General features: G+C 43.2%; 98 protein-coding genes, 2 pseudogenes and 1 riboswitch (2 of these 101 only partly in view). Of the genes and pseudogenes, 76 read left to right on the top strand and 24 right to left on the bottom strand.

Translation table 11 applies throughout. The features are described 5' to 3' along the window. From nusA to MAMP_RS09195, 14 genes are all read left to right on the top strand, one after another. Positions 1–1,416: the 3' portion of a transcription termination factor NusA gene (gene nusA / locus MAMP_RS09260; protein ID WP_007145770.1), read on the top strand. Its footprint begins 93 nt before the window's first position; the window shows 1,416 of its 1,509 coding nt (coding positions 94–1,509); its start codon lies beyond the left edge, outside the window; it ends in the stop codon at positions 1,414–1,416. Positions 1,417–1,419: 3 nt separating this feature from the next. Then, positions 1,420–4,227 (top strand): translation initiation factor IF-2, encoded by a 2,808-nt coding sequence (infB, locus tag MAMP_RS09255; RefSeq protein ID WP_007145769.1) that lies wholly within the window; start codon positions 1,420–1,422, stop codon positions 4,225–4,227. Beyond that, entirely contained in the window at positions 4,227–4,607 is a 381-nt protein-coding gene (gene rbfA / locus MAMP_RS09250) for a 30S ribosome-binding factor RbfA (protein ID WP_007145768.1), read from the top strand. Before infB ends, rbfA begins: the two co-directional genes overlap by 1 nt. Positions 4,608–4,618: 11 nt before the next feature. Beyond that, positions 4,619–5,545, top strand: a complete 927-nt coding sequence (gene truB, locus MAMP_RS09245) for a tRNA pseudouridine(55) synthase TruB (RefSeq protein WP_007145767.1) — start codon at positions 4,619–4,621, stop codon at positions 5,543–5,545. 133 nt (positions 5,546–5,678) lie between these two features. Then, positions 5,679–5,948: a 30S ribosomal protein S15 gene (gene rpsO / locus MAMP_RS09240; RefSeq protein ID WP_007145766.1), complete on the top strand. Its 270-nt coding sequence runs from the start codon at positions 5,679–5,681 to the stop codon at positions 5,946–5,948. Between the two features lie 188 nt (positions 5,949–6,136). Next, positions 6,137–8,236: a polyribonucleotide nucleotidyltransferase gene (gene pnp / locus MAMP_RS09235; protein ID WP_007145765.1), complete on the top strand. Its 2,100-nt coding sequence runs from the start codon at positions 6,137–6,139 to the stop codon at positions 8,234–8,236. A gap of 185 nt (positions 8,237–8,421) precedes the next feature. Continuing rightward, positions 8,422–9,258 (top strand): MotA/TolQ/ExbB proton channel family protein, encoded by an 837-nt coding sequence (locus tag MAMP_RS09230; RefSeq protein WP_007145764.1) that lies wholly within the window; start codon positions 8,422–8,424, stop codon positions 9,256–9,258. Further along, positions 9,248–9,640: an ExbD/TolR family protein gene (locus MAMP_RS09225; protein WP_007145763.1), complete on the top strand. Its 393-nt coding sequence runs from the start codon at positions 9,248–9,250 to the stop codon at positions 9,638–9,640. The genes MAMP_RS09230 and MAMP_RS09225 overlap by 11 nt, the downstream gene beginning before the upstream one ends. Positions 9,641–9,719: 79 nt before the next feature. Next, positions 9,720–10,067: an ExbD/TolR family protein gene (locus MAMP_RS09220; protein WP_007145762.1), complete on the top strand. Its 348-nt coding sequence runs from the start codon at positions 9,720–9,722 to the stop codon at positions 10,065–10,067. After that, positions 10,064–10,876, top strand: coding sequence for an energy transducer TonB (locus tag MAMP_RS09215; protein ID WP_007145761.1), 813 nt, complete (start codon positions 10,064–10,066; stop codon positions 10,874–10,876). Before MAMP_RS09220 ends, MAMP_RS09215 begins: the two co-directional genes overlap by 4 nt. Before the next feature lie 37 nt (positions 10,877–10,913). Continuing rightward, positions 10,914–12,137: a PepSY-associated TM helix domain-containing protein gene (locus MAMP_RS09210; RefSeq protein ID WP_007145760.1), complete on the top strand. Its 1,224-nt coding sequence runs from the start codon at positions 10,914–10,916 to the stop codon at positions 12,135–12,137. Positions 12,138–12,185: 48 nt separating this feature from the next. Further along, positions 12,186–12,956 carry an ATP-binding protein gene (locus MAMP_RS09205; RefSeq protein ID WP_007145759.1) on the top strand — a complete coding sequence of 257 codons (771 nt, stop codon included), beginning with the start codon at positions 12,186–12,188 and terminating at the stop codon, positions 12,954–12,956. A 149-nt stretch (positions 12,957–13,105) separates the two neighbouring features. Beyond that, complete coding sequence (locus MAMP_RS09200; protein ID WP_007145758.1) at positions 13,106–15,319, top strand: GGDEF/EAL domain-containing response regulator; 2,214 nt, start codon at positions 13,106–13,108, stop codon at positions 15,317–15,319. Further along, positions 15,298–17,220 (top strand): sensor histidine kinase, encoded by a 1,923-nt coding sequence (locus MAMP_RS09195; protein ID WP_007145757.1) that lies wholly within the window; start codon positions 15,298–15,300, stop codon positions 17,218–17,220. Before MAMP_RS09200 ends, MAMP_RS09195 begins: the two co-directional genes overlap by 22 nt. Here MAMP_RS09195 and MAMP_RS09190 read toward each other — a convergent pair. From MAMP_RS09190 to MAMP_RS09160, 7 genes are all read right to left on the bottom strand, one after another. After that, complete coding sequence (locus MAMP_RS09190; RefSeq protein WP_040576264.1) at positions 17,189–18,490, bottom strand: sensor histidine kinase; 1,302 nt, start codon at positions 18,488–18,490, stop codon at positions 17,189–17,191. The genes MAMP_RS09195 and MAMP_RS09190 overlap by 32 nt on opposite strands. Continuing rightward, positions 18,480–19,151: a response regulator transcription factor gene (locus MAMP_RS09185; protein ID WP_007145755.1), complete on the bottom strand. Its 672-nt coding sequence runs from the start codon at positions 19,149–19,151 to the stop codon at positions 18,480–18,482. Before MAMP_RS09185 ends, MAMP_RS09190 begins: the two co-directional genes overlap by 11 nt. A 2-nt stretch (positions 19,152–19,153) precedes the next feature. Next, entirely contained in the window at positions 19,154–22,282 is a 3,129-nt protein-coding gene (locus MAMP_RS09180) for an efflux RND transporter permease subunit (RefSeq protein WP_007145754.1), read from the bottom strand. Beyond that, entirely contained in the window at positions 22,282–23,448 is a 1,167-nt protein-coding gene (locus MAMP_RS09175) for an efflux RND transporter periplasmic adaptor subunit (RefSeq protein ID WP_007145753.1), read from the bottom strand. Before MAMP_RS09175 ends, MAMP_RS09180 begins: the two co-directional genes overlap by 1 nt. After that, positions 23,445–24,812 carry a TolC family protein gene (locus MAMP_RS09170; RefSeq protein ID WP_050797528.1) on the bottom strand — a complete coding sequence of 456 codons (1,368 nt, stop codon included), beginning with the start codon at positions 24,810–24,812 and terminating at the stop codon, positions 23,445–23,447. Before MAMP_RS09170 ends, MAMP_RS09175 begins: the two co-directional genes overlap by 4 nt. A 64-nt stretch (positions 24,813–24,876) precedes the next feature. Then, entirely contained in the window at positions 24,877–26,076 is a 1,200-nt protein-coding gene (locus tag MAMP_RS09165) for a multidrug effflux MFS transporter (RefSeq protein WP_007145750.1), read from the bottom strand. Then, the gene (locus MAMP_RS09160) at positions 26,073–26,588 is read right to left on the bottom strand and encodes a MarR family winged helix-turn-helix transcriptional regulator (protein ID WP_007145749.1); all 516 of its coding nucleotides are present in this window, start codon (positions 26,586–26,588) and stop codon (positions 26,073–26,075) included. The genes MAMP_RS09165 and MAMP_RS09160 overlap by 4 nt, the downstream gene beginning before the upstream one ends. A gap of 367 nt (positions 26,589–26,955) precedes the next feature. On the opposite strand from MAMP_RS09160, the gene MAMP_RS09155 reads away from it, so the two are divergent. Then, the gene (locus MAMP_RS09155; protein ID WP_007145747.1) at positions 26,956–29,277 is read left to right on the top strand and encodes an FdhF/YdeP family oxidoreductase; all 2,322 of its coding nucleotides are present in this window, start codon (positions 26,956–26,958) and stop codon (positions 29,275–29,277) included. Between the two features lie 77 nt (positions 29,278–29,354). On the opposite strand, the gene fabG is transcribed toward MAMP_RS09155, so the two are convergent. Continuing rightward, positions 29,355–30,134 (bottom strand): 3-oxoacyl-ACP reductase FabG, encoded by a 780-nt coding sequence (gene fabG, locus MAMP_RS09150; protein WP_007145746.1) that lies wholly within the window; start codon positions 30,132–30,134, stop codon positions 29,355–29,357. Between the two features lie 144 nt (positions 30,135–30,278). Here fabG and MAMP_RS15910 point away from each other — a divergent pair, with 144 nt between their 5' ends. Next, positions 30,279–32,597, top strand: a complete 2,319-nt coding sequence (locus MAMP_RS15910; RefSeq protein ID WP_007145745.1) for an aminotransferase class III-fold pyridoxal phosphate-dependent enzyme — start codon at positions 30,279–30,281, stop codon at positions 32,595–32,597. A gap of 23 nt (positions 32,598–32,620) precedes the next feature. Here the strand turns inward: MAMP_RS15910 and MAMP_RS09140 are convergent, their stop codons facing one another. After that, positions 32,621–33,388 carry a DeoR/GlpR family DNA-binding transcription regulator gene (locus MAMP_RS09140; RefSeq protein WP_007145744.1) on the bottom strand — a complete coding sequence of 256 codons (768 nt, stop codon included), beginning with the start codon at positions 33,386–33,388 and terminating at the stop codon, positions 32,621–32,623. 176 nt (positions 33,389–33,564) lie between these two features. Here MAMP_RS09140 and MAMP_RS09135 point away from each other — a divergent pair, with 176 nt between their 5' ends. From MAMP_RS09135 to MAMP_RS09115, 5 genes are all read left to right on the top strand, one after another. After that, positions 33,565–35,145, top strand: coding sequence for a peptide chain release factor 3 (locus tag MAMP_RS09135; RefSeq protein ID WP_007145743.1), 1,581 nt, complete (start codon positions 33,565–33,567; stop codon positions 35,143–35,145). Positions 35,146–35,224: 79 nt separating this feature from the next. Then, positions 35,225–35,737: a sigma-70 family RNA polymerase sigma factor gene (locus tag MAMP_RS09130; RefSeq protein WP_007145742.1), complete on the top strand. Its 513-nt coding sequence runs from the start codon at positions 35,225–35,227 to the stop codon at positions 35,735–35,737. 3 nt (positions 35,738–35,740) lie between these two features. Then, positions 35,741–36,709 (top strand): FecR domain-containing protein, encoded by a 969-nt coding sequence (locus tag MAMP_RS09125; RefSeq protein ID WP_007145741.1) that lies wholly within the window; start codon positions 35,741–35,743, stop codon positions 36,707–36,709. 104 nt (positions 36,710–36,813) lie between these two features. After that, positions 36,814–39,249 carry a TonB-dependent siderophore receptor gene (locus MAMP_RS09120; protein ID WP_158005165.1) on the top strand — a complete coding sequence of 812 codons (2,436 nt, stop codon included), beginning with the start codon at positions 36,814–36,816 and terminating at the stop codon, positions 39,247–39,249. A gap of 112 nt (positions 39,250–39,361) precedes the next feature. Next, entirely contained in the window at positions 39,362–39,814 is a 453-nt protein-coding gene (locus tag MAMP_RS09115) for a CBS domain-containing protein (protein ID WP_007145739.1), read from the top strand. Here MAMP_RS09115 and MAMP_RS09110 read toward each other — a convergent pair. Then, on the bottom strand, positions 39,811–40,104 hold the full coding sequence (locus MAMP_RS09110) for a DUF3579 domain-containing protein (protein ID WP_007145738.1): 294 nt from the start codon (positions 40,102–40,104) through the stop codon (positions 39,811–39,813). The two genes, MAMP_RS09115 and MAMP_RS09110, sit on opposite strands and share 4 nt — an antisense overlap. A gap of 162 nt (positions 40,105–40,266) precedes the next feature. On the opposite strand from MAMP_RS09110, the gene ileS reads away from it, so the two are divergent. The 18 genes from ileS (at position 40,267) to MAMP_RS09020 (ending at position 62,085) form a co-directional block, all read left to right on the top strand. After that, on the top strand, positions 40,267–43,071 hold the full coding sequence (gene ileS, locus MAMP_RS09105) for an isoleucine--tRNA ligase (protein WP_007145737.1): 2,805 nt from the start codon (positions 40,267–40,269) through the stop codon (positions 43,069–43,071). Positions 43,072–43,080: 9 nt separating this feature from the next. Continuing rightward, on the top strand, positions 43,081–43,548 hold the full coding sequence (gene lspA / locus MAMP_RS09100; RefSeq protein ID WP_007145736.1) for a signal peptidase II: 468 nt from the start codon (positions 43,081–43,083) through the stop codon (positions 43,546–43,548). Continuing rightward, entirely contained in the window at positions 43,545–44,639 is a 1,095-nt protein-coding gene (gene hisC, locus MAMP_RS09095) for a histidinol-phosphate transaminase (RefSeq protein ID WP_007145735.1), read from the top strand. The genes lspA and hisC overlap by 4 nt, the downstream gene beginning before the upstream one ends. Continuing rightward, on the top strand, positions 44,639–45,526 hold the full coding sequence (locus tag MAMP_RS09090) for a prephenate dehydrogenase (protein WP_007145734.1): 888 nt from the start codon (positions 44,639–44,641) through the stop codon (positions 45,524–45,526). Before hisC ends, MAMP_RS09090 begins: the two co-directional genes overlap by 1 nt. Positions 45,527–45,543: 17 nt before the next feature. Beyond that, positions 45,544–46,863, top strand: a complete 1,320-nt coding sequence (gene aroA, locus MAMP_RS09085) for a 3-phosphoshikimate 1-carboxyvinyltransferase (protein WP_007145733.1) — start codon at positions 45,544–45,546, stop codon at positions 46,861–46,863. Next, complete coding sequence (gene cmk / locus MAMP_RS09080; protein ID WP_007145732.1) at positions 46,856–47,521, top strand: (d)CMP kinase; 666 nt, start codon at positions 46,856–46,858, stop codon at positions 47,519–47,521. The genes aroA and cmk overlap by 8 nt, the downstream gene beginning before the upstream one ends. 110 nt (positions 47,522–47,631) lie before the next feature. Then, positions 47,632–49,305, top strand: coding sequence for a 30S ribosomal protein S1 (gene rpsA / locus MAMP_RS09075; RefSeq protein WP_007145731.1), 1,674 nt, complete (start codon positions 47,632–47,634; stop codon positions 49,303–49,305). A gap of 122 nt (positions 49,306–49,427) precedes the next feature. After that, entirely contained in the window at positions 49,428–49,724 is a 297-nt protein-coding gene (locus tag MAMP_RS09070; protein WP_007145730.1) for an integration host factor subunit beta, read from the top strand. 5 nt (positions 49,725–49,729) lie between these two features. After that, positions 49,730–50,116, top strand: coding sequence for an MTH938/NDUFAF3 family protein (locus MAMP_RS09065; protein WP_007145729.1), 387 nt, complete (start codon positions 49,730–49,732; stop codon positions 50,114–50,116). Positions 50,117–50,506: 390 nt separating this feature from the next. Further along, positions 50,507–51,928: a cytochrome-c oxidase, cbb3-type subunit I gene (gene ccoN, locus MAMP_RS09060; RefSeq protein WP_007145728.1), complete on the top strand. Its 1,422-nt coding sequence runs from the start codon at positions 50,507–50,509 to the stop codon at positions 51,926–51,928. Positions 51,929–51,938: 10 nt separating this feature from the next. Beyond that, complete coding sequence (gene ccoO, locus MAMP_RS09055) at positions 51,939–52,619, top strand: cytochrome-c oxidase, cbb3-type subunit II (protein ID WP_007145727.1); 681 nt, start codon at positions 51,939–51,941, stop codon at positions 52,617–52,619. 34 nt (positions 52,620–52,653) lie between these two features. Beyond that, complete coding sequence (locus MAMP_RS09050; protein ID WP_007145726.1) at positions 52,654–52,812, top strand: cbb3-type cytochrome c oxidase subunit 3; 159 nt, start codon at positions 52,654–52,656, stop codon at positions 52,810–52,812. A gap of 2 nt (positions 52,813–52,814) precedes the next feature. After that, positions 52,815–53,741 carry a cytochrome-c oxidase, cbb3-type subunit III gene (gene ccoP / locus MAMP_RS09045; protein WP_040576495.1) on the top strand — a complete coding sequence of 309 codons (927 nt, stop codon included), beginning with the start codon at positions 52,815–52,817 and terminating at the stop codon, positions 53,739–53,741. Positions 53,742–54,072: 331 nt separating this feature from the next. Continuing rightward, positions 54,073–55,497, top strand: coding sequence for a cytochrome c oxidase accessory protein CcoG (gene ccoG / locus MAMP_RS09040; RefSeq protein WP_007145724.1), 1,425 nt, complete (start codon positions 54,073–54,075; stop codon positions 55,495–55,497). Between the two features lie 15 nt (positions 55,498–55,512). After that, the gene (locus MAMP_RS09035; RefSeq protein WP_007145723.1) at positions 55,513–56,016 is read left to right on the top strand and encodes a FixH family protein; all 504 of its coding nucleotides are present in this window, start codon (positions 55,513–55,515) and stop codon (positions 56,014–56,016) included. Between the two features lie 37 nt (positions 56,017–56,053). Beyond that, a complete protein-coding gene (locus MAMP_RS09030; RefSeq protein WP_007145722.1) occupies positions 56,054–58,492 on the top strand; it encodes a heavy metal translocating P-type ATPase in 2,439 nt (812 codons plus the stop codon). Between the two features lie 80 nt (positions 58,493–58,572). Next, entirely contained in the window at positions 58,573–58,782 is a 210-nt protein-coding gene (ccoS, locus tag MAMP_RS09025) for a cbb3-type cytochrome oxidase assembly protein CcoS (RefSeq protein WP_007145721.1), read from the top strand. A 45-nt stretch (positions 58,783–58,827) separates the two neighbouring features. Further along, on the top strand, positions 58,828–62,085 hold the full coding sequence (locus MAMP_RS09020; RefSeq protein WP_007145720.1) for an EAL domain-containing protein: 3,258 nt from the start codon (positions 58,828–58,830) through the stop codon (positions 62,083–62,085). On the opposite strand, the gene MAMP_RS09015 is transcribed toward MAMP_RS09020, so the two are convergent. The 3 genes from MAMP_RS09015 to pip are packed head-to-tail and all read right to left on the bottom strand — an operon-like array spanning position 62,078 to position 64,129. Beyond that, entirely contained in the window at positions 62,078–62,707 is a 630-nt protein-coding gene (locus MAMP_RS09015; protein ID WP_007145719.1) for a hypothetical protein, read from the bottom strand. The genes MAMP_RS09020 and MAMP_RS09015 overlap by 8 nt on opposite strands. A gap of 22 nt (positions 62,708–62,729) precedes the next feature. Further along, complete coding sequence (dtd, locus tag MAMP_RS09010) at positions 62,730–63,167, bottom strand: D-aminoacyl-tRNA deacylase (protein WP_007145718.1); 438 nt, start codon at positions 63,165–63,167, stop codon at positions 62,730–62,732. Next, positions 63,164–64,129 (bottom strand): prolyl aminopeptidase, encoded by a 966-nt coding sequence (gene pip, locus MAMP_RS09005; RefSeq protein WP_007145717.1) that lies wholly within the window; start codon positions 64,127–64,129, stop codon positions 63,164–63,166. The genes dtd and pip overlap by 4 nt, the downstream gene beginning before the upstream one ends. A 185-nt stretch (positions 64,130–64,314) precedes the next feature. On the opposite strand from pip, the pseudogene sucC reads away from it, so the two are divergent. From sucC to MAMP_RS08985, 4 genes and pseudogenes are all read left to right on the top strand, one after another. Next, a pseudogene (gene sucC / locus MAMP_RS09000) lies at positions 64,315–65,493 on the top strand (ADP-forming succinate--CoA ligase subunit beta); the annotation flags it as partial. Then, positions 65,490–66,365 carry a succinate--CoA ligase subunit alpha gene (sucD, locus tag MAMP_RS08995; protein ID WP_007145715.1) on the top strand — a complete coding sequence of 292 codons (876 nt, stop codon included), beginning with the start codon at positions 65,490–65,492 and terminating at the stop codon, positions 66,363–66,365. The pseudogene sucC and the gene sucD, both read left to right, overlap by 4 nt. Then, positions 66,366–68,006 (top strand): NAD+ synthase, encoded by a 1,641-nt coding sequence (locus MAMP_RS08990; RefSeq protein ID WP_007145714.1) that lies wholly within the window; start codon positions 66,366–66,368, stop codon positions 68,004–68,006. Between the two features lie 9 nt (positions 68,007–68,015). Then, positions 68,016–68,354: a P-II family nitrogen regulator gene (locus MAMP_RS08985; protein WP_007145713.1), complete on the top strand. Its 339-nt coding sequence runs from the start codon at positions 68,016–68,018 to the stop codon at positions 68,352–68,354. Positions 68,355–68,418: 64 nt separating this feature from the next. Here MAMP_RS08985 and MAMP_RS08980 read toward each other — a convergent pair whose 3' ends face one another. Then, the gene (locus MAMP_RS08980; protein ID WP_007145712.1) at positions 68,419–69,204 is read right to left on the bottom strand and encodes an outer membrane protein assembly factor BamD; all 786 of its coding nucleotides are present in this window, start codon (positions 69,202–69,204) and stop codon (positions 68,419–68,421) included. Positions 69,205–69,349: 145 nt separating this feature from the next. On the opposite strand from MAMP_RS08980, the gene MAMP_RS08975 reads away from it, so the two are divergent. Continuing rightward, positions 69,350–70,513, top strand: coding sequence for a L,D-transpeptidase family protein (locus MAMP_RS08975; RefSeq protein WP_007145711.1), 1,164 nt, complete (start codon positions 69,350–69,352; stop codon positions 70,511–70,513). A gap of 74 nt (positions 70,514–70,587) precedes the next feature. On the opposite strand, the gene MAMP_RS08970 is transcribed toward MAMP_RS08975, so the two are convergent. After that, the gene (locus MAMP_RS08970; protein WP_007145710.1) at positions 70,588–70,887 is read right to left on the bottom strand and encodes an Lpp/OprI family alanine-zipper lipoprotein; all 300 of its coding nucleotides are present in this window, start codon (positions 70,885–70,887) and stop codon (positions 70,588–70,590) included. Between the two features lie 232 nt (positions 70,888–71,119). Between MAMP_RS08970 and suhB the strand changes: the two genes are divergently transcribed. The 5 genes from suhB to MAMP_RS08945 all read left to right on the top strand — a co-directional run bounded on the left by suhB (position 71,120) and on the right by MAMP_RS08945 (position 77,030). After that, positions 71,120–71,920: an inositol-1-monophosphatase gene (gene suhB / locus MAMP_RS08965; RefSeq protein WP_007145709.1), complete on the top strand. Its 801-nt coding sequence runs from the start codon at positions 71,120–71,122 to the stop codon at positions 71,918–71,920. A 48-nt stretch (positions 71,921–71,968) separates the two neighbouring features. After that, positions 71,969–73,798: a translational GTPase TypA gene (typA, locus tag MAMP_RS08960; protein ID WP_007145708.1), complete on the top strand. Its 1,830-nt coding sequence runs from the start codon at positions 71,969–71,971 to the stop codon at positions 73,796–73,798. 63 nt (positions 73,799–73,861) lie between these two features. Then, entirely contained in the window at positions 73,862–74,080 is a 219-nt protein-coding gene (locus MAMP_RS08955; RefSeq protein ID WP_007145707.1) for a PP0621 family protein, read from the top strand. Continuing rightward, positions 74,077–75,681 (top strand): sensor histidine kinase, encoded by a 1,605-nt coding sequence (locus MAMP_RS08950; RefSeq protein ID WP_007145706.1) that lies wholly within the window; start codon positions 74,077–74,079, stop codon positions 75,679–75,681. Before MAMP_RS08955 ends, MAMP_RS08950 begins: the two co-directional genes overlap by 4 nt. Beyond that, positions 75,678–77,030, top strand: a complete 1,353-nt coding sequence (locus MAMP_RS08945; RefSeq protein ID WP_007145705.1) for a sigma-54-dependent transcriptional regulator — start codon at positions 75,678–75,680, stop codon at positions 77,028–77,030. The genes MAMP_RS08950 and MAMP_RS08945 overlap by 4 nt, the downstream gene beginning before the upstream one ends. Before the next feature lie 2 nt (positions 77,031–77,032). Here the strand turns inward: MAMP_RS08945 and ygfZ are convergent, their stop codons facing one another. Then, positions 77,033–77,974: a CAF17-like 4Fe-4S cluster assembly/insertion protein YgfZ gene (gene ygfZ, locus MAMP_RS08940; RefSeq protein WP_007145704.1), complete on the bottom strand. Its 942-nt coding sequence runs from the start codon at positions 77,972–77,974 to the stop codon at positions 77,033–77,035. Between the two features lie 87 nt (positions 77,975–78,061). Here ygfZ and MAMP_RS16145 point away from each other — a divergent pair, with 87 nt between their 5' ends. Continuing rightward, positions 78,062–78,490 (top strand): protein YgfX, encoded by a 429-nt coding sequence (locus MAMP_RS16145; protein ID WP_007145703.1) that lies wholly within the window; start codon positions 78,062–78,064, stop codon positions 78,488–78,490. Here MAMP_RS16145 and nadB read toward each other — a convergent pair. Beyond that, the gene (gene nadB / locus MAMP_RS08935) at positions 78,450–80,069 is read right to left on the bottom strand and encodes an L-aspartate oxidase (RefSeq protein ID WP_007145702.1); all 1,620 of its coding nucleotides are present in this window, start codon (positions 80,067–80,069) and stop codon (positions 78,450–78,452) included. The genes MAMP_RS16145 and nadB overlap by 41 nt on opposite strands. A 127-nt stretch (positions 80,070–80,196) precedes the next feature. Between nadB and rpoE the strand changes: the two genes are divergently transcribed. The 9 genes from rpoE (at position 80,197) to MAMP_RS08895 (ending at position 88,435) form a co-directional block, all read left to right on the top strand. Continuing rightward, positions 80,197–80,775: an RNA polymerase sigma factor RpoE gene (rpoE, locus tag MAMP_RS08930; RefSeq protein ID WP_007145701.1), complete on the top strand. Its 579-nt coding sequence runs from the start codon at positions 80,197–80,199 to the stop codon at positions 80,773–80,775. Beyond that, positions 80,772–80,915 (top strand): sigma-E factor negative regulatory protein, encoded by a 144-nt coding sequence (locus MAMP_RS16425; protein ID WP_007145700.1) that lies wholly within the window; start codon positions 80,772–80,774, stop codon positions 80,913–80,915. Before rpoE ends, MAMP_RS16425 begins: the two co-directional genes overlap by 4 nt. After that, complete coding sequence (locus MAMP_RS08925) at positions 80,912–81,355, top strand: hypothetical protein (protein WP_007145699.1); 444 nt, start codon at positions 80,912–80,914, stop codon at positions 81,353–81,355. Before MAMP_RS16425 ends, MAMP_RS08925 begins: the two co-directional genes overlap by 4 nt. A 6-nt stretch (positions 81,356–81,361) precedes the next feature. Further along, positions 81,362–82,348, top strand: coding sequence for a MucB/RseB C-terminal domain-containing protein (locus MAMP_RS08920; RefSeq protein WP_007145698.1), 987 nt, complete (start codon positions 81,362–81,364; stop codon positions 82,346–82,348). Further along, the gene (locus MAMP_RS08915; protein WP_007145697.1) at positions 82,345–82,770 is read left to right on the top strand and encodes a SoxR reducing system RseC family protein; all 426 of its coding nucleotides are present in this window, start codon (positions 82,345–82,347) and stop codon (positions 82,768–82,770) included. Before MAMP_RS08920 ends, MAMP_RS08915 begins: the two co-directional genes overlap by 4 nt. Then, on the top strand, positions 82,767–84,185 hold the full coding sequence (locus MAMP_RS08910) for a DegQ family serine endoprotease (RefSeq protein ID WP_007145696.1): 1,419 nt from the start codon (positions 82,767–82,769) through the stop codon (positions 84,183–84,185). The genes MAMP_RS08915 and MAMP_RS08910 overlap by 4 nt, the downstream gene beginning before the upstream one ends. 154 nt (positions 84,186–84,339) lie before the next feature. Further along, complete coding sequence (locus MAMP_RS08905; protein WP_040576262.1) at positions 84,340–85,026, top strand: response regulator transcription factor; 687 nt, start codon at positions 84,340–84,342, stop codon at positions 85,024–85,026. After that, positions 85,023–86,363 (top strand): HAMP domain-containing sensor histidine kinase, encoded by a 1,341-nt coding sequence (locus MAMP_RS08900; RefSeq protein WP_007145694.1) that lies wholly within the window; start codon positions 85,023–85,025, stop codon positions 86,361–86,363. The genes MAMP_RS08905 and MAMP_RS08900 overlap by 4 nt, the downstream gene beginning before the upstream one ends. Positions 86,364–86,428: 65 nt before the next feature. Continuing rightward, positions 86,429–88,435, top strand: a complete 2,007-nt coding sequence (locus tag MAMP_RS08895) for a TonB-dependent receptor domain-containing protein (protein WP_007145693.1) — start codon at positions 86,429–86,431, stop codon at positions 88,433–88,435. A gap of 288 nt (positions 88,436–88,723) precedes the next feature. Here MAMP_RS08895 and MAMP_RS08890 read toward each other — a convergent pair whose 3' ends face one another. Continuing rightward, complete coding sequence (locus MAMP_RS08890; protein WP_007145691.1) at positions 88,724–90,052, bottom strand: MATE family efflux transporter; 1,329 nt, start codon at positions 90,050–90,052, stop codon at positions 88,724–88,726. Positions 90,053–90,344: 292 nt separating this feature from the next. On the opposite strand from MAMP_RS08890, the gene lepA reads away from it, so the two are divergent. The 14 genes and pseudogenes from lepA to MAMP_RS08820 all read left to right on the top strand — a co-directional run bounded on the left by lepA (position 90,345) and on the right by MAMP_RS08820 (position 103,837). Continuing rightward, complete coding sequence (gene lepA / locus MAMP_RS08885) at positions 90,345–92,141, top strand: translation elongation factor 4 (RefSeq protein ID WP_007145690.1); 1,797 nt, start codon at positions 90,345–90,347, stop codon at positions 92,139–92,141. Between the two features lie 20 nt (positions 92,142–92,161). Then, entirely contained in the window at positions 92,162–92,938 is a 777-nt protein-coding gene (lepB, locus tag MAMP_RS08880; protein ID WP_007145689.1) for a signal peptidase I, read from the top strand. Positions 92,939–92,948: 10 nt separating this feature from the next. Then, positions 92,949–93,326: a DUF4845 domain-containing protein gene (locus MAMP_RS08875; protein ID WP_007145688.1), complete on the top strand. Its 378-nt coding sequence runs from the start codon at positions 92,949–92,951 to the stop codon at positions 93,324–93,326. Beyond that, the gene (rnc, locus tag MAMP_RS08870; RefSeq protein WP_007145687.1) at positions 93,326–94,009 is read left to right on the top strand and encodes a ribonuclease III; all 684 of its coding nucleotides are present in this window, start codon (positions 93,326–93,328) and stop codon (positions 94,007–94,009) included. Before MAMP_RS08875 ends, rnc begins: the two co-directional genes overlap by 1 nt. Beyond that, positions 94,006–94,911 (top strand): GTPase Era, encoded by a 906-nt coding sequence (gene era / locus MAMP_RS08865; protein ID WP_007145686.1) that lies wholly within the window; start codon positions 94,006–94,008, stop codon positions 94,909–94,911. The genes rnc and era overlap by 4 nt, the downstream gene beginning before the upstream one ends. Positions 94,912–94,920: 9 nt before the next feature. Further along, positions 94,921–95,634, top strand: coding sequence for a DNA repair protein RecO (gene recO, locus MAMP_RS08860; RefSeq protein WP_007145685.1), 714 nt, complete (start codon positions 94,921–94,923; stop codon positions 95,632–95,634). 12 nt (positions 95,635–95,646) lie between these two features. Further along, positions 95,647–96,378: a pyridoxine 5'-phosphate synthase gene (gene pdxJ, locus MAMP_RS08855; RefSeq protein WP_007145684.1), complete on the top strand. Its 732-nt coding sequence runs from the start codon at positions 95,647–95,649 to the stop codon at positions 96,376–96,378. Next, on the top strand, positions 96,375–96,758 hold the full coding sequence (gene acpS, locus MAMP_RS08850; RefSeq protein WP_007145683.1) for a holo-ACP synthase: 384 nt from the start codon (positions 96,375–96,377) through the stop codon (positions 96,756–96,758). The genes pdxJ and acpS overlap by 4 nt, the downstream gene beginning before the upstream one ends. Then, on the top strand, positions 96,758–97,642 hold the full coding sequence (cysM, locus tag MAMP_RS08845) for a cysteine synthase CysM (RefSeq protein ID WP_007145682.1): 885 nt from the start codon (positions 96,758–96,760) through the stop codon (positions 97,640–97,642). The genes acpS and cysM overlap by 1 nt, the downstream gene beginning before the upstream one ends. A gap of 2 nt (positions 97,643–97,644) precedes the next feature. Then, positions 97,645–99,711 (top strand): translocation/assembly module TamB domain-containing protein, encoded by a 2,067-nt coding sequence (locus MAMP_RS15700; protein WP_050797527.1) that lies wholly within the window; start codon positions 97,645–97,647, stop codon positions 99,709–99,711. Between the two features lie 10 nt (positions 99,712–99,721). Beyond that, positions 99,722–100,330 (top strand): YdbL family probable chaperone protein, encoded by a 609-nt coding sequence (locus tag MAMP_RS08835; protein ID WP_007145679.1) that lies wholly within the window; start codon positions 99,722–99,724, stop codon positions 100,328–100,330. Between the two features lie 85 nt (positions 100,331–100,415). Further along, positions 100,416–101,750: pseudogene (gene rlmD / locus MAMP_RS08830) on the top strand (23S rRNA (uracil(1939)-C(5))-methyltransferase RlmD). Positions 101,751–101,973: 223 nt separating this feature from the next. Continuing rightward, a riboswitch (cyclic di-GMP riboswitch) is annotated at positions 101,974–102,051 on the top strand. 17 nt (positions 102,052–102,068) lie between these two features. Continuing rightward, positions 102,069–102,674, top strand: coding sequence for a VPLPA-CTERM sorting domain-containing protein (locus MAMP_RS16420; protein WP_007145676.1), 606 nt, complete (start codon positions 102,069–102,071; stop codon positions 102,672–102,674). Positions 102,675–102,727: 53 nt separating this feature from the next. Beyond that, complete coding sequence (locus tag MAMP_RS08820; protein WP_007145675.1) at positions 102,728–103,837, top strand: hypothetical protein; 1,110 nt, start codon at positions 102,728–102,730, stop codon at positions 103,835–103,837. A 474-nt stretch (positions 103,838–104,311) separates the two neighbouring features. On the opposite strand, the gene MAMP_RS08815 is transcribed toward MAMP_RS08820, so the two are convergent. Further along, positions 104,312–105,844: a SulP family inorganic anion transporter gene (locus MAMP_RS08815; RefSeq protein WP_007145673.1), complete on the bottom strand. Its 1,533-nt coding sequence runs from the start codon at positions 105,842–105,844 to the stop codon at positions 104,312–104,314. A gap of 307 nt (positions 105,845–106,151) precedes the next feature. Here MAMP_RS08815 and lexA point away from each other — a divergent pair, with 307 nt between their 5' ends. Together lexA and MAMP_RS08805 are read left to right on the top strand one after the other, a co-directional pair. Then, positions 106,152–106,760, top strand: a complete 609-nt coding sequence (gene lexA / locus MAMP_RS08810) for a transcriptional repressor LexA (RefSeq protein WP_007145672.1) — start codon at positions 106,152–106,154, stop codon at positions 106,758–106,760. 3 nt (positions 106,761–106,763) lie between these two features. Then, a complete protein-coding gene (locus MAMP_RS08805) occupies positions 106,764–107,996 on the top strand; it encodes a DNA polymerase Y family protein (RefSeq protein ID WP_007145671.1) in 1,233 nt (410 codons plus the stop codon). A gap of 48 nt (positions 107,997–108,044) precedes the next feature. On the opposite strand, the gene galU is transcribed toward MAMP_RS08805, so the two are convergent. The 5 genes from galU to dmeF all read right to left on the bottom strand — a co-directional run bounded on the left by galU (position 108,045) and on the right by dmeF (position 114,771). Then, on the bottom strand, positions 108,045–108,899 hold the full coding sequence (gene galU / locus MAMP_RS08800) for a UTP--glucose-1-phosphate uridylyltransferase GalU (RefSeq protein WP_007145670.1): 855 nt from the start codon (positions 108,897–108,899) through the stop codon (positions 108,045–108,047). Between the two features lie 62 nt (positions 108,900–108,961). Then, positions 108,962–110,716: a sugar phosphorylase gene (locus tag MAMP_RS08795; RefSeq protein WP_007145669.1), complete on the bottom strand. Its 1,755-nt coding sequence runs from the start codon at positions 110,714–110,716 to the stop codon at positions 108,962–108,964. Positions 110,717–110,728: 12 nt separating this feature from the next. Then, entirely contained in the window at positions 110,729–111,952 is a 1,224-nt protein-coding gene (locus tag MAMP_RS08790) for a glycosyltransferase family protein (RefSeq protein WP_007145668.1), read from the bottom strand. After that, positions 111,945–113,717 carry an HAD-IIB family hydrolase gene (locus tag MAMP_RS16415; RefSeq protein WP_237701201.1) on the bottom strand — a complete coding sequence of 591 codons (1,773 nt, stop codon included), beginning with the start codon at positions 113,715–113,717 and terminating at the stop codon, positions 111,945–111,947. The genes MAMP_RS08790 and MAMP_RS16415 overlap by 8 nt, the downstream gene beginning before the upstream one ends. 121 nt (positions 113,718–113,838) lie before the next feature. After that, on the bottom strand, positions 113,839–114,771 hold the full coding sequence (dmeF, locus tag MAMP_RS08780) for a CDF family Co(II)/Ni(II) efflux transporter DmeF (protein ID WP_007145666.1): 933 nt from the start codon (positions 114,769–114,771) through the stop codon (positions 113,839–113,841). Between the two features lie 496 nt (positions 114,772–115,267). On the opposite strand from dmeF, the gene MAMP_RS08775 reads away from it, so the two are divergent. Beyond that, positions 115,268–115,343: the 5' end (the start) of a formate dehydrogenase subunit gamma gene (locus tag MAMP_RS08775; protein ID WP_007145665.1), read on the top strand. It continues 416 nt past the right edge of the window; only the first 76 of its 492 coding nucleotides appear in the window; the start codon lies at positions 115,268–115,270; the stop codon falls past the right edge of the window.

Genomic DNA, 115,343 nt, shown 5'->3' with positions numbered 1-115,343 from the left:
TTAGCAATGGCTACGCGTAAACGCTATGACATGGCATTGGATGCACATGTGCAAATTGATCGTGTCACAGGTAATTACGAAACTTTCCGTCAATGGCTGATTGTAGAAGATGAAGACTACCAATCACCAGAAACAGAAATTACCATAGAAGATGCTCAAGAGAAAAAAGCAGATGCAGTTGTTGGCGATTACATTCGTGAGCCGATGGAGTCTGTAGAGTTTGGTCGTATTGCGGCGCAAACTGCAAAACAAGTTATTGTTCAAAAAGTACGTGAAGCTGAGCGTGCACAAGTGGTCGATCAGTATCGTGAAAAAGTCGGTCAGATGATCCACGGTACAGTTAAGCGTGTAGAACGCGGTAATGTCACCTTGGATCTAGGTGGCAATGCTGAAGCATTCTTACCTCGTGAAGAAATGATTCCACGTGAAAGTTTCCGGACCGGTGATCGCATTCGTGGTTATTTAAAAGAAATCAGACCAGAAGGTCGTGGCCCTCAACTTATTGTAAGTCGTGTTGCACCTGAGTTGTTAATCGAACTTTTCCGTTTGGAAGTCCCTGAAATCAGCGATGGCATGATTGAAATCAAAGGTGCTGCTCGTGATGCCGGTTTGAGAGCTAAAATAGCTGTATTAGCGAAAGAGTCTCGCATTGACCCGGTTGGTGCCTGTGTTGGTATGCGTGGCTCACGTGTACAGGCTGTGACCAATGAGTTGGCTGGGGAACGTGTTGATATTATTCTCTGGGACCAAGATGTTGCTCGTTTTGCGATTAATGCAATGGCTCCTGCAGAAGTGTTATCTATCGTTGTAGATGAAGATGCACATAGCATGGATATTGCAGTTGAAGATGCACAATTATCACAAGCAATTGGCCGTGGTGGTCAAAATGTACGTTTAGCTAGTCAGTTAACAGGCTGGGAACTCAATGTGATGTCAGCATCTGATGCTGATAAAAAAGCAGAATCAGAAATCGGTGCTCTGATCAAAACATTTATGGCGGATTTGGATGTCGATGAAGATGTCGCGTTAATCCTGGCTCAGGAAGGTTTCTCTTCGCTTGAAGAAGTGGCTTATGTGCCTGAACATGAAATGCTAGATATTGAAGAGTTTGATGCAGATATCGTCGCTGAACTGCGTTCAAGAGCTAGAGATGTTCTATTAACTCGAGCGATTGCTAGTGAAGAACAACTTGAATCGGCCGAACCCACACAAGAGTTGATTGATATGGAAGGTATGACACGAGATCTCGCGTTAACCTTAGGAAGTAAAGGTATCACTGATCTTGATGATTTAGCTGAGCTTGCTGTTGATGAGCTAGTTGAAATAGGTGATATGGATGAAAAGCAAGCTGCTGCACTTATCATGAAAGCCAGAGAATCGTGGTTTGCTGACGAACAAACAGATGCAGGGGAGTAACCAATGAGTGACATGAGGGTTAAGGACCTAGCTGGCACAGTCGGAATTACAGCTGAACGCTTGGTCGAACAGCTGAACGAAGCAGGGATTAACGTCTCAAAGCCTGATGATTTCATCACCGAAGATCAAAAACAGACGTTATTACAATTCTTGCAACAGCGTCATGGTAAATCTGGCGATGGTGAAACTACCACACCGAAGAAAATTACACTGAAGCGTAAGTCTGTCAGTGAAATTAAATTAGGTGGTGCTGCTCGTGGCGGTAAAAGTGTCAGTGTAGAAGTTCGCAAAAAGCGAACCTACGTAAAACGTGATGAAGTTGAAGATACAACTAATAACGCTGAACAAACACCTCAATTGAGTGTGGCTGAACAACAAGCTGCAGAGGTAGCGAGGCTTGAGGCTCTTCGCTTAGAAGAAGCTAAGCGTCGTCAACAAGAAGACGAAGCGCGACGTTTACGAGAGTCAGAGGAAGAAGCCGCTGCAGTGGCTGCTGCTATTGAAGCAGAAAATAAAGCTTCAGAAGAAGCTAAACTAGCAGCAGAAGAAGAGAGAAAAGCCCTGGAAGAAGAAGCTAAATCTAAGAAAGCTGAAAAAGCAATTGAAGAAAAAGTGAATCCTAAACCAAAGCAAACAACAGAAAAAACGTTATCCGCCTCACAGCTTGCTCATAAAAAGCTTGAAGAAGCCGATGCGAAACGCCGTGCTGCTAACCTAGCTCGAATAGAAGCTGAAAAGGCACTTGAAGCCAAGAAAAAAGCGCGCGAAGAAGAAGAGGCTTTAGAAAAAGAAAAAGAAAAAGCTCGAGCCGCAGCCGCTGAAGCTCAAGCCAAAGAGCAGAAAGCCGGTGTGCGTAAAACTAAAGATGCCGAAGCGAAACATAATCGTGATAAGTCTGGCCGTAAAGGTGGTCGTAACGATGATGATTTCGAGCGTAAAGAGCTCCATGTGACCGAAGGTAAAGGTGGTCGTCGTAAGAAGAAAAAAGGCGGCGGTGCATCTAAAGTTTCTGTAAGTAAAGATCAGGAACATGGTTTTTCTAAACCAACGGCGCCTGTTGTTCGTGAAGTGAATGTACCTGAAACGATTAGTGTTTCTGACTTGGCTCTACGAATGTCAGTTAAAGCCGCTGAAGTGATTAAAACCCTTATGGGGCTTGGTACGATGGCGACGATTAATCAGGTCCTGGATCAGGATACGGCGATTATCGTTGTTGAAGAAATGGGCCATATTGCGAAACCGATTCTGGAAAATGAAGTTGAACAAGCGCTTCAAGTTTCCGATGAGAATCAGGGCGAAGCTGTTCCAAGAGCACCGGTTGTTACCGTTATGGGTCATGTTGACCATGGTAAAACATCATTGCTGGACTATATTCGTCGCACTAAAGTAACTTCTGGCGAAGCCGGTGGTATTACACAACATATCGGTGCTTATAAAGTCGAAACCAGCCGTGGACAAATTGCTTTCCTTGACACGCCTGGCCATGCTGCTTTCACTGAAATGCGTTCTCGCGGTGCTAAAGTGACGGATATCGTTATCTTGGTTGTTGCCGCTGATGATGGTGTTATGCCGCAAACAATTGAAGCTATTCAGCATGCGAAAGCGGCTGAATCAATGATCATTGTTGCTGTGAATAAGATCGATAAGCAAGACGCTAATCCAGAACGTGTTAAACAGGAGCTGGCTAATCATGAAGTCATTCCTGAAGACTGGGGTGGTGATGTGCAATTTATTCCTGTCTCTGCATTGACAGGCCAGGGAATTGAAGACCTACTGGAAGCAATTTCTATTCAGGCTGAAGTAATGGAACTGAAAGCACCTGAAGAAGGTCCTGCACACGGTACGGTTATTGAGGCTCGTCTGGATAAAGGTCGTGGTACGGTCGTAACTGTTCTGGTACAGCAAGGTACGCTAAATAAAGGCGATATCGTTGTCGTAGGTCAGGAGTATGGTCGTGTCCGGGCTATGTTTAATGAAACAGGTGAACAGCTGAATCATGCTGGTCCATCAACACCAGTAGAGTTACTTGGTTTATCCGGTACTCCAGCAGCAGGTGATGAGCTTCAGGCTGCACCAGATGATCGTACCGCACGCGAAATTGCTAACTTCCGTCAAACCAAAGCCAGAGAGCAAAAAATGGCTCAACAGCAAGCGGCTAAATTGGACGAAATGTTCAATAAAATGGAAGAAGGTGACGTTAAAACACTTAATGTGGTTATTAAAGGCGACGTTCACGGTTCTGTTGAAGCGGTTAGTCAGGGACTACAAAAACTGTCTACAGATATGGTTAAAGTCAGAGTGGTTGGCTCAGGTGTTGGTGGTATTAATGAAACCGATGCTCAACTTGCGGCCGCATCTGATGCGATTCTGATTGGCTTTAACGTTCGTGCCGATAATGCAGCGCGAAAAGTGATTGCTGAAAAAGGTCTGGACGTTCAGTACTTCAGCATTATTTACGACTTGCTTGATGTCGTGACTAAAGCAATGACAGGTATGCTTGAACCTGTATATAGAGATGAGATAATTGGTCTGGCTCGAGTTGATGATGTATTCAGATCGCCTAAGTTTGGTGACATTGCCGGTTGTTTGGTTGTTGAAGGTACGGTTAAACGTAATAACCCAATTCGTGTACTACGTGACAATGTCGTTGTTTACGAAGGTGAACTCGAATCATTACGTCGTTTCAAGGATGATGTTAACGAAGTGAATGCGGGTACCGAATGTGGTATTGGTGTGAAAAACTACAAAGACGTTAAACCTGGCGACCAGATTGAAGTCTATGAACGTGTATTGATGAAACCGACCCTGTAATGGCAAGAGAATTTAGTCGTACAAATCGCTTTAGCGAAGTCATAATGAGAGAACTCGCGTTGATGCTTCAACGCGAGATTTCTGATCCACGTGTGGGTATGGTCACCGTCTCACATGTCGATGTCACTTCAGATCTGAAATATGCCAAAGTCTATGTAACGCGTTTTAATGGTTTCGAAGACGAGCAAGATATTAAAGAATGTCTGGCCGGATTAAATAGTGCCTCTGGTTATCTGCGCAGAGGTCTGGCGGGTCGCGTTAAACTCAGGAATATGCCTGAACTCCAGTTCTTCTATGATAAAACCTTAGAACATGGTTTTCATATGGATGATCTCATTGCCAAAGCGAATGCTGATATTCGTCGGGATGACGAAGACTAATTTATTCAGCAATGGCAAGACGACATAAAAAAGGCCGGGATATCACCGGTATTGTGATCATTGATAAACCTACTGGTCACAGTTCAAATCATATTCTTCAACGCGTTAAACGACTGTTTGATGCAAAAAAAGCAGGTCATACAGGGAGTCTTGATCCGCTAGCAACAGGTGTTTTGCCGGTCTGCCTGGGCGATGCTACCAAATTATCCAGTTATTTATTGGATGCTGATAAACAGTATCTGGTGACTTGCCAATTAGGCATTGTCACTGACAGTGGTGATTCGGATGGCAATGTCATCAATGAAATGCCTGTGCCAGAATTTAACGAAGACACATTAAGCCAGGTCACCCAGCAATTTCTAGGCGAAATCGAACAGGTTCCGCCCATGTTTTCTGCTCTAAAACATCAGGGCCAGCCGTTATACAAGTTGGCAAGACAAGGTATTGATGTTGAGCGAAAAGCGCGCCGCATTTTTATCTATGCTATCGATATAATCGATTGCCAGTCTGATCGCTTCACCTTATCCGTACGCTGTAGCAAAGGTACTTATATTCGTACCTTAGTTGAAGATATTAGCCATGCTTTAGGAACCGGTGGGCATGTCATCATGTTAAGAAGAACAGCGGTAGCAGGCTATGATTTATCAGAAGCGATAACCGTTGAAACCTTGCAGGAAATGGCCGACAAAGATGGTTTTGTAACATTAGATGCCAGCTTGCAGCAGGCTGAAGATGCTTTACCTGACTGGCCTGCAATTGTGCTTGATGAAGAGGGCACAAAAAGTATCGGTTTTGGGCAATCGGTCACTGTGCAAACACCCTTTAAAAGCGCAAATGTCAGATTATTTAATATGAATAATCAATTTCTTGGCCTAGGTGAGATGTCAGCAGAGGGAGTAGTAGCACCGAAGCGATTATTCGCGAATGCGGTGTCTTAACTTACGCCTTGTTTCGTATTAAGAAAGTCGGTAGAATTCCTACCTTCAAAAAGGTTGGCTGTTCTGGTGTGAAGTAGCTGGGGCAGTTCAGAATTTAACTAGTAGCGAAAGCTATATAAAGTTGGAGTATTTAATGTCTATTTCTGCACAACAAAAGAAAGAACTTATCACTAAATTTGCTCGTTCAGAAGGTGATACTGGTTCTGCTGAAGTACAAGTTGCTTTATTAACAGCACGTATTACAAACTTGTCAGAACATTTTAAAACAAACATTCACGATCATCATTCACGTCAAGGTCTGTTAAAAATGGTTAGCAGCCGTCGTAAAATGTTGGACTATCTGAAAAAGACAGATATCGAACGTTACCGTGCACTGATTGCTGAATTAGGTTTACGTCGCTAAGTTGATTTTGGTGACTCAGAATATGCAGCCAATGTGGCCGGTCAATTCGGCGACCTCAAGGCAGGATATATAAAATATGCCCCTGAAGCTATAACGGTTTCAGGGGCATATTCATTTTTAGATTTATGAATTCATATCAGTTGTGGAACGGGTCCATAACTGACAACAGAGAAGAGAAGGAAAAAAGAGTGAACTCAGTAAAAAAGACAGTTCAATACGGCCAGCACACATTAAGTTTAGAAACGGGGAAAATTGCACGCCAAGCGGGTGGTGCAGTTATCGCAAGTCTTGGTGAAACAGCAGTTTTAGTCACCGTTGTCGGTAAAAAAGAGGTTAAACCAGGCCAGGACTTTTTTCCATTAACAGTTAATTATCAAGAACGTGCTTATTCAGCTGGTAAAATCCCTGGTGGCTTTTTCAAACGTGAAGGACGTCCAACAGAAAAAGAAACACTGACTTCACGTCTGATTGACCGTCCTCTTCGCCCATTATTCCCAAATGGCTTTATCAATGAAGTTCAGGTTGTAGCCACAGTGATTGGTCTGGATCCAGAAATTGATCCTGATATTCCTGCAATGATTGGTGCATCTGCTGCCTTAGCTATTTCTGGTATCCCATTTAACGGTCCATTAGGTGCTGCGCGCGTAGGTTATATTGATGGCGCTTATGTTTTAAATCCAAATAAATCACAACTTGATAACAGCGCGTTGGATTTGGTTGTTGCGGGTACTGAGTCAGCCGTATTAATGGTTGAATCTGAAGCCTCTGAACTGCCTGAAGAAGTGATGCTGGGTTCAGTTATGTTCGGTCATCAGCAAATGCAAACAGCGATGGACTTGATTAAAGCATTGCAAGCTGAAGCGGGCAAACCTGCATGGGACTGGACGGCACCAGAGAAAGACGAAACCTTGTACAACATGGTTAAAGAACAAGCCTATGCTGGTATTCAAGCGGCATACGCGATTAGCGACAAACTGGCTCGTCTGGATGAACTGAGCAAAGTTAGAAACGCGGCTGTTGAAGCACTGGTCTCTGATGAGTCTGAATATGATGAAGAAGAGGTGAAAGGTGTTTTCTCCAAGCTTGAAAAAGAATTAGTTCGCGGCAGAATTATTGCTGGTGAACCACGTATTGATGGCCGTGATACTGCCAGCGTTCGTCCTATCTTTGTCGAAACAGGCCTGGTTCCACGTGTTCATGGTTCTGCATTATTCACTCGTGGTGAAACGCAGGCTATTGTCATCGCGACATTAGGTGCAGAGCGTGATGCTCAAACGATTGATGCGGTTGAAGGTGAATACCGTGATCGCTTTATGTTGCATTACAACTTTCCTCCTTACTGTGTAGGTGAAACCGGTATGGTGGGTTCGCCAAAACGTCGTGAAATTGGTCACGGTAAATTGGCGAAACGTGGCGTGCAAGCGGTTATGCCAACTGCAGCTGAGTTCCCCTATGTGGTTCGTGTGGTCTCTGAAATCACTGAATCAAACGGTTCAAGCTCAATGGCCTCTGTTTGTGGTACTAGCTTGGCATTGATGGATGCTGGTGTACCTATCAAAGCGCCTGTTGCTGGTATCGCGATGGGGTTAATCAAAGAAGAAAATGGTTATGCTGTTCTGACAGATATCTTGGGTGATGAAGATCACTTGGGCGATATGGACTTTAAAGTGGCTGGTACTGAAAAAGGTGTTACAGCGCTGCAAATGGATATCAAGATCGAAGGTATCAATGAAGAAATCATGCGCACTGCATTAGCACAGGCACGTGATGGTCGTATGCATATCCTGACAAAAATGAATGCGGTCATTTCTTCACATCGTACTGAAATGTCTGAGTTTGCACCTCGCATCATCACCATTAAAATCAATGCAGATAAAATTCGCGATGTTATTGGTAAAGGTGGTGCTACTATCCGTGCAATTACCGAAGAAACAGGCGCTACAATCGATATCCAGGACGACGGTACCGTGATGATCTTCTCTTCTGATTACAATGCCGGACAACAGGCATTACGCCGAGTAGAAGATATTACCGCTGAAGTTGAAGTTGGCAAGATCTATGAAGGTCGCGTCGCTAAATTAATGGACTTTGGTGCGTTTGTCACCATTCTGCCTGGTAAAGATGGTCTGGTACACATTTCTCAAATTTCTGAAGAACGAGTTGAAAATGTGTCGGATAAACTCTCTGAAGGGGATTTAATCCAGGTGAAAGTTCTGGAAGTTGATCGCCAAGGCCGTATTCGTTTAAGTATGAAAGCGGTTAATGAAGAAACAAAAGAAGAAGAATAAATTTTTCTTTAATGTGTTCTGAAAAAGCCCCGCAATGCGGGGCTTTTTTTTATCAAAATAAATATAAATTTTTATCACCATTCAGACAATCACAGACCTGAGCAGACCTTATATAAATAGGAAAGAGTTCCTCTTGATAAGCTAAATGATAACGATTATCATTGATAAATTGAAAAGGGGGATTTATGGCTCAAGAAAATGACGCAGTAAGTGCAGCAGAGAATATTGGCAATAGTGCAGACACAGCAACGAATGTAGATTCTGCTGCCAATGCTGATCCAAGTGCAGTTACTACAGGGATAACTGATGCATTGAATGGTACGGATGTCAGTACCTTAACTCAGCAGCAACCTGATGCGCTTATGTCTCAATTTGCTGAATTCATGCATGTTGGCGGTCCGGTTGTCTGGATTCTAACGGGATTTTCGGTTATCGCTTTAGCGATTGTGTTAATCAAACTTTGGCAGTTTATGTCTACGCGTCCAGAGTCTGCAAAACACCTCAAGTCTGTGATTCGTGACTGGCAAAAAGGTGATGCGGCTGAAGCCATGGTGAGACTCAATCCAAAACGTCCGGTAGATGAGTTAGTCTTAATCTCTATTCGTGGTTTAACACAACATAAAATGGATTTGGCCACGTTAAAAGAAGAGCTGGATCGTGTTGCAACGCTTCGTCTCAATCAATTACGTGCGTATTTACGACCATTGGAAGTGATTGCCACATTAAGTCCATTATTAGGTTTGTTAGGTACTGTACTAGGAATGATCGTAGCTTTTCAGCAAATGGAAGCAGCGGGAAATCAGGTTGATCCTTCTGTGTTATCAGGTGGTATCTGGCAGGCATTGTTGACCACTGCTGTCGGTCTTGCTGTCGCTATTCCTGTGGTGACTGTACATAACTGGATGGAACGTAAGGTTGAACGTGTCGCTGCATTAATGAACGACACCGTCACACAAATCTTTACTGTTGAACGTGCTCAGCCTGTTTCTGCAGATAATAAAACCATGCGCCATGCTGCTTAATACTGAACAGCCAAGACATAAAAGGGCGATTAGTCTGACACCACTGATTGATGTTGTGTTCATTCTGCTATTATTTTTTATGCTCTCGTCCACCTTTATTCAGTGGCGCCAAATTGACGTATCGGCCCCGAGTGAATCACAGTCTGAATCACGTGATCAGCGTGTGGTAACGCTGATATCTAACGACGGCAAATATAAAATCGGCAATATGACCTTATCTCTTAAAGATATGGATTCTGTTATGACAGTCGTTAAACAGGATCCTGAAGCCGTGTATGTCATTGATGTGAAATCAGGTATTGAAACGCAAACAATGATTGATTTACTGGATGCATTTAAACAAGCTGGTGCCAAATCAGTCAGTCTGGCTGGAGTGAACTGATGAAAGTCGCGCAAACAATTCAACATAAAAAACCAGATCAGGATGATAGTCTGGTACCACTGATAAATATTGTTTTTTAATGCTTATCTTTTTTATGGTAGCAGGCCATATCAGTCAATCCGATCCAATTAAAGTCCAACCGCCTTTATCGTCTAGTGAGACAAAACAGATAGAGCAGCCTCTGGTTATTGTGGTATCTGACAATGGTCAAGTAGCGATTGAGCAGGACATTGTGGACGATAATGCATTATTACCCGTTATTAACAAGCAATTTGAGGCTGCAGCAGATAAAGACAAGTTTCGTATTTTAGTCAAAGTGGATGGCAGTTTGCCTGTCGAACGCTTACAGTACGTATTATCGATTATCAAACAGTCAGGTATTAAACGTGTTTCACTAGCCACACAAAAACAAGCGGAAGTGTCATGACAAAACATCGTTATTGGATATTTGCGCTGTTTATAGCGGTTGCTATTCACGCCGCAGGCTTTGCTTTCTTTACTTATCATGCTGAAGACGATGATGGAGCTGAACTTGAGGGATTGCAGGGAGTAGAAATTGATCTCGGTATGCTGGGTGATCTTGGTGAAGTAGAGAAAACGGAAGAACAATCGACTGAAACCGAACCAGAGCCGGAGCCACAGAAAGAGCCAGAACCTGAACCTCAGCCCGTAGTGGAACCTGAACCTGTTGTTGAGCCTGAGCCGGTGATTGAGCCGAAAAAAGTGGAAGCAAAACAAAAAACAGAAACAAAAGTAAAAGCACAACCGAAGCCTAAACCACAAAAAGTGGTTGAAGAGGTAATTGAGAAAGAAGTAGAGCCGGTTAAGCCAGTTAAACAGCACACTGTAGCCAGTAGCACAACAAGCACAAGTGATAATAAACAAACATCACAGAAAAAGACTACCGGCCAAGCTAGTACTCAATTGAGTGGTGGTCAAATTGCTGCACAGAAATCGTATTACAGTGAACTCGCTGCTACGCTTGCTAAGCATAAGCGCTACCCTATGGCATCCAGGCGTCGTGGTGAAGAAGGGATTGTTAAACTCTTTTTTATTGTCGATCGTACCGGCAAGGTGCTGGAGTTTCGTATTACAAAAAGTTCAGGTTCAGCACGTTTGGATGAAGCTGTAATTAGCATGTTAAAAAAAGCACAGCCACTGCCATCGTTTCCTGATGATATGACGCAGTCTCAGCTCGAAGTTAATGTGCCTATTGCTTTCCAGTTAAATTCATAAGCTGATATTGATTTGATAATTGCTAATGGTGGTTAATATGCGTTCAATCTGGGTCGTCGCTCACCGCTGGTTTGGTCTGGCTACGGCAGTTTTTCTGTTTATTGCTGGACTGACCGGGGCGATCATTTCATGGGATCATGAGGTCGATGAGTGGTTAAACCCTCAGCTTTATAAAGCAAAAACACAAAGCCTAGATAACGATTTGGTGAGTCCGTTAACACTTGCAAACAAATTCGAAGCGGAAAACCCACAGTTAATGGTCAGCTTTATGCCACTCAATATTGAAGCTGATCATAGTTTATTGATGACAGTGATGCCGAGACCTTTACCTGAAACAGGTAAGGCAGCACCTGTTGATTTCAATCAAGTTGCGATTGATCCTGCGACGTCAGAAGTCCAGGCAAACAGAATGTGGGGCCAGATATCACTGAGTCGAGAGAATATTCTTCCTTTTTTATACAAGCTACATTACAGCATGCATATTCCAGATGGTTTTGGTATAGAGCTAGGTATTCTCTTTATGGGAATTATTGCTATTGTCTGGACGATAGATAGCTTTATTGCATTATGGATTAGCTTCCCAAAAGCCAAAAGTTGGAAAAAGTCATTCCGGTTTCGCTGGAAAAAAGGCGGTTACAAATTAAACTTTGATTTGCACCGTTCTGGAGGCGTTTGGCTCTGGGGATTTGTAGTGATATTGGCTGTTACATCGATTTCGATGAATCTGAATAACGAAGTGATGCGACCAGTGATATCTGTTTTTTCTGAACTGACACCAACACCATTTGATCAGCGTACGCCCACAGCATTGGATGAGCCGGTGAATGCTGAACTGACACGCGAACAAATTTTACCCCTTGCGCGTGAGCAGGCCGATAAAATGGGGATTACAGATCCAGCCGGCGGTATTTTTTATGCATCTCACTACGATGTTTACGGGGTTGGTTTTTATAGACCAGAGAATGATCATGGTGATGGTGGTTTAGGTAATCCATGGCTGTATTTTGATGGTAAAAGTGGTGAATACCTTGGTGGTAAATTGCCGGGACAAGGAACTGCCGGAGATATTTTTATTCAAGCCCAATTCCCATTACACTCTGGCCGCATCATAGGTCTACCAGGGAGAGTGATGGTTTCTATCATGGGACTGATGATAGCGATTTTCAGCGTCACCGGTATTATTATCTGGGCAAAAAAACGCCGTGCCAGAGTCTCTACCCGAATCAATCAAGCGCTGAGTATGTCTTCTTCTCTCCACTAACATAGATAATGCTATGCTAGCTTCATTTGAATAAATGAAGGAGATATTATGCGTATTGATTGGCATCAGGTTTATGCCGCCATTTGGCGAAGCCGGAGTCAAAAGTTAAAGCCGGTGGTTCGCCTTGACGCTGTTCGAATGGATGAACTGCAGGGAATCGATAGACAAAAACAAGCTATTATTGAAAACACACAGCATTTTCTGGAAGGCAAAACCAGCAATCATGCCTTGTTATGGGGAGCGAGAGGTACAGGTAAATCTTCTCTGATTAAGGCGCTCCTGAATGAAATGGCACCTCAAGGCTTACGTATCATTCAAATTGATAAAGATGATCTGAGTTTTCTGCCTGAAATCCTTGATGAGTTGGAAGAAGAAAGTGAGCAATTTCGCTTTATCATTTTTTGTGATGATCTATCGTTTGAAGCCGGTGAATCCAGTTATAAACCATTAAAAACCTTACTGGAAGGTGGATTGGAACTGCCCCCTGAACATGTCAGACTTTATGCTACATCAAACCGACGTCATCTATTGCCAGAAAAGCAGTCTGAAAATCAGCTAAGTGGATTAGTCGATGGTGAAGTGCATTATGCTGATAGCCTGGAAGACAAATTAGCCCTATCGGATAGGTTCGGACTGACCTTATCTTTCTACCCAGCTAACTGGGAAAATTATTTTGCTATAGTTGAAAAATTATTTGCCGATATCAGTACTGATAAGAGTCAATTACATGAGGCTGCCCGCCTTTACGCGATGGGAAGGGGGAGCCACAGTGGTAGAACGGCAAAACAGTTTTATCAATATTATCGTGCTCAGTTTTAGCTATAACCACACGAATGCTTGGTTGATTATTGATCATCTGTTTGGCTAAATGAAATTAAACAATGAATGATGATGTCTAGCATCTAAATACTTACTTTTATTCATTGATATAGAGTAGCGTGGCTGTAATTTCATAAAGGATTATCGAAATGAATCGAGACAATTCTTTTTTCGAGTTTGACGCCGAGAATACTATTTCCTCAACGTCGAAAAAGCCGCGTTGGTTAGTCCTCAGTGTAGAGGATAATGACACTTTTCAACAATCATTAGTCAATGCCTTATCAAGAATGATTGTACAAGGGCATACCATGGAAGTGCTCACAGCCTCTTCAGCAAAAGAGGCTCGACTTATCCTGGAAAAGCGTCCAGATATTAATTTGATACTCCTCGATGTTGTTATGGAATCGGATGATGCTGGCTTACGCTTAGTTGATTACATCCGCAGTACGCTCAATAATCCTATTATTCGAATTATTTTACTAACCGGGCAGCCCGGAGTCGCCCCCAATCGTGATGTGATGGAGCAGTATGATATTGACGATTACTGGTCTAAAACCGACTTGGGTGAAGAGCACTTATTCAATGTGATGAATGGTAATCTGAAAACCTGGCGTCGCATGAACGAGTTAAAAAGTGCCCGTCAGGGATTAGAAAGAGTCGTCACTGCTTCACAAGCCATTTCAAGACAGAACGACTTACCCCATTTTTCGCAAACTGTGCTTGAAGAAATCGACCGGATTATCGGGATCACCGACGGCGGTATTATGAGTTTGAAAATGACGGAGTCGCTTGATTTAGAAAAAGGCTCCGCCGTTTTAGCGGCAACAGGCCAATATCAACCTTATGTAGGTCAATCAATTACTATTCTGGAAAATGAAATCCTGTTAAAAAGAATAAAAAAAACGATACAGCAAAAACAGCACATGTTTGTAGGACGCTATTCGTTATTGTATTTTTCATTTAAACAGCCTAATCCGGTTTATTATCTAATTGTCGTCAAGTCCGCCACAGCATTAACTGAGTCAGATATTCACTTACTAAAGGTCTTTGGCGAGAATATCTACAATGGTTTTGCCAATATTGCACTCACAGAATATTTAAACGAACTGGCATTCAAACATTGGCAAACCGGGATATATAATCGGAACTGGTTTTGTCAACAACTGGTTGCTGATGAGTATTGGGTTGAGCAGGCACAAATTGTTTTAATTTCGATTGATAGATTCAGTGATATTACGGTGACTTTTGGTGAGAAGTTTGCCATTCAATTATTAAAGACAGTGCACGACGAGTTATCACAAGTTGAAGGAATACAAGCGATAGCCATCATCAGTCGGGACGCATTTGCAATTTTATTGGATAAGTCACATGTACTATCTGCTTCAAGATTTGATGAGATATTAGGTAAGAAAAACCAGATCCAGCGTCGTGAGCATAAGATTATTGCGAAAGCAGTTTCAGCTCAGTTAGATCCATCATTGAACCGAAGTCCCGAGCGTCTACTTGGACAAATGGAGAGTCACCTATATCGTCTCAGAGCCGTCAGTAGCAGCCATTTTCACCACGTTTCGTTAGACAACGAAGCCATGTTTTCTAAGCATTTGGAAATGTTGAATGATTTCAATATTGGTCTGACAAAAAATGAAATACACGCCTACCTTCAACCCAAAGTCGATATGGTGAGCAGGAGATTGATTGGTTTTGAGGCACTGGCACGCTGGTTTAAATCAGATGGTGAAATGGTACCGCCAGATATTTTTATCCCTATTGCTGAAGCATCAGGCTTAGTGGAGCAGTTAGATAAAGCCATATTATTGCAATGCTGTGCGGCCATCAAACAATTACAGGCTGCTGGGATAAGTGTACCTATTTCTTTTAATGTCTCCTGCCATGAATTATTACTCAGTGATTTTTCCTCTACTATTCTGTCATTACTTGAGGCAGAAGCTATTTCGCCGCATCAGGTCGATATGGAAATAACTGAAACCTTAGCCATGATTGATTATGAGCAGGTATCAGCAACATTGAGAAAGCTCATTGCTCTTGGAATGGATGTGAGTATTGATAACTTTGGTACTGGTTTCTCTTCTTTATCACATGTGACAGAACTGGCTGCAACTACCTTAAAAATTGATAAATCGTTCGTGCAGTATCTTGGTGAAAGAGAATCGTCTGAACATGTGGTAGATATGATCATACGGGTAGCGACACGGTTCGGACTCAAAGTGATTGCTGAAGGTGTCGAAACCACACTGCAAAGGGATAAGTTGATTGAACTTGGATGTACTTTAGGGCAGGGCTATTTTTATGCCAGACCAATGCCTATTGATGAGGCGGTTGTGTGGGCACTAAAACACCAGTAACAGCCTATGAAACCAAGGGATTTGATCTGCCATTAATATTCAGAAATGTATGGCAAAGCCTGGTTATTCTCTATCTGCCCATTTTCTTTGTTATCAGCTTTCTCAGTTATCACATTTATCTTCAAATACTTGAATCAAATTATCAGCCGTATTTTGAAGCACAGCAAAATCGGCTCGATAATGCTATGAATACTTTTTCAAGAGAACTGGGACATATCCAACAGTTAATTCGTCTGCTTCGTTACAATCAACAGTTTGAACAATCATTGCCGTTTGGCCAGCCGCCGGATTTTTCTTCAATAGAAAAGGTGTTTACTGATTTCTCAAACGTTTCATCTTATATCAGTCAGGTGAGGTGGCTGGATAAGCATGGGATGGAAAAAGTCCGAGTCAATATCAATGGCGATAACATCATCGTTGTTGAGCAAAAACAATTACAAGATAAATCTAAACGTGGCTATTTTCAGGCAGGGATGAAACTTCGGGGAGATGACGTATTTATTTCATCGATAAACCCCAATATTGAAAATGGTAATGTCATCATGCCTCTGGAAAAAACTATCCGGGCAGTGATGCATACTGCGCCGGAGGATGGTTTACAGGATGGGGTATTAATCATCAATTTTGTGTTAAATGATATGCTTGAGTCCCTCAACCAGGGGCAAAGCAATAAATTACGCATAATTGATAATAAAGGTTATTGGATTATGCATCCTAATGCTTCGCTTGATTTTCGTTCGTATACAGACTACCTCGTCAGAACAAACACCTTACTACAAGCTGATGTCATCAGAACTATACTTAAGCAACAGCCATTACATAACTTCATAAAAGACAACAGGCTGATCAGTTACAGTGTTATAGATCTTGGTGATAATACGGCCGAGAGTCGTCACCGCCTGTTTTTTATTGATAGCTCCGAACCGGATTTATTAAATGATGTCGAGCAAAAAGTTGCTTTAATTGTCTTTAGTCCGGCTATATCGATTTTGCTGATTGTCTTGTTTTTGATTTGGCGTTTTCTTCACGATGGACGAAAACAGTATGACTTGTTCAGAGAACTGGCTATAGAGAAAGAGGCATTATCTCTCTCTAATCAACAATTAAAGATCGCCTATGAACAACAACAGCAAATGCAGGACACCATGGTCGAACTGCGTAAGCTGTCTTCAATGGGGATGATGGTGGCAGGTTTAGCTCATGAATTAAATACGCCGTTAGGCGGTGCTTCACTGACATTATCGAGCCTTGATTCATCCCGTAGACAACTAGCTTTAGCGGTCACGGAAGGGTTGAGAAAAAGTGATCTTCAGGATTATTTAACACAGACGGCCGATACGATTGAACTTGCTCAAAAAAATCTACGAAGAGCCACTGATTTAGTCACCAGTTTTAAACGTCTGGCGGTTGACCGACATACTGATGAGGCAACAGAATTTGATTTAATGCTGGTGATTAAAGATGTCACCACAACGTCTTTACCCAGACTGAAGGGGTTGGATATTCGTGTGGATATATCTGGGCCTGAAGAGCTAGTGATACAGAGTTACGCTGGCATTATTTCGCAGTTATTCCAGAACATGATTGATAATGCGATTGCACATGGTTTCGCTGGACGTGCTGGCGGGCAAGTTCAGATAGACGTTTTTCAGGAAACACTAGATCATGTGACGGTAACAATCTCTGATAATGGCAACGGTATTGAGGCGGATCGATTGAAAAAAATCTTTGATCCGTTTGAAACTAACGCGAGGGGAGAAGGACACACAGGCCTTGGATTACACCTTTGCCACCAGTGGATCACACAGTTGTTACACGGCTCAATTAGCGTAAGCTCACAGCCTGGTAAAGGCACGTCCTTCATACTGGTTATTCCCGTTCAGCTGAATGAGCCGGGATAATCGATAACGTCACAGTGTGGCCGTCACTATTTACTTGATTTTGATACTGCCACTGCAATTTACGACAAAGTTGTTCGGTGAGTTGCAGACCTAAACCAAAGCCCTGATCTTCGCTGCTATTACCTTTATCGGCTTGAGTGGAGTGATTTCGAATGCTGATCTGCGCACCATGCTGTTGAATACTGACATGGCCATTCCAGGTATGCTGAAAAGCATTTCTTATCAGGTTGCCAATGATGATTCTTGCTGCCACGGAAGACTCATGCAACTCACATTCTTGTGTTTCAACTTGGATAGTAACGGGTTTGCTTTTGAGCAAATAACGTAATTCATCGACTAAGTTATCGATTAATTCATCCAGACGAAAATGCTGTTTGACCAATGAGTCAGTCTCATCACGATTTAGCCACAATAATGTTTCGCACAGATTCTGCATCGTCAGGCTGGCGCGTTCAATTCGTTCAAAAATTTCCTGCTGCTTATCGGGTAAAGCGCTGGACTGTTTTTGCTGAATTTTATGCATTAATTCCACATTATTTCTGATCACACTGATAGGTGTGCGTAATTCATGACTGGTAAAGCGTAAGAATTTTTGTTCGCGTTCCATCGATTCATTGACGGATGATAAAGAACCCTTAATCAGCTCCGCCATCTCATTAAGCTCTGGATAGGCAAAATCAGGCGGTGATTGTTTTAATGTTTCTGGGCGAAGTTCATGTGTCCATTTTGTGAGTTTTGAGACCGGCTGCGATAAACGTTTCATCAATAACCAGGTCACCAGCGCGAGGAGCAGGGTAATACCCATACTCAGGCTGATAATAAGCTGGCGGCTCTGTCTGGCATTTTGACCAACTAAGGGAGAAGCATCCGCCCTGGTAAAAGCACGACTGACAAAATAAGTCTGACCTTCCACTCTCAATTTGATCAGAAAATACATTAAATAAGGACGTTTTCCAGGTTCAGCCTGTTTACGTTGCTTATGTAACTCACCAAACCGTTTGGGTTCTTTAAAGTAGGTTTTTATCTGTTCGGTCTGCGCTTCCCATGTTTGTGTGACAGTGTAATTATCAACATTGCCTGGATTTGCCTTTCCCTCTTTTATGCCACTAAGATAATCTTCCGCTGCGTTCTCCATATTGGCTGAAATAATGCTATCCATGCCACGGAAAAAGAAATGAATACTGAGCATAGAGTAACCCGTAACAATGGTTATTCCGAGTATCAAAAAAGACAGAGCGATCCAGAGTTTGAGGCTGAGTTTAAGTTTCATTTCTTAGTGCAAACCCATGGCCGGAAATGGTGTGAATTAAATTTTTATCAAATGGCGCATCAACGGCTTTTCTTAGATGAAACATGTGTACTTTGAGACTGTCGCTATCAGGTGGTGAATCGCCCCAGATAGCGGCTTCCAGTTTTTGTTTGCTTACCACATCGGGGTAAGCACGCATTAAGACTTCTAATAACTGCCAACTGGTTGGTGAAAGTTTTAAGTTCAGTCCTCGGCGAGTGACAGTTTTTGTCTGAAGATCCATAATTAAATCATCGCATTGCAAGCGTTGCACCTGACCACTACGACGACGTGCCAGTGCCTGAATACGTACAACCAGTTCATCCAGATCAAACGGTTTGACCAAGTAGTCATCTGTTCCAGTGTTAAAACCGGTAATTTTGTCACTGATTTGGTCACGTGCTGTCAGCATCAGAATAGGGATATCATAACCTTGTCCGCGTAATCGCTCACACACTGTCAGACCATCCATTCTGGGCAGATTTAAGTCCAGTAACAATACATCATAGTGATTGTCCTGACTTAACTGTAAGCCAGCAATCCCATTACTGGCATGATCACATTCGATATTTTCTAAACTGAGATAATCAATGACCGTTTCAGCCAGGTCGAGGTCATCTTCGATTAATAACACATGGAACATGGTTAATTTACCTCAGCACGGTGTGTGATGGATTTTCGTTTAAATAAGGCTAAAACATCATTTTGAATCAGTAATAAGCTTGGAATTAAAATCAAAGTGATGATAGTGGCAAACATAATGCCGTAGCCCAGAGAAACTGCTGCCGGAATTAAAAACTGGGCCTGCCGGGAGGTTTCACTTAATAAAGGCATCAGACCGGCAAATGTGGTGACAGAGGTCAACAATACCGGGCGTAAACGACTTCGGCAGGCGATGCTGATGGCTTGTTTAATATCGTCATATTCATGGCGAATATCATTGAAGCGTGAGACTAGCAGTAGGCTGTCGTTGACCACCACACCACTTAAAGCAATGATGCCATTCAACGATAAAATACCTAAGGTCAGATCGTTGACCCAGTGACCAAGTATGGCACCGACAATGCCGAAGGGAATAGCGGTCATAATCAATACCGGCTGAATGTAGGAACGCAACGGAATCGCCAACAGCATATAAATTATCAGGATGGCGATTAATGAGACATGCACCATCGAAGACTCTGTTTCAGCTTGTTCTTCAGCTTCACCGGCGAAGTGAATATCCAGCCCCGGATATTTTCGCATTAAATTAGGCACAATATTCGTCTGTAACTGTGATACCAGTTCAGTAGTGGATAAGATATCTTTGTTCACATCCGCAGAAATATATACCGCCCGTTTTTTATCTATTCGGGTGATTGAATCGCGGGTAAAACCGAAACTGACATTCGCCACACTCGATAATGGCACGACATCGCCATTCGGCGTTCTGACACGTGAGTTGAGTACGTCGGCGGCATTTTGACGTTGTTCTTCCGGATAACGTACCTTGACTTCAATTTCATCACTATTGCGTTGATAGCGTTGAACGACTTGACCACTAAAGCCCTGTAATATTTGTACTGCCAAATCGTTTGTGGTCATCCCCAATGCCCGGCCTTGAGGGTTCAGTGATAAATGTAATTGCGGCTGACCCGGCTCAAGATTATCGTCAATACCACTGATAGCAGGGATAGCCGTCAAGGTATTTTTAATATCGTTACCCGCCAGTTCAAGAATCTGATCATCATTGGCACGTAATTCAATACGAAGATCTTCCACTGATCCATGTCGTGATCTGACACTGACGGTTTTTGCCCCTTCAGGTATGCCGACTAACTGACGCCAGTGATGGCTGAAGGTAGTAATGTCATAAGGTGCACTAGACTTTAGTTCGACCGTGACCGTACCTGCCTGATCACTCGATGACAAAATTTGCAGATTAGCAATATCATCGTTACCACCTAACTCTTTGTCTGTCTGATAAGCCAGTTTTTCCATCAAAGCCAGGTCATTATGTGTCAAGCCATAGCTCACATCGTTTTGCATCGTGAGCTGAGCACGGACGGTATCGCCTGGAATAGAAGGGAAAAAGCTCAGTCTAACCATGCCGGTCATCGGCATAGTCATCACAAAAATAAATAAAGCAATAAACAAAACGGTGACCGCATAGCGTTGGTTTAATGCGAAATTAATTGTTGGGCGGTAACAGGATTGATTAAACCATTGCAGACCACTATCCATCATGTGCTGAATGGTATGCCAGACTTTTAACAATCCACGCTCGCTGATTTGACGCCGGGTGTTCAGATGGGCGAGATGCGCAGGCAGAATTAATTTTGATTCTATAATGGATAAAATCAGACAGATTGTGACCACGGCGGCAAATTGTGAATACAGCCTGCCCAAGCCACCTTCGAGTTGCGATAAGGCGTAGAATGCAGCGACTGTAGTGAAGACACCGAATAGAGTAGGAATCGCAACGATCATGGTGCCTTTGATAGTATTTTCAATAGTATCGCCTTCTTTCGATCTGACATCGTAAACCGATTCACCCACAACGACGGCATCATCAACCACAATACCTAATGCCAACAGAAAGCCAAAGGTAGTGAATTCATTGAGTGATAGCCCCATAAAGCTGTCGCCCATAAAATAAAGTGTGCCGAAAAAGATGAACGGCAGTCCCATGGCAACCCAGAAAGCGACGGTCAGGTTCAGGAACAAAGCAAGCAGAATGAAAACCATAACGATGCCGGTAAAGGCATTTTTAACCAATAATTCCAGACGCTGTTTAATGGATTCGCTACGGTCATACCAGGCTTCGAGCTGAACGTTGTCAGGCAGCTTTCCATCCTGCTGCCATTCCTCAGCTACTTTTTTTGCAGCATTAACCGTATTGGTGATGTCATCCTGACCGGTGGTGATGACTTGTAATGCAATACTGTCATGGCCTTGAAAGCGAGATAAGACCGAAGTACTGTCATCATAGGTATCATTTATTTTGGCGACTTCACCCAACATTAGTTGGTTACCATTCGCCAGTGTGAGTAGCGGAATAGAGGCAAAGTCCTGCTTCAGATAAGCCTGCTCTGATGCTTTTAGCTGCAAGTAAACCGTTTTATTGCGTAATACTGCCGTCATGGTATTGGATGAACCGGCGTTAATTGCTTCTTCTACATCAGATAAAGACAGGCCGTAGGATTGTAATTTGCCATCATCAATTTCTATGGCCATCATCGGATCCAGCCAACCAGAAATATTGACTGAGCTGATATTGGGATTGGCGATTAGGTCAGTTTTTAAATTGTAAGCAAGTTGTTGCAGGCTATGTCTGTCGGTATCACCATACAACTGCAACCACAGTGAGTGTTCTTCACGTTGTGCTTTTTCAATAACCGGTTTTTTGGCATCAGCCGGAAAGGTAGATATCGCATCAACTTTGGTTTTGACATCACGTAATAAAGTGTCGAGGTCATATTCACTTTGTTTCTCAACATTGACAGTGACGCCTGTACCGGTCGAAGTACTAGTAATACGTTTTATACCAATCACGTCCTCAAGCTGTTCTTCTATCTTTATCGCCAGTCCTTCTTCTGACTGTTTGGCAGAACCGCTGTCATACGATACGGAGATAGTTAAAGAGCTTGGATCCTGGCTTGGGAAGGCTTCTTTACGTAATTGACCTGACTCCAGCACACCCAGCACAATGACCAGAATCATGAGTAAGTTAGCGGCCACCGGATTAGCGGCAAACCAGCCTATAATCCCACTTGAGAATGATTTTTTCATCATTAAAGCGCTACCTCAACCGGGTTAACAGCCATGCCTTCAAGGTAGCTGTTTAAAGGGCTAACGAGGATCATAACGGGCGTATTGTTTAAAGATTCAGGTGGTTGTATATAGATATAACCGCTGCTGGAAAATAATGGCGAGGCACTGAATTTTTGCAGAGTGTTGTCCGCAGAAACATACCAGACTTCACCGCGTTGACTTAAGGCGCTGTTAGGCAGTTTCCAGACACCAGCGACATTTCTACCTGTGATATGGGCGCTGACAAAGGTACCAGGGAATAAGGCGGGTTCGAGATCCAGAGGTTCATCTACTGCAATAATGAGACTGCGCTGGCGGGTTTCGACATTCAGATTTTGCTCAGCCCTTAAAACACGTCCCTGCCATATATGATGATCTTCGACACTTTCAATTTCAACGGGCCACTTCCCACTGTTGAGTATTGCCAGACTAGGTAAGTTATTCCACTCTTGAGCAGACAGCGCCACACTGATTTCAACACGATCAGTACTGTATAAGGTCGCCACTTCAGAGCCTGTTTGTACATAACCGCCAGGGGATACGGCACGGTTGATCACTAACGCATCAAAAGGCGCTTTTATAGCGGATTGAGACAGATCTTTTTCAGCTGCTTTTAAGCTGGCCTCTGCCTGTTTTACCGTTGCTTTTGCTGCAGCTAGTTGGGGTTTTCGTAATACTAAATCGGAATCAGGTTCGCCTTCTAATCCCGATGATTTCCATTCACTTAAAGCCTGTAAACCTTGTCGTTCCTCTTCAAGTAAACTGACTTTAGCTGAACTTAATGCCTGGCGTGCACTTTCAACAGCAGCTTGATATTCACTGTTTTCCAGCCTTGCCATTATGGTATTTTTTTTGAGCCGTTTACCGGTTTCAAACTGATCTGATATGGAATCAATCTGTCCGGCCACCTGCGCAGTTAAAGAGATATCAAAGTGCGGTTTGGCCGCACCGTAGGCTTTGACTTCAGATGCATAGCTACCTGCTACCACTTTAATCACAGACACATCCGGGCTCGGTGCTTGCTCTTTTTTCGTCGGAATAGGGCGATTGGCCTGTGCTGCAGACAGGTGCTTTACCACCACGACAGTGATAATCAAAATGCAGCAAGCAATAAAGAATAAAATGATTTTTGGTAGGTGGCGTTTCATGATGCTGTTCCCAGGCCCAGTGCTAAGCCAAGATTAATGCGGTTGATTAAACGTTGATAAATCAGGTTGTCCAGAGAGGCTTCCAGATTGTAGGTTTGTTGTTGAACAGTTAATAAATCCAGAATATCGACTAGGCCGGTTCGATAACTTGTTTGATATTGTTTCAGACTGTTCTGGGCACTTTTTAATGCAGCGGAAATATGTTGCTGACGAGTCATCAGATTTTGTTCCAGACTCAGGTATCGTTCCACTTCATTAATAGCGGTTAATAGTGTTTCTCGGTAGCTCTGGTAGCTATAAGCTTCATTTAACTCAGCTTCTTTGGCAGCAGCACGTAGTTCTCCGCCTTGATAAATCGGGGCTGTCAGTTGCGCCAGTAATGACCACAAAGGTGAAGTCATTAATGCCTGGTGAGGTGAAGAGGCCGCATCTTTGATTGCAGCGCCGAGATCCAAATTAGGCAGTAGTTGTTTATACGCTACTTTGGTTCGTAACTGATTGGCTTCTATTGCAGTATAAGCGGCTTGTAAATCGGGCCGACGTGCCAGAGTTTGTTGTGGTAAGTCAGCTAGTGCCAGTTTGACTTGAGGGTAGCTTTCCGGAGCAGCGACGTCCTGAGCATTGCTCAGTCCCACTAATTGCTTCAAGTCACGCTGTTGTTGACGGTAATCTTCTTGATAGGAAGCCAGACTTGCCCTGGATTGTGCACTGGCACTGCGAGCATTATCCAGATCTTCTAACGTACCAATGCCATTTCTGTAGCGTTGCAGAATATAGGTTTCATTTTGCTCTAGGGTATTCAAGCGCTGCTGTTCTATATCAATGGCATGTGACGTAGCAGTGAGATTTAACCAGGCTTTCATTACTTCGGCGCTCAAACTATCTCGGGCCGCCTGATAAAGCAGGGCTTGTTCTATAACGTCTTTACTGGCTGCCTGACTATTGTTTTTTAACTTACCCCATAGGTCAGCCTGCCAGCTGATATCAATATTACTAGTAAAGCTATCCGAAGCATTTTCACTGCGGGTGGCACTGGCATCCGCACTGACTTGTGGTTTACGTGCCGCATCGGTTTGTTGTAACTGTGTTTGACGAATTTGTAGCGTTAACCAGGTCTGCTGCAATGTGGGATTGTTAGCGACAGCTGTTTCTACCAGCTGATTGAGCTGCTCTGAATCAATCAGACTATTAAGCGAAACAACAGCAATAGCATCAGCAGATTGTGACCAGGCAGGCAGCGCTTGTTGTTGCTCAATTTGTTGTGTGTAATCAGGACTCGCAGGCATGGAAATACATGCTGACAGCAACAATGTAGTACTCAACAGTGTGATTACTTTGCTTTGTCTGACACAAGCTAACTTCATGAATACCTCTATCAACGTTTACCTGCACAGCATAGATGGCTGTCAGTTAAGACGGGGTTAAAAATTACGGCTGCGTTTGCGGCTGTTGTTGGCCGTATTGCAGTAATGTCCTGAGGATGGGACCTAGTAAGGAACAGATAAACATGATGAGAACCATCGGCCACGGTGTCCCATCGCCGAGTAAACCAACCAGCGAACCGCTGAGCGCACCGGCAGCAAAGCCAATGGAGCCCAACAATGCGGTTGCCGTTGCACTGTTGTGGGGGAAAAACTCCACCGTCCCAGACGTGGCATTTGAGACAATCAATCCCATTGCAGTAATAAATAAAATCAATAAACTCACCACAAACCAGAGTTGAGGCTGTGCGATGACACTGACATAGCTTAATAAAATTAAGCTGGTCAGAATTTGTGCGGCTTGCCCTAAACTTAATAAAAAATGTGGTTTGTAATAGTGCAACAAACGAATATTGAGGCGGTTCGCCAGCATCATACCGATCACATTCAAACCAAATAGAAACGGATAGATGGTTTCGCTGATTTCAAAATATCCCATGTACACGGAAGGTGAGCCTGTAATAAAGGCAAACATTCCTGCGAGGGCAAAGCATTGAGAAAAAATAAAGCCCAGAGCACAGCGATGACTCAATACCATGCCATAGCGCTTGAGCATACTAGTGCGTTCGGTTGTCTTTTTACGGGTTTCTGGCAGTCGAAAAAACAGTGCTATGCCGATAGTTAAACCATAGACAAGTAAGAAAACAAAGATAAGCCGCCAGCCACTGATATGCAGGATCAGCATGCCGATAAGTGGCGCCAATAAAGGTGCAAGCATCATGATGACAGCCATATTGGAAAGGTGTCTGGCACTGTCTTTGCCATGACTTAAATCTCGAATAACAGCGGCAGCATTGACAACGGCAACGCCTCCGCCAATGGCTTGAATAACTCTAAAGCCCCAAACACTGTGGATATCCTGGCTGAAAATAATGCCAATCGTACCTAGACAGAAAATCGTCAAACCACTGCCCGTTGCTGTGCGTCGGCCAAAATGATCGGAGAATGGTCCACCCAATATCTGACCTAGTGCAAAACCAGCCAAGTAGAGGCTCAAGGATATTTCGGTGTCATGAATACTGGTGATTAAATCGTTAGCCATTTGAGGGATGGCTGGTAAGTAGGCATCAATCGCTAACGGCGTCAGCGCGGTCAACGCTGCCAGTAATAAAATAAGTGCCTTCGTTGGCGTTGTCGTTTGGTTCATAAGGTATCAATGGTTGATGAGTCAATAGAGGCAAGTGTCGACTTGAGTAAGTTCGCTAGTAAGGCTTTATCTTTGTTTTCTATCGAAGAAAGGAGCTTTTCAAGTAATACAAAGTGAGCTGGATAGGCGGTGTTGATAAGTTTTTTACCACTGCTGGTTAAAGAGACCAACACTTTTCGACGATCCTGTTGACAATGTTTGCGCTGAATGAGCATTTTCTGTTCCAGTCTGTCCAGCCGGCTTGTCATGGCACCAGAGGTGAGCAGCATGCTCTGATAAAGTTCTGATGGGGTCAAATAGCATTTGTTTTCACGTTTTAGCGTGGCGAGTACATCAAACTCACCCGGCTTGAGATCAAAGGTTCGGTGTAGCTCAGCTAGTTGCTGTTCAATAGTCTTTGCTATGCGCAAAATTCGGCCGACGACTTTGATGGCATCTGCATCGGTCTCTAGACCCACGTGTTTCCATTGCTGCATGATGACATCCAAATCATCCATATTTTGTGGCGACATGACTTACCTGATTAGCTGAAATTTATTTATCTTAGCATAGAGATAGTTAACGTTAAGTTAATTTTATTTCACTGTTTTTAAAAGCAAATATTTAATAGCCGCTAGAGGAAGTTTTTCCTGAAATTGAATGTAATATTGATGCTGACTATAGAAGCAAATTATAATATTCGTGATCGCAATGATCAGAAGGATGACAGGATTTATCATTAACTATCAGATCCTGTTTCATCATGCAGAACATGCCGTTCTGATCTCACTTACCGTATTCGGCTACAACGATGAGATGCCTGTCATAACAAGCGTAATGCTTTGTTTTTCATGAACCGTTGTTAGCTGTTTTTATTATCTTGTCCGGAGAGATGTCCTAGTGAGTCATTACAAGCCCTACAATGGTCCAGCTGCTGGTTGGGGTGCACTTATCAGTGTTACTCGTAACTGGTTGGGTAGCAAAAATGCTATATCCAACATCCGTGCGATGCTGAAAACAAATCAGGATCACGGTCTTGACTGCCCAGGGTGTGCCTGGGGGGAAACGCCTGAAAAAGGCATGATTAAATTTTGTGAAAATGGCGCTAAAGCAGTTAACTGGGAAGCCACTGGCCGTAAGGTCACCCCAGCCTTTTTCGCTAAGTACAGTAATACTGAATTACTCAAAGAGAGTGATTTCTGGTTGGAGTCACAAGGCCGTATTACCCATCCGATGCGTTACAACGCAGACACAGATCATTACGAGACCATTACCTGGCAAGAAGCGTTTGATACAGTAGCAAAACATCTTAACCAACTTGATTCTCCTCATCAGGCCGAATTCTACACCTCTGGTCGCGCCAGTAACGAAGCGGCATTTTTGTATCAGCTTTTTGTTCGTGCCTTTGGTACCAATAATTTTCCTGACTGCTCCAATATGTGCCATGAAGCCAGTGGTATAGGCATGTCTGAAGCAATTGGCGTAGGAAAAGGAACGGTTACCTTTGAAGACTTTGCTGAAGCGGATGCGATTTTTGTCATCGGTCAAAATCCAGGCACCAATCATCCACGCATGTTGGAACCGTTAAGTGAAGCGGTAAAACGTGGCGCGCATGTGGTGTGCTTTAACCCACTAAAAGAACGTGGCTTGGAACGGTTCCAACACCCACAAAGCCCACTTGAAATGCTGACCAATGAGTCAGAGCCTACGAATAGCGCCTATTTCAGACCCGCATTAGGTGGTGATATGGCAGCTATCCGTGGTATGGCCAAATTCTTATTACAATGGGATCGTGAAGCGCAGCAAAAAGGCAAACCTGCCGTATTAGACCATGAGTTTATCCAGCAACATACACACGGTATGGACGATTATTTTGCCGAAATCGATAACACCCCTTGGGAGTTAATCGAATCTCAGTCGGGTTTGAGCCTGGCCGAAATTGAAATGGCTGCCAGAATTTATGGTAAAGCTGAGCGCGTCATTATGTGTTGGGCCATGGGGATCACACAGCATGTGCATTCAGTACCGACAGTACAGGAAATTGTGAATCTGCAATTACTGCGTGGCAATATCGGTCGTCCTGGGGCGGGATTATCGCCTGTACGTGGTCACAGCAATGTGCAGGGTGATCGTACGATGGGGATTGATGAGCAACCACCGGAATGGTTATTGGATGCGATTGAAAAACGCTTTGATTTTAAAGTCCCGCGCGATCATGGACATACAACGGTTCAGGCCATTGATGCGATGGAAAAAGGTCAGGCGAAAGTGTTCTTCGGACTCGGTGGTAACTTTGTTCAGGCAACCCCAGATACCGAACGTTCTCATCAGGCTATGCGAAATTGTGATCTGACTGTGCAGATTTCAACCAAATTGAACCGTAGTCATCTTGTTACTGGAAAAGAAGCCTTGATCCTGCCTTGTCTGGGACGTACTGAAAAAGACTTCCAAAAATCAGGGTTACAGGGTGTGACGGTGGAAGATACCTTCAGTATGGTACATATCTCCTATGGCCAGCTAAAACCATTTTCACCTCTATTACGCTCTGAAGCGTCTATTATTGCCGGTATCGCTAAAGCCACATTAGGTAATAAACCCGTGGATTGGGAATGGCTGGTAGAAGACTATGATCGCATCCGTGACTTAATCGCTGAAGTCATTCCTGGTTTTGAAGGTTTCAGTGAGAAAATACAACATCCGGGTGGCTTCTACTTAGGTAATGCGGCGGCGGAACATCAATGGAACACTTCAACAGGCAAAGCTAACTTTGTTGCCAATCCATTACCTAAAACCTTGTTACAGGATCAGGTCACCATGAAAGGACAAACGCCAGATCTGATTTTGCAAACCATGCGTTCACACGACCAATACAATACAACGGTTTACAGTATGAATGACCGTTACCGTGGTGTGTATGGCATGCGTGATGTGGTCTTTGCAAATGAAGCGGATATTAAACGTCTTGGCCTCGAGCATGGCCAGAAAGTTGACATGATCACAGTTTGGGAAGATGGCAAAGAAAGAAAAGTGTCTAACTTCACCTTGTTGAGTTATGACATCCCGCAAGGTCAGGCGGCAGCATATTACCCGGAAACGAATCCATTAGTGCCACTGGAAAGTTATGGTGATAAGACTTTTACACCGACCTCTAAATTCATTGCAATTAAAGTGGTGGCCAGTGCAGCTAATGCCAATGAAGCGGTGACAGCATCTGTAGCCTAAGTTAGACCAGGCAAGAAATAAAAAAGGCACTGATGATCAGTGCCTTTTTTTATGTGATATAGCAAGTGTATTTGCTATTAGATTTCCGCTACTGCTTCCATGCATTCAGGCAAGGTTTGACCACCATCCACGACAATCTGCTGTCCGGTGATGTAAGCGGCTTCATCAGCAGCAAAGAATAAGGCCGCGTTGGCAATATCTTCGACGGCACCCAGACGTTTTAATGGGATCGCCGCAGCCATGCTGTTCAGATATTCTTCACCCAAACTGGCTAAACCTTCAGTGTAAATATTGCCTGGCATGACGGCATTGATTGTGGTGTTATAACGAGCCAGTTCCATTGCAGCTGTTTTCATAAAACCTAACTGACCTGCTTTTGTTGCACCGTAGTGAGACCAGCCAGGGTAACCGGTGATTGGGCCAGTAATAGATGAGGTCACCACCACACGACCTTTACCTTGTTTTTCGAACTGTGGAATACACGCTTTCACACACAAGAAGGTGCTTTTCAGATTGGCTGACATGATGTCATCCCAGTCTTCTGGTGTTAAGTCGACAATTTTCTTTTGTGGAAAGGTGCCTGCATTCGCGCAGAGAATATCAACGCTACTGAAACTCTCTTCGGTATAGGCGACTAATGCCTGAACTTGCTCCCAGTTTGAGACGTCGCATAAGTAATAATCTGCTGTGCCACCGTTGGCATTAATTTCTTCAACAGTTTGTTTAGCAGCGGCTTCACCACGAGCAGCGATCATGACTTTTGCACCTTGCTTTGCAAATACACTGGCAATACCTTTACCAATACCTTTCGAGCCACCAGTGACAATGACAGATTTGTTCTTAATTGAAGTGAGCATATGCAGTTCTCCGTATATTTATTGAATAGTGTTGTGACTGTATTTGTAACATAAATCTTGCGCTTTGCAACAAAAATATTGCAAGTCAGTAAAAATGAATATATAAATGTGGCTAATCCATACAGTTTTTAGAGGTTTGTTTTTATGGCTGGTTTATATAATTCCTTGTTTGTTCAAGGCTTGACGCGCGGAGTAAAAAGCTTACTTCCTCTGTGGGGTGTGTCCGATAAGGCCACAATTTCGTTATTGACCGTGTCGGAAAATGCCACATTTTTAATTAAAGATGAGCAGCGTGATAACCAATTTATTATTCGAGTACATCGGCCTGATTATCATTCTAAAAATGAGATTCTGTCTGAATTGATGTGGATACAGTCATTACGTCAGCAGCAAGTCTTGAACACCCCAGAGCCACTTGCTATGGAGGATGGCTCCTTGGTGGCAGAGTTTGATGATGATGGCACAGCCCGTTATGTGGTGGCGTTTGAGTTCCTTCCTGGACAGCAGCCGAGTGAAGATGAATCATTGATAGAAGGCTTTGAATTATTAGGTGCGACCTCCGCAAAACTGCATTTGCATGCCAAGCAATGGGGATTACCCGATACTTTTCAGCGTAAAAAATGGAATTTTGACAGTGCTTTTGGCCGCCAACCTTTATGGGGAGACTGGCGTGAGGCTTTGGGGCTGGATGAGCAAGGTAAAAATGTGCTGGAAAGACTGTGTGAAGTCCTTGAGTCAAAACTGGCAGATTATGGTGAAGGACCAGAACGTTTTGGACTGGTTCATGCTGATTTACGTTTAGCCAATTTATTGGCCGACGGCCATGATCTCGGTGTCATCGATTTTGATGACTGCGGTTTTAGCTGGTTTATGTATGATTTTGCTTCAGCGGTGTCATTCCTGGAGTTATCGCCATTATTACCAGAACTAGAGCGCGCCTGGATACGCGGTTATAAAAGTGTTTCACCGCTATCGGATGAAGATGAAGCGATGATTTCGACATTTGTGATGTTCCGGCGCTTGCTGTTGACCGCTTGGGTGGCGAGTCATCCTGAAACTGAAACGGCAGCTGAGGCGGGCTTCGATAAATATACAGCCGGTACCATTGAATTAGCCAAACGCTATCTTGATGAGCATGAAGAACAAGAAAAGTTACCCCTGAATGAAAAACGTATTCTTGATATGAATGCGTTTGAAGCTAAGCCTGGTAAACATAATAAAAATGTGGAAAGACGATTAGATAATCTGGGCGCCGCATCTGTATTGTTTTATCAAAACCCGATTGAAATGGTTTCTGCTCAGGGCGCTTGGATGCATGCTGCAGATGGTAAACGCTATCTTGATTTTTATAATAATGTGCCTTGTCTGGGGCATTGCCATCCGAGAGTTGTCGCGGCTGTATCCAAACAAATTGCAACCTTAAACGTGCATACCCGCTATTTGGTCTCTGTGGTGGATGATTATCTGGAATCACTGAAAGCAACATTGCCAGATTCTCTATCCAATGTGGTGATGACATGCTCAGGGAGTGAAGCCAATGACCTGGCTATGCGTCTGGCAGAAAATGCATCAGGTGGAACCGGTTTTATAGTCACTGAAGATGCGTATCACGGTAATACCAGCTTAGTGACAACGGTGTCACCGTCGATCATCAAGCAGGGCAGTTTACCTGATAATGTGGTCGCGATTCCGGCACCATCATCTGCTATTTATGGTGACGATATTGCTGGAGGATTTGCCGCGAAAGTGGCTGAGGCTGTTGAAACGCTTGAGCAGCGTGGCATAAAGGTGGCGGCATTATTAGTAGATACGATTTTCTCATCGGATGGTATTTACTCAGAGCCACGAGGGTTTCTGAAACAGGCCGTTAATGTGGTACGAGATGCTGGTGGCGTCTTCATTGCCGATGAAGTTCAACCTGGATTTGCCCGCATGGGCGAGACCTTCTGGGGCTTTGACTTCCATGGACTGACGCCTGATATCGTGACAATGGGTAAGCCGATGGGAAATGGTTTCCCGATGGCCGCTGTGGCAACGCGACCGGATTATCTTGAATCGTTTTGTGCTGATGTTGGCTACTTTAATACCTTTGGTGGTAACCCTGTTGCGGCAGCAGCAGGGCAGGCGGTACTGGATACGATCCAACAGGATAATCTGCAGGAAAATGCACGCAAGATGGGCGCTTATCTCAAACAGCAGCTTCAGTTTATGGCCAAACAATCATCTTTTATTGCTGATGTGCGTGGCCAGGGCTTATTTTTAGGCATAGATATTGGTGAAAGAGATAATAAACACATTCCTGATCCAGGCAAAACTCGACAAATTATTAATGGCTTAAAACATGCGGGGGTGTTGATTGGGGCAGCAGGAAAATATGGAGCAACCTTGAAGCTTCGCCCTTTATTGACATTAACGCGTTACGAAGCAGATTTCTTTTTAGATGCTTTATCCAAGCAGGTCTAAGTCATATTTATCATTGAGGCGGTTTAGGTTGCCGCCTCGCTGATATTCACCTTATCAGCCGTTAAGACTTTCTTTAATGGTCCACTGGGTTGACGATCTGTCACTAAATGATCGATCTCATTCCATCTGGCATAACGCGCTGTTGCCAGACGATCAAATTTACTGTGATCAGCGACCACCATGGTATTGGCACTTTGGCGAATCATTTGTTTATAGACATCAGCAGCGTCGGTAAGTGCATCAGCAGGCCCGGTAGGTGCCAGACTACTAGCCCCAAGAATGGCCCAGTCAGCCGTGTAATCTGATAAAAACTGACAAGTCTGCGAACCATGTGTTGCGCCTTCTTCGCCATGATAAATACCGGGTGCGATGATCACTTTAATCGTTGGATTGAATGATAGGACAGTGGCCACACCAAAAGCATGGGTGATGACCGTAATATTATTCATTTCATAGGCAATCCGTTTCGCGACTTCAACCGTGGTGACACCTGAACCTATCATCAGCACTTTAGCCCCTTTCAACATCGGTGCGGCTTTTTTGGCAATGGCTGCACGCTCTGCCAAATTGGCTTTATGACGTTCATTGAGAACAGGTTCAGCCGCCTGTCTTAGTAAAGCACCACCATATGTGCGACTAATCAGATTTTGTTCTGCTAGTTCTTCTAAATCTCGACGGATAGTTTCAGTGGTGACTTGCAGTGTTTTTGCTAACTCACTCACCCGCATAGAGGGATTGATAGTCAGTTCGTCAATGATTGCTTTGTGTCGTGCTACTTTTTTCCGTGACATAGTTACAGCCTTATGAAGAACCTAAAAGTTACCACAAAACCTCGCCTCGCTAACATGTCTGTTGTGTTAAACATTAGGATTTGTCTTGTTTGATTGTTTCCCCAGGCGTTTTCAGCGAAAATAGGCGACTTTTCTGAACCTTCAGAATAATTAGTATTCATAAGAGCATTACATTCATGTCATCTAGCCCAGTTCAACAAGCGGCATCAAAACGCCGTACTTTTGCGATTATTTCGCATCCCGATGCCGGTAAAACGACATTAACTGAAAAGCTGCTCTATTTCGGTGGTGCGATTCAGATGGCCGGTAGTGTCAAATCCCGGAAAACTGATCGTCATGCCACGTCTGACTGGATGGAAATGGAGAAAGAGCGGGGGATCTCGGTCACTTCATCTGTGATGCAGTTTCCTTACCGTGACCGTATAGTCAACTTACTTGACACACCGGGCCATGCTGATTTCTCAGAAGATACGTACCGGACATTAACGGCGGTTGACTCGGCCCTGATGGTGATTGATAGCGCGAAAGGTGTTGAAGAACGGACCATTAAATTAATGGAAGTGTGTCGCTTGCGTGACACGCCGATTCTCACTTTCGTTAATAAACTCGACCGTGAAGGTCGTGAACCGATTGAACTACTTGATGAAGTCGAAACGATTCTGAATATTCAATGTGCACCGATTACCTGGCCAATTGGTATGGGGAAAGGTTTTAAAGGTATTTTCCATTTACTGAATGACAGTATGCATATATTCGAACCACACAGTAAAGAAGCCGGAGAAATTATTGAAGGCTTGGACAACCCAAGACTGGATGAACTGTTTGGCAGTATGGCCGAAGACTTACGTGAAGAAATAGAGTTAGTACGTGGTGCCAGTCATGAATTTGATTTGGATGAATTTCTGGCCGGGCGTCTGACGCCAGTCTTTTTTGGCTCAGCGATGAATAACTTTGGTATTACCGAGTTAATGGATTCTTTCGTTGAATATGCACCACCGCCACAGCCGCGTGAAACCAAAACACGTGAAGTGGATGCAACTGAAGAAGCCTTCAGTGGTTTTGTGTTTAAGATTCAGGCTAATATGGATCCGAAACATCGTGACCGTATTGCGTTTTTACGTGTGTGTTCAGGCAAATACACAAAAGGGATGAAGCTGCATCAGGCGCGTATTGGCAAGGATGTAACCATCGCTAATGCAGTGACTTTTATGGCGGCTGAACGTGAGCAGGCAGAAGAAGCCTATCCAGGCGATATTCTGGGGCTGCACAATCACGGCACCATTCAGATAGGTGATACCTTCACTCAAGGTGAAGCTCTTCAGTTCACCGGTATTCCCTATTTTGCACCTGAGTTATTCCGTCGGGTCAGACTGAAAGATCCACTCAAGAATAAAGCCTTACTAAAAGGCTTACAGCAATTGAGTGAAGAAGGTGCAACTCAGTTATTCCGACCTTTGGATAATAACGACTTGATCTTGGGGGCGGTGGGTGTGCTTCAGTTCGATGTAGTAGTCCATCGTTTGAAAGGTGAATATAACGTCGAATGTGCTTATGAAGCGGTTCAGGTGTATACCGCACGCTGGGTCTATTGTGATGATGTGCGGAAACTGGAAGAGTTTAAAAAGAAAGCATCACAAAACCTGGCATTGGATGGTGCGGGTAATCTGACTTATATCGCGCCTACACGGGTCAATCTTGACCTGACGATGGAACGCTGGCCTGATATCGATTTCCGGGCAACACGCGAACATCTCTGATAATTGAATGCTTATTGCCTGATTGCGGTTATATATTATATGATAATGATTCTCATTTATTTAACTCGTCAGGCAATGTATGTCCGTTTATCAGGAGTCAGAGCAACAAACCATAGCTAGTCTCTACCGACAGCACCATTCTTGGTTATTTCGCTGGCTTCGTGGCAAAGTCGAGTCAACGGAATCAGCTGCTGATATTTCTCATGATATTTTTGTGACCTTATTGGCGCGTGAGGAACAGCTCTTATTAGAAGAGCCGCGTGCATTTCTCACCACGCTGGCCAAGCGCAGTGTGGCTAATCACTGGCGCCGTCAATATGTTGAAAAAGCCTATCTAGAAGCGATTTCTGACATACCTGAAGATTTACATCCCTCTGAAGAAGAGCAGGCTATTATTATCGAGTCGATAGTGGCGATTAATCAGCGATTACAAGGTTTGCCACTGGATGTGAAGCGTGCATTTCTTCATGCGCAACTGGATGGAATGAAACAGCAGGAAATTGCTGAGAAATTGTCTGTTTCGGTCTCTACCGTTAAACGCTATCTGAGTCGTGCTGCTGCTCAATGCTATTTTGCGATCAGCGTGAAATAAAAAATGACTGAAGCCATTCAAATAGAACAAAAGATCGCCTTAGAGGCGATTGAATGGTATCTGAGCTTGAGCGAGCGTGATGATGACCATGTGCTCAGACAGCAATGGCAGGAGTGGCTTGAGGCTGACAGCAGTCATCAAATCGCCTGGTCAAGAATCGAACAGGTCAATAACGAGCTGAGTTCTTTAAGCTCGCCGCTTTCACGTGGGGTGACTCACCAATCATTAAATAAAGCCGCTAAAAGTCGTCGTCATTTTTTACAGTCATTGGCCGGTGTAGCCATTATCAGTGGTGGTTCCTGGGCATTTTTAAAGAATGATATGTTTCTTGCACCCTTAATGGCTGACTACCATACAGGGATTGCTGAGACTCGACAGGTGACATTGGTAGATGGCACTCAAGTTCAAATGAATGCGAACACGGCATTTTCAGTAGATTATTCAGAGCAACAGCGTTACCTCACACTACTGGCGGGTGATGTGCTTATCACCACGGCCAAAGAGAATAGACCCTTTTTATTAAAAACACCTTGGGCTGATATGCAGCCGTTGGGCACACGTTTTTATGTGAAACAGCGTGAAAATCAGGCATTACTTGCTGTGTATGAAGGTGCTGTTAATATCATCAGACAGGATAGGTTTCCGACATTGCTAATTAAAGCAGGTCATCAGATCAGCTTTGCTGCTGATCAGTCTGGCTCGGTTGTTCCTGCCAGAGAAGAGGCATTGGCATGGCAACAGCATATGTTAATAGCAGATAACATGGCTCTGGCTGATGTGTTAACGGAATTGGAAAATTATCACCATGGATGGTTACGTTGTGACCCGACAATAGCCACCCGCCGAGTCTCGGGGACTTATCCATTAATGGATGTTGAGCAAGTATTACGAGCGTTATCTGCAACATTGCAGATTGAGTTAGTTTATAGAACGCGTTACTGGATAATGCTCAGACCAAAACAGACCGTTTAATTTTTTTGGTCTTTTTTTCATTCTCACGTGACAGAACAAATAGACACTATTTGTTAATGGAAGTGAGACATCGCATGTTATACAAGCCAACGTTATTGAGCGCCATGACGCTCGCAACTGCTTTACTGACCACCACAGGTTTGGTCCTGATATCACCGACGCCGGTATTGGCAGCAGATCAACAGATCAGTAGCACAAAACAAAAAGTTAATTTTAATGTGGCAGCAGGTCAGTTAACCAGCGCATTAAATCAGTTTGGTCAGCAAGCAGGTATTTTATTAAGTTATTCGCCTGAATTAGCCAGTCCATATAAAACCGCAGGGCTGAGGGGAGAATACAGCATTAGCATGGGATTGCAAAAACTATTGCAAGGCACCCCTTTGTCAGTGGTTAAACAATCAGAAAATAGTTATCGTCTGACACAAAGCAATGAACAATCTGCTGATTTACCTGTGGTGACGGTCACGGGGGAAAAATCATCATTATCGCCATATACACCGATTGATAGTTATGCTGCACAGCGCAGTGCATCAGCGACTAAAAACAACGCCTCAATTTTTGATACACCTCAGTCAATTTCAGTGGTTACTCAACAGCAATTAACTATTCGTGGTGCAAAAACGGTCACAGAGGCATTGCAATACACACCGAGTCTGAGTGTGCCTTATGGTTACGATACACGCTATGACTGGTTTAGTTTGCGTGGCTTTGATGCCAAAACACAGGTCTATCGTGATGGTCTGCTGATTCCAACTAGTACCTATGGTCTACCCAGAGCGGATAGTTATGCATTAGAGCGAGTAGAAGTGATTCGAGGTCCGAGTTCAGTGACTTATGGGCAAGCTCAACCGGGTGGTTTGGTGAATTTGGTCAGCAAACGCCCTACGGAGGAGCCTTTGCATGAATTACGTCTGTCAGCTGGCAGTAATGACTTTTTTGAGTTAGCCGGTGATTTCAGTGGCAAAGTTGATGAGGAAGGCAAATTACTATACCGCCTGACCTTTGTGGGTAACGATAGTAATTCAGAAGTCGACTATAACGACTCCAGACGTAAGATGGTGGCACCCTCATTAACCTGGAATATCAGTGATGATACTCAGTTAACGGTACTAGCTGTTGAGCAGCATGATGAGCAAACGTATAGTTTTAATAGTCATTTTACTTCCCATCTAATGGATTATTTTAGTCGTAACTTTGGTGGAGCTAAAGTTTATGATCGCGAATTCGGTTTTTTTGATGGTGAAGATGATTTTAATAACTTTGACCGTGATTATCGATCAGTCGGATATGAGTTTTCCCATGTGTTCAACGATACTTGGTCTTTCAAACAAAACCTTCGTTACGATGAAGTAAATCTTGATTTCAAAACTTTAAGTTCAGCACTCGCAGGTACAAATTTGGTTGCTGGTACGCTTGGTCGGAGTGCCTCACGAATTCGTGAAGACTTACATGCTGTGGCTGTGGATAACCAACTCCTGTCAAACTTTGATACCGGTTCTATTTCACATGATGTATTAATCGGCCTGGACTGGCGTTATTCTCAAGCAGATGAAAAAAATTATAGTGGAACTGCACCAACGATAAGTTATATCAACCCGGTCTATGGCTCACCTGTCGGCAATCTCTCACTGAGTCGTGATCGGGATGTCTATTCACGTCAGACGGGTCTTTATATTCAGGATCAGCTGGCTTATGAAAATTGGCGTTTACTGATTGGCGGACGTTACGACTGGGTTAAAAATGATGTTGATGTGAATTACACAAATAGTAGCGATGTTGATGCAGATAAATCAGCCGAAGATTTTTCAGGTCGGGTAGGACTGGTTTATAAATTCGATAACGGTCTTTCACCTTATATCAGCTACAGTGAGTCATTCAATTTAGTGACAAAAACCGATGAGAATGGTGGTTTATTTGATCCTGAAAAAGCCAAGCAATATGAAATCGGCGTAAAGTTTGAACCGGAAAATATTGATGGTTTTATCAGCATGGCCGTGTTTGATTTGACGAAAGAGGACTATGTCATCACCGAGTACGATGCCGTGAATGTTAATGGTGTATCACGTCAGGTGGGTGAGGTGAACTCTACCGGCGTGGAAATTGAAGCCGGTTTAGATATATCAGAACAAGTCAAACTTACAGCAGCTTATAGTTATGTTGATGCGCGTATTACTGAAAGTCCAAATAGCTGGGAAAAAGATAGTCTGATTCCTAACCAACCTCGCCAAACGGCGAGTTTATGGCTGGATTACACTCAAACAACGGGTGTACTGAAAGGCTTGGGAATGGGGGCGGGCTTACGTTATGTTGGAGAAAGCACCTATATAGGTAAAGACAGTTTAAGTACTTCAACTGTTGATATTGAAACCGGTGCTTACACATTAACTGACGCTAGTATCCGTTATGACTTTGATGATGTGAGACTGGCGCTGAACGTCAGTAATTTATTTGATCGTGAGTACACCACCACATGTACGGATCTGGTCTGTTATTACGGTGATGGCCGTCGAGTCATCGCCTCAGCGACTTACAACTGGTAGTTCTAACAAGGGTTGCATGATAAATCATGCAGCCCTTTTTTCTTATTTGTTGCCAAACACTTACTGACTCAAGCAGAATAAGCCTCAGCACTCAGAGAAGAGGGGCAGGACCATGAAAGTCAGATCGATTACCAAAAATAAAGGTAAACCTGTCATTGGCTTATCGCCAAAAGACAGTCTGGATAAAGCGGTTGCCATGTTGATGGAACACCGGATAGGCTCATTAATTATCACCGAAGCCAATGGGACGATGGTGGGGATTTTATCTGAGCGGGATATTTTGAAAATTCTTGATACCCATCCAGAACAGTGGAATCAAATGCTGGTCAACGATGCCATGACGCCGAATCCTTATACCTGTGAGCCCGATAATACGCTTGAGGAAGTGATGAATAAAATGGTGGAGCATAATATCCGTCACTTACCTGTTGTTTATAAAGGTAAGTTGGAAGGTATGTTATCTATTACTGATATCGTGGAAGAATTGCTGAAAAAAGCCAAGTTCGAGAATAAATTGCTAAAAAATTATATTCAGAACTGGCCGGACGCCGAGCAGGAAATTTAATGTTGTTCAGCATCGAAGTTATCGATGTGATCGATTTGCAGTTTGTTGTCTTTGGCAAAATCTAACAGAAAGTCGAAAAGCATCTCGTCTCTTTGTTCTAAGTCAGCGTCAATCACCACGCATTTGACGCCTTCTAATGTCGCTAGTCTGACACTGGGGTGAAAAATGATACGTCTGCCTGGGCCATAAGAAGCTACTGCCCCGCATAAGCGTTCAGCCCAGTCACTGGGACGAAACTTTCCACCGTCTAAAGTCAGCCCGCGGATGATCACCTTTTTTGATATGGACATAAAGCGTCAGCTCAATTGTGATGGGTTAAAAACGGCATTCTACTGCAAATAATCGTGTTTGCATAAGCACAGAGTGTAAATAAAAGTGCTTTCAATGATTTAGGTCGGCAATAAAAATCCGTATAATCACCGCTTTTAGTTTTCCTACTCTACGAGAATCTTGTGGCTGACTACAAACAAACGCTAAATTTACCTGCAACAGAATTTCCGATGAAAGCTGGTTTACCTAATCGTGAACCACAAACGCTTCAACATTGGCAAGATATTAATCTTTACGAAAAAATTCGTGAACAGGCCAAAGGTAGACCACAGTTTATTTTGCATGATGGTCCTCCCTATGCAAATGGTGATATCCATATTGGTCACGCCGTTAACAAGATTTTAAAAGATATTATTATCAAGTCTAAAACCTTGAGTGGCTTTGATGCGCCTTATGTACCCGGCTGGGATTGCCATGGTTTACCCATCGAACTGAATGTTGAGAAGAAAGTGGGTAAACCCGGTGTAAAAGTGACTGCTAAAGAGTTTCGTCAGGCTTGCCGTGATTATGCTGCCAAACAGGTTGATGGCCAGCGGGAAGACTTCAAACGTCTGGGTGTGTTGGGTGAATGGGATAACCCTTATCTGACCATGGATTTCAGCTTTGAAGCCGATATCATCCGTACCTTAGGGCAAATCACCAAGCAAGGTCATTTACACAAAGGTGTGAAACCTGTGCACTGGTGTGTGGACTGCGGTTCGGCATTAGCAGAAGCCGAAGTAGAATACGAAGATAAAACGTCACCCGCTATTGATGTGCGTTTTAGCATCGTTGACAAAACTGCTTTTGAAAATGCTGTAGGTCATTCAGGTAAAGGTGTAGTGAGTTTGCCTATCTGGACAACGACTCCTTGGACACTACCTGCCAATCAGGCTGTTTCGGTCAATCCTGAATTCACTTATGTTTTATTGCAAGCGGATAATGAGCAACTGGTTTTAGCTGAGTCATTATATGAAGCGGCTCTCCAGCGCTATGGCATTGAAGCTGAAGTACTGACACGCTTTAAAGGCGAAACACTGGAAGGTTTATTGCTTCAGCATCCATTTTACGATCGACAAGTGCCTGTTATTTTAGGTGACCACGTCACAGCTGATGCCGGTACTGGTGCGGTGCATACGGCTCCTGGACATGGTCAGGACGACTTTGTTGTCGGTCTGAAATATGACTTAAAAGTGGATAATCCAGTGGGTGGTAATGGAGTGTTTTTACCGGACACGCCGATTTTTGCTGGCAAATCTGTGTTTAAAGCGAATCCGGATGTTATCGCGCTTTTAAAAGAAAAGGGCGCATTACTCGCGCACATCGATATTCAGCATAGCTACCCGCATTGCTGGCGTCATAAGAGCCCGATTATTTTCCGCGCGACGCCACAATGGTTCGTTAGCATGGATCAAAATGATTTGCGAAGTGCTGCGATGAAAGCCATTGCTGATACAGACTGGATGCCAGCCTGGGGGCAAAAACGTATTGAAAATATGGTAGAAGGACGCCCTGACTGGTGTATTTCTCGTCAGCGTACCTGGGGTGTGCCAATTCCGTTATTTGTTCACCAACAAACAGGTGAGTTGCATCCTGACACTGAACAGTTGATGGAAACCGTCGCCCAGAAGGTTGAGCAAGAGGGCATCGATGCATGGTTTGATTTAGAGCCAGAATCGTTATTAGGCGAACAAGCGGCCGACTATGAAAAAGTAACTGATACCCTAGACGTATGGTTTGATTCTGGTGTGTCTCATGCGTGTGTATTGGCTCGTCGTGCGTATTTAAATCGTCCTGCAGATTTATATCTGGAAGGTAGTGACCAGCATCGTGGCTGGTTCCAGTCATCTTTGTTGACCTCTGTGGCAACCACTGGAAAAGCACCCTACAAAGCAGCATTAACTCACGGCTTCACTGTTGATGCGAATGGCAAAAAAATGTCTAAGTCCTTGGGTAACACGGTTTCACCACAAAAAGTGATGAACAGCCTGGGGGCCGATATTATTCGTCTTTGGGTGGCTTCTACTGATTACAGTGGCGAGATGACAGTGTCTGATGAAATTCTCAAACGCACTGCCGACTCTTATCGTCGTATTCGTAATACTGCTCGTTATTTATTATCAAACCTGAATGATTTTGACCCAGCCAACAATAGGGTTGCTGTCGACGATTTATTACCTTTGGATCGTTGGGCTTTGGATCGCGCTTATCATTTACAGCAAGATATTCTGGCAGCCTATGAGAGTTATCAGTTCCATGTGATTTATCAGAAGTTACATAATTTCTGTGCAAATGAAATGGGCAGCCTGTATCTGGATATCACCAAAGATCGCCAGTACACGATGCAGACAGATAGTTTGGGTAGACGCTCATCACAAACAGCGATGTACCATATTCTGGAAGCAATGGTGCGTTGGATGGCGCCTATTCTGAGTTTCACTGCAGATGAATTATGGGGCTATTTACCGGGTGAACGTAACGAATCTGTATTACTCAATCTCTGGAGTGATGAATTAGCGCCGTTGCCTCAAAATACCGACTTTGATCTAGCATGCTGGAATCAGGTCTTTAGTGTCAGAGAGGTGGTTGCTAAAGAACTCGAAAATCAACGAAATGCAGGCCAGATTAAAGGTGGGTTAACTGCCGAAATTAGTCTGTTTGTAGATGAAAAAATGTTGGCTTCATTGAACAAGCTGGGCGATGAGTTAAAGTTTGTTTTGATTACCTCAAAGGTCAATCTTTTCAGTATGGATAGTGATGCAGCTAAACAAGCTGTACAGACAAGCTTGTCAGGCGTACTTGTTGCAATTAAAGCGGCTGAATATTCACGCTGTGACCGCTGCTGGCATCAGGTTGAATCTGTTGGACAGAATAGCCATCACCCTGAGTTGTGTGGTCGTTGTGTTGATAATATCGAAGGAGATGGCGAACTAAGACAGTTCGCTTAAATAAATAACATGCTGAAATGGTTGAATCTTTCTGCTTTGGTGATTGTGTTTGATCAACTCAGCAAATGGTGGGCGAATAGTACATTAGAGCTTTATCAGTCTATAGCCGTTTTGCCCTTTTTTAATATTACTCTGGCGTATAACCATGGCGCTGCATTTAGTTTTCTTGCGGCAGAAAGTGGCTGGCAACGTTGGTTTTTTAGTGGTTTAGCCGTTCTGGTAAGTATCATCTTACTGTTTTGGATGAAACGACTAAAACCAGATGCAAAACTCGAAGCCGCCTCTTTAGCATTAATTCTGGGTGGGGCATTGGGTAATGTGATTGATCGCTTCATACATGGTTATGTCATCGATTTTCTGGATGTCTATTACGGAACCTACCATTGGCCGGCATTTAATGTGGCTGACTCAGCGATTTGTATAGGTGCCATTCTATTGATTTTCGATAGCTTCAGAAACAAAACGGAGCAGAAATGAGTTTTTGTGATCTTGCTGTAAGTGGGGTTGCTAACCTGCAACCTTATGTCCCGGGTAAACCCATTGAAGAGTTACAACGTCAGTATGGTGTTCGTAACGTTATTAAGCTGGCCTCCAATGAAAATCCGCTTGGTCCTCCTAAAGCGGCAGTAGCCGCAGTGGCAATGGCCGCTAAAGAAATGGCACGCTACCCGGATGGCAACGGCTACGCATTAAAATTGGCATTAGCTGAAAAACATCAGGTAGCACCTGAGCAGATTACCCTGGGTAATGGTTCGAATGATGTACTGGAAATGGTAGCACGTGCTTTTGCCGGGGCAGGGGATGAAATTATTTTTTCAGAACATGCTTTTGCTGTGTATGGGATAGTGACGCAAGCCATCGGTGCGAGCCCTGTTGTGACGCAGGCGAAAGACTATGGTTATGATCTTGATGCCATTCATAAAGCGATTAGCTCGCGTACAAAAATCATTTTTATTGCTAATCCGAATAACCCGACGGGTACTTGGTTAGAACCAGAGAAAATTAAATTATTTTTAGAAAAAGTCCCTGAAAAGGTCTTAGTTGTTCTGGATGAAGCCTATGTTGAATACCTCAACATGGAAGAAAATTCAGTACCCTGGTTACAGGACTTCCATAATCTGATCATCACCCGTACCTTTTCTAAAGCCTATGGCTTGGCGGGGCTCAGGGTGGGGTATTCCCTGTCACATCCTGAAGTCGATGACCTGATGAATCGAGTCAGACAACCGTTTAATGTCAGTAATCTGGCTCAAGCTGCTGCAGTTGCTGCTTTGGGTGATGAAGCTTATTTACAACAAACGCGAGACGTCAATCAGGCTGGCATGAAACAACTTGTTGCTGGCTTTGAAAAAATGGGTTTGCAGTATATTCCTTCCAGAGCCAACTTCATCACCGTCAATGTGCATACCAATGCTTTTGAAGTTTACGATGAACTGCTATACGAAGGCGTTATTGTTCGCCCAGTGGCTAATTATGGATTACCTCAGCACCTTCGGGTCAGTATTGGTTTAGCTGAAGAAAATCAGCGTTTTCTCGATGCCTTATCTGGTATTTTGGGACGAGGTTAATGATTAATCGGCTGGCTGTAATTGGTGTTGGACTGATTGGTGGTTCACTTGCCTTATCACTTAAATCCAAAGGGGCTGTCAACGAAGTCATAGGCTATTCACGCAGTGAAAATGCTCGACAAGAAGCATTGGCTTTAGGGGTTATTGATAAGGCTGCTGATTCCATTGCTGAAGCGGTTGCTGAAGCCGACGTTATCTTTGTTGCCGTGCCGATGGGGGCAATGGCAGCGGTTTTTGCTGATATGAGTGAGCATATAAGACCAGAAGCTATTATCACTGATGGTGGTAGTGCTAAAGCACAAGTGGTCATGGCGGCTCGCGAGGCATTAGGGGATAACTTCAAGCAGTTTGTGCCGGGACATCCGATTGCTGGTACAGAAAAAAGCGGCCCTTCCGCTGCATTCGCTACTTTGTATGAGGACCATCGGGTTGTTCTGACCCCGCTGAGTGACACAGACACTGCAGCCACTGCAAAAATTAAAGCCATGTGGCAGTTAACCGGGGCAGAAGTGTTTGAGATGGATGTCGAACATCACGATACCGTCCTCGCTGCGACAAGTCATTTACCTCATGTGCTGGCATTTAACTTGGTAGGCATGTTAGCGCAACGTGATGATTGTGATGAAGTTTTACGCTATGCCGCCGGTGGCTTTCGTGATTTTTCGCGAATTGCCTCTAGTGATGCTGTGATGTGGCGAGATATCTGTTTGGGTAATAAACAAGCCATTCTGGATTTACTTGATGAATACCATCAAGGCATTAATAAAATCGAACAGGCCATCAAGGAAGAAGATGGGGAGTATTTAATTGAGGTGTTTGCTCGTGCTAAAAAAGCCCGGGATACCCGTTTTGCCGATCCTGATTTGATAGATAACAGTGAAGTATAAAAGTGGAATCAACAGACGTGTCTAGTGAAGCGAGTAAAAAATATATTGTTCATCCTGGTGGTAAGGTAACCGGGAAAGTACGTGTGCCGGGCGATAAATCAATTTCACATCGCTCAATCATGCTCGGCTCACTTGCAGAGGGAACGACAGAAGTTACCGGTTTTTTAGAGGGTGAAGATGCTTTAGCAACCCTCGCTGTTTTTCGTGGTATGGGGGTCGACATCATTGGCCCTGATAAAGGTAAGGTCACGATTCATGGTGTAGGCATGCATGGCCTTAAAGCACCAACAAGCTCACTAAACCTGGGTAATAGCGGTACATCCATGCGTCTGTTATCTGGACTGCTGGCAGGGCAGGGTTTTGATGTCACCATGACGGGGGATAAGTCATTATCATCCAGACCGATGAAACGTGTGACCGATCCGTTAGCATTGATGGGCGCGAAGATCGATACCACCGATGGCAAACCACCGCTTACCTTACATAAAACAAGCAGCCTGAAAGCGATTCATTATGATTTGCCAATGGCCAGTGCACAGGTTAAATCCTGTCTATTATTGGCCGGTTTGTATGCAGAAGGTAAAACGTCTGTTACAGAACCTGCGCCAACGCGAGATCATACCGAGCGCATGCTTGAGGGGATGGGTTATCAGGTAGAAAAAGAGGGCAGTACCGTTTCTCTAGTAGGTGGCGGTAAGCTGACAGCAACAAACATAGATGTACCCGCCGATATTTCCTCAGCCACGTTCTTCATGGTCGCTGCGGCGATTGCACCCGGTTCAGATATTACTCTTGAACATGTTGGTGTGAATCCGACCCGTATTGGTGTTATCAATATTCTTCAGGAAATGGGTGCAAACATTACGCTGACCAACGAAAAAGTCACGGGTGGTGAGCCTGTGGCTGATATTCGTATCCAATATGCACCATTAAAAGGGATTCGAATTCCAGAAGATCAAGTACCTCTAGCCATTGATGAATTTCCTGCATTATTCATTGCGGCAGCCTGCGCTGAAGGTCAGACAGTGCTGACCGGGGCTGAAGAGTTACGAGTGAAAGAAAGTGATCGTATCCAAGTTATGGCCGATGGTTTAACCACATTGGGGATCGATGCCAAGCCAACAGAAGATGGCATTGTTATTAATGGTGGTGTGATCGGCAGTGGTGAGGTTGACAGTCATAGTGATCATCGCATTGCTATGTCGTTTGCCATTGCGGGTCTGCAAGCTGGTGGCTCCATTCAGATTAATGACTGTGCAAATGTCGCTACCTCATTCCCGGGCTTTGTTGATTTAGCCAATAAAGTCGGCTTACAGATTGAAGAAATTGATGGCTGATATTCCTGTATTAACGATCGATGGCCCCAGCGGCTCTGGCAAAGGCACCATTGCACAAATGATTGCCAGAGAATTGGGTTGGCACTATTTAGATAGTGGTGCGATATATCGGGTATTGGCATTTGCTAGTCTTAAACACCAGATTCCAGCCTCGGATGAGAAGTCCCTTGTTCAACTAGCACAAACCTTAGATCTTCAATTTCATTTAGATGATGACGGGCTTAGTGTGCTGTTAGAAGGCGAAGAGGTTAGCCAGCAAATTCGTACAGAAAAAGCAGGTAATGCAGCGTCAAAAGTGGCAGCGATTCCTGCTGTGAGAGCAGCATTATTACAGCGTCAGCGTGACTTTTGCCAATTACCCGGTTTAGTCACCGATGGGCGTGATATGGGTACGGTTGTCTTCCCTGATGCTCCATTTAAAGTGTTTTTAACCGCGAGTGCGGAAGAAAGAGCATTGAGACGTTATAAGCAGTTGAAAGAGAAAGGAATTGAGAGTAACCTTTCCGATCTCATTGCAGAAATCTCAGAGCGGGACAAGCGTGACAGTGAACGTAAAGTCGCGCCGTTATTGCCCGCTACGGATGCATTGATACTGGATTCTACCGAATTAGGTATCACTGCAGTATATGAAAAAGTGCGCAGCTATTGTGCAATTTAATTTTTTGGTGCCTGTTCGATACTTGTCGAATGGGATGTTTAACGATCTCGCATGAGCGAGTGATTAATTAGGTGATCTTGTTTCCTCAACAGGGTCAAGGATATTTAACAATGAGCGAAAGCTTTGCTGATCTCTTCGAAGAGAGTCTAAATTCAACTCCAATGCAACCAGGCAAAATTGTTACCGGTACGGTAGTCAATGTCGGTCCTGATGTTGTTATGGTCAATGCCGGTCTGAAATCAGAAGGCGCTATCCCAGTTTCAGAATTTTTGAACGAAAATGGTGAAGTAACGGTTTCTGTTGGTGACTTAGTCGATGTATCTCTGGAATCATTAGAAGATGGTTTTGGTGCGACACAATTGTCACGTGATAAAGCGAAAGCTGCCGAAGCATGGACTAAATTGGAACACGCGTTTGAAGCGGGTGAAACCGTTATGGGTATCATTTCTGGTAAGGTCAAAGGTGGTTTCACCGTGGATCTGGAAAATATCCGTGCATTCCTTCCTGGTTCTTTGGTCGATGTTCGTCCAATCCGTGATACTACTCACCTGGAAAATAAAGAACTCGAATTCAAACTGATTAAACTTGATCGTCCACGTAACAACATCGTTGTTTCACGTCGTGCGATTATGGAAGAAGAAAACAGTGCAGAACGCGAAGCGTTATTAGAAACGCTGGAAGAAGGCAAAGTAGTTAAAGGTATTGTTAAGAACCTGACTGACTACGGTGCGTTCGTTGATCTGGGCGGCATCGATGGTCTGTTACATATCACTGATATGGCGTGGAAACGTGTTAAACATCCATCTGAAGTTGTTGCTATCGGTGACGAAATTGAAGTTCAAGTACTGAAATTTGATAAAGACCGTGAACGTGTTTCACTGGGTCTGAAACAAATGGGTGATGATCCTTGGAAAGATATCGCTCGTCGTTATCCAAACAGCACACGCATCCACGGTAAAGTCACAAACATTGCTGACTACGGTTGCTTTGTTGAAATCGAAGATGGTGTTGAAGGTTTAGTTCATATGTCTGAAATGGACTGGACTAACAAAAACGTTCACCCATCTAAACTGGTTCAACTGGGTGATGAAGTTGAAGTTATGGTTCTGGATATCGATGCAGAACGTCGCCGTATTTCTCTGGGTATCAAACAATGCCAAACGAACCCATGGGAAGAGTTTGCGATGACCCACAACAAAGGCGACAAAGTGAGTGGTGCTATCAAGTCAATCACTGATTTTGGTATCTTCATCGGCTTAGACGGCGGTATTGATGGTCTGATTCACTTGTCTGATATCTCTTGGGAAGAAGACAACGAAGAATTAATTCGTGACTTCAAGAAAGGTGATGACGTTGAAGCGGTTGTTTTAGCGATTGATCCTGAACGTGAACGCATCTCTTTAGGTATTAAACAATTACAAGACGATCCGTTCTCTGCTTACTTAGCTGAGCATCCACGTGGAAGTATTGTTAACGGTAAAGTCATTGCTGTTGACGCTCGTGGTGCAACAATTGAATTAGCTGAAGGCGTTGAAGGTTATGTTCGTGCTGCAGATATTGCTCGTGAACGTGTTGAAGATGCAAGTAAAATTCTGGCTGTTGGCGACGATGTTGAAGCTAAATTTACTGGCATGTCACGTAAAGATCGTACGCTAACTCTTTCTATCAAAGCGAAAGATGATCAAGAAGAATCAGAAGCTGTGAAAGAGTACAGTAATGTTTCTGCAGGCAACACTACTCTGGGTGATTTGCTTAAAGAACAAATGGATCAGAAAGACAATTAATCGTTTTTCAAATTAAAGATAAACCCCTGACTTTGTCAGGGGTTTTTCTCTAATAGATTCAGAAGATTAAAGCCGATATTCAATATCGGTGTTTAGCGCATTATTCCAGGAATTTTAAAGACATGACCAAATCAGATTTGATTGAAGTTTTATCTGAAAAACAATCTCTATTAAATTATCGTGATGTTGAGCTTGCCGTTAAACTCATTTTAGAACAGATGAGCGATAGCCTTTCACAAGGAGATAGAATTGAAATTCGCGGGTTTGGTAGTTTTACCTTACATCATCGACCACCACGTGTTGGGCGTAACCCAAAAAGTGGTGAATCTGTTCAGTTAGATGAAAAATATGTACCGCATTTCAAGCCTGGTAAAGAGTTGCGTGACCGCGTCAACGATGCGGCAGGTTATCAGCAGTAGAACAGATGAAACTGAGTGAGGAAGCGGTTTTCGAATTTAACCAAATCCACTCATATGATGAACAGTCAGTCACTGTTCGCCAGAAAAATACACAAATTCTTAAGTCTTATGACCTTGGATTTGTTTTGACGCCAAATCAAATAATAGAAAATATTGACGTCACTAATATCCAAAATCTATCAGCAGATACGCTGTCTGCTTTAAAAGCGCTGGCTCCAGAAGTAATTATTTTTGCGACTGAAGCCGGCCTTTCTTTTCCCCTGATAAACATGGCCAAGTATTTCAACGAGCAGGGCATCGGAACCGAATTTATGACTTTGTCATCTGCCTGCCATACATACAATTTACTGTTAGCAGAAGAACGTTCAGTGGTATTGCTTATCAGTCCGTAAAGACGAGCAAATTTAATAAGCCGCAATCATCCATTATCTTGACACTGTTGATATTTCTTTTTTTTAGAGAAATTTTGTAACTATTTGTTTTTTTAATACAAATATATTTTTTATATATCGTGTGAATAGTAGTCAACTTGACCAGACATTTTGTTCTTAGGAAAATTCTCTGTTACGTGCGAGGTGGGGCATTTCACAGCACAATGTGCTTTATCACACTACGATTGATCTAGATCAATGTTTTGATGTGAAGCGAATCAATTGATTGATGTAAAATTCTAACTGCTTTTAATATTTATTGAAGCACGTATAGAAAAGGGTCCTGATTTTGTTGTGTGGTTTTCAGCAAAATTGAGAGAGAGTTTTCCAAAGAGAGAAGGTGTGGTCGCTATGCAAGCGGAACAACAATATAACTATCAAGTGGTCAAGTGGTTTGCCTATATGGCATGTGTCTACTTGGTCGTTGGCACCGGTATCGGTGTGTATATCGCCTCAGAGTTGGCTTGGCCAGTTCTGAATTTTGATAATCCATATATCAGTTTTGGTCGTTTACGTCCTTTACATACCAATGCGGTTATTTTTGCTTTTGGTGGTTCAACACTAATGGCAACAGCTTATTACATCGTACAGCGCACATGTCGTACGCGTCTATGGAGTGATAAGTTAGCCTGGTTCACGTTTTGGGGCTGGAATCTCGTTATTCTTGGTGCTGTAATCACCTTACCTCTTGGTTACACTCAATCAAAAGAATATGCGGAATTAGAATGGCCGATTGATATTCTGATTGCAGCGGTATGGTTGGTTTATACCTTTAACTTCATCATGACAATCTCAATTCGCAAAGTTTCACATATCTATGTTGCAAACTGGTTCTTCATTGCGATGATGGTCATGATTACTTATCTGCATGTTGTGAATAGCTTGGCTATCCCTGTTGAATTATTTAAATCTTATTCACTGTTTTCAGGTGTTCAAGATGCCATGATTCAGTGGTGGTGGGGTCATAATGCGGTTGGTTTCTTCCTGACAGCCGGCTTTCTTGGAATTATGTACTATTTCGTACCCAAGCAAGCTAATCGCCCTGTTTATTCATATCGTTTATCTGTTATTCACTTCTGGGCATTAGTTTTCGGTTATGTATGGTTAGGTGCTCACCATCTTCAATATACTGCGTTACCTGACTGGACTGGCTCATTAGGTGCCGCTATATCATTAGCGATGATTATTCCTTCTTGGGGCGGAGCAATCAACGGTATGTTCACATTAAGTGGTGCTTGGGACAAACTGCGTACTGACTATATCTTACGCTTCCTGATTGTCTCTCTAGCATTCTATGCGATGTCGACATTTGAAGGTCCAGTAATGTCTTCAAAAACAGTAAACGCATTATCACACTACACTGACTGGACTATTGGTCACGTTCATTCTGGTGCCTTAGGTTGGGTAGCCATGGTGTCTATCGGTGCGCTTTATCATATGGTTGAGCGTATGTGGGGAACAACGATGTACTCAGTCCGTTTGGTTAACCTCCATTTCTGGATGGCTACAATTGGTACAGCGGTTTATATTACTGCTATGTGGGTGTCAGGCATCATGCAAGGTTTAATGTGGCGTGCATATGACGACTACGGTAACTTGGCGTATACCTTTGTTGAATCAGTGGCTCAAATGCATCCTTACTATGCCATGCGTGCTGTAGGTGGTCTGATTTTCTTCTCAGGCGCGTGTGTGATGTTATTTAACGTCACGGTGACTATCCGTCGTGCGATTGCTAAGCCATCGGCTGCAATGGCAACAGCTGCTAATATTTAAGGAGACTGGAATGTCTGATCATAATTCTAATAAACCAGTTACCTTTCAAGAGAAACTGGAAAAAAATATCTGGGCACTTGTGTTAGCAACAGCACTGGTAGTTTCAGTAGGTGGTATCGTAGAAATCGTACCTTTGTTCTACCTCAAAACCACATTTGAGGATCAAGTGCACCCGGACTATGAAGAGTTAAAAACTGTTCGTCCATATACAGCACTTGAATTAGCCGGTCGTGATATCTATCAACGTGAAGGCTGTTTTTTATGTCACTCACAAATGATTCGTCCTTTCCGCGATGAAAAAGATCGTTATGGTCATTATTCCTTGGCTGTTGAGTCAAAGTACGATCACCCATTTCAATGGGGTTCAAAACGTACTGGGCCAGACTTAGCTCGTGTAGGTGGAAAATATTCTGATGCATGGCATATTCAGCATTTACATAACCCACGTTCAGTTGTGCCTGAGTCTGTCATGCCAAGCTATCCATGGTTAGAAGAGGCCACTATAGATGGTATCGGAATAGAAAAGCGCTTAAGAGCAATGAAAGTCTTGGGTGTTCCTTACACGGATGAGCAAATTAATAATGCTGCTGCTGAAGTTGAAGGTAAAACAGAAATGCAGGCGTTAGTTGCTTATCTACAAGTGTTGGGAACAATGGTCAACTTTGAACCCGGCAGGGCATATCGTGAGTAAACTTCAAGAGTATTTTCATACTAATTGGAGTGAAATGACTGCAACCGACTGGTTTGGCTTGGTGTTTACAGTAGTAATTTTTGTACTGATGGTGGTGCTCTATTTTTGGGTTCTTAACCCTAAAAATAAAGACAAAATAGAGTCTCACCGCACTATGCTGCAGGACGATGACGATACAAATTCGGAGAAATGATGATGGCTGATAATAAAAAGAATCCTAATGAAGTGCCAGATACAGGGCATGAATGGGATGGTATCAGAGAGTTAGAAAATCCACCTCCACGTTGGTGGACAAATGCCCTTTACTTGAGTGGCTTGTTAGTGTTGGTCTACTTTATCCTTTATCCATCACTGCCATTGATTAATGACAGTACAAAAGGATTATTAGGCTGGACTCAGATCAAAGAGTACAAAGAAGATCTGGCTAAAGTTCAGGATGTCAGAGCCCCATATGAAGAGAAATTAGCTTCAATGACGGCTGAAGAAATCCTTGCTGACACCGAAATGAGAAACTACGCAGTAGGTTCGAGCAAGGTTTTATTTGGTGATAACTGTGCTGCATGTCATGGTACTGGTGGTGTTCCAGCTAAAAACTCTGGCTATCCTATTCTGGCCGATGATGATTGGTTGTATGGCGGTGATATCAACACTATCGTCACCTCTCTTGCGGCTGGACGTCATGGCATGATGATGGCACATGAGAAAACCTTAAAACCTGAGGAAGTGGATGGTTTGGTTAAATTTGTTGAAAACTTATCAAATGGCAAAGCCACAGAGGCCGGATGGAAGTTATTTAACGAAAAAGGCTGTGTCGGTTGTCATGGTGCAGATGCCAAAGGTATCCATGAATTAGGCTCAGCTAACCTGACCGATAAAATCTGGCGCTTCTCAGGTGATCCGGAAGAGGTTCGCTACACAATCCTGCATGGCGTTAATGACCCATCAGATCCATTAACACGTGTTGCTATCATGCCTGCATGGAATGAAAAGCTTGCAGTGAAACTTGAAGCTGAGAAATGGGATGAAGAGCCTGAATACGAAGGCGATGAGACCCAGCGTTTATCAGTAACTGAAATTAAGAAATTAGCTGTTTATGTTCATCAATTAGGCGGTGGGCAGTAATCAATATCACTCCTCTCAGTTAGTTTCTGAGAGGAGATGAAATCTTATTCAGGAGAGAAGATATGCATATTGACGCAGTTGTTATTGGAGCGATTGCATCTGTTGTTCTGACTATTGTCGTAATAGGTGTTATCGGTTATAGAATTATGAAAAATCTAGACGATAAATAATTGTTATAGAAAATAAATAATTATTATTGAACCGTTGTTTAGGTAAATGGAAAGCCGACAAATAAAGTCGGCTTTTTTATAACGAATTAATATCAGTAAGTACTAATATTAGATTGTGCCTGTGTTAAAATGCACGCGATGAATACTATTTCGGAGATGATATGAGTCAATCACAAACAAACGTTAATGATGATGTCAGCCAAATTTATGAAGAAGTCTCCGATTGGCACGTGAATACTGGTGACCAAAAAGTGGTTGCCAAACGAATCAAGGGCCGATTTCGACTCCGGAAGTGGCTAGGAATGTCAGTTTGGTTAATATTCTTTTTAGGCCCATACATTCGCTGGAATGGGCACCAGGCGGTTTTGTTTGATATTCCAAATCGACAATTTAATTTCTTTCATTTAACGATTTATCCTCAAGACATCTGGATGTTGTCGTTAACATTATTATTCTTTGCTATTTTATTAGCCGCTGTAACCAGCATTGCAGGACGCGTGTTTTGTGGTTACTTCTGTTTTCAGACTGTCTGGACAGATATCTATACCTTTATCGAAACCAAGCTTGAAGGGGATAGTCCTCAGAAGGCGATGAAGTTCAAAAAAGCGCCCTGGTCATTTGATAAGTTGGCACGTGTGGTAACGAAGCATTCTTTATGGATTGCGATCGCGCTGATTACCGGTATTTCCTTTGCCGCATGGTTCACGGATGCTTATCAGTTATGGCCTGAGATTTTTAGCTTACAAGCACCATTGCCTGTTTGGATTTCAATGGCGGTGTTTGGTGTATTTACTTATGTATTTGCAGGCTTTATGCGTGAGCAAGTCTGTTTCTGGTTATGCCCATATGCTCGACTACAAGGTGTGATGTATGACCAGGATACTGTCTTACCAGCTTATGATGCTGAACGTGGTGAACCGAGAGGTAAACTAAAAAAAGGTCAGCTAGAAGATGAAACCAAAGGTAGCTGTATTGATTGTAAAGTCTGTGTTGCTGTTTGCCCAACCGGTATTGATATAAGAAAGGGACAGCAAGAGGGCTGTATTACATGTGGTATGTGTATTGATGCATGTGACAGTATTATGGATAAAACTAATCAGCCTCGCGGTTTGATTCGTTATGCTTCATATAAGGAACTGCATCACGATAAAAACGTCTTAGCCATGTATAAAAGACCTCGTGTGATTATATATAGTTTGATTTTGCTGACAGCATTGTCAGGTATCATTTATGGTTTCTTCACGCTGTCACCAACTGAGTTCCAAGTTATTCATGATCGTCAACCATTGTATGTAAGACTCAGTGATGGTGGGATCCAGAATAAATATACGTTGAAGTTATTAAATAAAACAAAAGAACCAATCGACGTCCGTTACGATGTCGAAGGATTGGAGGGTGCTACCCTACATGGTATGGGCGATAAAATTACTGTTCAGCCAGGTAAAGTTGTACCTGTGACGGCGTTGGTAAGAGTACCTGACGATAAAGTTCAAAAAGGTCTGGTGCCGATACAGTTTAAAGCGGTTGTATTAAATAATTCAGCCATATCGACCTCATACGAAAGTATGTTTATGGCGCCTGAGTAGTGGAAGAGGAAAAGAATGAATATTTCACAAGAAAATAGTCAAGCACTGAAAAACCCATGGGTATTGGGTATGCTGGTATTTTTACTCGTATTTCTAAGTGCTAATGCACTATTTATTTATCTAGCATTTAAATCACCACCTAACTTGGTGCTTGAAGATTTTTATGAAAAAGGTCAGGCCTACGCTAAAACAGAAGAAGAGATTGCCAAGGAAAAGAACCTTGGTTGGTCAGGTATTTTGCTGACGCCATCGGCAACCAGAGTCAATCAAACGCAAACCTATGAAGCGTTGATTACGGGACAAAACTCTGCTGGTTTAATGTTAGATTCGGTGAAGTTCTTCGCCTACCGACCCTCTGATAAACGTCAGGACTTTTCTGCTGATATGCAGCCTTCTGGGCATGGTAGCTTTGTCACCGATGTGAGTTTTAATTTACCTGGTAGTTGGGACATTATCATCGAAGCACGTCGTGGAGACGATAAGTACGTATTAACCCGTCGCATACAAATTAATCCTTAAAATTAAAATATTGATCAACTGAAATCTAGGATTAGTTTTGACAACAGCTTGTTATCATTGTGCTTTACCCGTCGAAGATATAAACGAGTTTAAAGCTGAGATTGATGGGGAAGAACGCGTATTTTGCTGTCATGGTTGTAAAACTGTATGTCAAACCATTTATGGCGCGGGTTTACAAAGTTTTTATGCCAAAACCCCTCAGTCCGAACCTCTTGCTCCTCCGCCCGACAGGTTAGGCGATCTGTCGGCTTATGACCTGGATGAAGTTCAATCCGACTATACGGATATTGATAAAAATGAACGTACTATTCATTTATTAGTAGAAGGAATTCACTGCGCGGCTTGTGTCTGGTTGATTGAAAATGCGCTTAATCGACTAACTGGCGTTATTAATGCTGAGGTGAATTTAACAGCAAAAAGGCTAAAGCTAAACTGGGACAATTCAAAAATCGCTTTATCTAGCGTTCTGAACCGCTTAGCAGAAATAGGCTATGCCGCTGTCCCCTTTGATCCGGAAACAGCAGAAGGGGCATTAGCAAAACGACATCGTGGATTACTTTATCGTATGGCATTTGCTGGCTTTGCGATGATGAATATGATGTGGATATCCATCGCTCTATACAGTGGAGCGAGTGATGGAGAGTTTCGCCAATGGTTTCACTGGATAGGTTTTCTGATTGCAACGCCGACTTTACTCTATTCGGGCTATCCATTTATTCGTAGTGCCATCAGTGGCTTACGACAGCGTTTTTTAACAATGGACCTACCGATAGCGATTGGAGCAACTTCAACCTACTTATATTCGACTTACGCTACGATAAAAGCACTTGATACGGGTCATGTTTATTTCGACACCGTGGTCAATTTTTTGTTTGTAATTTTAGTGGGGCGCTATCTCGAAGCGATTTCAAAAAAGAAAGCACTTTCTGCCACCAGGAGGATGCTGGAATTACAGCCTAAATTTGCCACAGTCATCGTTGATCATATCACTGAAGTTGTGCCAATACGTGCAGTGAAAATTGGACAAACCATTTTAGTCAGACCTGGTGAAAGTATCCCTGTAGACGGGGTTATTGTGTCAGGTGATAGTGCGGTAGATGAGTCGATGTTGACAGGGGAATCTGTACCTGTAGTCAAGCAAGTCGGGGATTCTGTCGTTGCCGGCAGTATTAATGGTGAAGGGGCATTTCAGGTTCAGGTTGAACAGGTATTACGTAATACCGCTTTGGCCAAAATTATTGCATTGATGGACGAAGCGCAGGCTTCAAAAGCACCTATCCAAACGTTAGCCGATAAAATTGTTCCCTGGTTTGTGTTGATAACGCTAACGCTTGCTACCTTAACATTCATATATTGGATACAGTTTGACTTCGAAATCGCTTTACTCGCGGCTATTTCAGTATTAGTGGTTACTTGTCCATGCGCTTTTGGTTTAGCCACACCAATGTCAGTTGCTGTTGCAACTGGCGTAGGGGCGCAGCGAGGGGTATTGGTCAAGCAGGGTGAAACACTCGAGCGTCTGTCATCAGTGAATCATTTTGTATTTGATAAAACCGGTACGCTAACAACCGGCCAATTAAATGTGCATGTGGTTGAGCCCTGTGCAGACTTAACACAATCGGAGTTACTCAGATTGGCCGCTTCTGTTGAGCAACACTCAGAACACACTATTGCGACTGCTATCTGTGATGCTGCAATATCAGCGGGGCTCAAATTGCTACCCATCACAAAGTTTACTACGACACCCGGACGAGGTGTGACAGCGTATATTGATGGTAAACATATACTCGTTGGAACTCGTCAGTGGTTGAACTCACAAAGTATTTATTTTCCTGAAACGCTTAACAACACTATTCTACAGAATGAAAAGCAAGGTATTAGTTGTGTGTCTGTTGCAGTGGATGGTGAGCTACAAGGTATTATTGGTTTGACAGATTCTCTTCGGGCGGATGCTTTGTCAACGATTCAATTATTACAGGCGGCGGGTGCCAAAATAACTGTGTTGAGTGGAGACCGACTGGAGGTAGTGAATGCGGTTACACAGTCATTTTCAAATATACAGCGATTTGCGGAAGTGCTGCCTCAGGACAAATCTGCTGTTGTGAAATCACTGCAAGCGCAAGGTGATATCGTAGCCATGATAGGGGATGGTGTAAACGATGCGCCGGCTTTAATTCAAGCAGATGTGGGGATGGCCCTGGCGTCTGGCACTGATGTCTCAGTAGAAAGTGCTGATGTTGTCTTATCACATCAAGAACTGGCTAAAGTTGCTGAAGCAAAGCTTTTGGCAACAACAACTTTACGTATCATTCGTCAGAACATAATGCTTTCTATTGGTTATAACGTTATCATGGTGCCTTTAGCGATGTGTGCTTGGGTAAATCCTCTAGTGGCTGCGATAACAATGCCGATAAGTTCGTTATTAGTTATTGGAAACTCTGCTCGGATCGGAAGGTTTATAAATAAAAATAAGTAGCTGGCACGATCTATTAAAAGTCAGTGCTTGTTTTGCCCTGATTTCATCGCTCAACGAAAGGCAATAGTTTGGAGTATGTGATGGAAGTCATTTATGGGTTGCTTCCAGGTATGTTATTACTTGGCATTATTGGTGTAGCCGTTTTTTTCTGGGCCGTTCGTAATGGTCAATACGATGATATGGATGGTGCAGCTAATCGGGTACTTATGGATGATGATGAAGTAACACCTGAATCTGATGAGTCAGGCAAACAGAGCAAATCAGAAGATAAAAGTAAGAACCAACATTAAAGCAATGGATGGCTAAAATGTTACTTCAAAACGGTGAACAATCAGATGTTTAAAAACTGGAGTATCAAACATTTGCTCCAGCTATGGGCTGCAATCACATTGATTGCTGTCCTTGTGATGGGCGTGATGGCAAATTACGCCAATAACCTGATGTCCGAGACACATTCAATTTTTGTCGACCATCTTTTGCCATTGGAGTCGAGCAGCCGCAAACTTAGTCAAGTTTCATTACTTCTCGCCCAACGCCAGCAACAATTCCTCAGTTCAGCTACGGTATCTGTCTTATCTCAATTTGCTGACAGAGCGCCGCTTGAAAATTTGTTTCAGGAAAATGCAGAATTACTCACTCAGACATTAGATGATAAGCAACAAGTTCAAGGCCTGTTAAAGTCGCTTTTGACGACCTACCATGATTATTTACAGATCGACGCCAAGCTTTATCAATTAAAAAAACATCATCTTGAATTAACCAACGATATAAAAGCCAAGCAAGAGGGGAATGAACGGGTTTCGGCTGCATTATTGTTGTTAGTGGATAATCTTGAAAAACGATTACGCAACGATAATCTGGTTTCTATACTGGGTCTGGTTAACCCGTTAAAAACTCATATTCATCAACTTCGTTTATTAAACTACAAGTTGTTTCTTCAGACTGAAGATCCATCAAGTTTTACTCAATCAGAAAAACAATTTGAGACCATTTTTACTCAGATAGAGCAGGATATTGATGCTTTTTCCAGCCAATCTTTTCAATTGTTGTATGTAACGGATACATTACAGGCGATAGAGAAACAGGTGGATTCACTCAGGGTTTTAATGGGAGGAGAGAACGGCTTAATAGCGATAGAAAAAGAAAATACTTTCACCCAAAGAACGTTGGCTAAAGAGCTGCAATCATCCCTTGCTATGATGTCGACATTAACAGTGGACTTGAACCAGTTAACGGAACAAATCAATCTGTTTAACTATGAAGAGATCGCAAGTGATGCCTCATCGGCCGATTATTCATGGTGGCAAATTATATTAGTCAGCATTCTCATTATGAGTGCAGTCATGGTATTTGCTTATATTCTTATAAAAAGAATCAATGAACCATTAGTGTTGATCAAGGACTCTATTCGAGCACTCTCTGAAGGTCGGTTTGAGACAAGAATGTCGGTGACATCAACGCAAAATGAAGTCTCTATGCTGGCTCGTGACTTGAATCATTTCGCCGAGGTGACACAAAATCTGATTGCTGATTACAGCAAAGCAAAAGTCACCATGCAACATAAACAACAACAGTTAAGAGCAATTCTTAATGGTGTACCTGAAGCGATTCTGTCACTGAGTGAAGAGGGTTATATCATTGATATTAATCCTGCTGGTGCCACGATGTTTGGCGGCACCATTAAAGAGATTGTCGGGAAACATTTATTTCATTTTTTTGCTGAAAAACATAAACCCGAGTCAATTGATGATTTAGAGCACGATGATGAGTCGAATGGTGAATATGAGGGCATTCGTATAGATGGATCCGCATTCTCATTATGGATTTCTGTCAGTCGTATATTAAGTGGTAATGATGAGTTTGTTTGGGTGTGTGTTATCGCTGACATTACTAAATGGAAACAAACTAACCAGCAATTGCATCAAATGACGTCAGAATTAAACACAATTCTGGAAAATGCGATGGTGGGTATTGCTTTCATTCGTGATCGTAAAGTGGTGCGTGTTAACCAAAAGTTTGAAGAGTTATTTCAATACAGTCGTGAAGAGATTGAAGGACAAAAAACACAGTTTATTTATCCAAGTCAGGTAGCTTATGAGCAGTTTGGAGAACATGCTGCTCATTATCTTTCTGTAGGGGAGAGCTATGAAGCTCAGCTTGAATTAGTCCGTAAAAATGGTGAGAAATTCTGGTGCGCTATGGCGGGAAAATCAATTGAAGCTGAAGCACCACAAAATGGATCTATCTGGTTATTTGAGGATATTACAACTCAACGACAGAATGAGGAAAGGCTGACTAACCTGGCAAGCGTTGATAGTCTGACAGGCTTACCAAACCGGAACGTGTTTAATGATCGTCTTGAGCATGCTATCCATAAAGCGCATCGTGACTCAGGTCGACTTGCGGTTTGTTTTTTAGATTTGGATCATTTCAAACATATTAACGATTCATTAGGACATAAAGCGGGTGATAGTCTGCTGCGTGAAGTGGCAATACGCATTAAGAAGACTATCAGGGAGGGTGATACGGTTGCCAGACTTGGAGGAGATGAGTTCACCGTTATTTTGGAAGATATTCGTTCTGCACAATACGTGGGTAAAGTCGCTGAAAAAATTATCGATGCGATGAGTCAGCCTTATATTATTGATAACGTTGAAATCAGCATCAGTCCCAGTATTGGTATCAGCCTCTATCCTGCCGATGGTCGGGATGTCGATATGCTAATTAGAAATGCGGATGCAGCCATGTATCACGCTAAAAAAACAGGACGGAATAATTTTCAGTTTTACTCCGTCGATATGAATGCTCAGGCATCATTGCGTCTTGCCATGGAGACAGCTTTAAGACGTGCCGTTGAGCAAGAAGAATTCTTTATTCATCTGCAACCACAGGTTGAGATTGAAACTGGAAAAATGAACGGAGCCGAAGTGTTATTACGTTGGAATAGTACCCAATGGGGGCTCGTCTCACCCGCTGAATTTATTCCTATTCTTGAAGATACTGGCTTGATTGAATCTGTCGGTGAGTGGGTGCTGACACAAGCATGTAATAGCTTCTTAAAGGTGAAAGACAAATTGGCGGATGATTTTAAGCTTGCCGTCAATTTATCAGGCAGACAATTTAAAGGTGGTAATTTAGCTAGTCGCATCCGTTATATTCTGGCGGAAACGGGTATGCCAACAAAGAACCTGGAGTTAGAAATTACAGAAACTATGCTGATGGAAGATCCTGAGTTGGCAACGCTCACTTTATCGGAGCTTAGCCAGATGGGCATTAGTCTGGCAATTGATGATTTTGGTACAGGTTATTCTTCATTGTCCTATCTGAAGCAGTTCCCTTTGAATGTTCTGAAAATTGATAGCAGTTTCATTCGGGATGTCACCACAGATAAGGACGATGCCGCCATCGTCAACGCGATCATGGCAATGAGCGAAAGCCTGGGCTTGATGGTTGTCGCCGAGGGTGTGGAGACAATGGAACAATTAGATTATCTCAAACAGCATACTTGTCAGGGCGCTCAGGGGTATTTATTTAGTAAACCTGTGAGTGAAGACCAGTTTTACGAGCTGGCGCAAAAAGACACACTCATTTAGTTTGATAAATTAGTATCGTCTTACCAGTGCTACCAAAGATAACGGTTAAATTTAGTGCCTGATAAGACCAGCTTTCACTCGTATTACCTTTATCATCAGGTAAGCCCACATCAATGCTATCAGGTTCACCAAAGCGTTCCTGAATCATCTCCCTGCTCAAGCGGACACTAGGAATGTAGGTAATGGCAGCGACAGGTGAGGATAGTAAAAACTGTTTGTCTTCTTCCACCAATTCATGCTGATGCGCACCACTGGGTTGAAGTTTGCCTACAGAGGCCCTTTGCAGCATAGCGGCGACTTTATCCTCTGGTACATCAAGATTAAGCACCATCTTGGCGGATAGTCCTCCTAAGTTAACACTATCAAAATAGGCTTCGACCGTGGCCTTATTATCGGGGTCGGTGAAGATAGCCGTTTTACCAAATATTCGCAGTTCTTCTTGTGCTGTTTTGTAGTCGGTATTACCCAAGTGAATACCAAAGACGCTGATATTGTTGTCAGGCATCACGGTCACTTCCCATGGTTTACTGGCTGGCGGTTGTGGTGAGGGGATTAGCATGATCGCGGCAATTCCGACAAACACCAATAAAAGACCAACAATAAAGTTTCTGATAATGCGCATTCAAAAAATCCTGTAACGGTGATTAGCTATGAAGCCAGAAAGTGACTGGCCCATCGTTGATGAGTTTAACCTGCATATCGGCACCAAACTGACCGGTACAGACCTTGGGATGCTGCTGTTTAGCGGCATCAACAAACTCATTAAACAGTTGATATCCTATGTCAGGGGGGGCTGCAGAAGCAAAGCTCGGACGTAATCCTTTTTGTGTGTTAGCGGCCAAGGTAAATTGTGGGACAAGAAGTAAACCGCCATTAATATCTTTGACGGATAGATTCATCTTTTCCTCAGCATCCGCAAACAGACGATAATTGATGACCCTTTCTACCAGACGAGCTACCAATTCAGAGGAGTCACCTTTCTCAATACCCACAAAAACCAGCACACCCTGATCAATCTCTGCGATGCATTGTTCATTTACTTCAACCGATGCCTGCTTAACGCGTTGTAATAAGGTGATCACTGCAGTTCACCCGCTAAGGTATCGGTGGCTCTCACTAAGGCATCAATCACAGCGGGTTCGCCAGCAGCATGACCAGCCAGCGGCAATACGGTTAAGCTTGTTTCTGGCCATGCCTGATGTAGTTCCCAGGATTGCTGAAGTGGGCAAACAATATCGTATCGACCATGAATAATCTGAGTAGGAATGTGACGTATGGTTTCTATTTCACTCAAAATGGGACGGTTTTCGATAAAGCATTGATTTAACGCAAAATGTAATTGAATGCGGGAGTGCGCCAATGGGCCGGGAGCTTCCGTTAAATCCGGTTCGTATTCATGATCCCGTAATGTGACGATGGTGGCTTCCCAGCTATTCAAAATAGTGGCAGCTGAGATTTGCAGTGACTCATCAGGATCGGTGAGGCGAGTATAGTAAGCTTTGAGCGGTGTTTGTTGTTCTGACTGATCAAGCATATGTGTTAGGCGATGCCATGCTTCGGGAAATAATTTTGAGGCACCGCCTGCGGCATAAACCCAGTCAATATCCTGCTGACGCCCAAGAAAAGTGCCGCGTAATATCATGCTTATCACTTTTTCGGCATGATCTCTGGCATAACAAAGTGCCAAGGTAGCTCCCCAGGAACCACCAAAAATGACCCATTTATCTATACTCAGACGGGTACGAATATATTCCATATCGCTGACCAAATGCGCAGTGGTATTGTTTTCAAGTTCGCCACTGGGAACTGAGCGTCCGCAACCTCGTTGGTCAAATAATACAATGCGGTATTTTTCAGGATTGAAATATTGTCGATGTTGAGGCCGACAACCAGAACCCGGGCCACCATGTAGGAAAACCACCGGAATCCCTGAAGGATTGCCACATTCCTCTACATAAATTTCGTGTTTTTTACCAGAAGATAAGGTTTCTCTTGCAAGTAAATGGGTTTGATAGGGTTCTATTTCTGGGTATAGCGTTAACATGTAAAAACTCGTTTATGACATTCGGCATGAACTATATCATGTGTAGTGATGGTAATTATTGAGCTATTGCGAGAAAATATAACGTTTTCGACGTTGAATTAAGATCTTGTTTTTATCAACAAATCACACATTCTTTCAAAGATAGTTGTGCTTATGATTGAAAAGACAACTAAGCAAGGCAAGAACATACAATGAATCTGCATGAATTTCAGGCCAAACAATTATTTAATCGATATGGTGTGCCTACACCACAAGGGCAAGCTGTCGCTGAAGCTGCTCAGGCGCGGCAAGCGGCTGAGTTATTAGCGGGCGAGCGCTGGGTGGTTAAAGCACAGGTTCATGCCGGTGGCCGCGGCAAAGCGGGTGGCGTTAAAGTGGTGAGTTCGCTGGATGACGTTGAGTCAGCCGCTGCTGGTATGCTGGGAAAAAATATTGTCACGCATCAGACCACTGTTGAAGGTTTACCCGTACAGCAGGTATTGGTGGAAAAACCGACCAATATCAGCCGTGAAATCTATCTGGCCGTACTGGTTGATCGCAGCTCTCAACGTATTGTGTTTATGGTGTCAGCAGAAGGCGGCATGGATATCGAAGCCGTCGCTGAGCAGCAGCCTGAAGCCATACTGAATTTATATGTCGATCCTGTCGTTGGTTTACAGGGCTATCAGTGTCGTCGCGCCGCATTTTTCCTGGGCTTGACTGGAAATAGCTTTAAGCAGCTACAGTCCGTCATGCAAAATTTGTATCAGCTCTTTACAGAAAATGATGCCAGTCTAGTGGAGGTGAATCCACTTGTGGTGACTGATGACGGTGACTTACTTGCCGTTGATGCAAAAATTAATTTAGATGATAACGGCTTATTCCGTCATGCCGATTTGGCAGAGATGTTTGATCCGAGTCAGGAAGATGATGCAGAAGTTATCGCCCGTGAATTTGGCCTTAACTATATTTCTTTAGATGGGAATGTGGCTTGTATGGTCAATGGCGCTGGTCTCGCTATGGCGACGATGGACTTGATTCAGAAAGAAGGTGGACAGCCGGCTAACTTCCTGGATGTAGGCGGTGGCACTACGGCTGCTCGCGTGGCTGAAGCATTTAAGCTGATTCTGTCTGATAAAAAAGTGAAGTCGATCCTGGTCAATATCTTTGGTGGTATTGTCCGCTGTGATCTGATTGCCGAAGGCATTATTCAGGCAGCAAAAGAGGTCGGCTTATCGTTACCTGTTGTCGTCAGACTCGAGGGTACCAATGCGCAACGAGGTCGTGAATTATTGAAAAACAGTGAAATGAGTATATATGCTGCCGATGATTTAACCGATGCTGCGCGTCAAGCTGTAGCGGCAGCTAAGGAGTCGCAGGCATGAGTATTTTAATCAATCGTGAAACCAAAGTGATTTGTCAGGGCTTTACTGGTAAACAAGGTACATTTCACTCAGAGCAAGCCATTGCATATGGCACCCAATTTGTCGGTGGTGTTACCCCAGGAAAAGGTGGGCAAACGCATCTGGACAAACCGGTATTCAACACGGTTCATGAAGCGGTTGAACAGACCGGTGCTGATGCCACCATGATTTATGTGCCTGCCGCCTTTGCTGCAGATGCGATTCTGGAAGCGGCTGATGCGGGTATCAAAATAATTGCCTGTATTACAGAAGGCATCCCTGTACTGGATATGTTACGCGTCAAACATGCTTTAAATAGCTACGATGCACACTTGATAGGGCCTAACTGTCCGGGCCTGATTACTCCAGGTGAATGTAAGATTGGCATCATGCCCGGTAACATTCATCAACCGGGGAAAATCGGCATAGTATCGCGTTCAGGCACTCTGACTTATGAAGCTGTTCATCAGACAACGCAAAACGGACTTGGACAAAGTACCTGTGTTGGTATTGGCGGTGATCCAATTCATGGTATGAACTTTATTGAATGCCTCGAGTTGTTTGAGAATGATCCGCAGACCGAAGGTATTGTGATGGTTGGTGAGATTGGCGGTCATGCTGAAGAGGATGCGGCCGAGTTTATCAAAGCGCATGTCACCAAACCGGTGGTGACCTATATCGCTGGTCTGACGGCACCGGCTGGCAAACGCATGGGACATGCAGGAGCGATTATCAGTGGTGGCAGTGGCACGGCTGAAGCGAAATTAAAAGCGCTTGAAGCGGCAGGCTGTGGCATTGCGCGATCGCCCGCAGAAATTGGCGACATTATGCTGGCAATGATGGATAAAAAATAAATGCAGACAGTCACGCTGGTGATGGGGCAAATTAATCCTGTAGTTGGGGATGTTGCGGGTAATGTTAATAAAATTATCGAGACGGCACAGCAGGCAAAAAAACAATTCAATGCAGATTTAATTGTTTTTCCTGAATTGACCCTAACCGGATATCCGCCAGAAGATTTATTACTTCGTCCTGGTTTGTTGAAGCGCGTTCGTAAAGCATTAACGACACTGGCAAGCAAGCTGGATAATGTAGCCGTGTTAATCGGCCATCCCGATGGTGATGTCGAGTCGGGTTTATACAACTCTGCATCGTTAATTGATGGGGGCAAGCTTGTTTGTACTTATCACAAACAGCAGTTACCCAATTACGGCGTATTCGATGAAAAACGCTATTTTATCGAAGGCGAAAATGCCACTGTGTTTGACTTCCGGGGTCTGAAAATCGGCATAACTATCTGTGAAGATATCTGGTTTACACAGCCGAGTGCTAAAGCAAAAGCTGCCGGAGCTGACCTTATCGTTAACTTGAATGCTTCTCCTTACCATATGGGCAAATGGCCACTGCGCGAGGCTGAAGTTAGAAAACGTATCAGTGAAACGGGCTTACCTATTGTCTATGTCAATCAATACGGTGGTCAGGATGAACTGGTTTTTGATGGTCATTCTTTTGTGATGAATGCCAATGGCGAAAAAGTGGTCCAAGCACCTGCATTCGAGTTTGGTTTATTTCCGGTGACGATTGAAAGGCAGTCGTCTGGTGGCCTAGCTTTATCGGGTGCCAGTTGTGAGTCGCAGGACGACTTATCTATCATATACAAAGCGTTAACCCTTGGACTGAAAGATTATATTGAGAAAAATCACTTTCCAAGTGTTGTACTTGGACTGTCAGGCGGCATTGATTCCGCATTAACAATGGCACTCGCTGTTGATGCTATCGGCGCAGACAAAGTGCATGCGGTGATGATGCCGTCGCGCTACACATCTCAAATGAGTCTGGATGATGCAAAGTTAATGGCTGAAGGCTTGGGTGTTAAGTACAGTATTATTTCGATAGAACCGACATTTAATGCCTTTATTGACTCATTAGCTGATGAGTTTAAAGGTTTGCCGGCCGATACCACGGAAGAAAATATTCAAGCCCGTTGCCGAGGCATTATTTTGATGGCCTTATCCAATAAAACGGGTTCAATGGTGTTATCAACCGGTAATAAAAGCGAAATGGCTGTCGGCTACTCAACTTTATATGGCGATATGGCTGGTGGTTACTCACCATTAAAAGATGTTTATAAAACGTTGGTCTATCAGTTGAGCCATTATCGCAATCAGCAATCTAATGTGATTCCAGAGCGTATCATCACACGACCTCCATCCGCTGAACTGGCAGAAGGACAGTTGGATCAGGATAGTCTCCCTGACTATGCTGTCCTAGATAAAATTCTACAACGTTATATAGCTGATCAGTGTTGCTTTGAAGAGCTAGTCGACGAGGGCTACGACGCCGAAATGGTTGCAAGAGTTATTAAAATGGTAGATCGTAATGAATACAAAAGGCGGCAGGCGCCTCCAGGTATCCGTATCAGTAGCCGGGCGTTTGGCCGAGACCGCCGGTATCCTATTACGTCAGGCTACACCGTCACTTCAACTATAGAGTAAGGAACTACGATGAAAAAAATTGAAGCGATAATTAAACCTTTTAAGCTGGATGATGTTCGCCAGTCACTTTCTGATATTGGTGTGACCGGGATGACTGTCACTGAAGTCAAAGGATTTGGTCGTCAGAAAGGACATACCGAGTTCTATCGTGGTGCTGAATATGTGGTCGACTTTTTACCGAAAGTGAAATTAGAAATTGCCGTAGCAGATGACAAAGTCGATAGTGTTATCGAAGCAGTGATCAAAGCGGCCAATACAGGCCGTATCGGCGATGGTAAGATTTTTGTTACGCCGCTGGAGCAAGCGATTAGAATTCGTACTGGTGAGCAGAACCAGGACGCTATTTAAGCTGTTCTAGGCATAAAAAAAGCCCGCCTCTGAATATTCATAGGCGGGCTTTTTTATTGTTTAATTATTGCACTTCAGTCTGTGCAACTTCAGCAATACCCGGGTGGCCAGGGTAATTGATTTTCAATACCCGTAAAGCATCATCTGAAAGATCGGTCATGCCGAGAATTTTGTATGCTTTTGCCATAACGACTAATGCATCAGGCATAGCCGGTGTACGGTCGTAGTTTTCTATCACATACTTACCACGGTTTAATGCAGCCAGGAATGATCCTCTACGCATATAGTAATTAGCGACATTCACCTCATGCTGTGCCAGTCGGTTACGAAGATAAACAATACGCTGCGCAGCATCTTCGGCATAACGACTGGTCGGGAAGCGATTAATTAATGTGTTGAAATCACGCAAGGCATCCTCAGCAGCGCCCGGGTCACGTTGAGATTCATCACGGGGGATATATTTTTCTAATAAACCAATATCACGATGAAAATTGACCAGGCCACGTAAATAAATAGCGTAATCAATATTTGGATTAAGTGGATAAACACGCATAAAGCGGTCAATGGTAGCGATAGCTGTTTCAGGATCATCTGATTTGTAGTGAGCATATGCGGACTCAAGCAGCGCTTGTTGAGCATATTCACCAAAAGGAAAACGAGCTTCGAGTTGTTCGTAGTAGGTAATCGCTTTGCTGTAGTCTGCGATGTCGAGTGCGGCTTTTGCCTCGCTGTATATACGATCTACACTCCAGCTTTCATCTGCTTTAACTTCTTCTTTTTTAAAAAAAGAGCAACCAGAGAGTGACAAACAGGTCAAACCGATAAGTAATGGCAAATAATATTTTTTCATTGAAGTAGAGTACGCTAGCTTGCTGTTTAAGGTAAAGGCTGATCTTAGCCCTTTTTCTGATTCAAAGCACGTTTTACCGAATGTGAAGATTATATTTAATCAAGTACAATATGCAGCTTTATTCTTTGATAAACAGGAATCATCAATGTTGAAACGGTTGTTGGCTCTTGCTGTAGGGCTTGCGGTATCAGCACCTTCTATGGCAACTACTTTTGCGCTTAATTCTGCTGACTCAACCGTTGTGGGTCACAACATGGTGGTCTATAGCAGAGCAAAAGACACATTACTGGATATTGGCCGTCAATTTGACTTAGGTTATAACGATATCGTTGAAGCCAATCCAAATGTTGATCCATGGCTTCCCGGCGAAAATACCCGGGTGATTATCCCAAGCCGTTTTATTCTGCCCAAGGCCGGTCAGAAAGGCATTGTCATCAATATTGCCGAGTTACGTCTTTATTATTATCCGGAAACCAAAGCGGGACAAACGAAAACAGTCATTACCCATCCTATCGGGATTGGGCGTGAAGGCTGGGGCACACCACTGGGCAAAGCTAAAATTACTCAGAAGCGAAAAGATCCAACCTGGACACCACCAGAATCCATCAGAAAAGAACATCTGGAAAAAGGCGATCCTCTGCCAAAAGTGGTGGCAGCTGGTCCCAATAATCCACTAGGTGCTTATGCAATGCGTTTGTCTATGCCGGGCTATTTGCTGCATGGCACAAATAAACCCTACGGTGTAGGAATGCGAGTGAGTCATGGTTGTATCCGACTGTTCCCGGAGGATATCCAACATTTGTTTAATATTGCCGCTGTTAATACACCGGTAGAAATTATTTATCAGCCTGATAAAGCGGGCGTGCGTGACGGTAAGTTATATCTTGAAGTGAATAAACCGCATAGTGACATTGATAAACGTCAGGGTTTAAATATGACACCGATGGTAGCAGCCATTTTAGATGCGCAAGATAAATTACCTGCGGACAATGACTGGGCATTCACTGAAAAATTAGTTGAAGCGCAAGACAGTATTGTAAAGCGAGTGGGTGAGGAGCCTCTCGATATTGTTGACGATGTCTGGTTTGTTCATGCAGGTCTGAGCCAGAAAGCGATACAAAAAACGCGTCAGGCTATTAACTCATTACAGTTGAATGCTCTGTTCTGGCCGGCCAAATCTGGCGCGGTTGGTGAAATGATGATTGGTCCCTTCAATTCTCAACAAGAAGCGGCAGATATGGCGAATAAAATTAGTGAAGCTGCGGGAATATCTGTGTGGGTTGCGCAAGTTTCCAGTGACGCGCTTTAGGATAAATATTGAAGATAAAAAAAAGCCGGAACATTTGTTCCGGCTTTTTTGTATGAGGTAATCTAAATTTTAGATTATTTGCTCATCGCTTTTTCAAACATACGATCGATTTTTGCACAGCATTCTTCGACAGTTGATTGAGCTTCATCAGCAGCTTTCTGGGCGTTCATAGCAGCCAGTTCTGCGTCAGTTGCAGTACGTTGCGCTGTGTCGGCAGTGCTTTGAGCATTGCGGGCTGCGACCAGAGCTGAATCAGCTGTTGATTGAGCTGATTCTACAGAGGCTTTCAGCGCTTCCATTTCGGCAGTGTTGGCACATGCAGTCAACATAGCTAAAGGCAGGATTACAGCACTCAGTTTTGCTAATGATTTCATTTTTATCTCCTTAAAGTACCAGTTAAATTGGCGTGGATATTATATTGCTAATTCGCAACATAAAACATACGCTAGCAAGAAATATTTTTGCTGTCCATTCACATTAATAAAAAACCGTTTTTAATATTACAACAGATTCATAAAGAAATAGTTGGTATAATAGCGTCCTTTATATGAGTCATTGATCTTCAATGTACTCTTGAAGTACCTATCGTTCTGGAAAAATTTGTTTATGCATCCAATGCTCAATATAGCAATCAGGGCTGCGCGTAATGCTGGCTCTCTGATCATGCGCTCACTACAGCATGTTCAGCATCTTGAAGTGACTACAAAAGGTCGAAATGATTACGTGTCAGATGTCGACCGCCTGGCAGAGCAAGAAGTCATCAATGTAATAAAAAAAGCGTATCCTGACCACGCTATTATGGCTGAAGAGTCTGGTCGCTCAGGTGATAATGAAACAGTGTGGATTATTGACCCACTGGATGGTACAACAAATTTTCTGCATGGTTTCCCGCATTACTGCGTATCCATTGCCGTTAGAGTCAAAGGTCGTGTTGAGCACGCTGTTGTTTATGATCCGCAACGCGATGAATTATTCACAGCTAGCCGGGGCGAAGGCGCCAAATTAAATGACCGTCGACTGCGTGTTACCAAACGCAGAGAACTTAATGGTGCATTGATTGCGACGGGTTTCCCTTTCAAATATCCATCATTTCATGATGCCTATTTCAATAGTTTTAAAGCTCTATTTCCTCAGGTAGCTGATATTCGCCGTACGGGCTCAGCAGCACTTGATCTTGCTTATGTTGCAGCAGGTCGTGTTGACGGCTACTGGGAAATGGGATTAGAAAACTGGGATATGGCGGCTGGATTACTTCTGGTCGAAGAGGCTGGGGGAATTGTCACCGACTTTGATGGTACCGATAATTTGTTCAACAAAGGTAATGTCATTGCAGCCGGGCTTGGTATGCACAAGCTGATGTTAACAACACTGCAACCACATCTATCGAAAAACCAAATAAGCGCCTAAGGGCATATTTTTTCCGCATGCCTAGCATGCTTTTACAGAATTCAAACAATGACAAACAAACGAGATATTTCTAAGCTCCGCAATATAGCCATTATTGCCCACGTTGACCACGGTAAAACAACCTTGGTGGATCAACTTCTTCGTCAGTCTGGCACTTTCGGTGAACACGAAGAATTAACCGAGCGCGTGATGGACTCTAATGATCTGGAACGTGAGCGCGGTATTACTATCCTGTCGAAAAACACGGCGATTCGCTGGAACGACTATCATATCAATATCGTCGATACCCCAGGCCATGCTGACTTCGGTGGTGAAGTGGAACGTGTTCTTTCGATGGTTGACTCAGTATTGCTGCTGGTTGACTCTTCAGAAGGTCCGATGCCACAAACGCGTTTCGTTACACAAAAAGCATTAGCGCTAGGCTTAAAACCGATTGTGGTTATCAACAAAATTGATAAACCTTCTGCTCGTCCGGATTGGGTCTTGGATCAAACCTTTGATTTGTTCGTTAATCTGGATGCCACAGATGCACAGCTCGATTTTGATGTCATTTATGCGTCAGGCTTAAATGGTTTTGCTGGTATGGAAGATACCGTTCGTGGTGGTGATATGACACCACTTTTCGAATTGATCGTGGATAGAGTGAGTCATCCGGATGTGGACGCAGATGGTCCTTTCCGTATGCAGGTGTCGTCACTGGACTATAACAGCTACGTCGGTGTTATCGGTGTTGGCCGTATCGAACGTGGTCGCGTTAAAACCAATACACCTGTCACGGTTGTTGATCGTGAAGGTAAAAAACGTAACGGTCGTGTACAACAGGTCATGGGCTTTTTAGGCCTACAACGTGAAGAAGTTGCTGAAGCGCAAGCGGGCGATATTATTGCCTTTACCGGTCTAGACCCATTAAATATTTCTGACACATTATGTGATCCAAGTGCTGTAGAAGCTTTGCCACCACTTTCTGTTGACGAACCAACAGTGACGATGACCTTCCAGGTCAATAACTCGCCGTTTGCCGGTAAAGACGGTAAGTTTATTACCACTCGTCAAATCAAAGAACGTCTTGATCGTGAATTGATTCATAACGTGGCATTACGTGTGGAACAAGTACCTACTGATCCAGATAAGTTCAAAGTTTCTGGCCGTGGTGAGTTACATCTGTCAGTTCTGATTGAAAACATGCGTCGTGAAGGTTTCGAACTGGGTGTATCACGTCCGGAAGTGATTATCCGCGAAGTCGATGGTGTGAAAGAAGAACCGTTCGAATCTGTAACCATTGATATCGAAGAAGAGCATCAGGGTACAGTGATGGAAAAAATGGGTGAGCGTGGTGCTGACCTGAAAAACATGGTGCCAGATGGTAAAGGCCGTGTTCGCCTTGATTTTATTATTCCTTCACGTGGCTTGATTGGCTTCCGTACCGAGTTCCTGACAGCTACACAGGGTACTGGCTTGATTTACAGTGTCTTTGATCATTATGCTCCAATGAAAGCCGGTAGCTTTGGTAAGCGTATTAATGGTGTGTTGATAGCAAACGGTGTGGGTAAAGCAGTGGCATTTGCTATCTTCAACTTACAAGACCGTGGACGTATGTTTATCGGCCATGGTGACGAAGTCTACGAAGGTATGGTCATCGGTATTCATTCACGTGATAATGACTTGGTTGTTAACCCGCTTAAAGGTAAACAATTAACCAATATGCGTGCATCAGGCTCTGATGAAGCGGTCACTTTAGTACCACCTATCCGAATGAGTCTGGAACAGGCGCTAGAGTTTATTGGCGATGATGAGTTACTTGAAGTCACGCCAAAAGCTATCCGTGTTCGTAAGAAATTCTTGCTGGAGCATGAGCGTAAACGTGCTTCTCGTGGCTAGACGTCACTAAAAATAAAAGAAAAAGGGTATCCTATGTCGATACCCTTTTTTTTGAGGTGAAAAATGCGAATTCTTATTTTAATTGCCATTGGTTTATTGCTTTATATCATCATCACTCATTTGCTGCGCAAGGCAAAAATAGAAGATGAACAAGCCAGAATGGAAAAAATGGTACGTTGTGAACAGTGTGGTTTACATGTCTCTGAGCATGAAGCAATACAACAAAACCACCATTATTTTTGTTCTACGCAACATCTAGAGGCTTTTAACGAGTCGAAATGAGTTCAGTGCCCGATTCTTATAAGTCGTATTATCAGGATCCTGCTACCTGGCGCGCGTTAACCGTTTTTGCCAGCTACCGTTTATTTCTCGCTACCGTTCTCTTCCTGGTTTTTTATTTGAGGCTTCCACCCGAGTTTTTGGGGGAAGCGGATCCTCGCTTATATAGCTTTGTTAGCCTTGCTTATTTTCTGTCTGCATTTGTATTGCTCATTTTAACGTTAAGGCACTGGAGAGAGGTTCAGACGCAGATAAGGCTGCAGGCAGTGATAGATATCATTGCCCTCATCGTTATTATTCATGCCAGTGGCGGTTTGCATACGGGATTAGGCTCACTGATGTTAGTTGTGGTAGTGGCTGGTGGTGCGCTGATGCCAGGTCGCCTGGCTGCCTTTATTGCTGCTCTGGCAACTTTAGCGGTGCTGCTGGAAGTCAGTTATTCACAAATAGCTGGCGATGGGGTGACAAAATACAGTCAGGCTGGGATATTGGGGGCGACCTTTTTTGTGACAGCCTGGCTGGCACAGTGGTTATCCAAAAAATTACAAACATCACAGGTGCTTGCGGAAGAGCGAGCCAGAGATGTAGAAAACCTGGCGGTCTTAAATCAGCACATTATTAGCCAAATGCATACTGGTGTATTGGCTTTAGATAGTCAGGGTAATGTGACGATGCTTAATGCTTCTGCCAGGCAATTATTGGGTATTCCAGATAATAATTCAGGATTTAATTTACGTGAAAACGTCCCTGAGTTGGGAGAGCAGGTGTGGTTATGGCAACAGCATAGTCCAAATGCCTTCCTACCTTTTCAGGCGCGCGCTGACCTGCCAGAAGTTCAATCATCCGCGACTCAGCTTGATAGTGGTGAAATCCTTATTTACATTGAAAATACATCTGCTTTGGCACAACAGGCGCAACAACTTAAATTAGCTTCACTGGGGCGTTTAACCGCAAGCATTGCACACGAAATCCGCAATCCTCTGGGGGCGATCAGTCATGCAGGTGAGCTGCTTGCAGAGCAATATGCCGCAGATCACATGATGACAAAGCTGACTTCAATTATTTTGAAGCACACACAGCGGGTGAATAATATTATTGAGACCATCTTGCAAATGAGTCGTAGAAAAACAGCGGAACCATCGATGCTGGTTTTAAATGTATGGTTGTCGAAGTTTATTCGTGAGTTTTCTGATATAAAACAAGCGGATGAGGAAGATATTTCATTGCAGATAAGTACTTCTGATATCCATATCGCAATGGATCCTGAGCAATTACATCAAGTTATCTGGAATCTGATGGATAATGCCTGGTTTCATGCAAACCAGAAGATAAAACCGTGTATTAAGGTCGTCGTTGAGCAGCAAAATAAACAGGTCTGCCTGGATATTGTAGATAATGGTCCAGGTGTGCCTGAGGATGTGCAGACACATTTATTTGAGCCATTCCATTCAGCCAGACAGGGAGGCACTGGACTGGGCTTGTATCTGGCTCGAGAATTGTGTCAAGCAAACGGAGCGCGTTTGAATTATATTCGCGATGAGTTGAATAAGGGGTTTTTCCGTATAAGCTTTCCAAGCGAATGGCAGGAAATAGTTAAGCAATGAACAGACAAGCGTTAGTCATAGATGATGAACCCGATATCCTTGAACTGTTAACAATGACATTGTCAGGTATGTCGATTGATTGTGTAACGGCCGAGAGTGTTGCCCAAGCCAATCAGGCATTAAAACAACAATCTTTTGATCTTTGTTTTACTGATATGCGATTACCTGATGGTAACGGTTTGGATATTGTCCGCACTATTCAAAAAACTTATCCAAATTGTCCCGTGGCGGTTATCACTGCGCACGGTAATATTGATCTGGCTGTTGAAGCCCTTAAATCAGGCGCCTTCGATTTTGTATCAAAACCACTTAAGCTTAAAGTCTTACGTGATTTAGTGAACTCAGCATTAAATTTATCTCCATTAAAGTCAGATGTAAAAGAGCGACGTTCGAGGGATAAATTACTCGGCGATACCGATGTTATTCGCTCTTTGAGAAATAAAATCAGTAAATTAGCTCGCAGTCAGGCACCTGTTTATATCACGGGGGAGTCTGGTACAGGCAAAGAGCTTGTCGCACGTTTAATTCATGAGTTAGGCAGTCGTTCTGATGAGGCTTTTGTGCCGATTAATTGCGGTGCTATACCGGCAGAATTAGTGGAAAGTGAGTTTTTTGGACATAAAAAAGGCGCTTTTACGGGCGCTGTTGCTGATAAACAGGGTTTATTTCAGGCGGCTAACGGCGGTACGTTGTTTCTGGATGAAGTCGCGGATTTGCCATTAATGATGCAGGTGAAGTTACTAAGAGCGATTCAGGAAAAAGCCATTAGACCTGTTGGTGGCAATGAAGAAATTAGCGTTGACGTTCGAATATTGTCGGCAACCCATAAAAATCTGGCGGAATGTGTAAAACAAGGTAGTTTCCGTGAAGACTTGTTTTACCGTTTGAACGTTATTGAACTTTCAGTGCCACCGCTCAGACAACGTAAAGCGGATATTCCTCTGTTAGTCGAGCATATTCTTGTGCAGCTTGCGGCTAAAAGTGGTGAACTAAAACCAGTGATTGGTGAGGATGCCATTAGTGCCTTACGTGAATATGCCTTCCCTGGCAATGTTCGCGAACTTGAAAATATCCTGGAAAGGGCGATGACATGGTCTGATGGCTCGGTTATTCACGAAGCAGATTTAATGTTGCCTGAAGCACCTCTAAATAGTCTATCAGCCGATGAGCCCGGCTTTAGTCTAACAGCAGATAAAGTTGACCTAGAATCACAACTGGAAGATCAGGAGCGGCAGCTTATTGTTGATGCGCTGGAGTCAACGCGTTGGAATAAGACGGCCGCTGCAAAAAAGCTTGGCATTAGTTTCCGTTCTTTACGCTATAAACTAAAAAAACTGGCATTGGATTAGATTTATTCCTCGTCTTCAACTAAAGCGGTTAGTCCAGATAGTTCGTTATTATTAATAAATAATTTTTTATCCTTGGCAGCTAATTTTAAACTTAATTGGCAAATAAGCGTGACTGAGTCGAGCATGGCTGCCCGTACGACATGGCCGGCCACTTCACCTGATTCATCAGCTACTTCAAAGTTCTGCTCAGGTATGTCTACCGTTTTCAACTGAGCAAGGAATAAACGACGACTCGGTTTGCCAAGATAATGCAGCCTGGCGACCACTTCCTGTCCTGGATAGCAGCCTTTTTTGAAACTAACGCCACCCACGATATCGAGATTTAACTGCTGTGGTGTGAACTGCTCTTTGCTTTGCAAATAAACCATGGGCAATCCGGCCTCTATATCCGCACTGGCCCAGAGATTTTCTGCACCAACCTGGCTTTCTTCCTTGATAGTTGTTTCGCCAGCGCTAATAACTAAATAACGATGTAGATGACCTGGCAGATAAATCGTTAATTCGCGATTCAGTGAAACACCTGACCAGAAATCTGTCGCCTGATTGGTCAACGGCGCTTGGCTAAGATAGCCCATGACCTTGAGTTCAGGGCTAACAGTAATATCGACTTTGCTTCGTAGTTTGAACATATTTAAACGTTGAGCAATGCTTTCAGCTAAATCTGCAGCAAGCACTAATAAAAAGTCCTGTTCTCGTTTGATGACATAAAACAGACTTAATAAACGTCCTTTAGGGTTACAAAAACCACTTAGCTGAGCAGTATTAGCCGTCAAGGTGCGGATATCATTAGTGAGTAAGTTTTGTAAAAAACTTTCTGCTTCCTCGCCTGCAACCTCAATCACGCTGAAACTGGGCAGAGCGATAGCCACAGGGGAGGTCGTGTCATTTATCTCATTAAGATAGTTTACTGTAGGGGGGCTTTGTAAAAGCGTTTGAACATTCATAGTTGTATTGCGATTTATTATTAACAAGTTTTATTCTAACTGTATAAGCGGTGCTAAAACAGGGATGAAAACAAAGGACATTCAAGAATGAAAGTCACGATCACTAAGTCACGTGGTTTATTTGTGTATATGGTTTCACTGCATATCTTAGCTATCATTTTGTTGTTATGGAGCATGGACAACAATAGGCTGCTGGTACTGTTCTTGACTGTTTTGGTTTGTGGAGGATTTATACAGTGGTATCGCCGATATACTGCCAGTGTTGCCAAGAATTCATTAATAGAAGTCAGTATGAATCTGGAAAAAAATTGGTTCTTAAGAGACGAAACAGGAGCTGTATCCGGCCCTTTTAAATTGAAATCAAGCATCCAATTCCCCTATGTCATGTTCATCTATTTCAGAACACGACATTGGTGGCAAAGTCACAGTTTAATGATTCCGATAGATGCCGTTGATAAACAAGACTGGCGAAGGCTCAGGGCACAGCTTCGTGATCCTGATGTTTGGGCAGAATGATCGTTTCAGTGGCTGGCTGACTATTATCTGTTTCAGGATAATCCAGAATATAGTGCAGTCCGCGACTTTCTTTCCTTCTTAATGCAGATTCAATAATCAGTTCGGCCACATCCGCCAGATTTCGTAACTCAAGCAAGTCAGCACTAATATGATGTTTGCTGTAATAGTCACGAATTTCAGCCTGGAGTACTTGCAACCGTTGTCGGGCTCGGAGCAGACGATCTGTTTTGCGAACGATACCGACATAGTTCCACATAACACGCCGTAACTCATCCCAGTTGTGACTGATTGCTACGGCTTCTTTGGCAGGATAAACCTGGCTGGCATCCCACTGCGGGACTATTGCCGAAGTCGTTAGTGGTAATTGTTTTTTGATATCGTCCGCTGCTGATTTGGCAAACACCAGACATTCCAATAATGAATTACTAGCCATGCGGTTGGCGCCGTGCAGTCCAGTATGGGCTGTCTCACCAATGGCATACAAACCTGGTACATCGGTTTTACCATTTAAATCAGTCATGATGCCACCACAGGTATAGTGCGCTGCAGGAACAACAGGGATAGCTTGTTTGGTGATATCAATGCCAAACTGTAAACAGCGTCGATAAATGGTGGGGAAATGTTCTTTTATAAACGCCGCGGGTTTGTGTGAAATATCAAGATAGACACAGTCATGTCCGGTACGTTTCATTTCATGGTCAATCGCGCGCGCGACGACATCTCTTGGTGCTAATTCAGCCTGGGGATGAAAACGCTCCATAAAACGTTCACCATTGGCTAACACCAGTTTGGCCCCTTCTCCGCGCAGTGCTTCACTGATTAGAAACGATTTCGCCTGTGGATGAAACAGGCAAGTGGGATGGAATTGAATAAATTCCATATTCGCAATGCGACAACCTGCGCGCCATCCCATGGCAATACCATCACCTGTCGATACGTCTGGATTACTGGTGTAAAGATAGACTTTTCCTGCACCGCCAGTGGCCAGAACTGTTATGGGGGCTAACAGTGTTTTGGCTTCATCTTTTTTGATATCGAGTACATAACAACCCAGGATACGGTTTTCTTTTTCACCTAACTGCTTGCTACTGCTGATGAGGTCAATACCAATATGATAAGGAAGTAGTTCTATATTTGGATGCGCTTTGGCTTTATCGAGTAACGTAGTTTCTACTTCTCTACCTGTGGCATCTGCAGAGTGAATAATTCGTCGGTGACTGTGACCGCCTTCTTGCGTTAAATGATAGGTTTCTGATGTTATTCCGTCCCGCGTAAATGTCACACCCTGTTTGATTAACCATTCAATATTTTCCCGGGCGTGTTCGACGGTAAATCGAACAGCTTTTTCGCTACATAATCCCGCACCGGCTCTCAGAGTATCGTCGATATGGGATTGAATGGAGTCTGTTTTATCAAGGACTACGGAGATGCCTCCCTGAGCGTATAAAGATGCGCCTTCTTCAAGTTGACCCTTGGAAATTACAGCGACTTTGACATCATCGGCCATGTGTAAAGCGAGAGTGAGTCCGGCGGTGCCACTGCCAATAATTAAAATATCGTAATGATGCGTTGTGGTCATAAGGCTCTATACAGGTACAATAGGAATGTTTATTTTGCACTTAATGTGGAACAAAGTTAAATCGACATGGTCAATCAAGCTAAATTTAAAGAAGTGATAGACGTGTCGACTCAAGCCGGATGATAGGATGAATGTGGATCAAGAGCTAGTACGGCGCGTACAAGCAGGTGATAAAAAGGCGTTTGATTTGCTGATTATGAAATATCAGCAAAGAATCATTCACGTCATTACAGGGTTTGTTCATGATCCTGTTGAAGCGATGGATGTAGCGCAAGAAGCGTTTATTAAAGCCTACCGCGCTTTGCCAGGCTTTAGGGGTGATAGTGCTTTCTATACATGGCTGTATCGTATTGCGATTAATACATCAAAAAACTATCTGACAGCGGCGTCCAGAAGACCACCTGTCAGTGATGTTGATGCTATGGATGCAACAATTTATTACGATGCGCCGGAATTGAAGGAATTTGAGACACCTGAAAGTAGTCTAATGAGCGACGACTTACAGCAGGCAATTCATGACGCTATTCAGGAATTGCCAGAAGATACGGCAACGGCAATCAAACTGCGGGAGTTTGAAGGTCTGAGCTATGAGGAAATTGCACAGGCAATGGATTGTCCAATTGGGACCGTCAGGTCGCGTATATTTCGCGCCAGAGAGGCAATAGATAAACAGGTCAAAGCAGTTATGGGTGGAGAGGAACTATGACAATCAAGCAACAAGAATTATTGTCAGCGTTTGTTGATGGCGAACTTAATGAGCAAGAGCTTGATGAGTTACTGGCATTGATGAAATCAGACGACAGTGCCAAACAAGATTATATGAGATATCAATTCTCAATTATATGAGATATCAATTCTCAAGTGATTTATTACATGGTTATGTGACCGAACATAAACAAATTGATTTAACAGACAGAATACAGCAGGCCTTATCTAACGAGCCGGGTTTAGATGTTAAACCAACAGAAGACAGACACACAGCAAAAGTGTTTGCATTACCTGACTGGTTCTGGAAGCAAACGGCTGGTTTAGCTGCCGCTGCTTCTATTGGCGCACTGGCTGTAGTCGGCTTGATGTCACAACCACAGACGGTTATGCCAACGACGAATATGGCGCAATCTGAACCTATGCAGCAGCAAACTACGGTTGCTGATTCAAACCGCTGGACAGTGGGTGAGTCAGAAGTTGAAGATCGTCTGAATGATTACTTAGTTGATCATAACGAATATGCCGGTGCTTCAGGTTTATTCTCTTACGCCAGAGTTGTTTCATACGGTGAGGAGTAGTCGCTAATGCGTTTTTTGCTCCACCTGTTAGTCGTCACATTTGTATCATTCTCAGCAACTGCACATGCTGATGATCCTGAAGCAATGCAAATTCTTGAGAAAATGACTTCAGCGGCAAAAACATTAACCTATGAAGGCGTGTTTAATTATCAGTCTGGTAGAAATTTACAGTCGATACGCATTTTTCATCGCGCAGATGAGAATGGTGAACTGGAAAGAATGATTTCTCTAAATGGTGCTGCCAGGGAAGTCATTCGCAATAATGATATGGTGACCTGTATTAACCCCGATGGTAAGCAGGTCAATATTAGCCGACGTCCCTTAGGAAGAGGGTTCCCAAGTGACTTGCCTCGTCGATTCAGCTCAGCTGCACCTTATTATGAAGTTGAAATGGGTGGTAAAAGTCGTATCGCCGGCAAAGAAGCTTATCAATTACTGATTACGCCTATCGATAATTATCGCTATGGCTATCACTTGTGGGTCGATGCTGAGACATACCTTCTTTTAAAGTCTGAACTTATCGGTCAGGATGGCGATGTATTGGAAACATTTTCATTTTCATCGGTGAGTACAGGCGAGCCGATTCCTGACTACAAGTTTAAATCGTTGCTGGCTGACGATGATATGGTCTGGCACAAAACAGAACCAGAGAATCCCATTGATATAGATAAACATAGTCATGAATTCGAATGGCAAGTTAATTGGTTGCCAGATGGCTTTGCATTAGTTGCATTACAAACACGCTTGAGAGCCAATAACGGTGCCGATGTCGAACAGAGAGTGTATAGCGATGGTCTAAGCTCTGTATCTGTGTTTATTGAAAAAATCCGGGCCAAACATAACCATTTGCATGGTGCATCTCATGTGGGTGGAATCAATGCTTTCGGTACGATTATGAATGCTCACTTTGTGACAGTGGTTGGCGAAGTACCAGCAGTCACCGTTGAGAAAATTGGCAGTGCAATCGCTTTCACGCCGGTTGATCAGGAATGATTGAACAGAAAGCGACAGTTATCAGTCGTCACGACCATTTAGTCTGGGTCGAAGCTGAAAGACAGTCCACTTGTGGTCAATGTGCGGCTCGTAAAGGCTGTGGCACTGGCTTGCTTGCAAAACATGTAGGAAAAAAATTCTCACGCATCGCTGTAAAAGATGAAGGCACACTGGAAGTTGGGCAGGAAGTCACCGTGTCTATTCCCGAAGAAGCATTACTTTCAGGTGCTTTTCTTATGTACATGCTGCCGCTTATTTTACTTTTTTTTACATCAATTATCGTGCGTTTAGCTGGTGGTGGGGAACTGCTACAAATTGTGTCTGGTCTATTAGGTCTGATTACCGGTTTTGTGTGGGTCAAACATCGTATGAGTCATCATGATGCTGGTATCAATGTCAAACCAAATGAGGACTTCAAATGAGAGTAAACAAAAATTGGGCGGCTTTAACAATGCTGTTTGCTTGGCTAATGCTGAGTTTTAGTGTCCAAGCCCGTTCATTACCTGATTTTACTGAACTCGTCGCCGATAATGGTGATGCTGTTGTCAATATCCGAACTCACAATAAAACGGAAGAAACACCAACATCGATGTTGCCTCGTGGCCTGGATTTGCCGGAAGGTTCGGGAATTGATGATTTCTTTAAAAAGTTTTTTGAGGGTCAAGGTGGTGGCGCTCCTATTCCCCGTGAAAGTGAGTCTTTAGGCTCAGGTTTTGTTATCTCATCCGATGGTTACATTCTGACTAATCACCATGTGATTAAAGATGCTGATGAAATTATAGTTCGTTTCAGTGATCGTACTGAGTTAGAAGCTAAAGTATTGGGTAGTGACGAACGCAGTGATGTCGCGCTATTGAAAGTGGATGCGAAGAACTTGAAAACAGTCAAACTTGGGGATTCAGACAATCTCAAAGTAGGTGAATGGGTATTAGCCATCGGTTCACCTTTTGGCTTTGATTACTCTGCTACTGCTGGCATCATCAGTGCGCTGGGCCGAAGTTTGCCAAGCGACAGTTATGTGCCATTCATTCAAACAGATGTCGCGATTAATCCGGGTAACTCAGGTGGCCCATTGTTTAATCTTGATGGTGAAGTTATTGGCATAAACTCACAGATTTACAGCCGTACAGGTGGATTTATGGGCGTATCGTTTGCAATCCCAATTGATACTGTCATGAACGTCGTAGAACAAATTAAATCACAGGGTTATGTCAGTCGTGGCTGGTTAGGTGTAGTTATTCAAGATGTGACGCGTGAACTAGCCGAGTCATTTGGTTTATCAAAACCAAGTGGTGCGCTGATTTCTCGTGTTGTTGATGACAGCCCGGCAGCTCGTGCAGGATTTAAAACGGGTGATGTTATTTTGAAATTTGATGGTAAAGAAGTGGAAACATCTTCTGATTTACCTCCTATCGTAGGTAGAACAAAAGTAGGCAAAGAAGTTGATGTTGAAGTCATGCGGAATAACAAGCATACAACGCTTAAAGTGACGATTGAAGAGTTACCAAAAGATGAGGCATTGACAAGCAACAGCACTAAACCTGGCCGATTTGTTGATGACCGTTTATCAATGGAAGTGGCGGATATCACTCCAGAACAGCGTAAGCAGTTCGAAGTTGAAAAAGGTGGTGTTATGGTCATGAAAGTTGAGCAAGGTCCAGCCATTAAGGCGGGTATCAGACCTGGAGATATTATTCTGAGCCTTAACAATACTGAGATTGAAGATCCTCATCAGTTTATTGAGGTGGCGAAAAAGCTTCCTGCCAATAAACCTATCCCTGTATTGGTACAGCGTGGAGGTTCTGCTCAATTTCTGGCGATAGAAATTAAAGAGTAACCTTCTCACATAACTGAAGTTAAAAAGAGCCGTTGATGAAAATCAACGGCTCTTTTTTTATCAGGATATTTGATTTTTATATATTGTTATCTGGTAATATTATAAATGCGAATCATTAGTATTTATAATATGTGCAAGGATGAACAAACTCACCATGTCAGCAAAAGTCCTTATTGTTGAAGATGACCCCACCTTAAACAAACAACTAAATCAATTACTTGAAAATGCAGGCTTTTCTACTATTACTGCATACGATGGTAATGAGGGGCTGACAAAGGCAATTAGCCTTCCATTGGATTTGATCTTATTGGATGTCTCACTGCCTGAAAAAGACGGCTACAGCGTTTTAAGAACATTGAGGCAAACCCGTGTTACGCCTGTCATTATGCTAACCGCACATGGTGCAGAAGAAGAACGTATTCTGGGATTAAAAAGTGGCGCAGATGATTATTTATCTAAGCCTTTTAATTTCACCGAATTATTATTAAGAATAGAAGCGATTCTGAGACGATCATTGCCGCAGACCAGTCCTGATGATGAGCAGAAACAGCTAACACGGCATGGTATTAAGCTAGATAAATCTAAACAGACGGTGTTTTTTGCTGACCAGCCTATTCCGTTTACGCCCATCCAGTTCAAGCTGCTTTGGACCTTGATGCAGAACCCAAACCAGACACTCAGTAAGCCACAGCTTTATCGCTTAGTGTTAGAAAAAGAATTCAGTCGTTATGACAGAAGTCTGGATATGCATATGAGTCGTGTCAGACGTAAATTAGTCATGGCGGGGCTGCCTGCAGATCACCTGCAAACCGTTCACGGGACAGGATATATTTTATTATGAAGCGTCGTTTGCTATGGAAGTTAGTGGCGACCATAGTTATCGGAACCGTATTACTGTTTTGGCTGATACACCTATTGATGTTACACACAGAACAGCATATGAGTTTTATTGCTGAACGTGATCAGGGCTTATTAAAAGAGTATGCAAAAAAAGCTGAGAAGTATTACTTGGCGGATGATATCCAGTCATTAGACCAGTGGATAAAACAGATCGAAGAAAAAGAACATACCTGGGCTGCGGTGGTGACTTCCCAGGTTACTCCAATAGGTAATAGTTATTTATCAGAAGCGTTTCAGGAAAGCTTTGGTCTCGGGCGAGATATTAGCTGGAAAATACATTTGTACTTCAAAGAAAATCCCATTATGGATTTGCCTATTGCAAATGGAAGAGCACATTTTTTAATTACCCTACCGGATCGAATGCGTCCCGGTGCCTATTGGTTTCAGACCAGTTTATTATTACAAATCGCACTGCCTTTATTGCTGATGACATTAATTAGCGTGATTATCTATCGCCATGTTATGTCACCATTGAGTCAGTTAGAAAAAGCCACCAGACAATTTAGTGATGGCAATTTTAGTGTTCGTGTTGGAAAAAGCCTGGCAAAACGTCAAGATGAAATCACGGCCTTAGGCGAAACATTTGATGGTATGGCTGAGCGTATTGGTCAACTGATTCAGACACAGCGCCATCTTATTTCTGATTTATCACATGAGTTGAGAACGCCATTAGCACGGGTTGAGTTAGCCTTGAGTTGGGCTGAAAACCAAAATCTCGATCCACAACTCATAGAACGAATTCGTTATGAATGTCTGCAAATGCGTGCCATGGTTGAAGATACTCTCACTCTGGCATGGCTTGATAATGAACGACCGGATTTACGTCAGGAAACGCTCGACTTAATCGACTTGATAGACAGCATTCTCGATGATGCACGATTTGAGTTTCCTGATCGGCAACTCATTATCACCATGCCTGAACAGGCAATTATTGAAAATAGCAGTGCCCGGGCAGTGGGGCATGCCTTTGAAAACATCCTCAGAAATGCACTAAGCCATACTCCGAAAGAAGAGCCCGTTAAGATTAACGTGAAAACAGTTATGCAGAGCTACCTGGTCGAAGTTGATGATGTTGGACCAGGTGTTGCAGAGCAACATTTAAGTGATATCTTCAAACCGTTTTTTAGGTTGGCTCAGGCGAGTCGAGAGAATCATCGAGGATTTGGGGTGGGATTAAGCCTGGCCAAACGTCATATTGAAGTATGTGGTGGTCAGCTAGTGGCAGAAAATTTAGTCAACGGTGGTTTAAGAATGACTATCACCCTCCCAACAAGATAGTAGCGGAATGTAACAATTGTAAATTTCATATTCATTACCTTCATCAATCATTAGAATGCGATTACGTGTTATTTGATAATGATTATTATTTAGGGGTGGATGTGAGAATTTATTTAAATAAAATAAGTCAACCAACGATGCTAACACTCGCTGTTTTAGCAGGTTTATCAACACAACCTGTATCATCAGCAGAAACACTTGAGTTAGACACATTAAATGTTGTTGGAAATACCGTTACACCAGAAACAAACAGCGTTGACGCTGAACAGATAGAAAAGATGCAAGCTAACGATTTGCAAGACTTGTTCAGTCAGTCGCCAGAAGTGACGGTAGGTGGAGGGCCTGATGCAGCACAGAAACTCTATATTAGAGGTATAGAAGATCAGTTATTAAATATTACAATTGATGGTGCTCAGCAGTCGACTCGTCAATATCATCACGCAGGACGTATCAGCATTGAGCCAGAATTACTCAAGCGTGTTGAAGTTAATGCTGGTGCAGGTAATGCCCTTTCGGGACCAGGAGCATTAGGTGGCTCGATTAAGTTTATAACAAAAGACCCAGAAGATATGTTGAAACCTGGGCAAAAATTTGGTGGACTTGTCAAAGGCAGCTTTTCCAGTAATACCGATAGTTTTAAAACTAACACCAGTCTCTTCGGGCGTATGACGGATGATTGGAGTGCTATGGTTTCATATACACGTAATGACACTGATAATTACGAAGATGGTGATGGTAATGAAGTCTTAGGAACGGGGTTTGACCAAGACTATATCTTCGCAAAGATTGTTGGCCATATGACTGAAAGTCAGACTCTTCGCCTTAGCTACGAAAAGCGCCAAGATGAAGGTGAGCGTGCAAGACGTCCACAGTGGGTAGTTAGTGAAGGAAATCCATTATTTCCAATTGATATTGAGCGGAAAACACTTACATTAAATTATGAATTAAATCCTATAGATAATGCATATGTAAATATGGCATTAACGCTATACCATACAGAAACAGAGTTATTTCAGGATGGCACATTTGGTCCTTACTATGGTGATGGTAAGAGTAAAGGTTTCGATTTGCGTAATACCTCTATCTTAGGAATGCACAAGCTTACGTATGGTTTGGATTATCGTGAGGATACTACTACTGCGGGTGGTGAAGCATATTCAGATAACTCTGCTTTTGAGGATAAATCAGAAGTTAGGGGCGTTTATATTCAGGATGATATGCAGATTACGGATGCCTTGTTACTTAGTGCGGGTCTGCGATATGACGACTATGAACTAGATGATCAAATAGGTAACAATAACTTTGATGAAGATGATATCAGTCGCAATATCGGAGTTAATTATCACTTCACTGATAGTTTTAGTGCATTTGCATCTTATGCCGAAGCATTCAAGGGACCACAAGCACAAGACGCATTTAAAATTGATTTTGTTGCAAACAGTCCAGATTTAAAACCTGAAAAAGCAAAAAATGTTGAGTTCGGCGTAGCTTATGATTCTCAATCGTGGTTTGGTTCAGCAAAAGTATATCGAAGCAGAATAGAAGACGTTGTCGCTGATCCGGCTGGAGGCCCAAGGTTATTTGAAAATATTGGTGATTTAAAATCGGATGGTGTCATAGTTGACCTGGGTTATCGTTGGGATAATATTCTAGGTAAAGTAAGTTATCACCATAATGAAGCTGATGTTGATGGCATTGAGGCTAATGCCTACGACCATAACGGAATTGTTAATACCGTTCGAGATACATTACTTACCCAACTTGACTACCAGTTAGATGCACAATGGAGTTTCGGGTGGAATGCCCAGTTTGCGAAAGGGCGTGACAATGTCAAGTTTTCTGATGGTGAAGTAGATAAGCCTGGTTATGGTGTTCATGACTTATATGCCCAATGGATACCTTCAGAGCTTTATGACGTTCGAATTACAATGACCGTTAGAAATGTTTTTGATAAAAACTATATCGATCAGGCCAGTGTAGCAGACTACACAAGTATCTCAGGTTATGAAATTGTTCGAGGATATAACGAACCCGGCCGTGATGTCCGCCTGAGCGTCGCATGGCAATTTTAATTTCCCCAAGTGTCTGAATACTCTCTCAGACTTTTTATTGAGCCAGATAATTATATCTGGCTTATTTTTTGTGCTGGATAATACCTCTATTCAAAGACTGTATATTTGCTTCATGGTTGTCAGAGTATGTAACAAGAATGTTATCGATAAATGCCAATATAAAAACCATTGATAACAAAAGGGCTATACGACTGTTCTATTAATAGGCTGTTATGAGGTGCCAGTAAGAATCTGCTTTACAGACAACTCCGATAATTTTAAAGATCATGTGTTTTATCGAACATCATCCTAAGTCTGTTTGCTGGGTCGATACCAGCTGAACAGGACAATGGCAATAATAAAGGTCAGCCACTCTGAAAGCGGTAAAGCGATCAGAAATTCGGGTTCGGGTAATAACCATGAGAAAAGCAGCAAAAGCAGAACCGGCAAAAATAAACCTCTTGATAATGCAATAACCATGGATGGAATGGGTTTTTGAATGGCTGTCAGGTAGATAGACATAATGACGTTAACGCCATTAATCAAAAATAATGGCCATAACAAAGCAATAAATTGTTGGGATAACAGCAAGGTCTGTTCTGCCGTTTCATCTAAAAACAGTCTGCTGATTTGTTCAGGGAAAAAGACTAAACAAAGCGTCAGGCTGATACTAATCAGTAAAATACAGCTCAACGCAGTTAATAGAAACTGGCGGATACGCTGCACATTCTGAGCACCATGATTTTGGCTGACAACCAGATGCAATGCATCTGAAATGCCGTAATACAGCATCAAACTGATAAAAATCAGATAATTGATAACCGCAAATGCGGCAATGCCTTCGACACCGAGCCGACTCACTAAAAGCCAGTTCAGCACTAAAATAACCAGACCCCCAGAGATTTCGTTAATAAACTCGGATCCACCATTAAACATGGCCGGTTTAATTTCAGACCAATGCTGTTGCGTTAATGAAAAAGAAAGTGTTTTTTCAGCACGTAAAAAGTAACGACTTAACATTATTAACTGGATAACTTGGGCAATAGCCGTGGCTGCCGCTGCACCTTTAAGCCCCCAATCAAATACGATGATAAATAGTGCATCCAGAACAATATTGATCAGCGCGCCGCTTATTAATGCTGAAGAAGCCAAGGTTTGAGCATTATCCTGGCGAATAAAGTAATACATCACCATGGTGGATATTTGAACGACTAGCACCGCATTGATGATGTAAAAGTAAGGTCGTATTAAAGTCAGTAAGGATTCTGGAGTGCCGAGAAATCCTAAAATACTGTCTGCAAAGAACCAGGAAAGCAGCATAAAGCTCAAACCAATCACAACAATGGCGATAAGACATTGGCTAAATACATCTGACGCAGCAGCAAATCGTTTTTGTCCAAGGTAATAACCGGCGCGAACGGCTCCACCTATCGATAACATCAGGGCCAGACCAAATATCAATGACAGATAAGGGATCAGTAAATTAATGGCTGCCAAACCTTCAGCGCTAACGAATTGACCCACAAAAATACCATCGACAATGCTGGCGGTGGTAATGGCTAAAAGGCCTAAAATTGAGGGAATGGCAAACCGTAAAAAGGTGGGAATGATAGGGCCAGACAGGACGGCTTTATCCATGATATTTGTTATCCAGAAAAACGCTTTTTTCTATTCAGAAAGTTTTGGTCAAATTAATGCTTATATAAAACCGGTGACAGAGTGTCAGACAGTTTGTCGTATGTCACGTTTTTATCTACAGACTCGCTAGATTATCGTTTTGTGATAGTGAAATGCGTATAATATCCAATCATTTGCTGAGCGCGTGACTCAAAGGCCAACATCATCTGCCAGCGGGAACAATGCATGTCATGCAAAATCTATGTTAACTGTTCGGGATGGCCACCGACGTCACTAATGAAAATGTAACTAAATGAAGAATATACGTAACTTTTCTATCATCGCCCATATTGACCACGGTAAATCTACTATTGCTGACCGCTTTATCCAAATTTGTGGTGGTCTGACTGCGCGGGAAATGTCACAACAAGTACTCGACTCTATGGATATCGAGCGCGAGCGTGGGATTACCATTAAAGCACAAAGCGTCTCACTGGAATATAAAGCCCGTGATGGTGAAACCTACCAACTGAATTTTATCGACACCCCTGGACACGTTGACTTTTCTTATGAAGTATCGCGTTCTCTGGCGGCCTGTGAAGGGGCCTTATTGGTTGTTGATGCCGCTCAAGGGGTTGAAGCACAAAGTGTGGCTAACTGTTACACGGCGATTGAACTGGGCTTAGAAGTCTTACCCGTACTGAATAAAATCGATTTACCTTCGGCTGAACCAGAGCGTGTTGCTCAGGAAATTGAAGATATCATCGGTGTTGATGCCATGGATGCGGTTCGTTGCAGTGCCAAAACCGGTATTGGTATCGAAGATGTGTTGGAAGAACTGGTAGCTAAAGTTCCTGCACCTAAAGGTAATCCTGATGGCCCTTTAAAAGCGCTGATTATTGATTCCTGGTTTGATAGTTATGTAGGCGTTATTTCCTTAGTCCGTATCGTTGATGGCTCGCTGAAAACCAAAGATAAAATCAAAGTCATGTCGACCGGACATGAATATCAGGTGGATCAGGTTGGTACCTTTACACCTAAGCGCACACCCTGTGATGTGCTGGACTGTGGTGACGTAGGCTACGTTATTTCAGGTGTGAAAGAAATTGATGGTGCGCCGGTAGGTGACACATTGACCCATGCACATCATGGTGCCGATAAGATGTTGCCAGGCTTCAAAGAGGTAACGCCACAGGTTTATGCCGGTATTTTCCCTGTCAGCAGTGATGACTATGAGAATTTCCGCGAAGCTTTATCTAAACTGCGTTTAAATGATGCCTCATTATTTTTCGAACCAGAAAGTTCACAAGCCTTAGGCTTCGGCTTCCGTTGTGGTTTCCTCGGCCTTTTGCATATGGAAATCATTCAGGAGCGTCTGGAGCGGGAATACGATCTTGACTTGATTACCACAGCGCCAACCGTTGTGTTTGAAGTGCTGAAGAAAAATGGTGAAGTCGTTCGCGTTGAAAACCCATCATCACTACCGGATATTGGCACGATCGAAGAAATTCGTGAGCCAATCGTCAGAGCTGACATTCTGGTACCACAAGATCATCTAGGTGCGGTCATTACCTTGTGTGTCGAAAAGCGCGGTGTACAGAAGAATATGCAATACATGGGTAAACAAGTGGCCTTGACCTATGAACTTCCAATGAATGAAGTGGTCATTGATTTCTTCGACCGTGTGAAATCTGTCAGCCGTGGTTATGCCTCGCTTGATTACCACTTCGTCAGATTTGAACCCGCCAATCTGGTTAAGCTGGATATCATGATTAATGGTGAACGTGTTGATGCGTTGTCGTTGATTGTGCATAAAGACACCAGTGTCAGTCGCGGTAGGTTATTAGTAGAAAAAATGAAAGAGCTTATTCCTCGTCAAATGTTTGATATTGCGATTCAGGCGGCGATTGGAGGTCATATTATCGCGCGCTCGACAGTCAAAGCGATGCGTAAGAATGTATTAGCAAAATGTTACGGTGGTGACGTTTCTCGTAAACGTAAATTGCTGGAAAAACAAAAAGCAGGTAAAAAACGGATGAAATCAGTCGGCAAGGTGGACGTTCCACAAGAAGCTTTCCTCGCCGTTTTACAACTGTCAAAGAATTCATAAAAAGGTAGGAGCGTTAAACAGTGAGTTTTCCCGCAATCATGGTTTTACTGGTAGCCATTACTGGCTTGATTTGGTTAATCGACAAGCTGTTCTGGGCCCCACGTCGTGATAATGATGCAAAAGAACCTGTGGTGGTGGAATACGCACGTTCATTTTTTCCGATTATTCTCCTGGTGCTGGTGATTCGTTCATTTATTGCTGAACCTTTCCGAATTCCCTCATCATCGATGGTGCCAACCTTGCACATTGGTGATTTCATTCTGGTGAATAAATTCTCATATGGCATTCGTTTACCCGTTCTTAATACAAAAATTTTCGATACAGGTGAGCCACAACGTGGAGATGTCGTGGTGTTTCGTTATCCGGTGAAAAAACATAAAGACGATCCGGATATTGATTACATCAAACGTGTTGTAGGGCTGCCTGGCGACAAAGTCGGTTATTTCAATAAAACGATTTATATTAATGGTAAACCTGTTGCACAAGATCCGCGCGAAAAGCCGGAAAGCATGATCAATATTGCTGCGCCTGGTTCAGAATTACGCGCTGAGCAATTAGGTGAACATAACCATTTAATACTGGTTGAACCTGGCATTAAACGGGTGGAAGGCGAAACGGTAGTACCTGAAGGACACTATTTTGTAATGGGTGATAACCGTGATAACAGCAACGATAGTCGTTATTGGGGCACTGTCCCTGAAGAAAACCTTGTTGGTAAAGCGTTCCTTGTCTGGATGAGTTGGGACTGGAATGAAGGCGGAATTGTCTGGAATCGTTTAGGTAAGTCCATTGAATAAGGAGATTGTGATGAAACACCAGCGTGGTATGACATTAATTGGCTGGGTCATTGTCATGGCCTTGATCGCTTTCTTTGTCACATTAGCGATTCGTTTGGTGCCGATGTATCAGGAATATTATGGTGTGGTTCAGATTATGGAAGATATGAAAACCGAACTGCGTAATAACAACTTATCCAAAAATGAAGTGCAAACCTTGCTTTCCAAGCGTTTTAATATTGGCTATATCAGCAGTGTAAAGCGTGATGATGTTGAAGTATTTCGTGGTAAGAATACGGCATATGTGACCAAGATTGTCATTGATTATGAAGTCAGAAAACCGTTTTTTGCCCAGATTGATCTTGTGGGACATTTCCACAAAGAAATTGATGTAGAGCCACAGCTATAATGATAACCCAGCGGCAAAAAGCCCTGTGCAAACAGTTAAAAGTAGAATTTAAAGATATCGCCTTCTTACAACAGGCATTAACGCACCGTAGCGCAGATCCAAAAAATAACGAACGTCTGGAATACTTGGGTGATGCTATCCTGAGCTTTGTGATAGCTGAAGAGTTATTTAACCGGTTTCCTCAGGTTAAGGAAGGAAAGTTAAGCCGGTTAAGAGCGTCTTTAGTGAAAGGTGAAACACTCGCTGAACTTGGCCGAGAGCTAAAGTTAGGTGATGTGTTGATACTGGGGCCCGGCGAGTTAAAGAGCGGTGGATTCCGGCGTGAGTCTATTCTGGCTGATGCTGTCGAAGCTATCCTGGGCGCACTTTATCTGGATAGTGGCCTGACCCCGGTTAAAGATCTTATTTTAAGATTATTTGCTGAAAGATTAGATGCGATCGATGTCACAGAAACGGTCAAAGATCCCAAAACACGCTTACAAGAATTATTACAGAGCCGTAAGCAGCCCCTGCCTTTGTATAGCGTGAAAGAATTAAAAACCGATAAAAAACAACCGGTATTTGAAGCTTCCTGTCAGATTACCTTGCTGGATAAGGTGGTGGTTGCTCAAGGTAGCAGTCACCGAAAAGCTGAAAAGAAAGCCGCTGAACGTGCCTTAACTTTAATTGAAGGTAAACAATGAACTCAACACCATTTCGTTCCGGTTATATCGCTATTATCGGTCGTCCTAATGTCGGCAAATCGACATTAATTAATCGTATTCTTGGCCAAAAACTGTGTATTACTTCACGTCGGCCACAAACTACTCGCCATCGTATTCTGGGCATTAAAACCACCGATGAGGGGCAGTTCATCTATGTGGATACACCCGGTATGCACAGTGATGGCAAAAAAGCGATGAACCGTTATATGAATCGTGCTGCGGCTGCCTCGATTGATGATGTGGATGTGGTGTTGTTTGTGGTGGAAGGTCTGAAGTGGACAGAAGATGATCAGCGAGTTTTAAAACGCATTCAACAAGATGCGCGTTCGCCGGTTATTTTAGTGTTAAATAAAGCAGATAAATTATCAGATAAATCTGATTTATTACCACAAATACAAGAGCTTGCACCACAGTATGATTTTGCTGCGGTTGTGCCTATTTCTGCACGAAAAGGCATGAATACCGACGTACTGGAACAGGAAATAGCCAAGTTAATGCCGGAAGGCGAGATGATCTTTGATGAAGATCAGTTAACCGATCGCAGTTCTCGATTTCTGGCCGGTGAAATCGTTCGTGAAAAATTATTCCGTTATCTTGGGCAGGAACTGCCTTACTCACTCACTGTAGAAATTGAGCAGTTTGAGGAAGAAGAAGGCATGTACCGGATCGGCGCTGTTGTTTATGTTGAGCGTAGCGGTCAGAAATCCATCGTGATTGGTAAAAAGGGTGAACAGCTCAAACTTATAGGCCAAGACGCACGACTGGAAATGGAACAGTTATTCGGCTGTAAAGTCTTTTTACAAATCTGGGTTAAGGTGCGTGAAGGCTGGTCTGACAACGAACGTATGTTAAGAAATCTGGGTTATAACGACGATTTGTAGTGGTCGCTTGTGGAGCTGACATCAGCCTTTATCCTACATCACAGACCGTATCGGGAAACCAGTTCACTGGTCGATGTGTTAACGCGTGATCATGGTCGTGTAAGTCTGGTGGCCCGGGGGCTCAGGCAGACAAAAAAACGGTCATCACCGATACAGATATTCCAGCCAGTATGGTTAAGCTGGTATGGCCGGGGTGACTTAGTGACCTTAAGTCAGATAGAAAAAGATGAGCCCGGTTATCGTTTGCTCGGAAATGCCAGTTTGTGCGGGCTTTATATGAATGAATTATTGGTGAAATTACTCCCTGTTCATGAAGCAGAGCCAGACATTTTTGATGCCTATCGCCAGGCTCTCTCCTCGCTCCAGCAAAAGAATAATGAGCAGATTACACTGCGTTTATTTGAAAAAGCCTTACTGAGTCATCTGGGTTATGGCTTGGCCTTAACGGTGGATGCCGAGTCGGGAGAAGCGATTGAAGAGGATGGTATTTATATCTACCACCCTGACAGCGGTCCTCGACGTGTATTCGGTCAGCGTCTGCAAAATACGGTATCAGGACGAAGTCTGCGTCACCTCGAACAAGAAGCCGGGTTTGACGAGCTTAGCCTGAAAGAAATCAAACATATGATGCGGTCAGTGATAAATTATTATCTGGGCGGCCGGCCTTTACATAGCCGTCAGTTATTTGCTGGCCTTAATCAATTTAATACAAAAACAAGCTGAGTTTGGAGATTCATGTCTATTTATCTAGGTGTCAACATCGATCATATCGCCACATTACGTCAGGCCCGTGGTACGCGCTATCCAGATCCTATTCAGGCGGCGATTGAAGCGGAACAAGCAGGGGCTGACAGTATTACTTTGCACTTACGTGAAGATCGTCGACATATTCAGGAACGCGATGTGGCGATGTTAAGCGATATTCTGCAGACAAAAATGAATCTGGAAATGGCGGTAACGGAAGAGATGCTGGCGATGGCTGAAAAATATCGTCCGGCAGATTGCTGTCTGGTACCCGAAAAACGTGAAGAACTGACTACCGAGGGTGGGCTGGATGTAGCGGGGCAATTATCTCGCATGCAGCAGGCTTGTCAGCGTCTGGCAGAGGCAAATGTGCGTGTTTCGTTATTTATTGATCCTGATCTGGCTCAAATCGACGCCGCTGTTGCCTGTGGTGTGCCTGTGGTGGAATTACATACAGGCCGTTATGCTGATGCAGAAACGGATGCAGAAGCCGAGCATGAGCTGGCGATTATTGCACAAGCGGCAAAGCAAGCCCATGAAAGAGGATTACAGGTGAATGCCGGACATGGTCTGCATTACCACAATACACAGAAAATCGCGGCAATACCTGAACTGGTGGAATTAAACATCGGTCATGCTATCGTAGCTCGCTCAGTTTTTACTGGGTTTCAGGCAGCCGTGCGTGAGATGAAACAATTGATGCAGGATGCACGCCGCAGATGATTATCGGCATTGGTACGGATCTGGTTCATATTCCCCGAATGCAGGCCTTACTCGATAAACATGGTGATAAATTTGCTGAGAGAATACTCAGTGATGCTGAGTTCAGTGAGTTCAAATTACAGCTCAAACCAGCTAATTTTTTAGCGAAACGTTTTGCAGCAAAAGAAGCGGCAGCTAAAGCTATGGGAACAGGTTTTCGGGATGGTTTGAGTCTACGTCATATCAGTGTTAGAAATGACCCCCTTGGCAAACCAGAATTACAGTTTGAGAGAGTAGGACTTGAGCTGAAACAGAAAATGCATATTGATAAGGCCATGTTAAGCCTGAGTGATGATCATGAATACGCGATTGCTTATGTCGTTTTAATGGAATCCAATTGATGAAATCTTACCCGACCATTGAAGCCTTTATCGGCCACACACCTTTAGTCAGATTACAACGTATTCCTGGTCATACCAGCAATACTATTCTGGTCAAGCTGGAAGGCAATAATCCCGCCGGTTCAGTCAAAGACCGACCTGTGGTCAGTATGATTCAGCAAGCTCAGCTCCGTGGTGATATCACGCCGGGTGATACTTTAATTGAAGCAACCAGCGGTAATACCGGTATTGCATTAGCGATGGTCACGGCCATTTTGGGTTACCGGATGATTCTGATTATGCCGGAAAATAGTAGTGCTGAGCGTCGTGCTTCCATGAAAGCCTATGGTGCTGAACTGATTCTGACCGATGGGATGGAATCCGCCAGAGATTTAGCGCTACAGATGCAAAAAGAAGGCAAAGGCAAGGTGCTAAATCAGTTTGGTAACTTTGATAATCCGCTGGCCCATTATGAAACAACGGGTCCAGAAATCTGGGCTGATACACATGGTGAAATTACCCACTTTGTTAGTTCAATGGGAACCACGGGTACCATCATGGGCACATCGCGATATTTAAAAGAGCAAAATCCAGCGATTCAGGTGGTTGGCGTGCAGCCCGCTGAGGGCGCTAATATTCCCGGTATTCGTCGTTGGCCTCAGGCTTATTTACCTGAGATTTTTGAACCAGAACGTATTGATATGACATTAGATGTCACGCAAGATGAAGCTGAAACCATGATGCGTCGTCTGGCGGCTGAAGAGGGAATTTTTGCTGGTGTATCATCAGGTGGAGCATTAGCTGCTGCCATGAAAGTCTCTGAGCAGGTAGAAAATGCTGTGATTGTCAGCATTGTCTGTGATCGCGGCGACCGTTATATCTCAACAGGCGTTTTCCCTGCCTGATAATGAAATATCTGACGCTAAAGTCAGTATTCCTGTGGCTATGTATATGGTCATTGCCTGTATTGGCCATTAATACGATTCAAATTAATATTGATCATAGCTGGGCAGAAAAATTTGATGCAAAAGATCTGAAAACCGCTGTCCGGTTCACCTCTGAAGGCCTGAAACTTTCAGGGCAGGCTGCCCAAATCACTTTACCGGCCCCGCTGAATCAATTACACAATGTCACATTTGAGTGTGCTAACGCGGCCTGGCTAACAGAGGGCTTTTCCTGTCAGTCAGGCACCTTACAGTTTTTTCAAGCTGAGTTAGGCCAGCAACGCGTTCAATTTAGTATTGATGCTAATACAGAAGACGAACACTATGATCTGCAGCTACAAAATCTGAAATTAGATGGTGGTACGATAAATCTTGCTGTTAACCTTGCTGAGCAGCATTGGGATGCGGATATTGATGCTCAGAATATCTCGTTATCAGCATTACAGAAATGGCTACCCCAATTCCTGGATAAACATTACCTTGATGCTGTCAATGACTGGCAGCCACAAGGGCAAGTATCTGTTCAAGCACGCCTTGATGGAAACACACTGGGAATTGTGTCTGGCATCGCAAAATGGCAATTCACTGACTTGGGTTTTAGTAATGCGACAGCAAGCCAGGTGGCTGAAAATATCGCGATGCAGGGAGAAGTGTCCTTAGATAATTCGGATGATACTTGGGACTTTGTTGTTTCATCTTCGTTGACTGCTGGTCAGGCCTACAGCGATCCCGTGTTTGTTGATTTATCGGTTTCTCCTATCACACTGAGTGTACAAGGCAAATTTGAAACCCAGACAAATCACTGGACTTTGGCGGATATTAAGTTAAGTCAGTCAGAAGAGTTCAGCTTAGAGGCTCTCGCTGAGGTCACGGATAACGTGCCGACGAAAGTGGAAGCGGATGTCACCATAAGCACGCTATCGTCATTTTATCCAACATGGGTAAAACCTTTTATGGTGGGTACCGCGGCTGCCAATTTACAGGTATCAGGTCAGGTCTCATCATCGCTCAGTTGGTCTGATAAGCAGTATCAGCTCACAGCTACACTGGATAAGGTAAATGTTACGGATAGCCAGCAACGCTACAATGCTGAGAATTTAAATGGCGAGCTGGTCTGGACCAATAAACAAACCCCTTTGGATGGTCATTTATCCTGGCAGCAAGCCAAGCTTTATGCCATTGATATTGGTGCGGGTCAGTTGCATGCACAAACCGTTAAAAATGGCTTTAAATTAGTCGAGGAAACCAGCATTCCTGTTTTGGATGGTGAACTGCAAATTAACCAATTGAGTTTGCAGCAGCAAGAAGATAAGCAGATAACATGGTCATTTGATGGTTTATTGTTACCGATATCCATGGAAAGTTTAACCGAGGCGCTGGGTTGGCCAACAATGCACGGTAAGTTATCTGGCGTGATTCCTCATGTGCGTTATCAATCACATAAACTCACCATTGATGGTGCGTTACAGGTCAAAGTCTTTGATGGCACAACAGTTATTCGTGATTTACGTTTAACCGATCCTTTAGGTGTATTACCACAACTGTATGCCAATATTGATATGAACGATTTGGATTTAGCCTTGTTAACCAAGACCTTTGATGTCGGCAAGATTACCGGACGTGTTACTGGAGAAATCTATAACTTGCGTTTGTCTAACTGGCAACCTGTGCAGTTTGATGCCAAGTTGGCGACCTCTAAAGATAATCCGGGAAAACGCATTATCAGTCAGCGTGCCGTGGATAATTTAACGCAGGTCGGTGGTGGCGCGACAGGGATGATTTCGAGAAGTTTTTTACGTTTTTTTGATGACTTTTCTTATAAACGTTTAGGACTGTCATGTCATTTACGGAATGATGTTTGTGAAATGGCTGGCATCGAAGATGCTGATCAGGGGTACTATATTGTCAAAGGTGGGGGCGGGTTACCACCATGGATTGATGTGATTGGCTATACGCGTAGAGTGGACTGGGCTGATTTATTAGAACGTATCAAAGCGGTACAAAATAGTTCTGGACCCATTATTGAGTAAGGAGAGGTTTATGCATTTAATGAAGTGGTTAACGGGCACGGTGTCGGGATTAATGTTGGTTTCATGTGTCACCATTAATATCTATTTCCCAGCGGCAGCGGCTGAAAAAGCAGCAGACAGAATTATTGAAGATGTGTGGGGCCCAGAAACACAACCTGCAGATACGGCTGAACCTGACAAGCAGGATAAACAATCGTCAACATCAGACTCCAGGCTGCCACTGGCTATGTCTGTGTTGAACTGGATGGTACCGCAGGCTGAAGCGGCAGGTGCGGATATTAATATCAATTCACCTGCTATCAATGCATTACAGTCGAATATGAAAACACGCCATGAAAGTTTGAAGCCTTTCTATAATAGTGGTGCGATAGGGTTAACTGATGATGGTTTTATTACTCTACGTGATGCCAAGTCTGTACCGTTAAAAGACCGTAACCAGTTAAATAGTCTGATTGCCGCCGAAAATAATGATCGTAAAGCGCTCTATGCTGAAATCGCCAGAGCAAACGGTCATCCGGAATGGCAGGATGATATCCAACAAACCTTCGCACAGCGCTGGATTAGTAATGCAGCAAAAGGCTGGTGGTATCAGCAGGGTGGTAGCTGGAAACAAAAATAAATACAGCAGATTGATTATAATAATGACGTCCAGTGGCGTGAAAGCGTCACTGGACTTTTTATTTTTCAGAGATAAGAGATAAAAGATGGCAAGACGTAGCCGCAGACAAAGAATACCGCAAGAACCCGTTACAGCAGAGATTGAGTCGTTATCACACGATGGTAGAGGCATCGCTCGAATTGAAGGTAAAACCGTTTTTGTGGATGGCGCCTTAGCCGGAGAAAAAGTGAACTTTCAATATAGCCGGGTTCTTAAAAAATATGATGAGGCACGTACGGTAGAGGTGCTGTCTGGCGCTGATGATCGCGTAGCAGCAAAATGTCAGCATTTTAGTATTTGTGGTGGCTGCAGTTTGATGCATATGTCACCTGAAGCACAGTTGGCTCATAAACAAGCCACATTGGCTGAACACTTCACTCACTTTGGTAACTTAAGCCCTGAACAGTGGTTAGAACCTTTAACAGGTCCATTATGGGGATATCGTCGTAAAGCACGTTTAGGCGTGAAGTATGTCGCGAAAAAAGAACAGGTTCTGGTCGGTTTCAGAGAAAAGTCTTCACCTTATATTGCCATGCTAGAGCAATGTGAGGTCTTAGATCCTCGAGTGGGTCATCGTTTAACGGATTTAGCGTCATTAATTGCTGGGCTTGAAGCCTATAATCGTATCGCTCAGATTGAAGTGGCGATGGATGATGAGCATGTGGCGTTAGTTTTTCGCAATCTTGATGCATTATCTGAGACGGATAAAAATGCACTGATTAGCTTTGGTTAAAGCAATAATTTATGGATTTATCAGCAACCGGGTGGTCCGGATACCGTGTCCTTATTATGGCCTGAGTCAGCTCAGCTCAGTTATGCGCCGGAAGCAGGGTTGAACTTACAGTTTGATCCGAGCGATTTTACTCAGGTGAATGCCGGTATTAATGAAAAAATGATCCAGCGAGCCATGAAGTTACTGGACGTACAAGCTGATGATCGCATTCTTGACCTATTTTGTGGCTTAGGTAATTTCACTTTACCTCTAGCCAGACGAGTTAATGAAGTGGTTGGTGTCGAAGGTGATGCGGCTCTGGTACAACACGCTAAAAATAATGCACAGCTTAATGGCTTAAAGAATGCTGAGTTTGAACTGGCCGATCTGACACAAACCGAGCTCAAAGATTATCCTTGGGCAGAAAAAGGCTTTAATAAGATTTTGCTGGATCCGCCCAGAAGTGGGTCGTTTGAAGTTTTACATCAACTCGCTGCATTAGGTGCTGAGCGTCTGGTGTATGTGTCTTGTAATCCGGCGACATTGGCACGTGATGCCGGTGAGCTGGTTAATCAGCATGGCTATATTATGGAATCAGCAGGCATTATGGATATGTTTCCTCACACAACACACGTTGAGTCGATAGCCGTTTTTACAAAAAAACGTTAAAAATTTTATAACTAGTACCAAGGTACAATTGTCCTGATCAAAACTAAGGTAATACAATGCATCGCACTGGGAGTTATTCCCATGTTTTTATCAAATATTAAGGGTGGTATTTGATAAAAAAGTCTGTAGATGGCTGATTAATTTTACGTTTTAGTACCAAAGTACAATTGTTCAGCTAATGACGAATCACTAATATGTATTCTGCAGGTAGTGATTGCATATTGAACAGTTAAGCCAACCTTGGTGTGAGCCATGTGACGGAAAGCCACGGATCTTTTTTAAAGATGGCCGGGTTGCATAGTAAATAAGGATAATTCTATGAAATTTTACAAATCGGCTATGTTAGTAGCTGCTATGTTGCTAGGTTTTTCAAGTGTTGCTTCAGCAACGTTTTATCATGGTGGGCATCATCATGGAGGTTGTGGTAATGATGGTTCAACATGTGATAACCCTCAAGCTTATTCAACGACATTAAACGCTAAAGTAACTAACGAAGATTATGATTACTGGGGAACTTTCTGGGACTCTTCAGAGGCGTATATGAGCTTTGAAGCCATCAATGAGCCTACTTTAGAAATTACTTCGGCTACTTTATCAGTTAAATCAAATGCCAACGGTTCATGGTTCTCTGATGGTTTATGGACATTAGATAATTATTTCCCATACCTGACATACGTTGGTAAATTAGATGGTGGCGTTGATGTATTTCAACTAAGTTCAAACTTATTTGACGAAGTGCTTGCTGGTATCACCTTCAAAGCTATTTTTGATAAAATAAAAGAAGATGTTTTCTGGGCTGAATTAACAGTGGATGGTACATACTGCCCACCTGTAAGTGAAGTACCTGTTCCAGCAGCATTATGGTTATTTGGTTCTGGTTTGATGGGCTTTACAGCGATGCGCAGACGTAAAAAAACTGCCTAAGCTAAGACAGAATACCGTATGATAAAAGCCGCGATTCCATCGCGGCTTTTTTTATGGCTGAACAACTCAAAAATAAACTCAATACTGCAGCAGTTCATGTGCTAGGCTCACTGATTGATTCAGTGTGGCCAGACTTTGCTATGACTGATTTTATTGAGACAGCATTACTCAAACTGGATGAACTGGAGCTCAAAGCACGTGCAGACTATCTTGCTAGGAGTTTGCATGTTTACCTGCCTGATGATTATGTTGATGCGATAGCTATTCTGTTACAGGCTTCTGAATACCTTAGAGAAGAACAGTTTTCTGGTTGGGAACATTATTTAGCCTGGCCATTAATTGACTATGTTGCTTTATATGGCATCGACCACCTCCATGTTTCTTTTGCTGCATTAGAAAAATTAACCCCATTATTTACCGGCGAGTTTGCCATTCGGTTTTTTCTATTGGCGCATTTTGAAGAAACCTATTTGCAAATGCTGCAGTGGGCTGAACATGAGAATGAACATATCAGACGATTAGCCTCTGAAGGCATTCGACCACGTTTACCTTGGGCACCACAATTAACTGATTTACGTGATGACCCAACACCAATATGGCCGATTCTTGAGAAGTTAAAAGGTGATCACAGCCTCTATGTCAGGCGTTCTGTTGCTAATAACATCAATGATATTAGTAAGGATCATCCTCAAATGGTGATTGATATTTGTTCAGAGTGGAAACAAGCAGCTTCACAAAACATAAACTGGGTGATTCGCCATGGTTTACGGAGTTTGGTGAAACAGGGAAATGCTGATGTTTATCCGCTGTTAGGTTTTAGTCAGTCGGTGGATATTGAACAGCCATTACTTCGTCTTTCCCATAGCCGATTATTATTAGGGCAGGCGCTGGTGCTGGATTTTCGGTTACGAAGCAAGCAGGCGCAGTATGTAGTACTAGACTACCGGATACGTTTTGTTGGGGCTGCTGGAAAAATGACGAGAGAAAAAGTCTTTAAATGGAAAAATATACGTTTAGCAGAAGGCGAATATCTCCAAATGCAAAAACGACATACTTTACAGAAGATATCGACCAGAAAATATTACCCGGGCATACACGAGGTTGAGTGCCTATTGAATGGCCAGTGTATTGCCCGGGCGAGTTTTGAGTTGCTTATGCCCTAAAGGCATTAAGACATGATAAGGCCATAGGCAACCAAGGCAAGCCAAGCAACTGACATCACACAAATTAATGCGGCAAAGTTATCATGAATATAGTGTTCAATTTTTTCCATCATCGTCTCCTCACTGAGAATATTGTGCTGTTTTAAAACAGCGTGAGGTTATTATTCGCCTGGCACAGATATTAGGCATTGACCTAGATCAAAAATGAATAACTTGTCGAATGGAAATAAATTTGGACATAAAAAAAGCCAGTCGATGACTGGCTTTTTAACGATACCGCTGATCGGCTTAGTTGTTATATAGGCCGAAAGCAATCAGTGACAACCAAAAAACAGTAAAGCCAAGAATAATATGTGGAAATTTTTCTATCAGCAGTTTATCAATTTTTTTTAACATGTTTTTTTTCTCGTAGTTCAATAGGTTATACAATTTTTAGCTTATTATTATGGGCTTAAGATAGCAGTTATTTCACTTTTATGCCAGCTTATCATCAGCAATATGATAGTGCGGATCTTCCATCACATTCACTTCAATCAGATCAGCTGCATTGTTGAGTAATTGTTTACACTCTTCACTTAAATGCCTTAAATGCAGCGTTTTTCCAGCTTTGATGTAACGTTCTGCCAGTGAGTCAATCGCTTCAATGGCTGAATGGTCGTAAACGCGCGAGTTTTTGAAATCAAGAATGATGTCGTCAGCATCATCATTTTTCGGATCAAATAAGTCATTGAAGTTACGGACTGAGCTAAAGAATAATGGCCCGTTCAATTCATGAACGATAGAACCTTGTTCATTTTTATAACTTTTCAGATAAATGTGTTTGGCGTGTTGCCATGCAAATACCAGCGCCGACATGATAATGCCTGTAATTACAGCGATAGCCAGATCAGTAAAGACGGTAATAACGGCGACGGAAATACCGATAATGGCATCAGGTAATGGGATACGTCCAAGCAAACGGAAACTGGCCCATTCAAACGTACCTAATACCACCATAAACATGACGCCTGTCAAAGCCGCAATCGGAATGATTTCGATAAGTGGCGATGCAAACAGAATAAAGCACAACAAAAACAGCGCGGCAGAGATACCGGATAATCGACCACGGCCGCCGGAGTTAATATTGATCATACTTTGACCAATCATCGCACAACCGCCCATACCACCAAAAAATCCTGTGACTGTATTCGCCACACCTTGGCCAATACATTCTTTATTGGGGCGGCCAGTGGTTTCTGTGATTTCATCAATGAGAGTGAGTGTTAGTAAGGACTCTGTTAAACCAATAAACGCTAAGATAAAGGAGTAGGGGGCAATAATCAGTAATGTTTCCAAGCTGAAGGGGACCATCGGAATACTGAACTCTGGAAGGCCGCCGGCAATAGAAGCTATATCACCTACATTACGAATATCAAGATGCAGACCAATTGCCACTAACGTGACAACAATAATAGCGGCTAAAGATGAGGGGAAGGCTTTGGTCAGTTTGGGTAAGAAATAGCTGATAGCCATCGTTAAAGCGACCAGACCTAACATCCACCATAGCGGCTCACCAGACAACCATTGTTCTTCACCATTTTCGCCTGTGACTTTGAATGATTTGAGCTGGGCAAGGAAAATCACCATGGCCAGTCCGTTTACAAATCCGAGCATGACCGGTAATGGTACGATACGAATAAATTTCCCCAGCCGGAATATGCCTGCCAGGATTTGTAAAACGCCCATTAAAATCACGGTAGCAAACAAATATTCAACACCGTGCTGTGCAACCAACGCCACCATGACAACAGCTAAAGCCCCTGTCGCGCCTGAAATCATACCTGGACGGCCACCGATAGCGGCTGTAATTAAACCCACAAGAAACGCGGCATATAATCCGACTAACGGTTCAACACCTGCGACAAAAGCAAAAGCAACGGCTTCTGGCACCAGGGCTAAAGCAACAGTGAGCCCGGACAGCACATCATTTTTTATGTTCTGTGGACGTTTTAGTAACAGATTAAACATAGAATCCCTTTATAAACCAAACTGAGCTATGACTCATACACACCATGCATGGCAGGTGTTAGACGTTATTTATTTTGATTTTGGCTGAGTCATGAGAGGTAAGCCTTCGATGAGGAAAGGCTTGAAAAGGCAGTAATTATCGCTGAAACACCCGGTTAAGTCTAGTTTTTGACTAAATTTACTCCTTTAATAACAAAGAGCTAAGCGCATATTTTTGTTGGGGAAATTATTAAAAATAATACTTGCTCAAACGGAATAAATTCTCTATATTTTCTCTTCTCAATATTTTCTCTAAAAGGAAGAGATGATGCTGACTGAACGTGAACAAGATACTTTGGATTTTATTCGTCATTATATTGATGAACAGGGACGTTCACCGTTAGTTTCTGAGATTGCCAAAGGCTTAGGGATTAAGTCTCAAGGTACCACTCACCGCTATATTCAGGCATTAGTGGATGCCGGGCTGCTGGAAAGGCATGTTGGAAGAACACGTGGCCTGCATTTAACGGATCAGCCTGATACCGCTCCCCAGATAGCGGTCACTTTGCCAGTCAAAGGCAAAATTGCAGCCGGTCGTTTAATTGAAGCTGTCGCAGATGAGTCCGAAATTGATTTGAGCGATATGTTTACTGGCAAAGGTCGCTTTGTTCTGAAGGTCAACGGTGACTCGATGATAGATAAGGCCATTATGTCGGGCGACTATGTGGTGGTGCAATCACAGCCGACTGCACGTCATGGCGATATTGTTGTGGCATTGGTGGATGGGTTTGATGCGACTTTGAAAACCTTATTAATCAATAACGATGGTACCGTGACATTAATGCCTGCCAATGTGAACTATGAACCTGTTACTTTGCCAGCCAATCGAGTCAGGGTACAAGGTGTCGTGGTTGGACAGCTACGGACCTACCCTTAATTAATGGCCTTTGATTCATCTGCACCGTGGTCAAGGATGATCGTCTTAATTGATATGGATTGTTTCTTTGCTCAAATTGAGCAAATGGATAACCGTAACTGGTTTAAGAAACCTGTTGCTGTCACTAATGGTACACAGGGAACCACCATCATCACTTGTTCATACGAAGCCAGAGCGTTTGGTGTGCATACCGGTATGCGTCTGAAACAGGCCAGGCAGTTATGTCCTGGCCTCATTCATGCTCCTTCACGTCCTTATCGCTATGCTGAGTTATCAACCCGAATTATGGAAGGGCTCATCGACATTACCCCTGATGTGGAAGTGTTTAGTGTGGATGAAGCGTTTCTCGATTTAAGTCGTTGCCAAAGCTTATATAAGGGGGCGACAGATATTGGATATTTGATAAAAAAAAGAGTCTGGCAAGTGTCTGGTTTACGTTGTTCGATAGGGATCAGTGGGGATAAAACCACAGCGAAATTCGCTGCTAAAAAAGCTAAACCTGACGGACTAAAGGTGATTCACCCAGACTTAGCTGCTGAAGTGTTGGCATCAGAAATGGTGACAGCTCTGAGTGGTATTAATAAAGGCATTGGCCGCTTTCTGAGACATTACGGTGTAGAGCGCTGTGGTGATATGAAAAAAATACCAATGAGTTTACTGGCGAAACGCTTTGGGCATTTAGGCCGGCGAATATGGCTAATGGCGCAAGGGCTGGATCCAGAACCTTTACATTTTAATGTTAAAGCACCTAAGAGCATCGGTCATGGAAAGGTTTTGCCACCTAAAACGGCTCAAAAAAATATCATATTGACCTATTTACAACATATGGCTGAAAAAGTCGCGGCTAGGATGCGTTGTTTTTGTTATCAGGCGGAGTGCTTTTTTATTGGTTTAAAAACGGAGAGAGGCTGGCTTAAAACAAAAGCACATGCCGGTGTCTACACTGATGATGGACAAGTGATTTACCAGCTATGTAAAGCCTTTGTTGATTTTTACTGGGCGGGGCAAGGTGTGTGGCAAGTACAGGTGACAGCATTATCGCCTCGGCAAGGTAAGCAACTGGACTTATTTGCACAGCCCGATCTGCAAAGAGAACATCTTAATCAGACGGTAGATAAAGTGAATTATCGTTATGGCGAGCTGACTCTGGCACCGGCCAGATTATTACAAAAATCCACCATGCCCAACGTGATTGCCCCGGCATGGAAACCCAAAGGTCACCGAAAGACCATATAAAAAAAGCCGGCAACAGGGCCGGCTTTTTTTCAAACTTAATAATACGACTTATTTTTTCACATGATCACGCTGATAGTAATAATTGGTGGCCTCAACAAAGCCGTCAATACTACCGCAGTCGAAACGATGACCTTTAAATTTCAGTGCCAGAACACGCTTTTCTTTGGCTAGTGTGCGTATAGCATCGGTGATTTGGACTTCACCGTTAGCACCCGGCGGCGTTTTTTCAATGTATTCGAAAATATCTGGTGTTAACACATAACGACCAATAATACCCAGCTGACTTGGCGCATCTTCTGGTTTTGGTTTTTCCACCATGTCATCGACTTCATAAACACCGTCTTCGATTTCACGACCAGATATCACACCATAACTACTAATATTGTCGCCGGGGACTTCTTCAATGGCGATAACACTGCAGTTATATTTTTCATAGAGTTCAACCAGCTGACCTAGGGCGCGTTTGGATACGTTTTCATCAGTTCGTGCGCAAAGGTCATCCGCTAAAATAACAGCAAATGGTTCATCACCAATAATAGGTTGTCCTGTCAGGATAGCGTGACCAAGACCTAACATTTCACGTTGCCTCATGAAGATAAAGTCACAGGTATCCATAACGGCACGGATATCTTCGAGGTGCTTTTCTTTACTTGTGCCGCGAATCTGATGCTCTAGTTCATAACTGGTATCGAAGTGATCAGCAATGGCACGTTTGCCCCGGCCTGTAATAAATCCAACTTGGTTAATACCTGCTTCAATGGCTTCTTCAACACCATATTGAATTAAGGGTTTGTTAACAACAGGAAGCATTTCTTTGGGCATGGCTTTAGTCGCCGGCAGGAATCGTGTGCCATAACCTGCTACAGGGAATAGACATTTACGAATTTTTTTAACTGGTTGCATTCATTGTTCCTTATTTTTTTATATAGCTTAGCTAATAGGTATGAAAGTCTGATGACAATACCTTAGCCATTGGTAATCCATAATACTTGGTATGGCGCAACTGTAATAACGTCAGATGAACCATCTAGAATAACACCGCTAATCAGGTCCCACCATCTATCCGTGACAACTAAATTTAAGTTGGCGATACGCAGTGGTTGTTCGGTATCTGTAACATTATAGATGCAGAAGATGCTTTGTCTTCTGTCCATACTTTGTCGCCAGAAACCGAACAGTTTTTCACCAAGGTGCAGTGTAAACTGAGTGGCATTAGGATGAAAAGCCCGTTGTTGTTTTCTTAAATGAATGAGCTTTTTGAGTAAACCTGATACCTGAGCATGTTGTGATGTCGGTGTCGCCAGTTCAGCCATCAAAGCGTCTTCATCCCATTCATGACGATTGATCGAACGGTTTTGTTCAGTTTGTTCTAACTTGTCAATATCATTGCTGGTGGCAAGTAGACTATGGATATAAATGCCGGGAATTCCTTCTAGTGCCAACATGATGGCATGTGCGCAAATAAAACGGTCTATATTCCACTCATCTTTGCCTGACGTCGTTCCTTGCAGCGCATCAAACAATGAAATATTGATTTCATAAGGTTTTTTAACGCCATTCTCACCTTCACGCCAGGAAATACGACCGCCGAATTGCTGCATAGTACTGATTAATGAGGCAATTTCTGCTTCGCTGAGTAATCCTTCAGCTGGTCTTAGGCCAATACCATCATGTGAAGCAATAAAATTAAAGTAGGCCGTGCCATGTTGTGCTGGCGGCATGCTCATCAGCCATTGTTTTAAATAAAAACAATCGCCCGTAACGAGCGTGTTTACCAGTAACGGTGGTAATGAAAAATTATAGATGCAGTGTGCTTCATTGGCATTACCAAAATAACTCAGGTTTTCCCGGTTAGGAATATTGGTTTCAGTAATGATCACAGCATCGGGATCGGCATGCTGGATCAGGCTTCGCATCAAACGGACAACTTCATGGGTTTCCGGCAGATTAAGGCAGTTCGTGCCAATTTTTTTCCATAAAAAAGCGACAGCATCCAGCCGGAAAATATGAACGCCTTTATCCAGATAAAAACGAACGATATTAATAAATTCCTTCAGAACTTCAGGATTACGGAAATCGAAGTCGACTTGAGTATGGCTGAAGGTACACCAGACATATTGAGTCCCGTCATGTGTTTCAGTCTCGCGTAATAACGGGCTGGTGCGTGGCCGAACAACCTGACTGATGGGGGCTGAAGGTGATGTAGTAAAGAAATAGTCATGGCCAGGTCCATCGCCTTTAATGAAATTCTTAAACCACGTACCACTGCTGGAGCCATGATTGATAACAAGATCTGCCATGAGACGATAATCATTGGCGATAGCTTCGATGTCGTCCCAGTCTCCCAGCGCTTTATTGACTTCGTAATAATCCATTACCGCAAAGCCATCATCAGAACAGTAGGGGAAAAATGGCAAAATATGCACACCATTGATATAGCCACTGACTTCTTTGTTCAAGAAACGGTGTAAGGTTTTTAAAGGGGCTTCCCCTTCCTTTTTAATACTGTTGCCGTAAGTAATCAGAATAACGTCATTTTGATCCCAGTTATTTCTGTGTGAAACGCTTTCTTTGTAATCCTGATTCAACCGCATAATGTTGATGATGTCATCACATAAAGCGGGGAGAGAAAGCTCCGGTGAAGTATCAGCATAAATCGCGGTGAGATGATGGAGAACTGTTTGTTTTAATTGCTGTAGTTGCTCATCATTAGGTGTCATGTTCAGTGTCCCTTATGCGGAAAATTCCTGATAATCAGCTTCAACAGCCTCATACAGTCTTTCAAAAATATCTGGAAGAGCGCTCTGAACGCGGCTCCAACTCGGAGTAAAAGGGACTTCCATCGGATTTTCCAGGAACATCTGCCCTGCATCCATAATATTTTTAGCGAACATTTCCACTGATTCTTCTTCCTGATGAATATCAAAATGCAGCCCATTCATCACAGCATCATTGTGGTAGGTTTCAACAAAGTCGAGTGCGATTCGGTAATAGGTGGCTTTCAGGGTACGGAATGATTCAGGCGTAAAAACAGTGCCTTTCGTTGCTAATTTTCTGAACAGGGATTTCGCAATATCAATCGACATTTTTGATAAGCCGGCTTGCTGATCATCCGGCGATAATTCCTGATGTTTGTGATCATAAACTTGGGCAACGTCGACCTGACACAGTCTGTTATTGGCATAGTTACGATGCATTTCTGATAACACACCAATTTCCAGTCCCCAGTCACTGGGAATACGAATATCGGATAATACATCGCGTCTAAAAGAGAACTCGCCCGCTAATGGGTAGCGGAAGCTATCCATGTACTCAAGATAGGGTTGGTTGCCTACCACCATTTTTAATGCACGGATAAGTGGCGTCACTAACAAACGATTCACACGACCATTCAGTTTGCCACTGGCAACGCGGGCGTAGTAGCCTTTACAAAATTCGTAGTTAAACATGGGGTTAGCAACCGGATAGATCAATCGTGCCAGTAAATCACTGGTGTAAGTTACGATGTCACAATCATGGAGAGCAATAGATTCTGTCTTGCCTGAAGCAATGATGTAACCCATGCAATACCACACGTTACGACCTTTACCTTTTTCTTTCGGTGCCAGTCCTAATGACTGTAACTCTTCATCTATGGCGGTGAGCCTGGGGCCATCATTCCATAAAATACGATGGTGTTGTGGTAAGGCAGAAAAGAAGGTCAGTGCATGGCGATATTGATCGGCATTAGCGCGGTCGAGACCAATCACAATTTCAGATAAGTAGGGTACCGTTTTTAGCTGTTGAATTATTTGCGGTAAGGCCTCGCCTTCAAGCTCTGAGAAAAGAGAGGGCAGAAGTAATCCCATTGGTCTTTGTTTGCTGAACTGTACAAGATCACTCTCTAAATCAGCTAGGTGACGATTGGTTAGATTATGAAGTGTGGTAATAATCCCATTCTGGTGAAAATCAGCCATGATTGCCTCGGGGTAAGTTAAATGAATCGGAATGCAGCTTTGCATCGATGATTTGAGTGACGCCTTCAGCCCAACCTTTAGGGCCAAAAAATGTGGACACCGTTAAATTATGTGTTCTGTCGATATCAGGTAGACCATGTACCGGTGAGCGGATGACTAAGGCATGATCAGCCTGTTCAAGCATGGCTTTGTCATTTTGGCTATCACCTATCGCTAAGGTTTGTATAACTTGTTCGGGCATCGTGTTCTGATACATATCTGTCAACCATTTTAAGGCCCGTCCCTTGTCACATTGCCCAGATACATGAAGAAAACGGCCGCCTTCAAGAATATTGGCTCCCAGCGCATTGAGTTCAGCAATAAATTGTTGTTTCAGATTACCATTGCCATGCCAGGACACGGGTTCGCCAAACTCTCTTCTTGCTGCACAAGCGGCCGCATGAACATTCAGACCTGTCATGGCAATAATGCCGTCGATGCCTGCATCAGCAAAGGTAACAAAGTCATTCTGATATTTGGGACGCAGCTGATTAATGAGCGATTGCCAATAGCTACGGGGCTGGACAAAACTTTTCACCCAGTATTTTCCTCGTTTTTCAGTGCCTTCGGGTTGCTTTTCAAAATAGTCTTGTGGGATATAGACTGCAGCACCATTTTCAATAATAAAAGGGTGGTGATTAGCTAAGCTGTCTCTGATTAATTCCACTTCAGCAGCAGTTTTACTGGTCACAGGGATGACGGGAATATGGTTCTGTTCAAGCGCTGTTAAGGTCGGAATGGCTTCATCAAAATGGTAGTTATGGTGATCCAGTAGGCTCCCATCCATATCGGTGAAGACTAACCATTGGCAAGGCAAGTCTGTATTCAAAGTGGATTGAGTCGGTCTGGTTAATTTTGTTATCTGACGGTTTTGATCGAGTTCAAATAGATAGTTCACTTTCTTAGGCAGCGTGTTGAGGGTATTTTCGGTAATACGTTGATAAAATTTAATAAAGCGTCCGACCGCTTTTTCATCCATGATCTGTGTTTGTTTATCAGACTCTGACAAACTTCGTTTTAATTTGTTTTCCTGTTCCAACCGCCATTGAAAAACACAATCAAATGATGGGGCTTTGAGCATGATCCAGATATCTATCAGTTCAAACAGCTTTGGATAAAACCGTGCTAGCTGCTCGTTAACGTAACGGCGCCATGCCTGATCTTTGTCTTCAATTTCTTCCAAATCATTAACTGGCTGGATGAGTGACGATTCATGTTGGGCTTCTGCACCTAAACACCAACCCTCAAGCACGATGACATCGACAGGATGAGTAATAATTTCTGCAGATTCAACAGGGAAGCGATCATCTTCTGCTTTATTGAAACGCGGAATACTCACTGGAAATTGCTGATGAATAAGCTGAGTAATGGTTCTTCTGGCAAGTGTTATATCGTGTGTTCCTGGCACACCGCGTGTGGCTAAAAGAGGATGGATACCCTGACCCAGTTGTGTTCTTTCCTGACGTGTAAAATAGAAATCATCTAATGAAAGAGAGACAACACTCAGCGAATAATGCTGAGTGAGGACATAAACAGCCAACTGCGCTAGCGTACTTTTTCCTGAACCTTGTGCACCATTAATACCAATCGTGATCGTCCTTTTTGCACTGTTCTGGTGCGTAGCGATTTCTTCTATTATGGGTAGATACCAGTCTCGCGCAAGCGTTTGATAACTATCAGGTAATTGATGCTTTTGAAGAAAGTCGCTGATGTCGATATTCAGCATATCCATATCTCTCAGGTGGCTTTAATTGATTATGGGTAGCTTAATGCAGTATTCGTACCGCCTATTTAAGATATTGAACGAAGGTCGAGTTTTCTTTGAAAAACTTGTTATAAATCAATTTTTAATGGCGACATGACTTATCGTGACATTGATTGACTTCAATCGTGATGTGAGAAAGACGATCAAATTCAGTGAGTAGTGACTTGTAATGATGCGTGGCTTTAGGCTCAGATGTCACAATGGAAATGATGGCAGCAAAATGATTAGCACTCACATGCCAAATATGAAAATCAACGATACGATTATCTGCATCACTTTCAATACAGTTCTGGATGGCTTGGCTATAGCTTTTATCAATACTGCCGTCGAGTAAGACTGGACTTGTTTCCCGAATTAGGCCAATGGCCCAGATACTAATAATGGCTGCGCCGATAATACCCATTGTGGCATCTAACCATAACCAGCCAAGATACATCGCACCAATAAGGGCAATGATGGCGAGAATTGAGGTTAAGGCATCTGCCAATACATGCATATAGGCGGCTTTCAGATTGTGATCGTGATGCGAATGAGCATGTCCATGATCATGACTGTGTGCATGGTTATCTTTTAATAATAGAGCACTGATCAGATTAACAACGAGACCAATCACAGCGACAAGAATCGCGGCACTGAATTCAATTTGATGTGGATTAACCAGTCGCTCAACAGATTCAAGCAACATCATTAAAGCCACCACTCCCAGAGCAATTGCACTGGCAAAGCCGCCCAGAACACTTACTTTTCCTGTACCAAAAGCAAAGGCTGCATTTGCTTTATTTTTCGCCGCGTAAGAATAAGCAAATAAAGTAATCAGAAAAGCGACGACATGGGTAGCCATATGCCAGCCATCAGCAAGCAATGCCATTGAGCCAAATAGCGTACCGGCGATAATTTCTGCAACCATGGTAATCACAGTAAGGAAAAGCACATATCGGGTACGCTTCTCAGCATGGGGATTTACCGTGACAAAATCATGATCTTGTTGAAGGTTTTCAATAGTGCGCTGATGCATAGAATTCAGAGAGTAATTGCCGATGAATGATACTGCTATGCTAACAGAACTGATGGGACAATTTGAGACAAAAAAAAGGGGTGAACTTATGTTCACCCCAAGGCTCAGCACGTAGACAAGAGAGAAATACAAACAAAATGCAGCTGAAAAGTTGTTTGTAATTTATATTTAGCAGTAACTGTGCCAGTTTTTATTTACCATTTAAAACAAAGCTTTATATTGGGTGTGAAAGTTGTTAATAAATTTTATGCACAGCTATGGTGCAAATATAAATGGCTTTGCACTTAATTCGGCCTGGGAACCAGAGTAGGAAATTTTATGAGCTTGTTAAGGTCATACTTTTATAAAAAATGGATAGTGATTCACAGTTTTTAAATATGATTAAAAATGCATATTTTTATCGTGCAATCTCTATGCTAATGTCTTGTCAATAATAAAAATAAGATAAATTAAATATGCCTAATTGTGCATATTTCAGATAACGGAGAGAGATATAATGACAGTTGGTAAAGAATGGACTGAGCAGTCTATTCAATTAATTATAGATGGGCTAAAACACAAGCCTGGCGCGA

The sequence above is a fragment of the Methylophaga thalassica MP genome (assembly GCF_000214595.1).
Taxonomy (GTDB): Bacteria; Pseudomonadota; Gammaproteobacteria; order Nitrosococcales; family Methylophagaceae; genus Methylophaga; species Methylophaga thalassica.
This window is presented reverse-complemented; position numbering and strand designations above follow the sequence as displayed.

Excerpts from the sequence above, each read along its gene's own strand:
- infB (WP_007145769.1), top strand. The coding sequence starts at position 1,420 with ATGAGTGACATGAGGGTTAAGGACCTAGCTGGCACAGTCGGAATTACA.
- rbfA (WP_007145768.1), top strand. The coding sequence starts at position 4,227 with ATGGCAAGAGAATTTAGTCGTACAAATCGCTTTAGCGAAGTCATAATG.
- truB (WP_007145767.1), top strand. The coding sequence starts at position 4,619 with ATGGCAAGACGACATAAAAAAGGCCGGGATATCACCGGTATTGTGATC.
- rpsO (WP_007145766.1), top strand. The coding sequence starts at position 5,679 with ATGTCTATTTCTGCACAACAAAAGAAAGAACTTATCACTAAATTTGCT.
- MAMP_RS09230 (WP_007145764.1), top strand. The coding sequence starts at position 8,422 with ATGGCTCAAGAAAATGACGCAGTAAGTGCAGCAGAGAATATTGGCAAT.
- MAMP_RS09225 (WP_007145763.1), top strand. The coding sequence starts at position 9,248 with ATGCTGCTTAATACTGAACAGCCAAGACATAAAAGGGCGATTAGTCTG.
- MAMP_RS09220 (WP_007145762.1), top strand. The coding sequence starts at position 9,720 with ATGCTTATCTTTTTTATGGTAGCAGGCCATATCAGTCAATCCGATCCA.
- MAMP_RS09215 (WP_007145761.1), top strand. The coding sequence starts at position 10,064 with ATGACAAAACATCGTTATTGGATATTTGCGCTGTTTATAGCGGTTGCT.
- MAMP_RS09210 (WP_007145760.1), top strand. The coding sequence starts at position 10,914 with ATGCGTTCAATCTGGGTCGTCGCTCACCGCTGGTTTGGTCTGGCTACG.
- MAMP_RS09205 (WP_007145759.1), top strand. The coding sequence starts at position 12,186 with ATGCGTATTGATTGGCATCAGGTTTATGCCGCCATTTGGCGAAGCCGG.
- MAMP_RS09200 (WP_007145758.1), top strand. The coding sequence starts at position 13,106 with ATGAATCGAGACAATTCTTTTTTCGAGTTTGACGCCGAGAATACTATT.
- MAMP_RS09190 (WP_040576264.1), bottom strand. The coding sequence starts at position 18,490 with ATGAAACTTAAACTCAGCCTCAAACTCTGGATCGCTCTGTCTTTTTTG.
- MAMP_RS09185 (WP_007145755.1), bottom strand. The coding sequence starts at position 19,151 with ATGTTCCATGTGTTATTAATCGAAGATGACCTCGACCTGGCTGAAACG.
- MAMP_RS09180 (WP_007145754.1), bottom strand. The coding sequence starts at position 22,282 with ATGATGAAAAAATCATTCTCAAGTGGGATTATAGGCTGGTTTGCCGCT.
- MAMP_RS09175 (WP_007145753.1), bottom strand. The coding sequence starts at position 23,448 with ATGAAACGCCACCTACCAAAAATCATTTTATTCTTTATTGCTTGCTGC.
- MAMP_RS09170 (WP_050797528.1), bottom strand. The coding sequence starts at position 24,812 with ATGAAGTTAGCTTGTGTCAGACAAAGCAAAGTAATCACACTGTTGAGT.
- MAMP_RS09165 (WP_007145750.1), bottom strand. The coding sequence starts at position 26,076 with ATGAACCAAACGACAACGCCAACGAAGGCACTTATTTTATTACTGGCA.
- MAMP_RS09160 (WP_007145749.1), bottom strand. The coding sequence starts at position 26,588 with ATGTCGCCACAAAATATGGATGATTTGGATGTCATCATGCAGCAATGG.
- fabG (WP_007145746.1), bottom strand. The coding sequence starts at position 30,134 with ATGCTCACTTCAATTAAGAACAAATCTGTCATTGTCACTGGTGGCTCG.
- MAMP_RS15910 (WP_007145745.1), top strand. The coding sequence starts at position 30,279 with ATGGCTGGTTTATATAATTCCTTGTTTGTTCAAGGCTTGACGCGCGGA.
- MAMP_RS09140 (WP_007145744.1), bottom strand. The coding sequence starts at position 33,388 with ATGTCACGGAAAAAAGTAGCACGACACAAAGCAATCATTGACGAACTG.
- MAMP_RS09135 (WP_007145743.1), top strand. The coding sequence starts at position 33,565 with ATGTCATCTAGCCCAGTTCAACAAGCGGCATCAAAACGCCGTACTTTT.
- MAMP_RS09130 (WP_007145742.1), top strand. The coding sequence starts at position 35,225 with ATGTCCGTTTATCAGGAGTCAGAGCAACAAACCATAGCTAGTCTCTAC.
- MAMP_RS09125 (WP_007145741.1), top strand. The coding sequence starts at position 35,741 with ATGACTGAAGCCATTCAAATAGAACAAAAGATCGCCTTAGAGGCGATT.
- MAMP_RS09120 (WP_158005165.1), top strand. The coding sequence starts at position 36,814 with ATGACGCTCGCAACTGCTTTACTGACCACCACAGGTTTGGTCCTGATA.
- MAMP_RS09115 (WP_007145739.1), top strand. The coding sequence starts at position 39,362 with ATGAAAGTCAGATCGATTACCAAAAATAAAGGTAAACCTGTCATTGGC.
- MAMP_RS09110 (WP_007145738.1), bottom strand. The coding sequence starts at position 40,104 with ATGTCCATATCAAAAAAGGTGATCATCCGCGGGCTGACTTTAGACGGT.
- lspA (WP_007145736.1), top strand. The coding sequence starts at position 43,081 with ATGCTGAAATGGTTGAATCTTTCTGCTTTGGTGATTGTGTTTGATCAA.
- hisC (WP_007145735.1), top strand. The coding sequence starts at position 43,545 with ATGAGTTTTTGTGATCTTGCTGTAAGTGGGGTTGCTAACCTGCAACCT.
- MAMP_RS09090 (WP_007145734.1), top strand. The coding sequence starts at position 44,639 with ATGATTAATCGGCTGGCTGTAATTGGTGTTGGACTGATTGGTGGTTCA.
- cmk (WP_007145732.1), top strand. The coding sequence starts at position 46,856 with ATGGCTGATATTCCTGTATTAACGATCGATGGCCCCAGCGGCTCTGGC.
- rpsA (WP_007145731.1), top strand. The coding sequence starts at position 47,632 with ATGAGCGAAAGCTTTGCTGATCTCTTCGAAGAGAGTCTAAATTCAACT.
- MAMP_RS09070 (WP_007145730.1), top strand. The coding sequence starts at position 49,428 with ATGACCAAATCAGATTTGATTGAAGTTTTATCTGAAAAACAATCTCTA.
- MAMP_RS09065 (WP_007145729.1), top strand. The coding sequence starts at position 49,730 with ATGAAACTGAGTGAGGAAGCGGTTTTCGAATTTAACCAAATCCACTCA.
- ccoN (WP_007145728.1), top strand. The coding sequence starts at position 50,507 with ATGCAAGCGGAACAACAATATAACTATCAAGTGGTCAAGTGGTTTGCC.
- ccoO (WP_007145727.1), top strand. The coding sequence starts at position 51,939 with ATGTCTGATCATAATTCTAATAAACCAGTTACCTTTCAAGAGAAACTG.
- MAMP_RS09050 (WP_007145726.1), top strand. The coding sequence starts at position 52,654 with ATGACTGCAACCGACTGGTTTGGCTTGGTGTTTACAGTAGTAATTTTT.
- ccoP (WP_040576495.1), top strand. The coding sequence starts at position 52,815 with ATGGCTGATAATAAAAAGAATCCTAATGAAGTGCCAGATACAGGGCAT.
- ccoG (WP_007145724.1), top strand. The coding sequence starts at position 54,073 with ATGAGTCAATCACAAACAAACGTTAATGATGATGTCAGCCAAATTTAT.
- MAMP_RS09035 (WP_007145723.1), top strand. The coding sequence starts at position 55,513 with ATGAATATTTCACAAGAAAATAGTCAAGCACTGAAAAACCCATGGGTA.
- ccoS (WP_007145721.1), top strand. The coding sequence starts at position 58,573 with ATGGAAGTCATTTATGGGTTGCTTCCAGGTATGTTATTACTTGGCATT.
- MAMP_RS09020 (WP_007145720.1), top strand. The coding sequence starts at position 58,828 with ATGTTTAAAAACTGGAGTATCAAACATTTGCTCCAGCTATGGGCTGCA.
- MAMP_RS09015 (WP_007145719.1), bottom strand. The coding sequence starts at position 62,707 with ATGCGCATTATCAGAAACTTTATTGTTGGTCTTTTATTGGTGTTTGTC.
- pip (WP_007145717.1), bottom strand. The coding sequence starts at position 64,129 with ATGTTAACGCTATACCCAGAAATAGAACCCTATCAAACCCATTTACTT.
- sucD (WP_007145715.1), top strand. The coding sequence starts at position 65,490 with ATGAGTATTTTAATCAATCGTGAAACCAAAGTGATTTGTCAGGGCTTT.
- MAMP_RS08990 (WP_007145714.1), top strand. The coding sequence starts at position 66,366 with ATGCAGACAGTCACGCTGGTGATGGGGCAAATTAATCCTGTAGTTGGG.
- MAMP_RS08985 (WP_007145713.1), top strand. The coding sequence starts at position 68,016 with ATGAAAAAAATTGAAGCGATAATTAAACCTTTTAAGCTGGATGATGTT.
- MAMP_RS08980 (WP_007145712.1), bottom strand. The coding sequence starts at position 69,204 with ATGAAAAAATATTATTTGCCATTACTTATCGGTTTGACCTGTTTGTCA.
- MAMP_RS08975 (WP_007145711.1), top strand. The coding sequence starts at position 69,350 with ATGTTGAAACGGTTGTTGGCTCTTGCTGTAGGGCTTGCGGTATCAGCA.
- MAMP_RS08970 (WP_007145710.1), bottom strand. The coding sequence starts at position 70,887 with ATGAAATCATTAGCAAAACTGAGTGCTGTAATCCTGCCTTTAGCTATG.
- suhB (WP_007145709.1), top strand. The coding sequence starts at position 71,120 with ATGCATCCAATGCTCAATATAGCAATCAGGGCTGCGCGTAATGCTGGC.
- typA (WP_007145708.1), top strand. The coding sequence starts at position 71,969 with ATGACAAACAAACGAGATATTTCTAAGCTCCGCAATATAGCCATTATT.
- MAMP_RS08955 (WP_007145707.1), top strand. The coding sequence starts at position 73,862 with ATGCGAATTCTTATTTTAATTGCCATTGGTTTATTGCTTTATATCATC.
- MAMP_RS08950 (WP_007145706.1), top strand. The coding sequence starts at position 74,077 with ATGAGTTCAGTGCCCGATTCTTATAAGTCGTATTATCAGGATCCTGCT.
- MAMP_RS08945 (WP_007145705.1), top strand. The coding sequence starts at position 75,678 with ATGAACAGACAAGCGTTAGTCATAGATGATGAACCCGATATCCTTGAA.
- ygfZ (WP_007145704.1), bottom strand. The coding sequence starts at position 77,974 with ATGAATGTTCAAACGCTTTTACAAAGCCCCCCTACAGTAAACTATCTT.
- MAMP_RS16145 (WP_007145703.1), top strand. The coding sequence starts at position 78,062 with ATGAAAGTCACGATCACTAAGTCACGTGGTTTATTTGTGTATATGGTT.
- nadB (WP_007145702.1), bottom strand. The coding sequence starts at position 80,069 with ATGACCACAACGCATCATTACGATATTTTAATTATTGGCAGTGGCACC.
- rpoE (WP_007145701.1), top strand. The coding sequence starts at position 80,197 with ATGAATGTGGATCAAGAGCTAGTACGGCGCGTACAAGCAGGTGATAAA.
- MAMP_RS16425 (WP_007145700.1), top strand. The coding sequence starts at position 80,772 with ATGACAATCAAGCAACAAGAATTATTGTCAGCGTTTGTTGATGGCGAA.
- MAMP_RS08925 (WP_007145699.1), top strand. The coding sequence starts at position 80,912 with ATGAGATATCAATTCTCAAGTGATTTATTACATGGTTATGTGACCGAA.
- MAMP_RS08920 (WP_007145698.1), top strand. The coding sequence starts at position 81,362 with ATGCGTTTTTTGCTCCACCTGTTAGTCGTCACATTTGTATCATTCTCA.
- MAMP_RS08915 (WP_007145697.1), top strand. The coding sequence starts at position 82,345 with ATGATTGAACAGAAAGCGACAGTTATCAGTCGTCACGACCATTTAGTC.
- MAMP_RS08910 (WP_007145696.1), top strand. The coding sequence starts at position 82,767 with ATGAGAGTAAACAAAAATTGGGCGGCTTTAACAATGCTGTTTGCTTGG.
- MAMP_RS08905 (WP_040576262.1), top strand. The coding sequence starts at position 84,340 with ATGTCAGCAAAAGTCCTTATTGTTGAAGATGACCCCACCTTAAACAAA.
- MAMP_RS08900 (WP_007145694.1), top strand. The coding sequence starts at position 85,023 with ATGAAGCGTCGTTTGCTATGGAAGTTAGTGGCGACCATAGTTATCGGA.
- MAMP_RS08890 (WP_007145691.1), bottom strand. The coding sequence starts at position 90,052 with ATGGATAAAGCCGTCCTGTCTGGCCCTATCATTCCCACCTTTTTACGG.
- lepA (WP_007145690.1), top strand. The coding sequence starts at position 90,345 with ATGAAGAATATACGTAACTTTTCTATCATCGCCCATATTGACCACGGT.
- MAMP_RS08875 (WP_007145688.1), top strand. The coding sequence starts at position 92,949 with ATGAAACACCAGCGTGGTATGACATTAATTGGCTGGGTCATTGTCATG.
- rnc (WP_007145687.1), top strand. The coding sequence starts at position 93,326 with ATGATAACCCAGCGGCAAAAAGCCCTGTGCAAACAGTTAAAAGTAGAA.
- era (WP_007145686.1), top strand. The coding sequence starts at position 94,006 with ATGAACTCAACACCATTTCGTTCCGGTTATATCGCTATTATCGGTCGT.
- pdxJ (WP_007145684.1), top strand. The coding sequence starts at position 95,647 with ATGTCTATTTATCTAGGTGTCAACATCGATCATATCGCCACATTACGT.
- acpS (WP_007145683.1), top strand. The coding sequence starts at position 96,375 with ATGATTATCGGCATTGGTACGGATCTGGTTCATATTCCCCGAATGCAG.
- cysM (WP_007145682.1), top strand. The coding sequence starts at position 96,758 with ATGAAATCTTACCCGACCATTGAAGCCTTTATCGGCCACACACCTTTA.
- MAMP_RS15700 (WP_050797527.1), top strand. The coding sequence starts at position 97,645 with ATGAAATATCTGACGCTAAAGTCAGTATTCCTGTGGCTATGTATATGG.
- MAMP_RS08835 (WP_007145679.1), top strand. The coding sequence starts at position 99,722 with ATGCATTTAATGAAGTGGTTAACGGGCACGGTGTCGGGATTAATGTTG.
- MAMP_RS16420 (WP_007145676.1), top strand. The coding sequence starts at position 102,069 with ATGAAATTTTACAAATCGGCTATGTTAGTAGCTGCTATGTTGCTAGGT.
- MAMP_RS08820 (WP_007145675.1), top strand. The coding sequence starts at position 102,728 with ATGGCTGAACAACTCAAAAATAAACTCAATACTGCAGCAGTTCATGTG.
- MAMP_RS08815 (WP_007145673.1), bottom strand. The coding sequence starts at position 105,844 with ATGTTTAATCTGTTACTAAAACGTCCACAGAACATAAAAAATGATGTG.
- lexA (WP_007145672.1), top strand. The coding sequence starts at position 106,152 with ATGCTGACTGAACGTGAACAAGATACTTTGGATTTTATTCGTCATTAT.
- MAMP_RS08805 (WP_007145671.1), top strand. The coding sequence starts at position 106,764 with ATGGCCTTTGATTCATCTGCACCGTGGTCAAGGATGATCGTCTTAATT.
- galU (WP_007145670.1), bottom strand. The coding sequence starts at position 108,899 with ATGCAACCAGTTAAAAAAATTCGTAAATGTCTATTCCCTGTAGCAGGT.
- MAMP_RS08795 (WP_007145669.1), bottom strand. The coding sequence starts at position 110,716 with ATGACACCTAATGATGAGCAACTACAGCAATTAAAACAAACAGTTCTC.
- MAMP_RS08790 (WP_007145668.1), bottom strand. The coding sequence starts at position 111,952 with ATGGCTGATTTTCACCAGAATGGGATTATTACCACACTTCATAATCTA.
- MAMP_RS16415 (WP_237701201.1), bottom strand. The coding sequence starts at position 113,717 with ATGCTGAATATCGACATCAGCGACTTTCTTCAAAAGCATCAATTACCT.
- dmeF (WP_007145666.1), bottom strand. The coding sequence starts at position 114,771 with ATGCATCAGCGCACTATTGAAAACCTTCAACAAGATCATGATTTTGTC.